Source organism: Bhargavaea sp. CC-171006, assembly GCF_009761675.1.
Classification (GTDB): Bacteria; Bacillota; Bacilli; order Bacillales_A; family Planococcaceae; genus Bhargavaea; species Bhargavaea changchunensis.
The window spans coordinates 55,820-169,462 of record NZ_QUZH01000012.1 but is presented as its reverse complement, the minus strand read 5'-3'; the positions used below and the strand labels follow the sequence as shown (position 1 = coordinate 169,462).

Genomic DNA, 113,643 nt, shown 5'->3' with positions numbered 1-113,643 from the left:
ACTCGAATTTCATTTTGGCTACCGGCCAATCAGGACTCTAGAACAATTTTAGATGCAACAGGTGCTGAAGACCTGCTAGGTAAAGGAGATATGTTATATTCAAATAACGGTATTATTCAACGTTTGCAGGGGCTTTACGTAGGAGAAGATGAATTGCAGAATTATTTAGAGATAAAGTATAGTAACAATTAATCTCCTTTTTTAAGTTGGCGATATAAATAGGATGCGAGATAGAAATGCACTAAAACTCATTATTTAATCGATTGCTATCAATACAAATGTTGATTTTTAGACACGAAAGACTACCGGGCCTAGATTGAAGTACAGAATATGGGTAGGAAAAGTACAAAAATGAGAAAAGCGGCTCCCTCACGAGGGGGCCGCTTTTCTCATACATACGTTTAGTCCGATTCCAAAACCTCATCGTCCCGATCGCTTCCGCAAACTCTTCACCGAAGTTCGGGTTATCCGCCGCGTACACGACACCGGCAAGGTTGTTCTGCGGGGTGGCCTGAACGTAGATCTGACCGGTGGTGGCGACGCCGATCGGTTTGAAGTGGGTATAGGCGACACGGACAAATTCGACGATATCCCGTCCAAAAAGGAAAAGTCGGATGCCTAATCAAGACTTTTCAAACAATAAGCCCCGGACTCCGATGAGTTCCGGGGCTTATTGTTTGGAAATGGCTCATAACAATTACTCGGCCGTGGCCACTTTTTTCTCTGCGTTTTCCTTCGCAACTTCCTTCGTTGCTTTGGCAATACCGATGCCCGTATAGCCGAGGATGATCGCGAAGATGAACCCGGTGTAGCAGAGGATTGCCCAAGGCGCATAGCTGAGCGTGGAGACACCTAGCGTGCCGGCCATGAAGACGCCTGCGGAGGACCATGGGATCAGCGGGACGATCACGGTGCCGGAGTCCTCAAGTGTCCGGGACAGGTTCTTGGCGGCGAGGCCTTTCACTTTGTACGTATCTTTGTAGAGTTCGCCCGGGACGATGATGGACAGGTAGGAGTTGCCTGTGACAAGTGCCATCGTGATGCAGGACAGGACGGTCGACAGGATCAGGTCGCCTGTGCGCTTCACGATCTTCATGAGGGCGTCGATAATGACTTCGAGGGCGCCCATTTTTGTGAGGATTCCCGCGAACACAAAGGCCGCGAAGGCGATCAGGACGACGCCGGTCATGGACTGCATGCCGCCCTGGTTGACGAGCCGGGTGACCTCGAAGATGACGCTTGCCGGGTCAAACCCGTCGCGTTCAATCATCTCGGCCGTGAATCCGGAAACGGTGGAAGCGAAGATGTTCGTTGCGCTAACACCCTGGATCAGCCAGGCGAGAATGGCGGCCACAATGGAGGACAGGATGATGACCGGAAGGGTCGGGTACTTCCTGATGGAGCCGAACAGGACAATTGCAGGTGGCAAAAGCAAGAGCCAGCTGAACTTGAACATTTCCTTGAGCTGAGAGAGCATGGTCGTCATGGTTTCAGGAGTGCCGATATTGCCTGGGCTCAGGTTGAATCCGGCGATAAAGTAAACAATCAGTGCAAGCACAGCTGCCGGAATGGTGGTCCAGAGCATATGCTTGATGTGCTCGTACAACTCGCTTCCTGCGGCGATCGGAGCGAGGTTGGTCGTATCCGAAAGCGGGGACAGCTTGTCCCCGAAGTAAGCACCGGAAACAATGGCGCCCGCGGTCGCCGCAAGATTCGCGTCAAGGCCGGTCGCGATGCCCATAAGGGCGACCCCTACTGTTCCGACCGATCCCCAGGAAGTCCCGGTGACAATCGAAATGAGGGCGGACACGACAAAGGCGATGACGATGATGTAGCTAGGATTGATAATCTCAAGCCCATAATAGATCAGCATCGGAATCGTGCCGGCGATCATCCAGGTGCCGATCAGGATGCCGATCGAGATGAGGATCAGGATGGACGGCATCGCCTGGCGGATCTTGTCCTGGATACCGTCCATCATCTCGTCCCATTTTAGGCCGACGCGGAGGGCCATGAGCCCGGCGTACAGGGACGCCAGGACGAGGAGCGGCTCCGGCGGGAACTTGAAGACGCCATAACCGATGGCGAGCAGAAGAAGCATGACGACAATGGGAGAAAAAGATTCAAACAGATTTGGTTTTCGTGCGGTCATTGGTGCCTCCTTAGGTGGATGTGTCTTGGATGTCAGCGTTTCTCGAACGTGCCGAACACGATGATCTCGCTGTCTTTCATTAGGCGTTGCCCCTTGGCGAAGACGTCGCGCAGGGCGAGCGTGTCCTTGTCGAGAATGAGCAGGTCTGCGTCCGCGTTTTCTGCCACCCGGCCTTTGCGTCCGAGTTTCAGCGCGCGTGCGGTGTTGGATGTGATAAGCGGAAGAACCTCCTCGAGAGAAAGGCCGTGTTCATTGACAGCTGAAGTGAACTGCTCGTAGAGTGTCCGCATGCTGGCGACACCGAGACCGGTCATCACACCGTCTTCGTTGAAGACCGGAAGGCTGCCGTTGCCGTCGGACGAGATGGTAAGCTGGTTCATATCGCCGCCGTTTTCCTTGTAGTAGCGGATCCATTCGCCTGTCTTGTCGTCCGCTGTGATGTCGACGAACGAGCCGCGTGCGGCCAGGCGGATGGCGTCATCGACGAGGCCCTGGCTGCGCGTGATGTGGGTCGCGTAGAGTGTGGTCGGCGGGAGCTCGTAGTGGTCGAGCAGTTCATGCAGCTGGGAAAGGTACGCCTTTCCCGGACCGGTGTGGAAGTGGACAACGCCGGCTTTGCCGCTGAGGAGCCCGCCAACACGTGCCTGCGCCGCCAGTTTCGACAGTTCCTCGACGGTCGGCTGGCCGGAGCGGGAATCCGAGATGGCGATTTCGGCGATGCCGACCACTTTGTCGATCAGGATGATATCGTCTTTCGCGCTGCCGGTGATCGTCGGGGTGTCGACGTCATAGTTTCCGGTATATATGTAGGTGGTGACACCTTCCTCCTCGAGGCCACGGGCTTTTGCGAGAAGGGAGGTCATGTGCCGGGTCGTACCGTCGGTGCCGAGCAGGCCGACTGCGGTCGTGATGCCGCCGCTGATCATATCGCTCAGCTGCAGCTCAGGCGTGCGTGTGGCGAAGCCGCCTTCGCCGCCCCCTCCGATAAAGTGGACATGGGGATCGATCAGCCCGGGAATGACGAGATTCCCTTCGGCATCGATGATCGTCACTTCGGCGCCGGAGTTCTTGAGGGCGGCTTCATCGATTTCTCCGATTTTAAGGACTTCATTGCCCGCGAACAGGATGGAATGGGTTCCGAGTGGTTTGGGAGCATAAATTTCAGCGTTTTTGATGAACGTCAGCATGTTGCGTCAGCCTCCTTATTTGACTACTATATTCAAACTACTCTTTCGTGTCACCGAAATTATTAAAGTAATAATATTTAGAATACTATTCTGTATATTTAGCTTGAATTTTCATGGATTTGGTTACAGCTTTTGTTTAATTTGGATAACAAAAACACTGTCCCAGACTTTCAGCTTCCGCTGAATCTGAGACAGTGTGATCTTACGTCCGATTCCAAAACCTCATCGTCCCGATCGCCTTCACAAATTCCTCTCCGAAGTTCTGGGTGTTCGAGGCGAAGACGACGCCGGCCAGGTTGTTTTGCTGGGTGGCCTGGAGGAAGTGGTTCGCGCCCGAGGCGACGCCGATCGGTTTGAAATGCGTATAGGCGACGCGGATAAACTCGACGATGTCCCGGTCGAATTTATCCTGGTTCCTCGCGCTTCCGCCGACGACGTAGACCGAGTCGACGAGGTACGGGCTGTAGGTGAGGAACGTTTCGTCCACTTTGAGCATCGTGCCGTCGGATGCCTGGACCGGGTTGAGGGTGTCGGAGATGATGGCGACAAAGACGCCGTTTTGCTTCAGGGTCTCGAGAGTCCGGCCGACTTCCTGGCTGTCGAAGCCGTCGCCGATCAGGACGCCGACTTTTTGCGTGGCCGGGGATTTCGGTGTGCTGTACTGGCTGAGCGAGTTGTAGCGGGCCTCTGCATCGACCTGGGAATTGTTCGATCGCCGGACGCCGATGTTGTCGGCGACGACGGCGGCCATGCCTTCGTCGACTTTGGCGAGGATGTCGACGTTCTGTTCACGGACGGAGATGTTCCTGCACCGTCCGAGCTGGTAGCTGAGCGCCTCGATCGTGTGCTGCTTCTCGATCGGGGTGAGGGAGTTCCAAAAGATCCTCGGCTGCGAGAAGAAGTCATTGAACGACTCGCTCCGGGCCCGGATCTTGTGGCCCTCGACGTACTGAGGATAATACTCGTAGCCGCCTTCTTCTACCGGGACGGTGTACGGGGTGTTGTCCGCGAGCGAGTTTTGGTGATAGTTCACCTGATCCGTGTCGATCCGGTAGCGCATGTAGCCGCGCCGGGTGTTGTTCGTGAATGGACAGAGCGGCCGGTTGATCGGGAGGTCCTGGAAGTTGTTGCTTCCGAGCCGGTGATACTGGGTGTCCTGGTAGGCCATGAGGCGGCCCTGAAGGACCGGGTCGTTCGAGAAGTCGATGCCCGGTACGACGTTGCCCGGGTTGAAGGCGACCTGCTCGGACTCGGCGTGCTCGTTCGAGATGTTGCGGTTCAGCGTCATCTTGCCGATCAGCTTGACCGGAACGATCTCCTCCGGCCAGAACTTCGCCGGGTCGAGCACGTCGAAGTCGAAGTTGAACTCGTCTTCCATCGAGATCAGCTGGACGCCGAGCTCATATTCCGGATAGTAGCCCTTGTCGATCGCTTCGCGGAGGTCGCGGCGGTGGAAGTCCGGGTCGATCCCGCCGATCTTGATCGCTTCGTCCTGAAGCAGCGAGTGGACGCCGAGCACCGGCTTCCATACAAACCGGACGAATGTCGCAACGCCTTCCGCGTTCACGAACAGGTACGTGTTGATCGACCACGATTCCATCATCCGGTAGCTTCGGAGGATGCCGCGGTCAGACATGACCCACAGTGTCATGTGGAGGGCTTCCTGGTTGTTCGCGACGTAGTCCCAGAACCGGTCATGGGCGCCGGTCGCGGTCGGGATGCCATCGTCCTGCTTGGCCTGGTAGGCGTGGATCACATCGGGGAACTTCATGGCGTCCTGGTTGATGAGGACCGGCATCGCGATCGTCGTCAGGTCATAGTTGCCTTCCTCGGTGTAGAACTTCACTCCCTTGCATCGGAGGTCGCGGGCGGTGTCGTACGAGCCGCGAGGCCCCTGCACGGTGGAGAACCTGACGAACGTCGGCGTCTTTTTCCCGGGCTTCTGGAGAAACCCGGCCTTCGTGAACTCGGCCATCGACTCATAGCACTCGAACTCGCCGTACGCCCCGTAGCCCCGAGCGTGTACGACCCGCTCCGGGATTTCTTCCCGCAGGAAGTGGGTCATCTTCTCGAAGTACTGATAATCCTGCCGGAGCGCCGGGCCGCGGACGCCTGCCTTGAGCTGCTCCGAGTCGCCTGCCCGCTTCACGGACGCGTTCGTCGTCAGCGGCTTGCCGGTGTTCCGGATCCGGTACTCGTCCAGCTGCTGCTGCTTGGGGTTATCGGGTCCTTCGAAGGCTTCCAGGCCTTTGTAGTCGTCGCTGCCTTCGCCGCCCTGGCCTTCATTTTCTGGCCCTGGTGGAAACTGATCCATGTCATCACCCGTCCTTTCTTTTCCATTCGCCTGTAAATGTATGCGTAAGGGAAGGGGAACATTCCCTTCATGGGAAGGGTTGCCAAGCAACCGGGTGATGATTCAGGGAAAGGGGAGATGGGGAAGGATCATAAAGTGGGAACGACCAAAACTAGCGGGGCAGGAATCGCCGCAATGATTAGCCAGCTCCACAAAATTAGGAGGACATCACATGCCAGTACTGCTGCAAGTCGATTTCAAAACAGAAGGCCCATTCGGCCGGGAAATGTCGGAAGCCTACACGGACCTTGCCCAAAGCATCACCGGCGAGCCGGGCTTCCTATGGAAAATCTGGACGGAAAGCGAAGAAAACCGGGAAGCCGGCGGCATCTACCTGTTCGAGACGAAACAGCACGCCGAGGACTATCTCGCCATGCACACCGCCCGCCTCCAAAGCTTCGGCATCACCGGGATCCGCGGCCGGATTTTCGACGTAAACGGACCGCTGACCGAAATGACGTCCGGGCCGGTCGGGTGAAGGTTTAATGAACACGGCCTGCAGACAACCCAAATAGAACCAGTTGATCCCCGCAGGCTGCCGGGATCATTTTTATCTCCCGAAACTCACATTCTTTCCTGAGAAACACGGTTAACTCAAAGTATTTCAGTCCATCCTTCATCTATGAATCCATCCCTGATAGGGGGAGGTGCAGAAGATGAGTGACTTTCTGAAGAGGCTGTTCAATGGACAGAGCGGTCAGCCGGAAAAGGGAGGGGCGCAGGGTGCGGTTCCGAAAGAGGCATTTTCCCTGGTGCTCGATTTTAATACGAAGCGGTTCGAAGACCTGTTCCGCTATCCCCTCAACAGTGCCCTGAAAAGGCGGGAGCTTCGGATTCCGTCTGTTAATCGCAGGGCGGTTGTGTTGTTTGTCGACGGGACCGCCGATTCGGACAAGATCGCCGAACAGGTCATCAAGCCTCTCATGGAGTGGAAAGCGGGCAGGGAATCGGCGGACCACCTGGTGGACGAACTCAAAAACAACGTCTTGACGATCTCCGGCAGGGAGACCGTCGAAGACCTTAACCAGGCGGTCGCCAAGCTGATCGACGGCAGCGCGGTTCTGTTGATCGATGGAGAAAACCAGGCGATTGCGGTGGACTCCGCCGGTTTTGAAAATCGCTCGGTTGCCGAACCGACCCGTGAGATCGTGATCAAAGGCCCGAAAAGCGCGTTCGTGGAATCGTCGGCCATCAACCACTCCCTCATCCGCAGGCAGGTGAAGGATCACCGGCTGATATCCGAGACGATGACCGTCGGAACCCAATCCCCGCAGAATATCTCTGTCTTGTACCTGAGCCACATTGCGGATCCTCAACTGGTGGAAAACGTGAAGGACAAGATTTCACAGGCTGACAGGGACGCCATTCTGACGCTTTTCCAGATGGAAGAGCTGCTGGAGGAGCGTCCGTATTCGCTGTTTCCTTCCACCATGACGACCGAGCGGCCGGACCGGGCCGGTTCGTTCCTCTTGGAAGGGCATGTCGTGTTGCTGATGGATAACTCACCCGATGCGCTCATCGCCCCGATCACCTTTTGGTCGCTATACCATACGGCGGAGGACCAGTTCCTGCGCTGGGCCTATGGCAACTTCGCAAGGCTGATCCGCCTGTTTGCGCTGTTTTTCTCCTTGCTGATGCCGGCGATCTATCTGGCTGTCGTCACCTTCCACCCGGAAATGATTCCGACCGACCTGCTGCTGGCGATTGCGGCGTCCCGGGAGCGGGTCCCGTTTCCGACGCTGTTGGAGCTGCTCCTTCTGGAACTCACGTTTGAAATCCTGAGGGAAGCGGGCATCCGCGTACCGACTCCGCTCGGAACCACCATCGGGATCGTCGGGGCGCTGATCCTCGGACAGGCGGCCGTCCAGGCCAACCTGGTCAGCCCCCTGCTTGTCGTCGTCATCGCCATCACCGGCCTTTCATCGTTCGCGATTCCCGACGTCGGCCTCAGTGTCATGACGCGCATCATCCGGTTTACATTTGTGTTTGCGGCCTATGCGATGGGGTTCATCGGGATCGCGCTTGTGCTTGCGGTCTTGCTGGCCTACGCCACGTCAATCAAGTCGTTCGGGGTGCCGTTTTTCGCGCCGCTTTCCCCCCATATGCCGTCTTCCCGGGACCTGTTGTTTCGGCCGATCATCCGGAAACAATGGCTCCGTCCTTTGTCCATGAAGCCGCGTGATGCCATCAGGTCGAAACCCGAGGGAGGGGACCGCCAATGATCCAAGTGTCCGACGGCAAGATCGGCACAAGGGAGTTTTTCTCTATCCTGTACGGGATGATGGCAATTCGCGTCACCGACTCAACGCCGAACCTGCTGCATGAAACGGGGCTCACGGCAGCCTGGATGATGCCGCTGATTTCCGCGGCGGTCCTGTTTGTGCCATTGATGATGATGCTTTCCCTCCTGAAGAAAGGCGATACCGATACCGACCTGCTCCAACTGCTGACGGAATTGACCGGGAGCATTCTGGGACGCCTGATCACTTTTCTCATTTTCGCGTCCGTCTTCTCGTCAACGGTGCTCAACGGCCGGAGCTATGGGGACATTGTCACGGTGATGTATTATCCTGACACCGCTTTGTTGATCGTCATGACGCTTCTGCTGGGTGCGGCGCTTTATATCTCGCACAGGGGGCTGGAGGCCATCGGCAGGACCGCCTTGCTGGTGGTCCCGGTCTTCATGGTGACCTCGGTGATTCTCGTCTTGGGAGTGGCCAGTCAGCTGAATTTTCTTTATCTCTTTCCGATTGCCGGCGCGGGAGGGTGGGAAGTCATCAAGGGCGGCGTAGGGTACAGCTCGTTTTTCGCGGACATCATCATCGTCGGGGTGCTGGCTTCCCGGGTGCGGACATTCGAGGCGTACCGGAAAGCGTCCATCTGGGGGTTGTGGGTGCCGGCATTCAAGATGGCGCTTTTTTTGGCGGTCTTCGTCATGATATTCGACTACCCTGCCGTGAGGAACATTGCGTATCCGTATCACCATCTCACCCGAATGGCCATGATCGGGTCTCTGGCAAACCATGTGGAAGCCTTCTTCCTGGCGCTATGGTTTATCGGCGCCGCCATTCACTTTGCGACTTACCTGTACATTTCCGCTTATTTGCTCGGCAAATTGATCGGCTATCCGCCGTATCAACGGCTTCTTCTGCCTCTGGCGGGTGCGGCTGTCGTTCTTGGGATGATGCCGGAAAACCATTTGCAGGGAGACCATCTCCGGAAACTGCTGCTCCAGTCCACATCCGTCTTTTTCCTCTTGCTGCCTGCGTTGTTATGGGGATTGGACCGGTTCAGAAAGAAGGGAAAGCGATGAGATGGAACGGATGGAAGCTTGGAATGGTTTTGGTGATCCTGCTGCTTGTGTCAGGGTGCGGGGAGCGCCGGGAATTGGAGACGTCGGCTTTTGTCTCGGTCATCGGACTGGACAAAGCGGAACAGGACCATCAGGTGAAGGTCACCTTCCAGATCTCCAACCCCCAGGTCAATACGACACAATCAGCGGAAGCGCAGAAGGAACCGCCTTCGGACATTGTCACCATCACCTCGGTGGATCTGCTGTCCGCCAAGGAACTGGCGCAATCCTCCCTTTCCAGGGAGATCACGTTCTCCCATCTCCAGACGATCATCGTCGGGGAGGAACTCGCCAGAGACGACCTGTTCAAGCACATCATCGGCTCTGCGATCATTGATCCGGAAATGAGGCGCGAAACGATCATGATCGTCTCGAAAGAACGGGCGCAAGCGTTCATCCATGCCAACAAGCCGACGATGGAAACGCGTCCGCACAAGTACTACCAGTTCATGGAGGACAATTGGAGAAAGACGGGATTCTCCCCGGTTTCCAATTTGAATGCCTTTTTCCAGCGGACCGAGGGGGAACTGTTTCTGGCGGCTTATGCCACCGCGGAAAGAGATCCGATCGGAATCCGGCATGACGATGACTACTCGGCAGGCGAAGTGCCGCAAGATTCGGGAGATCCCGTGCAAATGATCGGCTCGGCCGTCATGCAGGAGGGCAAGATGGTCGGAATGTTAAACGGAGAGGAAACAAGAATCTCCCAACTGCTCAGGAGAAAGAACCTGATCGAGACCATGACGGCTGAATTTCCCGATCCATTAAATGAGAACTATCAGATCTCCCTCGTCCTGAACCAAAGCTCACACACCGAAATCGAGGTGGACACGGACCGGTCCCCGGTCAAAATTGACGTGAAGGTTCCGCTTCAAGTCAAAGTCAACTCCAACATCGCCCTTGAAGACTTCACCGCCAGCCAAAAAAGGCGGGATGCCCTGAGGGAAATGGTTAAAGAGAAGATGGAAGAGGCGTCCGATTCGCTGATCAAAAAGCTGCAGGAAAACTACACCGGGGAACCGTTCGTCTGGTACGCCACGGCCAGGAGAAACTTCTGGACCGTGAGCGGGTTTGAAAATTTTGAGTGGGGAGAGAAGTTCAAAGAGGCCGATGTCGATTTGCACTACGAGGTCTCGGTCACCAGCTTCGGCGAACAGCTCAGCCCGCCCGCCTTCAAAAAGTTTGAGGAAGACAAATGAAAAACAGAACCGCCGGAAGGGTTGAAGGCCCTCCGGCGGTTCTTTCGCATGGCGGATTGGGATACGGACATACTGAGTTCAGGCGGATTACTGGCCGCCGTTTTTCATTTGCTGCTGGGCTTGGGCGATCAGGCGCTTTGTGATTTCTCCGCCGACGGAACCGTTGGCACGCGCTGTCGAGTTTTCACCCAGTTGTACGCCGAATTCACGTGCAATCTCTTCCTTCATCTGGTCGAGTGCCTGGCGTACGCCCGGTACAAGCAGCTTGTTGGAATTGTTGTTGTTGTTGTTTGCCATGATTGTCTCGCCTCCTTTGTGCAGTTAGAATAACCGCTTGGAGAGGAACGATTCGATGAGATATTTTCCAGTTCATCTGTGATACAGTAAGTTAAGGGTAATTTTAGGGGGAGAATCATGAAGGCATTAAGGATAGCGGGAACGTTTATTGCCATCATGTTCATTGGATATTTGGTGTTTACGATGATTCGGATGAACTTCCCGACTAATCAGGCAATCGATGTCTCTGAATATGAGGATGGAAACTTAACCGAGGGAGAGATCCCGCGAGAAGTGAATGAAACGGGTCTCAGAAATGGGGAAAAGGCCCCTGATTTTCAATTGGAGAATCTGGCCGGAGAGACTGTCAGCTTGTCGGACTTCCGCGGCAAAAAAGTCATTCTTAATTTCTGGGCGACCTGGTGTCCTCCATGCAGGGAAGAAATGCCCGAGATGCAATCGTACTATGAAGAAAAAACGAATGATCGGTTTGAAATTATCGCCGTCAATGCGACAACGACCGAACAAAGTAGCGGACAGGCAGTGGAACCTTTCGCTGCGGAACTCGGTTTGACTTTCCCGATCTTGATGGATATGGAAGGAACAATTACAGATCAATTTGAAGTAATGTTTTTTCCGACGACCTACTTATTGGATGAAGATGGTGTGATCATCGAACGTATCGTGCTCCCGCTAAATGAGCAATTGCTTGCCGATAAGATAAAGTGAAAAAGCAGCAGGCGTCGATTCATTGCCAGCTGCTTTCATTTTATCTTAGGGAAAAAACCGTTTCGCCAAGCACGTCTTCCGTTTCAAACGAGCCATCCGGAAGCTCGCGGGTGACGAAGCTTTCCACTTCTTCCTGAGAGATATTGTAGAGCACTTCGATTTCTTTGGAGAAGAGCCGCTTTTCTTTCCCCAGGACGGTCTGGAGGTTCGGCGTGTCCGCTGCTTTCGGCTCGCCTTCGGTGAGGACTTGTTTCAGGGCTTCTTCGTACGCCTCGAGCGGGCGGGCGCCGACGATTTTGACGCCCTGCTGGTTTTTGTTGACTAGAACGATCGTCGGGAAGCCGCGGGCACCGAGGCTTGCGGCTGTCTGGAAATCTTCTTCGAGCAGCTGCTGCGCTTCCGGTGTTTCGGATTCCTTAACGATGGCGTCTCCGTCAAGTCCGATTCCGTCGACGATTTTCTTCAGGACGCCGGCGTCGGAAATGTTGCGGTTAAAGGCGAACAGTTCCTCGCGGGCACGGCGGAGGAAGACGGGTGCAAGAGACGGGTCGTGTTTTTGAACGACCTTGAACACGCGGGACGGGATGAATGACGATGTGACAGGATCTGTGTGCCAGAGCGAGCCGTCGATCGGCATCCGGCTATGCTCGCCGACTTCCCGCCAGTGGGACGCGACGTCCTGCGGCCCGGAAATGCCGTTGGCTCGGTCGGCGAAACCGTCCCACTTCTCGAGCAGGCCGCCCATGACCGTGTGGACGTTCAGATAGTCGCGGTACCGCTCCGTGAACGCGCGGAACTGCGGCTCAAGCGCCCAGCAGTGCGAGCAGATCGGGTCGGTCACATAGTAAAGGTCGACTTTTTCCTTCGGTTTGCTGAAGTCGAGCATCTGGAAGCCGGTCGTGTTTTCCTCTCCCGGCACGCCGCATACGCCGGTTTCCATATCGCAGATCAGATTGTCTTTGTTCATCATTCTTCCTCCTTTGTTGGGCTGAGTTAGACGTCGAGATGCTGCTGGGCCCATTCCTGGATGGGCTTCAGGCTTTCCGCGAGTGCCGCGCCTTTGTCGGTCAGTCGGTAGCGGATGCTGACCGATGGCTCGTGATGGACAGTCTTCTCGATGAGGCCGGCCTCTGCCAGTTCGGTGAGCTTGAGCGACAGCGCGCGGGGCGTCATGCCTGTGAGGTCCTGCTTCATTTCAGAGAAATGGGCGGCATGGTTTTCACGCGACCACAGGTAGTGGACCAGCTGGCCGTTCCACTTCTTGCCGAGAATCTGAAAGGCCGCCTCCATGTAGGGACAGGTCTGCAAGGGCATTCCTCCTTTTGTGTGTTTGCGATGTTGTATACTTAGTATATCAAGTATAAAAAATATATCAATGGCGGAAGTCCAGGAAGCGACAACGAATGTCCAGGAGAGCGTCACGAAAGACCAAGCAGAAGCGATAAGAGACCAGGCGGAGACAACGAAAGACCAAGAAGACGGCTCCGGATGGGTTCCGGAGCCGTCTTGGGGGATGGTCATGATTCAGTTGTGGCCGCAATTGCCGTTTCGTTCGGGTAGACAGCCTGCCTGTCGATGATCCGCCGGCTGGAGGCGTTCAGGCCCTGGACGGTGACGTCGTTGCCGTTTTCCCTGAGCTTCAGGACCGCCTTGTCGATGGCGCCGACCGCCGAGTCATCCCAGACATGGGAGTCGGTGAAGTCGATGCGGATGTCCTTGTCTTTTTCGGTCAGGTCGATGCTGGCGAGGAAATCCTCGACCGAGGCGAAGAACAGCTGACCTTGGACGCTGTAAAGGATACCGGCGTCCGTCAGCTTTTTCTCGACCTTGATCTTGGAGATCTTGACGACGAAGAAGATCGCGCTCAGGATGACTCCGGCTATAACGCCTTTGGACAGGTCGTGCGTCGCGACGACGATTCCCATCGTGACGACCATGACTGCTGCATCCGATTTAGGGGCTTTCCTGAGATAAGTGAACGAGCCCCAGTCGAACGTGCCGATCGACACCGTGATCATGATGCCGACGAGGACCGGCATCGGAATCTGCACGACGAGGTCGCCGAGGACGATGATCAGGAACATGAGCAGGAGGCCCGCCGTCAGCGTGGAGAGACGTCCGCGGCCGCCGCTTTTCACGTTGATGACTGACTGGCCGATCATCGCGCAACCCGCCATGCCGCCGAAGAAACCGTTGATGACGTTCGCAATGCCCTGGCCGCGCGCTTCTTTGTTTTTATTGCTTCCCGTGTCGGTCATGTCGTCGACGATCTGGGAAGTCAGGAGCGATTCAAGCAGCCCGACGATCGCGAGTGCGAGCGAGTACGGGAAGATGATCGCAAGTGTTTCCAGGCTGAATGGAACATTCGGGATCAGGAATGCCGGGAGCGTCTGTGAAATCGTGCCGAGATCGCCGACCGTACGAAGTTCGAATCCGGAGAAAATCGCCACCGCCGTCAGGATGACGATCGCGATCAGCGGAGCGGGGATCGCTCGGAAAAACCGCGGGACGATATAGACGATCGCTAGTGTAATCGCTACGAATACATACGTCATGTTATTGATGCCGAGGAAATGCGGCACCTGTGCCATGAAAATTAGGATTGCCAGCGAGTTGACGAAGCCGATCATGACGGCACGGGGAATGAATTTCATCAGTTTCGCGATCTTCAGCACGCCGAAGAGGATCTGGATGACCCCGGTGAGGATCGTCGCTGCAAGAAGATAATCCAGCCCGTGCTCGCGGACAAGCGGCACCATGAGAAGCGCCATCGCGCCGGTCGCCGCTGAGATCATGCCCGGACGGCCGCCGACGAAGGCGATGATGACCGCGATGCAGAAGGAGGCATATAAGCCGACCATCGGGTCCACGCCTGCTATGATGGAAAAGGCGATTGCCTCGGGAATCAGGGCGAGTGCGACAACGGTCCCCGCCAGGATATCCGCCCGGACGTTGCCGAACCATTCTTTCTTTAGAGTATCTATCAATGGGTACACCTCATTATTGTAATCTGACTGACATATTCTAACACCGATTGTTCCAAAAGGGAACCCTTTTGGACCTTTCCCAGTTATAATGGGGACGAAGCTTTTCCGGAAAGGAAGTCTGTAATGAACTACGCATATATCCGCTGCCTGCCATCCGACCGCGACATGGCGGCGCAAAAGGAGACACTCGGCACCCATCCGATCGACGAATGGGTGAGGGAAGAAGAGTACCAGATCAATGAGGCGCTGGATGCACTATTGGAACGGCTCGAAGCAGGCGATGTGATCTATGTCCACTCGCTTGCCGCGCTCGCCCACTCGCCGGCGCATCTCATGGCGGTCCTCGAACAGGTATCCGAGAAAAAAGCCGTCATCCGGTTCCACCGCGAGGAAATCGACTCCGAACAGCCCCTCTCGCTGAATCTCGAGCAGATGGTGCGCATGTTCACGGAGTTCCAGTCTGAAACGGTAAGCCTCGCGACCAAGACAGGAATCGACCGGGCCAGGGAAAAAGGCGTCTCCACCGGACGCCCGCGGAAAAAAGACAAAAACGTCCGCGAAGCACTCCGCATGTACCGCTCCAACCTGTACACGTTGGCGGAGATCCGTGAGAAAACGAACATCTCGAAAACGACGCTGTACCGGTACTTGGCATTGGAGAAGGACGGGGACGAGTAAAAAGCATGCACCCTGTTTTCCGCGCGCATGCTAAAGTGTTGTACAGGGTGGCGAAAGATCAATAAAGTACCGCGAAAATCAACAAGGCAGCAGGGATTTGTCCGCAGGAGATTTTCGCGAGCTTACACTTTCATAATGGAGCCAAGAAGGGGGGACGAAGATGACGATAAAGGGGATCAATCACTTCTTGTTTTCAGTGTCCGATCTGGAGCGGTCAATCCGATTTTACCAAGATGTGTTCAAAGCGAAGCTGCTAGTCAAGGGAAGGACCATTGCCTACTTTGACCTGAACGGGATGTGGCTGGCGCTCAATGAGGAGCCGGACATTCCGCGGAATGAAATCCGAGAATCCTACACGCATATTGCCTTCACGATCGACGAAGATGATTTCGACGGCCATGTTGCCAGGCTCAGGGAGCTTGAAGTGAACATCCTGCCAGGCCGCGAAAGGGACGAGAGGGACCGGAAGTCCGTCTACTTCACGGACCCGGACGGCCACAAGTTCGAGTTCCATACCGGGACGCTTGCAGACCGGCTGGATTATTATCGGCAGGAAAAGCCCCATATGACGTTTTATGAGTGAAAAGAAGCATGCAGCCCGGTCAGGGCGGCATGCTTCTTTAAGATCTTCAAGACTGAACCGGCACTGCACGGAATCCGCGCATCTGGCCGAGGATCAGTGCGCCGACGGTCTGGACGGCGGATTTGGCGATGACCTGGCTGAGGATGGCGACCGGGACGGCTTCCCACGGGATGAATCCGGCGCCGATCGGGCTCATGCCGACGATGACGAAGACGGCCGAGTCCAGGATGCCGCCGACGATGCCGCTGTAGAACACGCGCCAGACGAACGATACCTTCAGGCGGGAATAGATTTCCGTATCCGCCGATTCGGCGATGATGAACGCGAGCGCGGAAGCGGCAACGATCGCGAGCGTGTCCCCGAGGATAAAGGAGACCGTCGCGGACAGGACGAGCGCGATGACAATAAACATGTATGTCTTCTTGCGGCCGTACTTGTTCTGGACGAGGTCACGGAAGATGAACGTCGCCCCGGCAAACAGGGTACCAACCGGGATGATGAAGATGCCGAATTCAAGCGGCATCAGCGCGGCGGTCGCGACATTGGCGATGACGATGGAGATGAGGTAAAGGAAGATTCTCATGGCAACAATACCTCCTCAGCCGACCCGCCCGCGGGGAGGACGGTTCCGCTCTTCTTCTCCAAAAAGGTTTCAAGGCCCTTCCTGCGCAGGCGGCATGCCGGGCACTCACCGCAGCCGTCCGCCTGGATGCCGTTGTAGCAGGTGAGCGTCTTCGTGCGGACGTAGTCCAGTTTCCCAAGTGAGTCCGACAGTTCCCAGACCTGCGATTTGTCGAGCCACATAAGCGGCGTGTGGATGACGAACTGGCCGTCCATTGCCAGGTTGAGCGTGACGTTCAGCGATTTCACGAATGCATCGCGGCAGTCGGGATAGCCGCTGAAGTCAGTCTCGGAGACGCCTGTGACGATATGCTTCGCGCCGATCTGGCGGGCGAGGATCCCTGCGAATGAGAAGAAAAGCAGGTTCCGCCCGGGTACGAATGTGGACGGGAGCCCCCCGTCCTCGCCGTCAACGACTTCAATCCCGGTATCCGTCAGCGCGCTCGGCGCAAGCTGGCCGATCAGCGACATGTCGAGGATATGGTGCTTCACGCCGAGCTCTTCGGCGATGTCTTTTGCGCATTCGATTTCGAGGGCGTGGCGCTGTCCGTAGTCGAATGTCGCGGCCTCCACTTCTGCGAAGTTTTCCAATGCCCAGAACAGGCAGGTCGTGCTGTCCTGGCCGCCGCTGAACACGACGACCGCTTTTTCTTGTTTCACGATTGATAAGTCTCCTTTGAGTGAAAACAGCGGGGAGGTGGGAGTTGCCTGGTCTTTCAGGCGGTCTGCTTGGTCTTTCGCTTGGCCTGCCTGGTCTTTCATGCCGGCTTCTTGGACTCTCGTTGTCTCACCCGCTGTTTCCCTTAGTTTTTTAGAGAAGGTCGCTAAGAACTTCTTCCGAATCGGTCAGCGGTTGTCGATTGTCTCCGGATTCATGTCATGATTCATAAGCCGGTAGCTGGCGATTTCCTCATACTTCGTGCCCGGACGGCCATAGTTGCACCACGGGTCGATCGAGATGCCGCCGCGCGGCGTGAACTTGCCCCACACCTCGATGTAGCGCGGGTCGAGCAGCTTGATGAGGTCGTTCATGATGATGTTCACGCAGTCCTCGTGGAAGTCGCCGTGGTTGCGGAAGCTGAACAGGTACAGCTTCAGCGACTTGCTTTCAACGAGTTTCTTATCCGGGATAAACGAGATGTACATCGTCGCGAAATCCGGCTGTCCGGTGATCGGGCACAGGCTCGTGAACTCCGGGCAGTTGAACTTCACGAAATAATCGCGGTTCGAGTGGAGATTATCGACCGCCTCCAGCACTTCCGGCGCGTATTCGGTCGAGTATTGGGTATTCTGATTCCCCAGCAGGGTCAGATCTTTCAGTCCTTGTTCTTGGCTTCTGCCGGACATGATAAAAAAGCCTCCTTGTGCAATGCGCCCGGCATGCACGAGAGAGGCTTGGTGGGTCCCATAAAAAACAAAAAGCCGTGTCCGGCATGGACATGGCCTGAATCGTCATGAATCCATAGTTTTTTATAGAGGGTATCCGCTATGAACCTCTCCCGGCGAGTCCGGGCATTGAGTTGTCGCTATTATCATATAGAAATTTTTGGGGACGGTCAATGGTTGGCGGGGGGATCACACGATGAATCGGGTGAACCAGGCGATATACTTGGCGCCCCACAAAAACAAAAACTGCGCCAGAATCGTGCCGCATAGCCTGGAGGCAATCATCATGATGGACATGCTTTTCAGCTGTATGTAGCTTCCCCTGCGATTGACAACGTCGTCAGCGATTACGGAAATTTTCGGATCGATAAAAATAACGAGAAGAATCGTGGCGATTCCATTGATCAGACCGGAAGCCATGACGGCGGTGGCCGCTCTTTCAGGTGCCAGCAGGGCAGCGTACAGGGCGCTCAGGACGCCTATTGTATAGATGGCCGTGATGAGCATGTTGATGAAAAACAGCCGGATCGGGAACTCTTTGAACTTGACCCCTTTCAGATACTGAACTCTTGGGAAGCTGAAATGGTTCAGTCCCCTTCTGATGTACTGCGGGGAGAGAAGCCTCTTCATCAGGGAAGGGACAGACCCTTTTTCCGCAGACAAGTGAATGATCGCCCTTGAAAATAATGCGGTGAATGTCGGCAGCAAGAGGATTCCGAAAAGCGTTCCGGCAGTGGAAGCTCCGATCAGCATGCGGAACTGGACTTCCACAAATTCCAAGGCGTTCTCTTTCGGAGCCGTGTCGATCAGACTTCCGGTGAAAGGCTGCTGCATCATATTTGCCAATCTGGACACGATCACCATGATATTAAAAAGAGACAAAGCGGACGCGATCATCTTGACCCTTGCTCCTGAAAGCCGGACGGCATAGGCAAGCGTTTCGATGGAGTGGATAATAAAAATGAACAGAATGATGAAAATCAGTTTTCCTGTGAAATAATCCATGTATTCTCAGCTCACTAATAGAATTGACAAGCCAATTGCAAGACAAGTTTATCATACATCTTATCTGTGCTGGAAATTCATGGGCGGGACGGGGGCCGGGCAGTTTTGTTTGGCAAGTGCGCTTCCTGAGATACACTTTACCTAACAACGTCTGGGGGGAGAACGATGGACATTTACCGGAGCAGCCAGGCATTTCCGGCGGGCAACAAGTTTTTCAGCCTGAAGGTGAACCGTCCTGGCCTGGTCAATCAAGACAAAGACAGCGACGACTATTCTTTCGGGCCGCTGGCGCGGTTCGATCACGCGACGATCAGGAAGGGCACGAAGATCAGGATGCATGAGCATGTGAACGATGAGATCCTGAGCTATATCGGTTCAGGTCAGATGCTGCACCGCGATTCCGACGGGGAGGAAGAGCTGCTTTCGCCCGGACGGCACATGATGATGAATGCGGGCAGGAGCTTTTTCCACGAGGAGTCGGCGCCGCAAGAAGATGTGGAGATGCTGCAGATTCTGATCCGGCCGGAAAAGGCGGACTTGGAACCGAGCGTCCGGTTCTGGAAGGCAGGAGAGCCGGATGAGGACGGCTGGACGCTCATCGGAGGGCCGGCCGGGACTGGTGCACCGCTTGAGATCCGCCAGCGTGTAGCGGTTTATGATGCAAAGGCGGAAGCAGGAGCGGAACTCATGGTACCGGAAATGGAAGGTTATACGCCGTGGCTCTATGTATTCCAGGGCAGCATCCAAGCCGGCGGGGAAGTCCTTGGGAAAGGGGACGGGGTGAGCGGAGCGGCTCGGGAGCTGTCAGGGCTGGCGGTCCTTGAGCCTGCAGTGCTCGTGCTGTTCCTCGTGGATGTCGATGCGGAAATGACCGACTCAGGGACGATCAGCGGAATCAAAAGGATGTAAAAAGGCAGCCGGTCCACGGGGACGGCTGCCTTTTCTATATGGATTACGAAACCACCTGGATGCCGGTCTCTTCTTCGCGTTCCTTTTGCATCTTCTTGAACTTCCGGTCGAGCACAAAGTTGGCAAATGGCACGAAGGCGGCCGCGATGCCGAGCACCGACCAGATGATGTTCCAACGGACTACGATCTGAGCCAGGAGGAGGGCCAAGAGGTAGGTGACGAATATACCGCCGTGGATGGCGCCGACGATTGAAACAGCCAGAGGCATGCCGGCCATATATTTCAGCGGCATGGCGATAAACAGCAGCACAAGCAGCGATACACCGTCCGCGATCCCCACGGCCCGCACGAATTTCAGTGCAGTGATGGACAATGGATTCTCCTCCTTTCGTTTCTTTTCTCTCAGTATAGGGGAAACTCAGGAGGGTGTCGGTCGGTGTGCTCAATGTTGAGCAGAAGCTTTGACGAATTGGTGAAAAAGAGTTATCTTGAATTCAAGGTATATAACAAAGGAGTGTTGAGTGATGGGTAAACTTGAAGGCAAAGTGGCAGTCGTAACCGGCGGAGCTTCCGGCATCGGAAAAGCATCGGCCCTGCTGTTCGCTAAAGAAGGCGCGAAGATCGTCATCGCCGACCTGAACGAAGAAAAGGGTCAGGCGGTAATGGAAGAGCTGACGAACTCCGGCACTGAAGCACTCTTCGTGAAGACGAACGTCACAAGTGAAGATGACGTACAGAACCTGTTCAAGGAAGCGGCAGGCCAATTCGGCCAAGTCGATGTCGTTTTCAACAACGCAGGCATCGGCGTCAACAAGCCATCCGATGAACTGACCTACGAAGAATGGCGCAAGACAGTAAGCGTCGACCTCGACGGGGTATTCCTCGTTGCGCGCGAAGCATTGCGCGGTTTCCTGAAAACAGGCGGCGGTGTCATGGTCAACACGGCATCGATGTACGGACATGTCGGTGTCGCGCAAAACGCGCCGTATGCCGCTTCGAAGGGCGGCGTCGTCAACCTGACACGCGGCTTGGCAGTTGAATACGCGGACCGCAACATCCGCATCAACGCCATCTGCCCGGGCTTCATCGACACGCCGATTATTCCGGAAGAGATGAAGGATGGTCTGAAAGCGGCCACTCCGGTTGGACGTCTTGGCCAGGCGGAAGAAATCGCGAAAGCGGTCCTGTTCCTCGCATCCGACGACTCCAGCTTCATGACCGGCTCCAGTCTGATCGTCGACGGCGGATACACGGCACAATAATGTGGAAATCGGCAAGCCCCCGAACCAATTTGGTTTCGGGGGCTTGTTTCATTTCACCAGCTTGGGTATCCACCGGATGTAGACCAGTTCCCCTGCGAGCTCCACGATGGTCTGTGTGACGATGACCGCCGCGACCAACGTGCTTGCCTCGCCGGGAAGTGACAGCGCGAGCGGAAGGACGACGAGCGAGTTCCGTGTGGCCCCGCTAAAGGCCAGAGCGCGGCCCGCCCCGTTATCGAGCCCCATCTGCTTGGCGACCCATCGTGAGATCACCGGCATGATGGCCATGAAGGCGATATAGAGCGGAATGACTTTGATGATTTGATCGATAAAGACCGAGACTTTGCCGATCTGGGACGCGACGACGACAAAAAGGGTCAGTGCCATGAACGGAACGGGCAGCCATGCCGATAAGCCGACAAGCCGGTCACCCGCAGCTGATCTGCGCGCAAACAGCTGGACGGCGATGGCGATGCCGAGCGGAATCACGATCAAACCGACAAACGCCTCCAGAAATGGGCCGGATTGGACGATGCCTGTCGCGGTCTCACCCATGAACAGCCAGAGGTAGACCGGCAACAAAAGCATTTGGGTGATGAAGAGGATCGGCGTGGACATCAGGACCAGTTTTTCGTTTCCCCTGCCGAGCGCCGTGAACACAATGACGTAATCAATGCAGGGCGTCAGCAAAACGAGGAAGAACCCGAGCAGAAGCGGCGTGTTGTCCGGCAGGAATCCCGAAAGAATCCACACCACGGCCGGGACGGCAATATAATTCGTGAGCAATACCGCAGCCAGATAACGGCGGTTCCCGAACGCATCTCTCAGCGACACAAACGGAATCTGCGAAAACATGCTGTACATGAGAATCGCGATAATGATCGAAATGGACCCGCCGTTTTTTTCGGCAAGATCCGGCGCCAAGAGCCCGAATCCGAACGCCGCGGCAAGGACAGCGACGTAGAGCAGCACCTGGTGATTCTCTAATTTCTCTCTGTTTAACATCGTCATGATCCCCCAGTGGTGATGGACTATATAGCCACTGTATCATAGGGATCCGCAGGCTGGACGATGTTGGGACACACAAAAGAGCCTCTGATTCGGCATGACCGGAATCGGAGGCTCTTTAATTATTTCATACGCGAACATCATTGAATTACGGACGTAAAGCGCATAAATAAATCAATCCATTATTCTGGCTGTACGGCGGATCATCATTTCTCCGGACTGTACATCGAACCGTTCGACGGTCCGTTCCCCGGATTGGCGGTGGTAGACGACTTTCATGAGGCAGCCTTTTTCCTGGCTGAAGGCGTGAATGGTCACTCGCTTCGTTTCATCATAAATGTGTATGGGAACGTAGCCGGCGGTTGCTTCCTGCTCGTCCATCCAATCAGCCAGCATGCTGTCGGTTAGTTTGGCCAAGGGTCTTGGGTCTTCCATGGACCGTCTTCCTTTCAACTTAAGTGTAGTAAACATATTGGTTTTAACATAAATAGGAAAGGGTCAGTTTTCCAGAAAATGAGAAGGTCAGATGTGAGATGAATTCTCCTTAATCCCTTCACACTTTATCTGTCTGAAAAGTGCTACACTAAAAGAAAAATTGCGTGATTTGGAGGAATGGGAATGAAAACACTCTGGCATGGAGGATCGTTCGTAACGATGGAACAGGAAGGGCATACGGTCGAGGCCGTGCTCGTGGAGGACGGCCGGATTGCCGCGACCGGTACATACGAAGAGCTGAAGGCTCAGGCCGACCGGGAGGAAAATGTCGGCGGGGCGGTTGTCTATCCGGGGTTTGTCGATACGCATATGCATCTGATCGGCCACGGCCGGCAGCTTTTGAGCAACAATCTATCCGCGGTGACGTCATCGGACGAGCTGCTTGAAACCATGCGGAAGGCGGCGGAGTCGGTCCCGGAAGGCTCATGGGTGCTCGGCGAGGGCTGGGATGAGAATCTGTTCCCGGACCGGCACGTCCCGACGCTTGCGGAACTGGATGCCGTGACGGACAAGCCGATGATGCTGAAGCGCACATGCCGCCACATGCTGCTCGCGAACTCGGCGGCGCTGCAGCTTGCCGGCATTACGAAAGAGACCCCGGATCCGGAGGGGGGCGTCATCGTCCGGGACGCTGACGGAAATCCGACCGGCTTCCTGAAGGAGGACGCCCAGGATCTGGTCGAGACGATCATCCCGCATCCGACAGAGGAAGCGATCCGCACTGCGCTTGAAGCGGCAGTGGATGATCTCGCAGCAATGGGGCTGACGGGTGGCCATACGGATGACCTCGGCTACTTTGGCGGCTACGAAAATCCGATGAAGGCGTTCCAAGAGGTGCTCGGTGAGGGCAAGCGGAAGTTCCGCGCCCATCTGCTGCGCCGCTCCACAGTGTTCGATGACATGATGAAAGCGGATGTGGCTTACAGCGAGTGGGCGGAGCCGGGCGCGATGAAGTTCTTTATCGACGGTGCGCTCGGCGGCAAGACGGCTGCGCTGTCGGAGGACTACTCGGATGACCCGGGCAACCGCGGCACGTTCGTCCTTACACAGAACGAGACGGAAGAATTGGTGCGTCTTGCGCGCAGCCACGGCGAGGCGATCGCAGTGCACGTGATCGGCGATGCGGCAGCGGAGATGGCGATCGAAGCAATCGAGAAATACCCATGTCCGGAAGGCAAGCGGGACCGGCTGATCCACGTGTGCGTGCTGCGCGAAGATCTGGTGGACCGCATGGAGAAGCTCCCGATCATCCTTGATATCCAGCCGATCTTCGTCGGCTCGGACTTCCCGTGGGTGGCGGAGCGCCTTGGGCCGGAGCGGCTGGAGTGGGCCTACGCCTGGAAAAAGCTCATGGACCGCGGGTTCATCTGCGGCGGGGGCTCCGACACGCCGGTCGACTCTCCGGATCCGCTCCTTGGCATCTACACGGCCGTTGCCAGAAAGCTTCCGGATGACCCGAAAGAAGGCGGCTACCTGCCGGAAGAGAAACTTTCCCGCTACGAGGCGCTCCGCCTTTATACGACGGAAGCGGCGAAAGTGCTTGGCCAGGAAGACATCCGCGGCAAGATCGCACCGGGCCACTTCGCAGATTTCACCGTTGTCGATTCCGACCTGGAGCGCGTGGCGGAAGACGATATCGTCAGGGCGAATGTCGTCATGACGGTCGTCGACGGGGACGTCCAGTTCAGGAAGTGAGGGAACGGGAGAAGCGGAGCGTTGGTAACACTCGCGGCGGGTTGCGTAACACCCATTCCCGGCCGTTGCCAGCTCCAATCCCGGCACTCGGGCGTGCGATTTCGTCATTCACGTCCCCGGTTTCGTCATTCGTTGCCTGAGTCTCGTCATTCACGACTCAGGTTTCATCATTCAGAAAGAACATCTCGTCATTCGCGAAAATCGCTCCACCCATCCAGACGGCCGGCCTCATCGATTCCGGCTGCACATCAATAGGAGGGATGGCCATGACTTCGATGGCACGCCCAATCCGCGATTATCTCCCGGGGCTGCTCGTCCTGGCTGGCGGGCTGTATACGGTGTATTACTACTATATGTACTGGCTCCGGGTGTACGGGGCGCTCTGTATTCCGGGCTATGGTGATCCGATCAAGGTGGAAGTGACGCAGGGGATCTGGATCCGGCTGGATGCGATCCTGTTCCCGACGGTGTTCGGGGTGATCCTGACGCTGCTCGGGGTCATGCTCATCTGGAAAAAGAAATTCGGGGCGGCTGTTGTGGCGTTTGTGCTGAGCGCGACGGTCATCAACTGGCCCGCTTTCATCCTCATTGCCGGCGGTGCCCTGCTTGGTCTGCTGTTCTGGCGGAAGAACTTGTTGCCGACCATCGATCTTCCCGATAAGACGATGGAATGGGTTGATGCGGAAGTCGGTTTATCCGTACTCAAATCGTTTCGGCGTCTTCCGTCGGAGGGACTCGCCTACTCGTTCCGCAATGAAAACGGCGAACACTTTGTTGTGAAAGAAACGGTCTCGGAACAAGCGGCAAAGCGGGAAATGAACGCCCTGACGGTTGCCGCCGACCGCGATCTTCCTGCCCCGGAAGCGAAAGCCGCCGAAGGCCGGTTCCTGCTGATGGCCCAAATGGAAGGATACCCATTTTTGCAGCCGCTCGATTTTGAGGCTTGGACTGATGAAATTGCGGGTATATTAACCACCACCCACACGGCCCGGATGCCGGAAGCGAAGGCACTCCGGCGGGCGGCAGAACCTGTCATTCCCGGCTGGGCAATCGACCGCGCCATCTGGGAGCGGGCCGCGCAAATTTTCCGGGAGGAAATGGCGGGTGCCGTTCCGGCCTTTGTCCATGGGAGTTTTGAGCCGGCCAATGTACTGTTCAGGGATGGCCGGGTGACCGGTCTGACAGGCTGGGGCCAGGCGGGCAGCGGGCCGGCACAGCTTGACGTCGGCCGGATGCGTGTCGCGCTCGAGTTGATCCACGGCGGAAACGTCGCGGATCGGTTCCTGGGCACGTATAAAAATTTGTCGAAAGACCGAAGCTTTAAATACAGCAGGTATTGGGACCTTCTGGCGGTGTACGGCTGGCTGGAACAGGATCCGGGCAGCATCGCCTCCCATTGGAGACGGTTCGGCATCACGACCCTTTCCGAGGATGAAGTGATGCGCCGCCTTGAACGGTTCGTGAAAACCCTGATAGACAAGGAGTGAGGCAGTGAAGGATATCGGGATCCTTCTCCTGTTTATCGTCCCCGGCGCCATCATTGCCGTGACAGGGGCCGGCGCTGAATCCATGACGCTCAAAATCAGTTCCATGCTGCTTGCCGCGGTGCTCATAGTCGTGGCACTGGTTGCGGGGATTCAATCCGTTGCCCAAAACAGGGAGAAATACAGTAAACGATAAAAATTCTGTTTATTTTGGTTATTTCTCTGGTGAATAGGGAATGCTTCACGATAAGTCGTTCCGCTGGTGCGGGGCGGCTTTGCTGTGTCGCAAAACAGCCGCCACCCTTCATGGATGGCGGCTGCTTTCATTTTTCCTTCTGACGGTTGTCAGGCTGACCGTTCTTCTTGCCCGCGGCGTCCGCACGCTTGAACTCATCCTGATACAGCACTTCCTGTGCGTCGCGGAGACCGTTGTTGGTCTCTGCCATGCGCTCGTGCGGTTCCCGGTTTCCTTTCTTCATTTCAAACACTCCCTTCGAATCCATAGGTTCTCCCGTTACAGAACCGCTTAAACGTGGTACAACGGAGTAAGGAAGGAGCGGATACGGATGAAAGACGGAAAAACCCGCGCGGACGTAAAGCCCGGCCAGCGCGTGAAAATCGTACTCAAGAAAGATCAGCGCACGGGCACGCTGACCGAAGGGACCGTGAAAGATCTCCTCACGAATTCACCGACCCATCCCCATGGCATCAAGGTTCGCCTGGAGGACGGACAGGTCGGGCGCGTAAAGGAAATCATCGAATAAGGGAAATGGCGCATGCGGACTGCCGCATGCGTTTTTTTGTACCTTAACAAAGTTCTAAAACGTGCTTCATACGCCCTTCATACGGAAGGGGTATGGTGAAGGCAAACGGTGGCGGAAGGAAGAGCGGACACAGGGAGGCTGTGCGATGAGACGGCTGTTGGTGATCGGGCTTGCGACGTTGTTCTTTTCGGGATGCATGGTGGATGTGACCGCGCCGGTAAAACAGGCACCGCCGGAGCAACAGGTGGAGGCGGCTGCCCTGCAGCCGGCCGTACTGGCGGAAGTTCCGTCCTATTACGGAGATTACCGGCCGGGTCAGAGAATCACCGATGACCGGCGGCTCAGGAAGACCGGCGAGGTGATGCGCGACAGCCTCGGCGAGATGGAAGTACTGAAGGCGACCGGCCAGCAGAAGCGGGTGAACACAGGACCGGCAGAACTGACGATCAGGGAAACGAAGCTCCTCCGCTATGAGCCGGAATCCAGTGAATCCAGCCTGGCGGGGAAGTTTACGCCCGAGCCGGAGTTTGAGTTCGTCAAGCTGTTTGTAGAGGTCCGGAACATCGGGGATGAGCCCATTCATTTTAATCCTCTCGCTGAAATCAACACCGACAAGGGGGAGGCGCTCCTCTGGAAAAACGACATCTACCAGGAAGGACTTGGCGGGGAGATTCCGCCTGGCGAGGTGAAGGCCGGCAACATCGGGTTTATCCTGGAAGACGCGAATGTACAAGTGCTGTCTCTGAAAACGGGCGTTGTCGTCCGGGCCGCAGACGGGAAGCTTGCGGACGCGAGGGAGGTCGAGATCAGGTTCTAACACATTACTGCATCATTCGGGGGGAAATCAGGTGGAGGAGGTGCGATGGATGCTCTTCATGAAGCAGTGGCGATTCCTATTTCGCAGGACGGGTCAGGAGAATCGGGAACCCGGCCGGCTCCGTAAACGCAAAGTCGGTGTACCGGTCATGCGGAGAGGCTAAGGAAATATGTCGCATGCCAATTGACACGCGTCTGTTTGACCGGATGTGACTTCCGAAACGTCCGGAAATATCATTGGAGACTATTCTCCTAATATCAGGGTTTTTCTTAACAATTTCATATAATCCGCTTCACAATTCCTTCATATCCGCGCCGTATCGTGGGTTTGTAGAGATTGATGGAGGAGGAAATCGGATGAAATGGTTTAAGAAATTCGCACCGATTGCACTGGCAGGAGCAGTGGCAGTTTCGGGTGTCACGGCAGGGGCAGGGGAAGCGACGGCGAAAGGCCCGGGGAATAACCAGGCGAAAGTGAAGAATGTCATTTTCCTGATCGGTGACGGAATGGGCGTATCCTACACATCGGCATACCGCCAGATGATGGACGACCCGAGGACGAAAGAACTGGAGCCGACGGCATTTGATCCGTACCTGGTCGGCCAGCAGACGACCCATCCTGATGACCCGAACGAGACGATCACCGACTCGGCATCCGCGGCGACCGCGATGGCCGCAGGCATCAAAACATACAACAACGCGATTTCGGTGGATAACGACGAGTCCGAGGTCAAGACGGTGCTTGAGGCGGCAAAGGAAAAGGGCAAGGCGACCGGCCTTGTCGCCACTTCCGAGATCACCCATGCGACGCCTGCATCGTTCGGGGCGCATGACATCTCCCGGAAAAACATGAATGCGATCGCGGACGATTATTTTGATGAGAAAATCGGTGATTCACATAAAGTGGACGTCCTGCTCGGTGGCGGGACGGACCTGTTCAAGCGGGCCGACCGCGATCTGACGGAAGAATTCCAGGAGTCCGGCTATTCGTATGTGACGGACCGGGAAGCGCTTCTGGAAAATGATGATGAGCAGGTGCTCGGCCTGTTCGCGCCGGCCGGCCTGCCGAAGATGATCGACCGCGACGAGTCGGTGCCGTCCCTCCGCGAAATGACGGAATCGGCGATTGACCGCCTGAGCGGTGACAAGGATGGTTTCTTCCTGATGGTCGAGGGCAGCCAGGTGGACTGGGCGGGCCATGACAACGACATCGTCGGGGCGATGAGCGAGATGAGGGACTTTGAAGAGGCGTTCAAGGCAGCCCTGGAATTCGCCAAAAAGGACAAACACACTTTGGTGATCGCAACAGCCGACCACTCGACGGGCGGCTTCTCGATCGGTGCGGACGGCATCTATAACTGGCATCCGGAACCGCTCCTGGCGGCAAAGCGCACGCCGGACTTCATGGCGGAGGAAATCGCGGACGGCCGTGATGCAGGTGAAGTGCTCGGGGAGTACGTAGACCTTGAGTTGACGAAAGAAGAGATTGCTTCTGTGCGTGATGCCGCCGAAAAAGGCAGCGTGACCGGAATCGACAATGCGATCGAAGAGATCTTTAACGAGCGCTCGTTCACGGGATGGACAACGGGCGGCCATACAGGCGAGGACGTACCGGTTTATGCATTCGGGCCGCAACGGGACAAGTTCTTTGGGCAGCTTGACAATACCGACCATGCGAAGATCATCTTCGACTTGCTGAAGGCGGATGTGAAGATCGAAGACAAGTGATCAGTGCATGGGATCAGGAGGAATCGTGATGAAACGGACAACTTTGATCATCGGTCTGGCGGCACTGCTGCTTGCGGGCTGTACAGGGGAAAAGGCAGAAACCGAACATGCCAGGGAAGCGCAGAAAGTGGCGGCGGCCGCACTTCCGGCAGCTGAAGAGCAAAAAGCTCCGGCCTTCTATGAGGGCTACCCGGCCAGCCCGCAGGTGACGGACGATCGGTTGCTTCAGCAGCCGGGCGGGACAATCCGCGACAGCCGCGGTGAGGCGGAACTGCTTAAAAACGGCGAGAAAAAACAAATCAAAGCCGGTCCGGTCGAACTGACCGTCCATGAGACAAAGCTGTTCCATTATTATCCTGACTACAGCCTGATCGATTTCTATCATGCATACACCCACGAGACGGACTTCCCGGTCGCCAAATTGTTCGTCGAAGTGACGAATACCGGGGACGCACCTGTCAACTTTGGCCCGGTCGCCGTTCTGGAGACCGAAACCGGGGAAAACAAGCTCTGGGAGGACGACATCTATCTCGAAGAGCTCGGTGGTGAAATCGCCCCGGGCGAAACGAAAAAGGGAAGTGTCGGATTTATCCTGGAAGACGGGACTGCCGATCATCTGACTGTCAGAACAAGCGATGTATTTGACGTGAAAGGCGAAAAACTCTCCCGAGGCGAGGAGTTTGAGCTCCGGCTGGGCGATGGTGAAGAGGAATAGGCAATAAAAAACGCATGCGGGCTGCATGCGTTTTTTTTAATGGAGTGCCGTCGCGAAAATGCGAGTTGCGGTCGCGAAATCACATGCTGCGGCCGCGAACCGGACATTATTCCAAAATGCACATAAATACACGCATGCCAAAGGCACGCGTGTTCAGGCTGTCTGCTGTTTCCGGATTTTCCGCTCGGTGATCCAGTTGCCGATGATCCCGATCCAGAGAAAGCCCACGAACCACCAGCGATAGTCAGCGTAAAAGTCCCTTCCGATATCAAAAAACGCCAGCGCCACCGGGATCACGCCGATGATCATCAGTGCAAAAAAGAAATTGCTCAGTTTTTTCATGACTTCACCTGCTTTCAGGTTGCTGGGCCGGGAGCGCGCATAGTTTTCTATGCGCGGTTCCAGAAGTTCTATGCGCGCTCATCGTGTTTCTATGCGCGGTTCCACCCATTCTATGCGCACACACCGCCCGCCGGCCCTCCCGTGATGCAGACTTTATTCTACACGAAATAAGGATTGCGGGTTACCGCCGGTTGTGCAATAGTTGGAAACAACAAGAGACAATGGGGGCGCCTGAGATGAAGCAGAAGGGGCAAGTATTGGGTTTTATCGGGATTGTAATCTTCATTCTGTTTCTGTCGGCGCCTTTGCTGGTGATGGTGCTGTTCGCCGGCGGGCAGGCTTGGATGCCGGTCGCAGCGGCGGTAGTTCTTACGGTGATTTTATTGTTCGGCTTCGCCATCTTTGGTGTCCGGCAGAGAAAGATTGTATTCGGCATTCCGCTCATATTGATCGTCATCGGTTTTCTCATCGCTGCGCCGGGACTCTACAAGTTGACGAAGCCGGTCGTGCAGGCCGACGGAGTGGACCTGTATGAGTACGCGCCGTTCCTCGAAGGAACGAAAGCGGCGTCGCTGAACGGGCCGGCTTCCTTCAAGGTGGAAGGTGACCTCCCTGTAATGGATGGTGCTACGGCGCTTTATCCGCTGTATGCCTCGTTCGCGCAGGCGGTGTATCCGGAAAAAGACTACGACCCGTACATGAGTGAAGTGATGTCGAGCCGGACCGGCCAGGCGTACGAGAGCCTGATCAATGGCGAAGTGGATATCATCTTCGTTGCCGGTCCATCGGATGCCCAGAAAGAACGGGCAAGACGGGCCGGAAAAGAACTGGAGCTCACGCCGATCGGCAAAGAGGCGTTCGTCTTTTTCGTCAATGAAAGCAACCCGGTCGAAGGGCTGACCCAGGAAGAAATCCGCGGCATCTACTCCGGCAAGATCACCAACTGGAAGGAAGTCGGCGGCAAGGGCACGGAGATCCGCGCCTACCAGCGTCCGCCGGACAGCGGCAGCCAGACGGCACTCGAAGCATTCATGGGCGATACGCCGATCATGGTGGCGCCGACCGAACAGACCGCAGACCTCATGAGCGGCATCATAGAAGATGTCGCCGACTACCGCAACTACGGCGGCGCGATCGGCTACACATTCCGTTTTTATTCGCAAACAATGATCGGCGATGATAAAGTCCGGCTGCTCGCGGTCGACGCTGTGGAACCGACGGCGGACAACATCCGATCAGGCGACTATCCGATCGTCAGCGAACTGTACGCCGTCACCGCCGGCACCGATAACCCGAATGTCAAACCGTTCATCGACTGGATCCTGTCGGAGGAAGGGCAGGAAATTGTGGAGAGGACGGGGTATGTGGGAATCGGTAATTAAATTGGCAGACTGAACCCGGTCACGTGTGTGGCCGGGTTTTTAGAATCCATAATTGTCACTTATAAGTGACATGTGTATAATATAAGTGACAAGTTTCCGGTTGGAGGGACTTTTGTGAAGGACGTGACACTGAAGAACGCGGTGAAGCTGAAACGGATCGAACGGGGCGAGATGACTCAGGGGGAACTGGCCAAACGGGTAGGGGTGACACGCCAGACGATGAATCTGATCGAAGCCCAGAAATACAACCCGACGATAAAAGTCTGCCTGCAGATTGCAAAAGTGCTGGATGCGAAATTGGATGAACTGTTCTGGATGGAGGATGAGGCATGAAATTGTTATTTACGTATCTGCCGGCATTGGGCCTTCTGCTGCTCCTCTTGATTCTTGAGAACTTAATCCTGAAATGGACGGCGATCGTTGCCGGAGCGGTGCTGATTGCCGCGGCCAAGTGGCAGCGGTCGAAGATGAAGGAAGAGGAGATTGAATACGATGACCGGGTCAATGGGAACATCACCAAGTGGTCTCTCAGGACCTTGTTTGTGATGAATGCCCTGCTGCTCGCAATGCTTGCCCTGGATAATTGGGGCACTGTACCCGTGGAATTGTCTTCGGACACCCTATTCGTGTATGTGCTGATCTCCTTGTTCGTGCCTTTTTACATCATCCCGGCCATTGTAAAGCGATTTTAAGGAGGGAGACGGATGACTGTCGATCTGATTGTGTTTGGGCTGATTTTCCTTGTCCTGGGTTATTTGATCGGAGTGAAGAAAATGACTTTTCTTCTTGCGGGGTTCAATGAGCAGCGTGTGCGCGACAAGGACAGACTCGGCCGGCTTGTGGGCGGCGCAATGGGAGCTTTGGGCGCCATCATGCTGATGGCGGGGTTGTTCGGAGCAGAGCCTGCCCAGCCGCTTCTCGTCGGAAGTGTGATCGTGATGCTGTTGCTTGTCGTCTACGTCAATGCCAAAATGGTGGAATGAAGAAGAAAGCGGTCGGGAATCCGGCCGCTTTCTTTAATTTTTTCTCACACAACCTACCGTTTTCCACGCCACACATCCGACCAGCGTTCCGAATGTATTCAGGATCACATCGTCGACATCTGTCGTGCGGCCGAGGAAATACTGGACCGCTTCCACACTGCCCGACAGCAGCAGGCCGAGGAGCGTTCCCTTTAAAATCAAATGCCGTCGGACGGTCCTTCTCGCCGCGAACAGGAATCCGAACGGCACAAACAGCAAGATGTTGAGCCCGATATTGCGGAGCGGAACGGCCGGACCTTCCGCGTTCACAATCATTTCCGACATGCTGTGAAATGGAATCAGATTGACGTTCTGTTCGCCGGCGGGTCCAAGGTCTTTCGGGTATAGCGTGATGAACATGATCGCCATGACGCTCAGCGCGAACAGAACGTTGACGAAAATCTGTTTCCGGCTCAGTCCCGGATTCCTCAGATGAAGAACGGCAAAGATCACCCCCGCGACGACAGCGGTGAACAAAAACAGCGGGATCACCCCATCAAACGCTCTCCAAAGCTGTTCCATGGCGGCACCTCCAGGTGAGAATACTCCCTGTCTACCCGGGAAGCGGGCGGGACATGCAGGGAGGAAATCAGGGAGCAAAACGAGAAAGGAAATGGGCGGAGAGCAAAGGGGGAGAGTGGATGATGGAACGTCCGGCCGAGCGGGATTCTTATTTTGCCAGAACAATTGAGGCACTGTCGGCATCCAACCTGGTTGAAGGAATCATCCAGTTGGGTTCTGGGGTAGAGGGGTATCGGGACGAACTTTCCGATATCGATTTGATGGTCGCCGCCTCCCGCGAAGAGGACGTGGAGGAGACTAAAGCGTATGTTCAACGGGTAATCCGTAATTTCGGGGCATTTTATATCAAGGAAAAACAGCTCGGCAATGACATCTTTCTGATCATCGCTTTCCTGGAAAACAGACTGGAATTCAATGTTTCCATCGTTCCGCGGGAGCTGTTGACGGTCAGGTCTCCTCTTTGGAAGGTGGTCGCCGACAAAACCGGCCGGGTCACGGAGAAAATGGCTGCCGAAGATCAGAAATTCCGTTCCCGGACAATGAAGTATGGAACGGGAGCTGATCTGCCATTCGAGTTCGTCTATGCTTCTTTGAGTTTTGATAAGGAACTCAAGCGGAATAATCCAATCTATGGCCTCAGGATGCTGGAAGAGATGAGGGAGTGCACGCTCATCATCCAAGCGCTGAACGAGAACAAGAAGCTGCACCAGTTCAAAGCTTTCGGTACGATGGATGCTGTTTTCATCGACAGGTATCTGTCCGCGTTTCCGAAGGGGAACAAGCCGGGAGAGTTGAGGGAAGCGGCAGTTAAACTGCGTCAACTGTTCGTTGTAACCATAGAGAAAAGTGATGTACTGTCACTAGAGCCTGAATTGAAGCGGCTTCTTCATTCGGAGGGCGGGGAATCAAAGGAGACGATCATATGAACACAAACTGGTGGAAAGCACTCGAGATGGACTATCCGATCATCCAGGCGCCGATGGCCGGTTCTACTACGCCGGGGTTTGTCGCGGCGTGCCTGGAAGCAGGGATTCTCGGTTCGCTAGGGGCGGGTTATATGACGGCGGAGGATACGCGGGCAGCAATCCGGGAGATCCGGGATCTCTCCGCTAAGCCGTTCAATGTGAACCTGTTCGTGCCGGAACGGCCGGAGCGGGACGAGAGGGTGATTGGAGAAGCGCACCGGGCATTGGAACCTTACCGGGAGGAACTCGGACTGCCGGGGGAAACACCGGCTCTGAGCGAGAGTGAGTTTTCCCGTCAGGTGGCCGTCTTGATCGACGAAGGCGTGGAGGTGGTGTCATTCACGTTCGGGCTACCCGATGAGGAGACGGTCCGGAAGCTGAAGGACGCAGGAGCCTTACTGATCGGTACGGCGACGACACCGGAAGAAGCAATGGAAGCGGAGCGGAGCGGGATGGACGCGGTCGTGCTGCAGGGGAAGGAAGCGGGGGGACACCGGGGCGCATTTCTGGATGACGACCGGTTCCTGGCGCTGCGCGAACTGCTCGGCGAGGCCAAACTGACGGTGCCGGTCATCGCAGCCGGCGGCATCCATGACGCGGAAACGGTCCGCGCAGCGCTGGATGCCGGTGCTTCCGCTGTCCAGGTCGGGACTGCGCTCCTTGTCACGGAGGAAAGTGGCGCGAACGACTTACATAAGGAAGCGATCCTGAAATCCTCCGAGGGGGAGACGGTGATCACCAAGGCATTCAGCGGCAAGAATGCCCGAGGGCTCAACAACCGTTTTATCGAGGAAATGGCAGAAGCCGCGATCGCGCCGTACCCCATCCAGAATGACCTGACGAAACCGATCCGCTCGGCCGCCGGCAAACAGGGCAAGACGGGTCTCTTGTCGCTCTGGTCGGGGGAGAGCGGATGGAAAGCCAGGCGCGGGAAGGTGTCCGAGATTGTCAAAAGGCTGATCGGAGAAGAGAAATGAAGTTCTATCGATTCGATGTGGGTACAGCGAAGCCGATTACGAACGGCGGATCCAATTTCACCATCCAGCCGTTTGTCCGCTCCGGGGGCCGCTACCAAACCGCGCTGATGACACTCGGGAAAAACGGTGTCATCGGGTATCATCAGGCCGCTGTGCCGCAGCTGCTGGTCGTGCTCGCTGGCAGCGGGACCGTCTGCAATGAAGAAAAGCGGCACGTCCCTGTCCGGGAAGGGTCGGCCGTCTTCTGGGACAAAGGCGAGTGGCACGAGACCCGCTCGGAAAAGGGGATGACCGCCCTTGTCATCGAGGGGGAGGACCTTACAGAGGATGACATCCTACTGGAAACACACTGAATCAATCCCTTCGCGCAACTGCCGCGGAGGGATTTTCTTCCGGGATGGATCTTTAACAAGCCCTCAACAATCTCTCAACATTCGATTGTTAAGCTCTCAGTTGAATGTATTTGAGTGGAGGGAACCGGAGTGAAGTTCAGGAATATTGTATGGACGGGTGTGGCAGCTGCCGGGCTGCTGATTGCAGGCGGACAAAGCTATAAGGTGCTCGGGGAGGAGCCGGCATTTTTCCAGTACCAGGGCGGTCATATGAACGTGTCTCAGATCGGACAGTATGACAGCGGCTCGGGGGAAGGCGGGACGGAGATCCTTGCCTATGATGAGAAGCTAAAGCGCGCGTTTGTGACAAACGGAGCGGAGTCGGCGATCGATGTGCTGTCATTCGAAAGGCTGGATTCCGGTGAATTCAGCATGATGAAGCGGCTGGACCGTATCCATCTTGCCGAGTTCGATATCCGGGATGTGGACGACATCACGAGCGTGGCGGCCCATCCTGAGCGTGACCTGGTCGCGCTGTCGGTTGTCAGCGATCCGAAGACCGATCCTGGCTACGTCGTTCTGCTGACGAAGGACGGAAAGTTCGTCGGAAAAATCGAGGTTGGTGCGCTGCCGGACATGGTGACGTTCACGCCGGATGGCAAGAAACTGCTGGCCGCCAACGAAGGTGAGCCGGCTGATGACTATTCGGTTGACCCGGAAGGCAGCATCTCGGTCGTTGACTTGGACACGCTCTCCGCAAAGACACTGACGTTCGAAGGCGTGCCGCTGGATGAAAACGTCCGGGTCGGTTCGAAGGGGACCGTCCTTCAGCAGCTGGAGCCGGAATACATTACGGTGTCGGAAGACAGCAAGAAGGCGTTCGTGACACTCCAGGAAAACAACGCCATCGCAACAGTCGACCTGGAATCTGACAGGATCATCGATGTCAAAGGGCTTGGCGTGAAGGACCACTCGCTCCCTGGCAACGAGCTTGACGGAAAAGAAAACGGCGAGACGAAGCTGGAGCGGCTGCCGCTCCTCGCCCTCTATATGCCCGATGCCATCGATACATTCTCTACCGGGGGCAAGACCTACATCGTGACGCCGAATGAAGGCGACGCGAGAGACTATGATGCGTATTCTGAAGAAGCCGAGATCGGCGAAATAGCTGACAAAATCAAACTCAACGCCGAGCACTACGAAGGCTATAACCAGAAAAAGCTGGACCGCCTGACGGACAAGGGGCTGCTGGATGCACTGGCGGACACGAAGATCACCCTTGAGAACGGATTAAATGAAGACGGTGACTATGAGGCGCTCTATACATACGGCGGACGCAGCTTCTCCATCTTTGACGCCGAGACGATGGAACTCGTCTATGACAGCGGCAATGAATTTGAGAAAATCACCGCCAAGGCTCTTCCGGAATACTTCAATACGACTAATGACGAAATCACGTATGACGGCCGCAGCTCTTCAAAAGGGCCGGAACCGGAAACCGTGGTGACCGGCGACATCAACGGCACGACTTATGCCTTCATCGCCCTCGAGCGCACGAGCGGCATTATGGCGTATGACCTGAGCCGCCCGGAAAAGCCGAAGTTCGTCACGTTCATCACGAGCCGTGACTTCAGTGAAGACGTGGAGGGAGACGTTTCTCCGGAAGGTCTTCAATTCATCCCGGGAGATGCCAGCCCGACCGGAAAGCCGCTGCTTGCAGCGACCCATGAAGTGTCGGGAACTGTCGCGGTGTACGAGTTCGACTCGCCCAAAGGAAAGAAGAATTAAATGCAGAAAGACTCCTCTCCCGGAACGGAGGGGAGTCTTGTTTTAAGGTTATTTCACCTGGGAAACCGTCAGCCCATCCCCGACCGGAATCAGCAGTGACTCTAGCTTTGGATGGTTCGAAACCGTTTCGTTGAAAGCTTTCATGATCCCGGTGTTTTGCGTAGGTGCTTTGGATTCGTCCGACACGGTGCCGCGAGCCAGGACGTTGTCGCAGACGATCAATGCGCCCTTTTCGGCGATCCGGATGCAGGCTTCGAGATAGTTCTCGTAGTTTTCCTTGTCGGCGTCGACAAAGAAAAAGTCGAATGTCTCGCCGCGATCGGCCAGCTTTTCGAGGCTGTCGAGAGCAGGGCCTATCATGTAGGTGACCCGGTCGCCGAAACCGGCTTTGGTGAGGTTGCTTTTGGCAAGGTTGGCATAGTCGTCGACCAGTTCGAGTGAGGTGAGCGTGCCGCCGCCGGCCATACCCCTGGCCAGGCAGATGCCGCTATAGCCGCCGAGTGCGCCGATTTCAAGGATGCGTTTCGCACCCGAGATCGAAGCGAGCATCGTCAGAAGTTTCCCCGAGGCGGGCGGGACGGAGATCTGCTGCATGCCGTTATCCCTGATAGAGGTGAGGACTTCATCAAGCAGCGGATCGGAAGAGGTAAAAACAGATTCGATATACTCATTCGTCTTTTTCATGGCTCTCTCCTTCAGTTTGACTGGCTGAAAAGTTGATAAACCACTTTGGCCGCCCATGCGGCAATCACGATCCAGACCAATAAAATGACGAGTCCGGCCAGCCAGTTCTTCGGTTTTCCGGCTTTCATCAGTTCTTCCGCTTTCACTTCGCAATCAGTGATGACCTCTTTCGGAATCATCTTCAGCGCGAACATCACGCCAAGAGGAACGAGGATGATATCGTCCAGATAGCCGATGATCGGAATGAAATCCGGTATTAAATCGATCGGGCTGAATGCGTACGCCACCACACAGGCAGTGAAAATCTTTGCGTGTATTGGGACTCGTTTGTCTTTATAGGCAAAGTACAGCACAAAAATCTGCCGTTTTAAATTCCTTGCCCAAGCCTTGATGTTATTGAACATATGATCTCCTGATTTCTGGGCTTGATGGGTTCACGTTGCGCTAATGTCATACAGATAAAGATCCGGGCCGTCCATCATAAGCAGCCTGGGGCCACGGGTGGAGATCATCCGCGGCGAGAGTTTCTTTCCGTTTGGTTTCCGGAACTCCAGACGGCCACGACGGACATAGCGGCTGCCTTTTCTCTCAGTGAAGAAGAAGTGCTTGTCTTCACTGAATAATATATGGCTGCCATCTTTCGATACGGCCATGGCATAGGCACCGTCTATATCGGTTGCGTAGAAAGCGGTCTCTACGTCCTGTGTGAACCCAACGTCAAAGTCCGTATAGTAATGAAAGACTGCTTCATTCCCGGTGACCGTCATTGCATAGCAATCATCGATGACCCGGTTGCCGGTTTCTTTATATTCCCAAGCGATCCGGCCATCCGCTTTCCATTTTACAAGGCCGGATTTGCCCAGCGGATCGTCCCATCCAAAGTTTCCGGATACTCCCTCATCGAAGTAGCCGCACCAGATGTGATTGTCGGGCGTGACTGACAGATGCTCGATGCCGTCTCCGAGACAAAATGTGCGGAGGGTTTTTCCTTCCGTTGAACAGACTCGGGCATTCCTCTCGATCTTACCATTCCCGTAATTATGGGAGCGCGCAGAACAGAGAAGCAGATTCTCCCCGTCATCGATCGGCTCAAAAAAATGGTAATTCCATTTCTCGCCGGGAAAATCGTGAATCTGCTTACTCCCGTCCCGGATGACGATTCCCCGATAGGTCCGCGATTCTTCCGTGACCGTCGGCGGGAACATGCCGTCAATATAGTCAGGGACATGCTCAGTCAGCAGCACACAGAACTCGCCTTGAGCACCGATGGCAACGCTGACAGGAATAAAACCGGTCACCTCCTCTGTGATAGAGTAGACCGGCTGGAGCGGGATGGTTTTGTCCGCCATCAGTCCCTGTACGTGACGGCTGTGCCCGTCGCGATACACATCATCATGCCTTCACGAAGTGTTTCAAAGTCGAGGTCGACGCCGATCACGGCATTCGCGCCGAGGCGTTTCGCCCGGTCCTGCATCTCCTGCAGGGCAATCTCGCGGCCTTCCGCCAGCTTGTTCTCATACGCCGAGCTGCGGCCGCCGATCACATCCGTCACCGATGCGAAAATATCCCGGACAATATTCGCCCCCATGATCGCCTCTCCGACCACAATACCGTGATACGTCTCGATTTTCTTGCCTTCCAGAGAATTCGTTGTCGTCACCAGCATGATGAATCCCTCCATTTTCATGATACCTGTTGTACGCTTCGGCGGACCGGAACGTTTCATCTTAATAGAATCTTCATGATTTTATGAAGGGAAGATTCATATTTTGAGCGTATGGTGAAAGGAGAAAGCAGCGGGCGTGGAATCGGGACACTCAGGTGGAGAATCGAGACATTCAGTTAGGGTATCGAGACATTCATAGGAGGTATTGCGACATTCAGGCGCAGTATCGAGACATTCAGAGAATGCGCCCGTTTGCGTAACACTCACGCCGCCCCCGCTCCGCTTGCAAATAATTTCCTGAACCGGGGCTTAAGCCTGAAACGTTGGGCACCGCTCGGACGTATAGTGTAGTAACGGGATCGGCGGTCCCGGAGCGGAATCGGTCTGGAGGCTGAGTCGGATTCCCGCCGGAGGCCGTTTTGGAAAAGGAGGGTCCGGTCCACAATGAAGATAACGAATGACAAGGCCGGGCCGGCATTCCAAAGCGGGCCGGGGCCGGATAACAGGGGGAACACCATCGTGAAGGAGATCTATATCGTACTGACCGATACGGGGACGGTGCTGTCAAAGATCATCCGCCGCTACACGGGCTGCCCGCTGAACCACGTCTCCATCGCGTTCGATGAGCGGCTCGAGGAAATGTACAGCTTCGGCCGGGTTCGGCAGCGCAATCCGTTTTCCGGCGGGTTTGTAAAGGAGCGGGCGGGAGAAGGGCTTTTGAAAGACGCGCAATGCGCGGTGTTCCGGTTCCGCGTGACGCAGGACGAGCTCATGCGGATCCGGGAGCGCATTCTGGAGATCGAACGGGAACGCGACCGCTACACGTATAACTTCATCGGCCTGATCGGCGTGATCCTGAACCGGGAAATCTGCCGCAAGCGGGCGTACTTCTGCTCGCAGTTCGTCGTGGCCATGCTGGCGTCGGCGGGCGTTAAAATTACAGACGAGCCGGCGTGGCGGGCGCAGGCCCGTCATTTCACCCAGTCGAGCCAGCTGGAGCCGGTGTATGAGGGACCAATCCGCAATTTCGTGGCACCGGGGAATATCGTCACCATCAGCCCGCGCCGGGGGATCCGGGCACGCCTGCCGCGTGTCCCGTTCAGGCGGGCGGCATCGTGAAGGGCTGATTCCGGTATACTGAATCAAGGGTAGATGGGCTGCCAAGGTTGTTGCATGAACGTAATGAATGAGCGCCAGGAGACGGATGAGTCCGTTCTCTGGCGCTTTATCAAATAAACAAACAGGATAGGGGGAGTCCGCTGAAGTTGCTGCTGACGTCAAATGGCTTCTATACAGATGAGATCAAGAGGCGGTTTTTGGATTTGCTTGATGCGGACCCCCACTCCCTGGAAGCCGCCATCATCACGACGGCCTCGCCCCAGAAAGAACAGAACCGCTTTGCGAAAAAAGCGGCAAGTGATTTTGAGAAAATGGGCTTCCGGAAGGTGGACTGGGTGGATGTCGAATCGGAATCACCGAACGATCTTTTACAGAAAGACGTCATCTATATCAATGGCGGCAATCCGTTTCATCTGCTGGAGCAGGTGAGGAAAAGCGGGGCGGACCGGGTTCTGGCGGAACTTGCGCAGAAGGATGCGGTCATCGTGGGCGTCAGTGCAGGGGCGGTCCTTCTCGGCCCGGACATCAGGATCGTCCATCACTTCACGCCGCAGCTGAATGCGCGGAGTATCGAAGACTTTTCGGCACTGGGCCTGACGGACAAGCGGGTTTTCCCTCACTATGACCGGGAGGACCTATTCGGGGACGCAACGGGGAGGACGATCGAGGAGCGGATCCGTGAGTTTGAAACGATTGAATCATGCAGCGTCACGAGATTGAACGACAACGGCTATCTGGTCGTGGAAACATAAAAGCTCAGGGACGGAGACGCATCCCTGAGCTTTTTACATGATGATCAAAAAGAAGTTGTGGAACGAGTGAAGGATGATGACGGACCAGAGCGAACCGGTTTTCCTGAAAATCCACCCGAATACCAGACCGACGAACAGGACGTACGCATGGCTGCCCGAATTAAAGAAGATGCACTGGTACAGCCAGATCGGATAGTGGATGACCAGGAACAGGAGCGCCGTGGCCACATTCGCTTTCCAGAAGGGGAGCCGTTTCGCCAATGCCTGAAGAAACAGGCCGCGGAAGACGATTTCCTCGGTGAGGCCGACAAGGAGAAAGACGTTGAGAAATTGATCGATAGAAACGTTGAAATGGAAACCTCCGCCGTTCAATACATACGCCTGGATGGAGAACCAGAGTCCCAGCAGGGCGGACAGGCCGAAGCCCCAGAGCAGGCCGCTGCGAAGGTTTGTGTTCAGCTTCAGAAAGTCTGCCGGATTGATTTTCAGGCGGAATTTGATGAACAGCCAGACCGGAACGATCCAGACCATGATCTTGAGGGCCGCTTTTGCCAATGCTGTTGCTGTTTCCGGAAGTTCGCTCAAATACGGAGGAAGGACGATTTCCCGGAACGACCAGGCGGCCAGGAAAAGAATGAAATAGATGCCAAGGGTCCTGTAGAAGCTGTCGGTTTTTTCTCCATAGCGGATGCTGTCCATGGTCGCGGTTGCCTCCCATCAGTGATCTGTCCGAACGCTGCTTTTCAGCCGGAAGGCCGGCTTGATTTCCGCCACAAGCACGGCGACCAGGATCAGTGCCGCTCCGAACACCATCCGGCCGGTCATGACGTCATTAATGAACAGGACGGCAAGCACAGAGCCGAAGAATGACTCCAGTGACAGGATGACGGCCGCCTTTGTCGGCGTCGTGTAGCGGAATGCGAGGTTCTGGCAGACGTAGGCGATCGTCGTCGAGAAGACGGCCAGATAGACGACCGACCAGATTGCTTCATTGGACGGACTTGCCGGGAAGCCTCCCTGGAGAAGGACAGCCACCGTGCTGAGGAGAGCCGCTGTCGCGAACTGGACGATGGTCAGTGCCAGGGCGTCCTCTTTTTTAACAAACAGATTCGTATAGAAAATATCAAATGCGAAACCGACCGCGCACAGCAGGGTGAGCAGGTCGCCGATATCGATGGTGAATGAGCCCTGCAGCGACAGGAGCGCAATCCCGATGAGCGCAATGACGGATGCCATCAGCTCATGACGATCTATCCGCCGCCGGTACACGAGATAGGCGATCACCGGCACGATGACGACATTGACCGCCGTCAGGAATGCGTTCTTGGAAGGCGTCGTATATTCAAGTCCGACCGTCTGCAGCGCGAACGCCACAAAGAGGATCGTGCCGAGCACCGCACCTTTCCAGAGTACGGACTTTGAGATCAGCCGGAGCTTCTTGTAGAAGAGGACCGTGATGATCAGCGTTCCCAGGAGGAACCGCCCGGCCATCACCTCATAAGCTGTCAGATGCTCGAGCGCAATCGCCGTCATGACAAACCCGCTTCCCCAGACGATGGCGGTGATGAGAAGCAGGATGTCCCCGATATACCGTTTCATGGCCGACCCTCCCCGTGATTTCATTCTTTTAATATATCACGAGAGTGAAGGAAGGGGAGAAGGGATTTTAGAGGGGAGCGACGGTGGGTTTGCGTATGAATCCGTGAAGTTTGATTAGGAAAAAGGGGGCCGGCTGAGGGTTTCGAGTACGAATCCATAAAGTTTGCTTGCGAAACTGCAAGTTTTCTTCAGTTATCCACGTGTGCCAGGATACCTGCCCCTCCCTTATCCCCGAACATATCCCCAACCTCCACAGCCAAAATCTGATTTCGGCGAGAAATCCGGGGATAACCCGGATATCCACAAGCGTTTTATAGGAGTAGGAAGAAGTTCTCCACAGGAGTTGGAAATCAAAGGTTCTCCTAGTTTTAATTTTCTAGGGCATCATTTCCAAGACTCGTGGGTAGTTAGTGCCAGTAAGGTGTAACAGCTTTCCTATTTACTCAAGATTGAATACAGACTTTTGTCCGATTAGAGAAACAGGGAATTTCTGAGAGAATTAATGACAATAGAGATTTCCGTTTCCGGGAGTGTGAATCAGTGAAGGTATTGGATGTACAGCAATTTCATGAGGGGCTACATCGGAATATAGAGAAGTTGAACCGCCTGGAAGAAGAGGTACAGACAATTAAACAGGCGGTGGAAGAACTTGTCATGTTGGAGGATGCTTTAAAGGGAGAAGGCGGCAACGCCATTCGCTCGTTTTACCAGGAATGTCATTTGCCGCTGTTGGATTCCTTTATAAGTTTTAAAAGCCGTTTCGCTGATACTCTCCGGCGTATCGGAGAAGCACTGGATTCATTCGAGCCGGACCGGATGGGAAACATCAGGCAGGAATTTCTCGAAGGGGAAGTCCAGGCGGGGTTAGAGGAGATTCGTGGGATTACAGGAACGCTGACAGATGAGACGAACAGCATCATGGAGAGTGTTGCAGATATTGTATCACTTCCTCATCTCGATGACAGTGAAGTGCAGGAAGGTGTCAGATCCTCGGAGAGACAGCGCGACTCTACTATTGAAGGACTGATGGAATTCGACCAAAGCCAGACTGCGGCTTTATCTCCTGTTGCCATAGATTTGAAGAAGATGGAGCAGTGGATCATTGATGTAGAGAGTATGATGGCAGAGGGATTGACAGGCGTCGATTTTCCTACAGATTCATGGAAAGCAGTCACGGCCCGGCATCCGCTGCGACTTTCCTTCACTGCGCATGACGCATCTGTTGGAGGACTTTCTAATATGGCAGGATTGAATCGTCCCAACACGGTATCCGGAGCAAACTCCTATCCTGTACCTTTGGCCATAGCAGGTGAGACAAATACATACAATCTTTCAGAAGCTATACCACATAAAGATGAAGAGGGAATTAGAGAAAATAGCGTCGGGCAATTCTTAGAAGAAGCCGGGGAAGGCGCGATGAGCGTTGGGAAAGGCATTATGGACTTTTTGTTTCTTGAAGATTTAGAGACTCTTACAGATCCCGAAACATCAAGTGGAGAAAAAGTTCTTGCAGGCGCTTCTCTTTTGCCTGTAGGAAAGCTGATTAAAGGTATTAAATTGGGTGGGGAAATTTTGGGGATTAGCAATGCGGCAGATGGAATGGGACGAGCTGGTAAAGGTATAAATAGTACTGCTATGACCGGAAAAATAAAAGGGATTGAGAAAAAATATGATCAACCAGATGCTGTATCCAAAGAGGAATTATTAACTAAACCCAAGAATTCACCTAATCCAAGGAAGTGGATAGAGAAAGGTGGGCGTGTGTATATTGATAAAAATGGAACATGGATTTATCAGCATCCTGATGGCCACTTTGTCAGATATCCTAATGGATTTCCCGACTTTAAAGAGGCTGGATTTGTAAAACAAGAGGTTAATATAGGAAGATTTGAAAACTATAATACCGATTTCAAAAGAGCTGATGAGTTGGCACCAAATGGCCCTAGAGATGCGAAAAATAATACTTGGCACCATCATCAAGATGGCAAAACCATGCAAGAGATTAATAAGGAAATTCACAAAGAATATACCCATAGAGGCGGCATGGCTCTCAAAAAACGAAATTAAGGAGATTAATATGACTATTCAAAAGTTCGGTAGTGCAACGCTGCAGGAAATCACTAAAATTGAAAAACAGTATGAAGTAAAACTGCCATATGATTATGTGGAATTTTTGAAGGAATTCAATGGTGGCGTTATAGAAAAAAATGATGAGAACAAAGTTTTTATAAAGGACATCTCTGCCTATATTCATGTTGACGTGTTGTATGGGTTGCAAACTGGTAGTAGAACATCCGACATTGAAACCTGGATGAACAAATTTGAGGATGATTTACTGGAACATGCGATGATCATCGGTGACGACTTGATGCAGGGGTTCATTGTTCTGATTTGCGAGGGCGAATTTGAGGGCGTTTATTACTGGGATGACTCTTATCAATTTGATGAGTCTACAGATGAAGAGAACACCTATTGGATTGCAGATAGTTTCAGTTCTTTCATAAAACAACTCATATAAAACGGGGAGATATTAGTGGGCAAGACATTTGAGGATTACTTTTCTGAAGCACAGACCGATATGGTTGCAGTTTGTATGGAATATGCAGATCATCAAGCAGATGAAATATATATCTATGGCTCGTTTGAACCTAACATGTATGCTTTTGATGTTTTCTATAAGGTTAATGGGCAGGTTGTCCACAAACATCAATTAAATCAGACTGTTCAACAAACAGGTAATTTACAAACACATGAGTATGATGTTTCTGATAACAGGCAGTTGGCAATACTGAAAATCGGCATTAAGAACTTAAAAGAGATACGAAAAAAATGCGAAGAATATAATCGGGAAATGCCAACAGAAATCAAGCTGCATTATAATGCGAAACAAAACAAACTTAGCGGGAAATATCGCTATGATCTGGTGTATTCAAATAGTGAAGAGTTGCTTCCGGACCATATTTTTGATGCATGGTTTGAAGAAGTGAAAAGCCAAGATAACTAAGTGAAAAGAAACCCGCAGGGACTCCTTCCTGCGGGTTTATCGCCTATTGCTCAGGCCGCCTTGGACCCATTACCAGTGTACTTGAAGTTTATTTCCATTGGGGTCATAAAAGTGGAAGAAGGCATGGCCGTTATCCTCTTTAATATCTTCGACCTTAACTTGATGATCAATTAAGTGTTGATGAAAGTTGGATAATTCCGGACTTGTAAAGCCGATGCTGAATTCTGGTTCATGGTCAATTGTAAAGTGTGCATATGTTTCATCTTCGGTAGGAACTAAGATCAGCAAGAAATGTCCTTCATTTACTTTAATGATTGCACGTTCATCCGTAGTGTCTAGTAACTGGAGCCCTAATACATCCCTATACCATCGTGCGGACAGTTTTAAATCTTTTACAGGAATTCTAATGTAATGTACTTGTTCAATAAATGATTGGCGCATAGCCTTCGCTCCTTTTTTCAATCGGCATATTAAATTAGTTCCATTTCTATATACTTTGTTCCTTTAACGGAACGATAAATTTCCTGTAATCGGCTTTAAGAAGCCTTTTTGTTTCTTATATATCTATATAAATTAATAGCCACATTGATAGGGAAAGTAATTGCAAGTGCTAGTACAAATGATGCGGTTTGAGGGAGAAACATTGATGGGCCAACTAAAAAGTTCAAGATTGCAACCACTCCCAATGCACCTAAAGCAACTAAAGTATATATCCAATTATAGGTCCAACCCGTCTTTTTGTTATGTTCCATGTTAACAATGCCCCCCTTTATCTAGAAGATTAACTTTTGAATCCGCTCTGACTAAAGCAATTAAAATCCCAATTTTATCTATTTCATTTTATTATACTGAAGAAAATTGAATTTTAAACCCGCAGGGACACCTCCCTGCGGGTTTGATAGGATAAGGAGAAGAATAAGAATAATGCCTGGCGGAAGGCGGGAGGAGGTAATCAGATGGAGAAGTTTCCGGTGGCGATGAGGTTCTGCCATCCTTGGCGGTCTTATCAGGAAGAGGTGTTGTCGGAGCTTGATCAGCACCTGGAAAATGGGCATCTCCATCTGGTCGCGCCGCCGGGTTCGGGGAAGACGGTGCTGGGGCTGGAGGTGATGCGGCGGATCGGCAGGCGGACGCTGATTGTCGCTCCGACGATTGCGCTCAGGGAGCAGTGGACGGACCGGCTCACCGGACTGTTCCTGGAGGGCGTTCGGCCGGACTGGCTGTCGTCTGATCTTTCGTCGCCGGCATTTGTGACGGTGACAACGTACCAGTCGCTTCACGCGCTGTTCAAATCTGGCGGGGAAGGGCCGCTGCTCGCCGAAGGTTTAGGCACGATTGTGTTGGACGAGGCGCATCACCTTCGGACTTCCTGGTGGAAAACGATGATGGATATTAAAGAGGGGATCGGAAACCCGGTGGTTGTCGCCCTGACCGCGACGCCTCCTTATGACGAGTCGCCGGCCGGATGGCAGCGGTACGTTTCGCTGTGCGGACCGATCGATCTCGAAATCCCGGTTGCCTCGCTCGTGAAGGCGGGCGACCTGTGTCCGCATCAGGATTATATCCGCTTCACGGTTCCATCGGCCGGAGAGCTCTCTGATATTTTGGCGTTCCGGGAACGGACGGATGAATTCCTGGATGAGCTGCGGGAAGACGGGGAATTCATCCGCTATCTCGAGCAGCACCGGTGGATCGCTAAGACGGGGGCCCATGTCGAGGAGATCCTCGGGATGCCGGCGGTGTTTTCGGCGATGCTGATGGTATTGAAGGAAAGCGGTTCGGAGGCGTACCGGGAAGCGCTGCCTCTGATCGGCATGCCGGAGGAGACGATGCCGGCACTTGACCGGAGCTGGATGGAAGAGCTGCTCACGGGTCTTTTGTTCCGGCTGGGGGACGAAGAGGAGGAAACGGTCAAACGTCTGCGTAAAAAGCTGTCCCGGATCGGGGTCATCCACCGGCGCGCCGTTTACCTGACGTCCACGCCGGCGATCAGCCGCGCGCTTGTCCAGAGCCAATCGAAACTTAAGGCAGTTGCGGAGACCGTTCGTCTTGAAAGAGAGATATTAGGTGATCGGTTGCGTATGGTCATCCTGACCGATTACATACGGGCGGATGACATGCCGTCTGCGCCCGGAGATGAAAAGCCGCTGACCCGGATCGGCGCGGTTCCGGTGTTCGAGATGCTGCGGCGGACGTTGAGTGACCAGGTGAAGCCGGCCATTCTTACAGGCTCGATTGCGGTCGTGCCGGCAACGGCAGCGTCGAGGCTGGAGGGGGCGGTGCCGCTCCCGCATGATCCGTCGTTCGTGCGGATCCCCGTGAACGATGCGAACCGGCAGGGAATGGTCGCGGCTGTCACAGAGCTTCTTGAAAAAGGCGAAATCGATGTGCTCACCGGGACGGCGGCTCTCCTCGGCGAGGGCTGGGACGCGCCATGTGTGAACTCGCTCATCATGGCGTCCTATGTCGGTTCGTACATGCTGTCCAATCAGATGCGCGGCCGGGCGATCCGCCGCAACCCGGCTGACCGGGACAAGACGGCGTCGATCTGGCATTTGGTCACTGTCGACCGCGACGCGGAAGACGGCGGCGATGACTGGCGGTCGCTCGTCCGCCGGTTCCGTTCGCTTGCGGGGCCGGGGGCGGAGCGGGATATAATCGAGACGGGCATCGGACGGCTCGCGGTCGGGGAGCCTCCTTTTTCAATGGAGGAGATCGACCGGCTGAACGCGGAAATGGAGCGACGGGCCTGCTCGCGGGAATCGCTCCGGGAGCGGTGGATGCGAGCTGTCGATTCCGGCAACCGGATGGTGGAGGAGGCGGTCCTGCCGCGCCGCTCCGTCCCGAGGCCATTTTATCTCGACAATACGCTGAAGGGGCTTTTATATGTGGCCGGATTCACTGCGGCCGGTGCGGCGTGGGACGCGGGCGGCTGGATTCGCCAGCTGACCGACACGCCGTTCGGTGAATCCACTCTTTGGGGCGGGCTTGCCGGGCTTGCGGTCGCCGCGCCTTCCTTCTGGCGTGCTGGCCGACTGTACATGCGGCATCCCTCTGTCGAATCGAGCCTGAAGGAGATCGCGGAAGCGCTGTATGCCGCGATGCACCGGAGCGGGATGTTGGCCGAGCCGATAGAAGAGGATGCCATCCGGGTCACTGATGACGGGCAGGGCTATTACACATGCTGGCTCACGGTAGGCACGACCCATGAAAAGACCCGGTTCATGAACGCACTCGCCGAACTGCTCGGACCGATTGAGAACCCGCGATACCTGATTGTGCGGCGCTCGCGCGGATTCGGAAAGCGGACCGACATCCATGCCGTGCCGGAGGAACTGGGGCGTAAAAAGGAGACCGTGGAAATCTTCCTGGAAGAATGGAAAAAGCGTGTCGGCCGGGCCGATCTGATCTATACGAGGACACCTGAAGGCCGCCGCCGGCTGCTTGAGGCAAGGATGCGTGCGCTGTCCTCGGAATTCGTCCCGGAACCCGAGCGCATCAGCGGATGGCGTTAAAGTTATCCACGGGTGTCCGGATGTCTGCACGGCCCGAATCACCGGGTTTTCCCCCTCCTCCACAGAAAAATCCGACTTTTGCACGTGGATCCGGGGATAACCCGCTTATCCACAGGCTGTTTCGTGAAGTCGCCAAGAGTTCTCCACAACAAAGACGCCGAGGCCAATTGGCCAGGCGTCTTTGTTCAAGTCACCAGCAACACCATCTGATGCAGTTGTCCATCTTAGGGAATGAAGCAATCATCTATGACCTAGAAGGAAACCGACTGCATTCGCCGAATACAAATATGACACGACCTAAAAAATACAAAAGAGAGTTAATAGCGCCATCACCCATCACATATATGAGGGAGAAATCTAAGAGATAGCGAAAGCATATTCGAATTAACAGATAGGTAAAGAGAGCATTTGAGAAAATTGCTTCCTTGGTTGGATTCTACTACAAAGATCGAAGATACCACAGAATTAATAAAAGGATGCTTAAAGGGGTTTGCTGAAAACAAGAGCTTGACTTCTGTCATTTTGTTTGAGGGGAAAATTGTTGGAGTTGCCGGCTACAATGACATCAATTGGGCAAATAAAACTGCATATATCCAGTATTGGCTTGGAGAAGGATTTCAAGGACATGGAATAATGACCGCAGTGGCTAAAACATTGACCCATTATGCTTTTGATGAATTAGGTCTTAATAAGGTTGAAATAAGAGCAGCTGTCGGCAATAAGAAAAGCAGGGCGATTCCTGAGAGATTGAACTATGTAAATGAAGGATGTATTAGACAAGCAGAGTGGCTATACGACCATTACGTAGACCATGTTGTCTATGGAATATTGGGCGAAGAATGGAAGGGGAAATAGGTTCATCAAATCGGTTTACGAAAAGACGCCGAGGCCAATTGGCCCGGCATCTTTTTCATGCCAACAGCAGCGCATCCAAGTCAAGAATCTCTATCTCTTTCTGCCCATTCTGCCGGATCCACCCCGCATCCTCGAACTCCGCGAACTTGCGGCTGATCGTCTCGGGCGTCGTGCCGAGATGCGATGCCAGGTCCTTCCTCGTCATCGGCAGCCTGATGGTCGGGGAGTTCAGCCGATCCGATAGTTCGGCAAGGTACATGGCGATCCGGGTGTCGGCGGGTTCCGTCGCGAAGCTCGCCGCCTGCTTTTCGGAGTGGCCGAGCCGGCGGGCGAACTCATCCATGATGCGGAGCGAGATGGTCGGGTATTTCAAGAGGAAAGACTGCAGGTCTTTCCGTCCGAGTGTGCAGAGTTCGGTTTTCTCAAGTGCCTCCGCATAGGCGTCATGGACCGTCTCATTAAAGACGGCGAGCTCTCCGGTAAAGTCACCGGGCCCGAGGATCCGGACAAGCTGCTCCTTGCCGTTGTCGGACAGGCGGTAGATTTTCACCCGTCCTTTATGGACGATATACAGCCGGTCGGATGTATCGCCTGCCGAGTAGATCGTCTCTCCGCGCTTTACCTGCCTGGGTACGACCGTCCGGACGATTTCCCGGAGCTCCGCTTCGTCAAGGTGATTAAAGATCGGCACGATCGAGATGCACATGTCATGCGCATGGTCTGATTCAGCGTGTGCACAGGAGGCGCACTGCTGCATCGGTTCCTGTTCCATCCCGCTCCGCCCCTTTCCCTAATTTCGTCATTCGAGCCGTCAATCTCGTCATTCGGCCGTTCGGTCTCGTCATTCGGCCGCTTGATCTCGTCATTCGACTCCCCAATCTCGTCATTCGCCAACGCCCCGTCTATTTCACTCCACCATAGCCGGCTGCGGCCCGAACGGTTCCACGCCGCCAGGCATCCGTTCCTTCTTACTGCCATTATACCGGACCAGCCGGATGGCGTTGAGGATGACGATCAGGACGCTGAGTTCATGAATCAGCATGCCGGATGCGAGGAAGATCTTGCCGAGCAGGACGCCGGCGAGCAGCAGGAAGACGGTGCCGACGGCAAACCAGGTGTTCTGCTTCATGTTGCGGACGGTGGCCTTGGCGAGCGAGCGGGCGTGGGCGAACTGGTCGAGCCGGTCGGCCATGAGCACGACGTCCGCGGTTTCCATGGAGATGTCCGTGCCGCCGGCGCCCATCGCGATGCCGATGTCGGCGGTGGCGATCGCCGGTGCGTCATTGACCCCGTCGCCGGCCATCGCGACCCGGCGCCCTGCGTCTTTCAGCTTTTTCACGAATGCTACTTTGTCTTCCGGAAGAAGTTCGGCGTGAACTTCATCCAGGCCGAGCTGTTTGCCGACGAGTGCAGCGGCATGGCGGTTGTCCCCGGTGAGCATGATGATCTGCTTGACGCCGCCTGCGCGGAGCCGGCGGATGGCGTCATGCGCTTCGGGCCGGATCTGGTCGGCGATGGAGATCAGTCCGCGAAGCTGTCCGTCGACCGCGGCGAAGATGGCCGTGTTGCCGGCCTTTTCGCGTTCGGTTGCGGCAGCGTCCGCTCTCGCCGGAATAGTGATGCCATTATCGGCCATCAGCTCCCGGGTACCGGCGATGACATGACGTCCGCCGACCATCGCGGTGAGCCCATGCCCCTTGATGATTTCAACGTCTTCCGGCTGTTCCAGTCCGATAAAGCCGCGCCTGCCTGCTTCTTCCACGATCGTGCGTCCGAGGTGGTGCTCCGAGGCGGTTTCCGCCGCAGCAACGATCCGGAGCAACCGGCTGGCGTCTCCGCCGAATGCATCGATCCCCGTCACTTCCGGCCGGCCTTTCGTCAGCGTGCCGGTCTTGTCGAACACGACCGTATCGGTCTTCGCGAGGGCTTCCACTGATTCACCGCCCTTGAACAGGACGCCGTTCTTCGCGCCGTTGCCGATGCCGGCGACAATCGATACAGGTGCCGAGATGACGAGCGCGCCCGGGCAGGCGATGACGAGGAACGTGAGCGTCAGTTCAATGTTGCGGGTGAACAGGTAAACGATGATCGACAGGATGATGATGCCCGGTGTGTAGATGTTCGCAAACTTCTCAAGGAACTGCTGGGTCTTTGTCTTCGAGTCCTGTGCTTCTTCGACGAGTTCGATAATCCTCGCGAACGTGGTGTCATCACCGGTCTTTTCCGCGATGACTTCCAGGTAGCCGCTGTCGACAATCGTTCCGCTGAAGACTGTGTCGCCGTCCGATTTTGCCGCGGGCACAGACTCGCCTGTGATGGCGGCTTCGTTCAGATGCGCACGTCCGCCGGCAACCCGCCCGTCGACGGGCACTTTGCCTCCCGTGCGGATGAGGACCCGGTCTCCCGCTTCGACCTCATCGGCAGGGATGACCCTTTCGAGGCCGTCCCGCATGACGGTCGCTTCCTGCGGCGCCATATCGATCAGGTCTTTCAGCGATTTCCGTGTTTTCTCAAGTGTCCGGGCTTCCAGATAAGCGCCGAACAGGAAGAGGAACGTGACGGCAGCCGACTCGACATACTCGCCGATGAACAGGGCGCCGACAACGGCGATCGTGACGAGCAGTTCGATGCTGAAGGCTTTCATGCGGAGTGCCTGGAGGGCCTTCAGGGCGATCGGTATTCCCGCGATGACGGTGGAGAAAATGAGCGTAAACGACTTGAGTTCCTGTAAGCCGGTCAGGTGAAAGAGGATGGCCAGGACCAGAAGGCCGCCCGTGACGGCCGTGATCCAGGCTTTTTGTTTGCCTGTCATTTTGATTCACACCTTTCCTGATTTGGCGGGCAGCTATGAAACTTTCTTCGAAAGAACCGGATAACCGAGTTTCTTCACTGTACCTTCGATCTCTTCTGCGCTGACTTTACCGTCGTCGAACCTGGCTTTCACCTTGCCGGAGTTGAACAACACCTTCGCCTGCTCAACGCCGTCCATCTTGCCGAGGGCACCTTCAATTTTCTTGATGCAGCTCGGGCAAGTGAGGGCTTCCATCTGAAGGACAACTTGTTTCATTTCGATTCCTCCCTTGTTCTTGTTGTCTTCATTATCGGATGAATCGGTGGCCGCTTCCTTGACCACCGTCAAGTTCCTGAAGATATTTCCTGTGAAAAGCGTTTTTTGCAATCCGGAGGGGAATACGGAAAGTAACTGGTTGGAGGGAGGGGTGCGGATGGATACCGAACAGCAACGGTTCATGAATATGAAGCGGCGTGTCTATAAAATCGTCCTGCCGGTGCTGACGGTTTCGCTGGGACTGAGCCTGTTTATGTCGGCTCACAAGGGACTGCTCCTGACGATCAACCTCATCCTGCTGGTCGGAATGCTGTTCGCCTGGCTTTTCTTGTCAACGAAACTCCCGCTCCGTGTCATTGAATGGTTCCTGCTCACCCTTGCGGGAATCTATCTGCTCACGATGGTTGTCCAGGGAGTCTACACGCAGATGCTGGGTCACGGCGAGACGTCTCTTGGGGACTTCATCGTCTGGATGCCGATGATCTCCCTGCTGATGTTTCTCCTCTTTGACAGGTGGCCCGCACTGATCGCAAACCTTGCCCTCTTCACCGTCCTGGTGCTTCCGGCAGTGCCGGCATTCCCGCGCCTGAATCCGGAGCAGAACGAGTCACTGATCCTGTTTTATTCGGGGATCGTGGTCTACACAAGCCTTGCTTATTTCCTCCACCAGCTTTACAGAACGCGTGCCGAACAAAACGCAATGCTGCGTTTCGCCTACGTTGACGCACTGACGGGCATTGCGAACCGGCACCGGATCGACACCTGGCTGAGGAAGAAGGTCGAGCTCGGGGAGGAGACCGGAAAGCTGTTCTCGCTCATCTTTTTCGACCTGGACAACTTCAAGGACATCAATGATATCTACGGGCACAAAACAGGTGATGATGTGCTGCGGCAGCTGTCAAAAGTGGTCGGGGAGGAGCTTGATCATGGTGACTTGTTTGGAAGGTGGGGCGGTGAAGAGTTTGTCGTCCTGACCGACACGGGGGAGGAGGAATCTTTCCGGCTTGCGGAGCGGCTGCGGAAGGCGTTGGAGGATCATGACTTCGGAATCGCAGGCCGTGTGACCGCCAGTTTCGGCCTGTCGGTCAACCGTCCCGGCGACACTGCGGAATCGGTCGTATCGCGGGCCGATGAGCGCATGTATCATGCCAAGCAAGCCGGCAGGAACCGTGTGACCGGGCGCACAATGGTGAGCGGAGATGGGTGAACAGGGCTTTGGAAGGGGGAGGGAAATGGGAAGTGAGCAAAAGCGGTTCGAAGAGCAGAAGAGGCGTGTGTACCTGTTCGTCCTGCCGGTCGTCGCCGCGTCTCTTGCGCTGAATCTTCTGATCACCGATGAGATCCGTCCGGTTCAGATCATCAACTTCATCCTGCTTGTCGGAATCATGATCTGCTGGGGGCTTCTTTGGACACGGTTTCCGCTTGCCGTTCCGGAAATCCTCATCCTGATCATCTCCCTCATCTACCTGCTTGCGGCGATCCTAAGCTCGCTGTTTATCGATATGCTGGCACAGGGCGAGCCGCGGCTTGGAGATTTCATTCTTTATATGCCGCTTGTCGTCGTCCTTGGCTTTCTTATCCTTGAGCGGAAGCAGGCGGTCATTGCCTGCTTCACACTGCTTCTCTTCATGATCGCGCCGGCCATCCCTGTATGGGGCAGACTGACGGACAGTCAGATTAATTCGCTGATCACGCTTTACATAAGCCTGTTTGTCTACACGCTGCTGTCGTTTTTCCTCCACATCCTTTATCGGAGACGTGCGGAGCAGCGGGCGATTGCCCGATTTGCCTATATCGATGCCCTTACCGGGGCGGCGAACCGCCACCGGATCGATGAGTGGCTAGCGGAAAAGGCGGAACGGGCGGACCAGGAAGGCACCGAGTTCTCGATCATCCTCTTCGACATGGACCATTTCAAGAGTGTGAACGATGAGTATGGTCATAAAACGGGGGATGATGTGCTGAGGCAGATGGCGGACCTTGTGCGATCGCAACTTGGGCCGGGGGATCTGTTCGGCCGGTGGGGCGGTGAGGAATTCATCATTATCACAGATGCAGAGCTCCCGGACACGATGGCGCTTGCGGAGCGTCTTCGTGAAGCCATCGGTTCCCATCACTTCGGGAAGGCGGATAAAGTGACCGCGAGCTTCGGCGTCGCGGGCGAGCTGCCCGGGGACACGCCGGAGCGCTTGCTGAACAGGGCTGATGAGCGGATGTACCATTCCAAGCGAACCGGCCGGAATCGGGTGACCGGTGAAACGGCAGAAGAGTGAAAAGGCGTAAAATATCTATACAATCATTTCATAATGTTCGTCTTTCGGTTATAATTATGTCAGATCAGCCGAAAGAGGTGGACTGCGTGAAGCGGATTTACGAAGGCAAGACAAAGGATGTCTATGAGCTGGAGGACGGGACGATCCAGCTGAAGTTCAAAGATGATGTGACCGGTGAAGACGGAGTGTTCGACCCGGGTGCCAACACGGTTGGCCTGACAATCGAGGGTGCCGGCCGCGCCGGCCTCCGAATGACCGAATACTTTTTCGGAAAGCTGGCCGAGGCCGGTATTCCGACACACTTTCTCGGCGCGGATGTTGATGACCAGACAATGAACGTCCGGAAAGCGGACGTGTTCGGCAAAGGGCTTGAAGTGATCTGCCGCTACCGGGCAGTCGGAAGCTTCCTGCGCCGCTACGGTGCCTATGCGGAAGAAGGACAGCCGCTTGACGCATTCGTCGAGGTGACGATCAAGGACGATGAGCGCCAGGACCCGCCAATCAGCAAAGATGCCCTTGTCGAGCTTGGCATCCTGGATGCGGATGAGTATGACACGCTTAAAGAACTGACCAAACAGATTTCCGGTGTCGTGAAGGACGAACTCGCCGCCCGCGGCATGGAACTGTATGACATCAAGCTTGAATTCGGACGCGACGCAGAAACCGGCGAAGTCCTCCTGATCGATGAGATCTCCGGGGGCAATATGCGCGTCTACAAAAACGGAGAATACATCGAACCGCTCCAACTCGAACAGCTGCTGTTCGGGTGAGCGGATACGAAAAAAGCACCTGCCCGGAAATGGGCAGGTGCTTTTTGATTGGACAGATCGCATCGCCGGATCCGTTAATTATGCATATCCGCCCCAAACTTTTCCTCCAGAAGGCGAAGGCAATCCCCGAATTCCGGGTAGGGGCGGAAAATGGCGAGGGCTCCCTCTATGGCTGTGAGATCGGCACCGGGACCGGCTTGGGCCTGCACTTCAAGAAAGTCCAGGGTCGACAGCAGGTACTGGACAGTCGCACGGGGTAGGGCCTGTCCGTACAAGATGGTCCGCATGGCGTCAATCACCCCGGTCAACTCTTCCGATTCCCCTTCTTCGGGGAAAAATCCGGAAAACAGCGTCCGCAAGGTTTCTTCATCCAGAAGCGGGCGGAGGGTGCCGCCGAGAAAGCCCTCTGCTGCCTGTGCAGTCATCCTGAAGATGAGTTCTGTCAGGCCTTCGGGATTCAAAGCTTGTGGATTCGAGATGAAATGCTGCATATAGTGGCTCTTGATGCCTTCTGTGATGACATAGATATCATGGACGAACGGCCGGATCGACTCGCCGTATATGGAAGTGAGCTGATCGCGGTACCACTCGGACTGCGAGATCCGGAGTTCCTCGATGAATTCGATAAGCTCGGGATTCAGGCTATATGCCTGCTCGCGGATGACCATGACGATAAAGTCGGTATGTCTCTGCATTTGGGCGATCTGGATCTCCGTCTGACGCCGGAAGTTCTCCTCCGGGGAAAGACCGGGATCGATGGCATTTACCATTTCCTCCTGGATCAGCGAGGTGTAGTATCTGAAAATCTCCACTTGGAGAGCATCCTTTGATTTAAAGTGAAGATAGAAGGCGCCTTTGGAAATTCCGGCATGCGCGGCGATTTCCTGGATCGAGGTACCGTGGAACCCTTTTTCCGTGAAAAGGGCGATTGCCGCTTCGATGATGCGCTTCTTGGTTTCGTTCATGGGCTTTGGTCCTCCTTTGACCGGTCGGTCAGTAAATCCAGTATAGCAGAATGAAAATGGATAAAGTGTGACAACCGACTCATATGATTGTATCCGGACGGTGTTTCCTTTATCCTAATATAGGTAAACTGACCGGTCAGTCACAGGAACGGAGGAAAGCAGGTTTGAAAAAGATCATCAACTTTTCCATCAACAATAAGTTCGCCATCTGGCTTCTGACGATCATGGCGATCGCGGCGGGGATTTATTCCGCTGCTACTATGAAGCAGGAGTCGATGCCGGACATCACGGTACCGGTCGTATCGGTCATGACCGTCTATCCGGGTGCATCCCCGGATGAGGTCGCCGACTCGGTCACCGTCCCGGTCGAGCAGAGTTTGAGGAACGTCGAGGGCGTGAAGTCGATGCTCTCCTCCTCGATGGAGAACGTGTCGTCCATCCAGCTTGAGTTTGACTTCGAGAAGGACATGGACCGGGCGGTCACGGAAGTGGAAGGTGTCCTGAAAAACGTCTCGCTTCCGGATGACGCCCAGGATCCGTCCATTTCCCGGATCAGCATCAATGCTTTCCCTGTCGTCGCCCTCAGCATCACGGGCAACGGACAGGATCTCGATGAACTGACGGAAATCGCAGTCAAGGACATCGTCCCGGCAATGGAAGAAGTCGAAGGGGTAGGAACCGTCCAGGCAAGCGGCCAGAAGTCGAAGGAAGTCCGGATTGACTTTGACGATGCCAAGCTTGCCGAGGCCGGCCTCGACCGCGAGACGGTCACTGGCATCATCCAAGGCTCCAACATCGCCTTCCCGCTCGGACTGAACCAGCTCGACGGCTCCATGAAGAACGTCGTCATCGACGGTTCGATCGCCTCACTCGAGGCACTGGAAAACCTGCAGATCCCGGCAGTCCCTTCCCAGGGCGCAGCTCAGCAGGGCATTGACGCGGCGCAGTCCGGCCAAGGCGCGGGCCAAGGCGCCCCGGATGCCGGCGCAGGCCAGGCGGCACCTGGAACTGCGAACCAGGCCACTCCGGGAGCAGGTGAAACCGGCGCAGGCGCGATGCCGCCGGCCGCGATGGCAGGTCTTCCGACGGTCGCTCTTTCCGATGTGGCGACCATCGAGGTCATCAACGAATCGGAGTCGATCTCCCGCACGAACGGGCAAGACTCGATCGGCATCCAGATCGTCAAGAGCCCGGATGCCAATACGGTCGATGTCGTCAACGGCGTAAAAGACGAAGCAAAAAAACTTGAAGAAAACTATGACGTCGACATCGCCGTCACGTTTGACCAGGGTGAGCCGATTGAACAGTCGGTCGAGACGATGCTGTCGAAGGCGCTCTTCGGTGCGCTGTTCGCAATCATCATCATCCTGCTTTTCCTGAGAAGCCTCAAGACGACATTCATCGCGGTCATTTCGATTCCGCTGTCGCTTCTCATTGCACTGCTTGTACTGAACTCGATGGACATCACACTCAACATCATGACGCTCGGCGCGCTCACCGTCGCAATCGGGCGGGTCATCGACGACTCGATTGTCGTCGTCGAAAACATCTACCGCAGGATGCATCTGCCGGATGAGCCGCTCAAGGGCAAGAAACTGATTTCGGAAGCAACTAGGGAAATGTTTGTCCCGATTGCGTCATCGACGATCGTCACGATCGCGGTGTTCCTGCCGCTTGCGCTCGTCTCCGGCCAGGTCGGCGAACTGTTCCTGCCGTTCGCGCTTGCAGTCGTTTTCGCCCTGCTTGCATCACTTCTCGTCGCAATCACGGTCGTGCCGATGCTGTCCCACTCGCTCTTTAAAAAGCAGCTTTACGGCAGCAAGACCGGGGTTGCCCGCAAGACCGAGAAGCCCGGACGCCTCGCGAAGTGGTATACGGGTGTCCTGGAATGGGCGCTTAACCATAAGTGGATCACGGCCGGCATCTCGGTTCTTCTGCTGGCGGCGAGCTTCCTGCTCGTTCCCCTGATTGGCGTCACGTTCATGCCAGAAGAAGAACAGAAAGTGGTCATGGCGACCTATAATCCTGAAGCCGGCCAGCCGAAGGAAGAAACGCTTGAAATCGTCTCCCGCGCGGAAGAGCTCCTGGAAGAGCGGAAGGGCGTCACGTCCTACCAGTTCTCCATTGAGGAAGCCGGCGGCATGGGCATGATGATGGGCGGCAGCGCCAACTCCGCGCTGTTCTTCATCGAATATGACTCCGACTTCGAAAACTTCTCGGAAGAGCCGAAAAAGCTCGTCGAGACACTGAACGAAGAAACCGGAAAAGGTGAATGGGGCTCGATGGACTTCACGTCCATGAGCGGCGGCTTCGAATTGTTCGTCTACGCGGACAACGAAGACGACTTGAAGGCCACATCCGACCAGGTCGAGGAAATCCTGAATGGCAAGGAAGGACTTGAAGCGGTCGAAAGCGACCTGACGGAAGCGTACGACCAGTACACCTTCGTCACCGACCAGCAGCGGCTTGCCGAACTCGGCCTGACCACTGCGCAGATCGGTATTGCACTGAATGAAGGTGTCCAGGGCGCCGCCCTCACCTCCGTGAAGCATGACGGAGAGACGCTTGACGTCTTCGTCGCTGTTGAAGAAAAGGAATTTGAAACGTTTGATGCGCTTGAAACGACCGAAATCCCGACCGCTCTCGGCGGCACGGTCGAGCTTGGAGAAATTGCCGAAGTCGAAGAAGGCGAAGCACCGACGACGGTGACCCGCCGTAACGGCAAACTTTACACGACCGTCTCCGCGGAAGTGACCGGCAAGGACTCCACAGCCATCTCCCGTGAAGTCCAGGAAGAAGTGGATAAGCTGGATCTTCCGGCTGGCACCACGGTTGAATTCGGGGGCATCACCGAGCAGATCAACGAATCGTTCACGCAGCTCGGCCTCGCCATGCTTGCAGCGATCGCGATTGTCTACTTCGTCCTCGTCGTGACATTCGGCGGCGCGCTCGCACCGTTCGCCATCCTGTTCTCGCTGCCATTTGCGCTCATCGGAAGTTTCGTGGCGCTCTGGATCGCGGACGAACCGATTTCGGTGTCCGTCATGATCGGCGCGCTCATGCTGATCGGGATCGTCGTCACGAACGCAATCGTCCTCATCGACCGCGTCATCCACAAGGAAAACGAAGGCGAAACGACGCGCCAGGCACTGCTTGAAGCCGGCGCCACCCGTCTCCGCCCGATTCTGATGACCGCGCTCGCGACCATCTTCGCCCTGATCCCGCTCGCTATCGGAGCAGAGGGCGGCGGCATGATTTCCAAAGGCCTCGGCATCACGGTTATCGGCGGCCTCGTCAGCTCGACCCTGCTGACTCTGCTCATCGTGCCGATCGTGTACGAAATCCTAGCGAAATTCCGCAAAAAGCCAATGGTGGAACCAGAATAAGTTATGACGGCACCTGTCCCTTTTGGGGGCGGGTGCTTTTTTGCGGGAGCAGGAAGAGATCGGGATGGTGAGATTAGGAGTGGGAAGTTGCAATAAGGGGGTGGGAATTGAAATAAGGAGGTGAGAATTGAAATAAGGAGCAGGGAATTGAAATAAGGAGTGGGAAGTTGAAATAAGGAGCGGGGAGTTGAAATAAAGAGCGGGGAGTTGAAACAAGGAGTGGAGAATTGCCGCATGGGGTGCGGAATTGCCACATGGGGGACAAAAATGACCCATGGGCGGTGTAATTGCAACAACGTTTCCAATACCGGCAGACTCAACCGTCGAGTTCCCCATCTAAATCCCGCCCAATACCGGATGTAAATACAATTTTGTACTGGATACTACGAAAACCCGAGTCTTATTCCGAAAATCGCTGCCATCCTACGATGTCGTGAGAATAAATACGAAACCAAACCGGATACTCCGGAATTGAAGCCCCTACTCCGAAAATCTCCCCATAAATCCGAAATCCTGCGGCTAAGTCCGATTCCGGCATTCTAAGTCCGAAATCAACCTTGTAAGTCCGAACCGACCGTGCTAAGTCCGATTTCTCCGTGCTTGCCTATCTGATTTCCACGGCTCACTGAATACCTTTTCCCCGCCTTGACCATCCTCCAAAGGAAGGAGGATGATTGAAATGAAGAAATGGATATACGGAGCGGCTGCCGCAGCCGTGGTCCTTGCCGGGTGCGGCATGCAGGCGGAGAAGGAAGAGACGGACAATGAAGTGAAGGTTCCGATCATGAGCGAGGGGGTGACCACTGCCATTGAATCGGATCTGATCAATGCCGAGGGAGAGGCCATCGGGAAAATTCTCCTTACGGGAGACAAGAAGGGGACGGGCATCCGCATTTCCGCTGAAGGGCTTGAACCCGGGGTAAAGGCGATCCATGTCCACGAAAAAGGCGAGTGCACGCCGCCTGACTTCAAGTCCGCCGGCTCTCACTTTAATCCGGAACACAAGGAGCATGGATTCGAGAACCCGAAAGGCTTCCATGCCGGGGATCTGCCGAACATTGAAGTGGATGCAGAGGGCAAGGTCGACCTCGAGACCGTATCCCAGTACATCTCCCTGAAGGAAGGGCATCCGGGCTATTTGCTTGATGAAGACGGCAGCGCGGTTGTCGTCCATGAGAAGGCGGATGACTACAAGACGGATCCGGCCGGGAATTCAGGTGACCGCATCGCCTGCGCTGCATTCAACAAAAAGTAAGCATACGAAAAACCGCACGCCGGCCGCGTGCGGTTTTCATATGCTTACTTAAACAGGAAGTTTTCCGTGTAGTACGGCTGGTCTTCTTCGTTGAAGGCGACCCCGACGCCGAGCATGCGGTAGTCTTCGTTCAGGATGTTTTTCCGGTGGCCAAGCGAGTTCATGAGCCCTTCGTGGGCGAAGATGCTGCTCGGCTGGCCGTAGGCGAGGTTTTCGCCCGCGCCCCTGAATTGGATGCCGTCTTCCGCCATGCGGTCAAACGGCGACTGGCCCTGCTGATTCTCGTGCGCGAAGTAGTCATTCACGGCCATGTCCTCGCTGTGCTTCACTGCAGTGGCGGCGGTACGCCCGTCCCAGTCGAGGGCGCCGTAGCCGTGCGCCACGCGGGCGGCGTTCGTCAGGTCGAACAACTGGCGCTCGAACCCTTCCTTCAGGTCAGCATTGGAGGAACCGTATAGCGCATCCTGTGACTGCTCGAGTTCTTTTTCGATGACCTGCACGGCGGTGACGGTATCATTCCGATGTAAGTCATAGAAGATCGTGACATAACTGTCGTCCAGTTCGAACACGTCATATTCGCCGTTGCTTTGGATGAGGAATGCGCTGCGCCCTTTGACGATGCGATCGAGCGGGCGGCCGTATTCCGCCCGGACGGATGCTTTCTGGGAACCATAGGCGATACCGCTCGTTGAGGCGATGATGTCCTGGTTGGTGAACAGCCCGTTCACGCGGCCATCCCCGTCAAACGACACCATTGCGAAGTTGCGATAGCCGTCATGGTAGGCGTGCCATTCGACGCCGTATTCGTTCATCGTGGAGCGGGCTGGTTCACCGAGTTCTGCCTGGACTGCTTCCCGGGTGTCCCCGATCCCGATATTGTGCACGGTGATCGGTACGGATTCCGGGCGCTCCAAATCCGGCTTCTCTGCCTCCGCGCCGGAAGACTGGCGGACTCGCTCGTCCTTTACGGACTGCTCCAGCTTGGCATAAAGCGAGTTTGCGCCTTCATTCAGCTTGCCGAGGGCCTGGTCGACAGCGGGCTGTCCGCTGATGTCTGCAATCAGCCCGTCTACCCGGTCCAGGAATGACAGGTCGACGACGCGGGAAAGCGGCTCTTCCCAAAGCGGCCGGGCAATAAAGACCAGGACGGCCAAAAGAATCAATCCGAACAACCGTCTCACCATGCACAATCACCTCCTTTATCTTTCCATTTTACCACCAACGGCACGGTTTCATGCATCCGTCTATTCGAAACCTGTCCGGCGGAGGAGTATAATAGTTCCCAACGATGCAAAGAGAGAAGGATTCCCCCCCATGCTGGAACGTTTCGACGGCTTCCTGAAGAAAGGAATGCCGGTCATCACGCCGCTGTGTCTGGTTGCCGGCGTGCTCATAGCGGATACAGGCAGCCGCCTCCTGGGCCTCGTCCCGTGGATCTTCGCACTCATGACGTTTGCGGGCAGCCTGGGGATGCGGGCAGCGGATCTCAGGAACGCGGTCAGGCATCCGCTGGCGGTATTGCTGAGCCTCGCTTTTCTGCACTTGCTCATACCGGTTTGGGCTTATGTATTCTCGGTCCTGGTGTTCGATGATCATCTGCTGACAATCGGGTTTGTCCTGTCTGCAGCCGTGCCGACGGGAGTCTCGAGCATCATCTGGGTAAGCATGTACCGGGGGAACCTGGCGCTGTGCCTGTCGGTCATCCTCATCAACACGATGCTCGCACCGATCATTATCCCGGCGACCCTTTTCGTGGTTGCGGGGAAGGGGGTCCCCGTCGATACTGGGGCCCTTGTCCTGGACTTGCTCCTGATGGTCGTCCTGCCGTCGATTGCGGGACTGCTCCTGAATGAATGGACGAAGGGACAAGCGGGGAAGTTGCTCGGTCCCAAGCTTTCTCCGGTGTCAAAGCTTTCCATCTTTGCGATCGTACTCATCAACAGCAGTGTGATTGCGCCTTACCTCAAAGATTTTGATCTGGAACTGCTCAAGGTGATTGGGGGCGTCCTGGTGCTTGCCGCGTCTGGATATGCGTTCGCTCTCCTGATCGGGGAAAAGGTGTGGAAAAACAGTCCGGACATTTCAGTCATGTTTGTCTTTAATGGCGGGATGCGCAATATCGCCCTTGGTGTCGTCGTCGCGACGGTCTACTTCCCGGCGAAAGTCGCCGTGCCGGTGGTCTGCGGGATGCTGTTCCAGCAGGTGCTGTCCGCTGTTTTCGGAAAAGTGATCGAGCACCGCCGCGGTTCAGGGAACCGGGAAGGGCAGGCGTTACGGCGGAATAATTAACACAACAGGGGCCATCCCGTCCGGGACAGCCCCTGTTCGTTCAGATTTCCATCTCCCACCGCTTCTTCTCCGCCTTTTTCAGCTGGTCTTCCGTTTCCTGCGGATGGACGGTGCGGAACGGGTGATGGTCTTTCGGGATGATCTCGACCATCTTGTCGATCATGTCTTGAGGGTCAAACTGGTTTTTCAGGTTTTCCTGCTGCTTCAGGATGTCTTCCTTCCTGGTGAAGTGGACGCTGTCGTCAAACCATTTCCAGATTTCCTCACCCGCACGGTCGTTGAAGCCGGTATCGTAAGCGCCGGGATTAATGGTCGCGACCTGCACGCCGAACGGCTCAAGTTCTTTGCGCATGGTCTGTGCGATGCCTTCGATTGCGTGCTTCGTGGCCGTGTAAGGGCCGACAAACGGCGTGGCTGAAATGCCGGCCATTGAACTCATGAAGATGACCTTGCCATGTCCTTTGCCGACGAGCCGCGCAGCTGCCAGCTGGACAGACTCGAGCGTGGCGAAAATATTTACTTCGAACAGCGCTCGAACACGGTCCAGCGGGACTTCTGCAAGCGGGCCGCCTTCATTGATTGCCGCGTTCGCAACGAAGATATCAAAGTCGGTTTCCCGGATCTGCATAAGATCACGGGGGTTGGTGATGTCGAGCTTGAATACGTCCATGTCCAGCCCTTCCGCTTCAGCCTGTCTCAGAACGTCCGTTTTCTGTGATGTGGTCTCGGTTGTGGCGATAATCCGGTGCCCCTGTCTTGCCAGACCGAAAGCAGCCCCCCGGCCAAGGCCGCTTCCCGCTCCGGTGATGAATACCGTTTTGTTCAATTTGAACGCCTCCTACTCAGTGGTTGTTTTCCACATGCCCTGAGCAGGGGAGGGCGAAACATCCTGAGGCAAAACAAAAAAGACCCGCCGGGGGTCTTGTCACGAGCCGGAAGGTCAGAGCCGTTCGGCGTATTCGTCTTTCAGGAAACCGTGCACCTGATCGAGCGGGATGTCCGCCCGGATGATGCCCGCGGCACCTTCCGCGATCTCGTATTCATCGAAATAAACCGAGATCCGGTCATTTCGGATCGCCCATTTCCAAGAGGCCGGGTCGTTCAGTGCCATCGCAAGAAGGTCATCGAAGAGAGCATCTTTGAGCGGCTTCTGTGCGAGAAGATGCTCTTTTACGAGTTTCTGGAGTACGCTTTTGTCGGCTTCCAGGTCGAACAGATCGGAAAGTTCGACAATCCGGCCTTGAACCGGATCAATATTGAACGGTTTGATCTTCGTAATGCCGTTTTTGCCTCCGGTGTACTGGTACGATGTGTACAGCAGACTGTAGAGGCTGCCGGTATTGGGAAGCTTTTCCGCGGTAAGCCTAAGGTGCGCCCGCTCGCCGTCTTCAAGCTGCATTTTATATTCGTCGACGCCGCCTTCAAAGAGAACTTTCTGTTCGTCGATCCATTTGGTAATCGGCTTTTCGAGTTCCGCGTGATCCGCCGTCACCGTATTGATGTCCATGGTGTACCATTTTGTCTTTTCTCTAACCGTCTGAAGCTGAAGGCCCGGCGTTTCCGGTTGGTCCTTCGTGACGGCCGCATCCGCGATGCCTGAATCCTCACCGATCGCAGCCGGCTTGCCGGTCTGCGAAGAGGCGAATCCCAGCACTGCGGTCAGAACCAGCACGGCCACAAGAGACCATGCGGGCCAGCCCGGCCGCTTCATTCGCGTTTTCATAAATGTAAATCAGCCCTTTTATTTTTTGGCCACCCGTTATTTATATGTTCGGGCGACCCCCCTATTAACTCGTACAGTATAACATTGATTCTTGAAATTAGGGAGGGGGAAATGATAAAAGCGTGCAACGATGCGGGATTAGTGAAAATTCCTGCGGACAAGGAACCAATTCCTGTCAACATCCGGACCATACAATTATTGCATCCGGAACACTTTTTCATTCGGACGGAAAAAGGGCTTCCCGTCATGCGGAAAGCCCCTCTCATATCTAGTTACGGTTTCAGAATCACTTTCGTGCATTCGTCCCCATGCTCATAGAACGTCTGATAAGCGATCGGCGCTTCATCAAGCGGGACGATATGGGAAATGATCTCGGTCGGATCAAGTTTGTGTTCAGTGATCATCTTGAACAGTTCCGGCATCAGATGCGGGACAGGTGCCTGCCCGGACTTGATCGTGACGTTGCGCTCGAAGAAACGGCCGAGCGGGAAGGCGTTGTACCAAAGACCGTAAATACCGGTAAGCTGGACGGTTCCGAAGCGGCGGACGGCACGGTGGGCGGTGCGGAGAGCAGTAAGTGATCCGCCAGAAGCCTTCAGTTTTTGCTGGATCTTCTCGGGGACAGTCTTTTCTCCGTCCATGCCGACGCAGTCGATGACGACATCGGCACCGCCGTGTGTGAGTTCTTTGAGATAGTCGCCCGTCTCGTTCGGATCCGTGTAGGTGACCGTCTCGACTTTGTTCATCTCCCTCGCCTTTGCCAGGCGATATGGAACGTTGTCGACGCCGATGACCCGCTTGGCGCCCATCATCCACGCGAACTTCTGGGTCATGAGGCCGATCGGACCGCAGCCCATCACAACGACGGTGTCGCCTTTCTTCACGCCGGAGTTGAGGACACTCCAGTAAGCGGTCGGGAGAACGTCGGACATAAAGAGAACCGCTTCGTCAGGAACCTCCGCCGATTCCGGGATGACAAACGGCAGGAAGTTGCCGAACGGTACGCGCATGTACTCGGCCTGGCCGCCCGGATGATTGCCGTACAATTCCGTAAATCCGAAATAGCCCCCGAAATCGGTGTTCGGCGTCGAGTTCGTCTCAGGATGCTCGCACTGGCTTTCCATGTCATGCGTGCAGTACCAGCATTCACCGCAGGCAACGTTGAACGGGATGACGACCCGGTCGCCTTTTTTCACCTTCGTAACGGAAGGTCCTACTTCCTCGACGATGCCCATCGGTTCATGGCCGATGACGTATCCCGGCCGTGTCATCATGGCCCCTGTGTAGATGTGCAGGTCCGACCCGCAGATCGCGGTCGAGGTGACGCGGATGATAATATCGTCGTCTTTTTCTATTTTCGGTGCATCGACGTTTTTTACCTGGATGTCCTTTGCACCTTGGAATGTTACGGCTCTCATCAGTCAAACTCCTCCTTTGGGGTGTCTCCTTAACTAGTTACCGGTTTCTGGAGGGGGTAAACACCAGAGGAGGCGCCGCAGCGGGAGAAGGACAGGTTTAGCGGGAACAAAAAAACCCGCAAAATGCGGGTCAGGGAGGAGATTCTGATGGAAAGCTTCCCGTCATACGGAAAGTCCTTTTCATATCTCGTTATGGTTTCAGAATCACTTTCGTGCATTCGTCCCCATGCTCATAAAACGTCTTATAAGCAATCGGCGCTTCTTCAAGCGGGACAATATGCGAGATGATCTCGGTCGGATCGATTTTGTGTTCCGTGATCATCTTGAACAATTCCGGCATCAAGTGAGGCACGGGAGCCTGCCCGGTTTTGATGGTGACATTCCGTTCGAAAAATCGGCCTAGAGGGAATGCGTTATACCAGAGGCCGTAAACGCCGGTGAGCTGGACGGTGCCGAAGCGGCGGACGGCACGGTGGGCGGTGCGCAGCGCTGTGAGCGATCCGCCGTGGACCTTAAGCTTCTGCTGGACCTTCTCGGGAGCCGTTTTTTCACCGTCCATCCCGACACAGTCGATGACGACATCGGCACCGCCGGAGGTAAGTTCCTTCAGATAGTCGCCTGTCTCGTTCGGATCGCGATAGGTGACGGTCTCGACTTTGTTCATTTCTCTCGCCTTAGCCAGGCGGTACGGAACATGATCGACACCGATGACGCGCTTGGCGCCCATCATCCAGGCGAATTTCTGGGTCATGAGGCCGACTGGGCCGCATCCGAGAACGATCACAGTATCCCCTTTTTTCACGCCGGAGTGGAGCACGCTCCAGTAGGCGGTCGGGAGGACGTCCGACATGAAGAGGACTGCTTCGTCAGGGACTTCGGCAGATTCCGGGATGACAAACGGCAGGAAGTTTCCGAACGGCACGCGCATATATTCGGCCTGTCCGCCCGGGTGGTTGCCGAACATCTCCGTATAACCGAAATAGCCGGCGAAGTCGGTGCCTGGTGTCGGATTGGACTCGGGGTGTTCGCACTGGCTCTCCATGTCATGTGTGCAGTACCAGCATTCCCCGCAGGCAACGTTGAACGGAATGACGACCCGGTCGCCCTTTTTCACTTTTGTGACGGCGGGACCGATTTCTTCGACGATGCCCATCGGCTCATGGCCGATGATATATCCGGGACGGGTCATGATGGAGCCTGCGTAGATGTGCAGGTCCGAGCCGCAGATGGCGGTGGAGGTGACGCGGATGATGATGTCATCGTCTTTCTCGATTTTCGGGGCGTCCACATTCTTGACCTGGATGTCTTTTGCGCCATGAATCGTCACTGCTCTCATTTAGTCGAACTCCTCCTTTGGGGTGTCTTCCATAATCGTTTCCGTTTTCCGGAGAGTGTAAACGCCGGGGGATGCGCCGGAGCGGGCGGACAGGTATACTGGGAACATGAAAACCCGTATTTGCGGGCCGGGGAGGAGAACGCATGATTTTCGGAATGGATAGCGTCCCGATGTGGTTTTACGTCCTCGCAATCTGTGTGGTGATTTTGTTCATCCTCTTCGCCGAATGGTGGACAAGATGACAGGCGTGAAGATCCGGACGCCGAAACTCGCCAAGGTACTGCCGGGAATTTCATGGGAAGAGGCTTACGACGGGGAAGATGCTTCCGTCCGCTCGGTCTGCGTGGATGGCGGCACTGCAGTATCGGACGGCCGGGTGATCCTGGACGGCGCTTTGTTCAGGAAAACCGACTTCCGGGGCTTCCGGGCGCCTGCATCCGAACTGATGGATGTCGTGTTCGACGGGTGCGACCTGTCGAATGCGGACTTTTCCCGGTCTTCGCTGCACCGCTGTGAGTTCCGTGGCACGAAGCTGACCGGCGCCGTCTTCAGCGAATCGATGCTCCGGGACGTGCGCTTCACGGACTGCGCGGGGCGTTACTCAAGTTTCAACTTCTCAAAGCTGAGGAACGCGGCATTCGACGGCTGCGAGCTTGAGTCGGCAGATTTCGTCGACTGTTCGATGAAGGCTGTGGAATTCGGCAAAAACCGGCTGGACGACATCAGCTTTCTCGATACTGATCTTGACGGCATCGACCTGACGAAAACGGAATTCAGCCGGATCACGGTCACGCCGTCTAAACTCGCGGGCTGCAAGGTGACGCGTGAGCAGGCGATCGGGTTTGCCCGCACGTTCGGGCTGCTGGTGGAAGAAGACTGACCTGCTGGAGGAATATCAATGGAAGTTTTTAAAGAATATCTGATCAGCATCGACCATCCCGACCATCGGGAGCGGATGGAGGAACTGCTCGGCTGGGTGGCCGAAACATATCCGGAGCTCGAACCGGTGATCAAGTGGAACCAGCCGATGTTCACCCATCACGGCACATACATCATCGGCTTCAGCGTCGCCAAGAACCATCTGTCGGTCGCACCCGAGGAAGCGACGATGGTGAAGTTCGGGGAAGACATCGAATCATCCGGATTGACCTATACGAAGGGATTGGTCCGAATGCCGTGGAAAAAGGAAGTCGACTATGACCTGCTCAGGAAGTTCATCGAGTTCAACATTAAGGACAAGGCTGATTGCAATACGTTCTGGAGGCAGTAAGCACCTCGGATGTAAGAAAAAGAAATCCCCGTAATGCGGAGGAATTAAGGAAGGTGTTTTTAGGATGCTTAGTTTTCAAGAAAAAGAAGCCATCATCGCGAAATTCCCGGAACTGACCCGGAAAGAAGTGTCGATGGGGCGCTTAAACTACCATTATGAAGAATCTCTTCATGAAAAGAAAATCGTCGTGCGCCATCTGCACGAAAACGGCAACGGCTTCGTCTACGTCGGTAAGCTGCCGCAGTACGAAGCGGATAAAAAAGGATTCATCAACATCCGCGACTTCTCGTCAGAGGAGCTTGAAGAGGTCCTGTCGGAATCAGTCCGCTATCTTTCAACCGACCCTGCCGGAAAACCCGTCAATGAAGCGTGGGTGAACCGCGAGGGCACCGAGCTCCATCTGAAAGAGGAGAACGGCTACTTTAACCTGTACTACGGCGATAACCTTGAGGAAGGGTTCGACTCCGCAAAGGAAGCGCATCTATATCTGAAGGAAGATGGCTTCCGCCTGAAATCGGGAGGCGCCATGTAATGGACGGCAAGAAGTTCGTCTTTGTCTTCCTCACGATTTTCATCCTGGTCATCATCGGTGTCCTGCTCAGCTTCTGGGTGTTCTACCAGGTGGACCAGTGAGAGGCGCTCACTGTCCGTTCTGTGACCTTTCCATGATGGAAGGGCAGGAAGTCGTTCTGGAAAACAGCCTATGCAGGTTTCTCATGATGCCGCAGGAAGTGCTGAAAGGCTCCGGGGTGATTGTGCCGGTTGCCCACCGCGAGACGGTGTTCGACCTGACACCGGGGGAATGGCGGGCAACACAGGATCTGCTTGCAGAGGCGAAGGCGATGCTTGACCGGGAATACTCGCCGGACGGATATAATGTAGGCTGGAATTCGGGAGTGGCCGGCGGGCAGCACATCCGGCATGCCCATCTTCATGTTGTTCCGAGATTTGCCGATGAGCCGTATGCCGGAAAAGGAATCCGGCACTGGCTGAAAAGCCCGGACAACAGGAGACCGGACACTGAGATTAAACCACAATAATGGGCGCTTCCGTTTTTCGGAAGCGTCTTTTTAAGAGCAAGAAATGCAGGGGGGAGCACGATGGGGAACAATTCGAGAAAAACGGGCTTTTTCCTGGTCATCACGGGAGCGACACTTTGGGGAATCGGGGGCACCGTCGCGCAGAAGCTCTTCCAGCAGTACGGAATCGACGTTAACTGGCTCGTCACCACACGGCTCCTTATTGCCGGGCTTTTGCTTTTGGGTGTCCAGTTTCTGTTGAAAGACCGCTCCCAAATATTCGGCGTCTGGAAAGAAAAGCGGACAGGCGCCCAACTGATTGTGTTCGGGCTTCTTGGCATGCTTGCGGTTCAGTATACCTACATGGCTTCCATACGACACGGCAATGCCGCGGTGGCGACATTGCTGCAGTACCTGGCGCCGGTCATGATCATCTTCTACCTGGTCCTCCGCCGGCAGACGGTATTTCGACGGGAGGACTTGGTGACGGTTATCCTCGCGCTTAGCGGATGTTTTCTCCTGCTGACGAACGGCTCGCTTTCCGGCCTGTCCGTTCCGGCGCCGGCCATCATCTGGGGTGTGCTATCAGGGGTTTCGCTGGCGTTTTACACCCTGTATGCCATTCCGCTACTCGCACGGTTCGACTCTTTGGTCATCGTCGGGTGGGCGATGATCATCGGCGGCCTTGCGCTCAGTTTCATCCATCCGCCATGGCAGATCGACTGGTCGGGACTATCCATGGAAGCGCTCGGCTACATCGCTTTCATCATCATCTTCGGCACGATGATCGCCTTCTGGTTCTACATAGAAAGTCTCCAGAGCCTCCAGCCGAAGGAAACGAGCCTGCTCGGGAGCCTCGAGCCGCTGGCGGCCGTCCTGACCACGGTCTTCTGGCTGAATGAGCCATTCGGCGGGTTCCAGTGGGCCGGAACTGCCGCCATCATCGGCATGATTTTGTTCATGGTGTTCAGCAAGAAACCTGCGGCGGAGTAGCGGATAGTGGTGTGTTAGTATGGAGGAAAAAGGTGATCACCCGGGATATGGAGCGTCGTCTGACGAAGCATCGCAGTCCATGCCAATTCTTTGCTTGGCATCCTAAAGCTTTTCCGGATGATGACAACAAGGGGGCTGCAACATGAGATGGTCAATGGTTTTCTTATTTATCCTGATTGGTTCCTTTATTTTCGTACTGACAATTGATGGGATTGGGATGGCCGGAACACTGTTGAAAATCCTTCTGGGCATCGGCTGCTTTTACATTGCGGGCCTGTTCATTCCGGGGAAAAAGGAAAAACAGAAAAACAGCTGACCGTCAGAGGTCAGCTGTTTTCATTTGGATCTAAAATTGACGCCGCATTTTAAGTGCCTGCCGCTTTTTCAGCCCTTCTGCCAGCAGGTAAAAGCCGATGATGGAAAACGTCATCGCGAACAGCGCGGAAATCGGGATCCATTGGGCTGAATAGATGTCCTGCCGAAGGCTGCTCAAGAGCACGGGCCAGGCATCGGACGTTTCCACTGCCCGGTAACTTCTGTCCAATTGTGAAAAGAATTGCTGGTTGACGTAGATACCGATCACGCCCAATTGGACAAGCAGGATCATGGCGCGGCCTGCTTCCATCGGAGTCGTAATGAACAGTTCCCTTAAGAGGGACGGCCAGTAGTAATTCTTGAAAAGTGTCCATCTGCTGCCGCCATTCGTGATGGCGGCTTCCATGAATGTCTGTTTGCGCTGACGGTGCAGATTTTCATAAAACACCATGGCCAATCGGCCGACTTCGACTGCCGAGATGATGACGAGCACCCAGAAAGATCGATAATCGGAAAACATCACACCGGGAATGGCGAGTAAAATGCAGATAATGAAAATCGTCGGCATGAACGAGAAGATGGAGTTCCACAGATTCATCAGGAAGCGCAGTCCCTTAAAGTAAAATGCACCAACGGAAATAAGCAGGGCGGCCACGACACGAACAGCCACGATCACGGCGAGGATATAGAAGGTTTCCCTCGCACCGATGATCACCCTGGACCAGAGATCCACCCCTTTCCGGTCGGTTCCAAGGAAATACTCGTCGGATGGCGAGATGGGGGGCACGAGCAGCGCGCCTTCCGAATCTCTCAGGACGAGCGTCCGGTCCATTGTGCCATCGACCATTGGCAGATAGGGGCCGAATAAAATGAGGATCAGCACGGTGCCGCTCATGACAGATCCGATCCATAATGTCCGGTTCATCGTTCTTCCCCCAGTGGCGAAATGGCTGAACGCGCGATTCCTGAAACGATATTAAAGACCAGGATCACGACGGTAAATAAAAAGATATAGCCGATTTGCGCAATGATATTCGGGGAGACGAGTGCGCCGACGTAAAAAGTGGTCGAACTCCCGAGTGTGGTGTACATGTAATAAGCGGCGCCCTTATAGTCGGTGAACACCTCAACGATAAACAGATTGGATAGGGTGTAGAGGACCATCGTGTTGGAGTAGGCCAGTATTTTCGGCAGGCCGTTTTTCAGCATGTGGCGATACAGGATTTTCAGTTCCCCTGTCCCTTTCGAGCGCGCGGTCCGGATATAGTCGAGGCCCTGCTCGTTTTCAAGCGTCTTGAAAGTGATGTTGGCGATGAACATGACCGGATAGATCGACAGGTAAAGGATATTCATCAGTATATTGTCGATTTTGTCATGGCCGAACAGATCGATCTCCACCAGGCCGTAACCTTGAAGAAAGAGCACGGTCAACTGAATGAAGACGATGATGGCGATGTCCGGTACTGACAAAAAGCCGATGGTGACCGGCTGTCCGATGAACTTCGCCTTTGTTTTTCTTGTGTTGAAATCGAAAATCCCTTTCGCGATGCCGACGAAGAAACCGATTAGGATGGCCGGCATGAAAATGAGCATACTCCGTAAAAAGACGGAGGTGACCTGGTCCATGATCGGGCGGCCAGCTTCATCCGTCCCCAGACCTCCGGTTTCGTAGATATAAGTGAAGAAGGATTGGATATTGGAGACATGATTTTGAACCTGATAATCATAAGCGGCACCCATGAACATGCCGCCCCTTCCTTCCTCAAAAACAGTATCCATCGGTATCAGTAGCAGCAACACCAGGATTCCGAATGAGAACAGCCAGACGGCAGTCCGGAGTGAAATGGTTTTGATCAAAAAGAAACACCCCTGTATGTAAAAGGAACTATTTCATTAATTATACTACAAGTATATTTATAATTATCTATAAATTGGCGATATAAAATAAAAGCGGCTGCTCCGTAATCGGGCAAGCCGCTTTTGTCATGTTAGATATCACTTAATGCCAGTTCCCGGCCTTATAAGGTCCTTTCCGGAACGGCATCCACCAGTTCCATTTGCCGAACAGTTTCATGAGGCTCGGGACGAGGAGGAGGCGGATGATCGTAGCGTCAATGGCGACGGCGATCGCGATGCCGACGCCGATCTGCTTGACCGGCATGACTTCGGTGAACGCAAACGCGCCGGTGAGGACGATCATGATCAGTGCCGCGGACGTGATGATCTTGCTCGTTGCGGCAAGGCCTTCGACGGTTGCGCGGTCATTGTCGTAGTCCTTCGTGTATTCTTCCTGGATGCGGGAGATGAGAAACACTTCGTAGTCCATGCTGAGTCCGAAGACGAGGCTGAAGACAAGCACCGGGATGATCAGCGCGATCGTGCCGGCTTCCAGGCCGAAGTGGCCATACTGGAAGATGTAGACGAGCGCGCCGAACGCCGCGGACAGGCCGATGATGTTCATAAGGATCGCCTTCAGCGGAATCAGGACGGAGCGGAATGCAATCATCAGGATGATGTACGTCGAGACGATGATGATCGCGAGCACATAGCCGATCTTGTCCCAGATCTCATCAAAGATTTCCTGGTTGAACTTCGGATAGCCACCGACCGACAGGTTCCATTCGGTGTCTTTCTCAGCCCAGTCGCGTGCCCATTCCTGCGCTTCTGCCGATGCGCCTTCCGGCTTCAGCGTAACCGGCACGAGAAGAGAGTCGCCTTCAATGAAGGAATCCAGAAGAGGCTCGACGGCTGCGGCTGTTTCCGGCATCCGGGTGGCCTGCAGCCACGTGTCGGCATCTTCGATTTCGCCTTCGGTGAAGATGGTGGAGACTTCAGCGGTGCGGCTGTCATCAAGCAGGGCGTCCTGCAGTTTCTCGATTTCGCGGATGCCGTCTTCATCTTCCCAACCGCCCTCGCGCTCGGCAATGAGGTAGGCCGTGGAGTTCGACAGGCCGAATTCATCTTCGATCTTCTCGAACGCCTGGCGGGTGTCATTGGAAGCCGGGAGAGAGTCCATTTCCGGAATGGTCAGTTCCATGTCCTTCACCGGGATCATAAAAATCCCGAGGATGAGGAGGGCGCCGATTGTGACAAGAACGGGACGCTTAATGACACGTTCCGCAAACTTGCGCCAGCCGCTCGCGCCTTCCTCCTTCACTTTGAGGATGGTCCATTTGTTCAGACGATCGCCGAGGACGAGCAAAACAGACGGCAGGAGCGTAAGTGATGACAGGACGGCAAGCGACACAACCGCCATGCCTCCTACACCGATATTTTTGAACAGATCGATCTGTATGATGAACAGGGCACCAAGCCCGATGAACACGCAGAACGCCGAAAACAGGACGGAGCGCCCCGCGGTAAGGATCGTCGTCCGCACCGCATCCTCGACGGACTGCTTTTTCCGCTCCTCGCGGTAACGGTTGATGAACAGGAGCGAGAAGTCGATGCTGAGGGCAAGACCCAGCATCGGCACGATGTTCAGCATGAAGATGGACAGGTCCATCCACTGGCCGATCAGTGTCATTGTGCCGAATGTCGTGATGATCGTGGCGACCCCGACAAAGAACGGCACGAGTGCTGCGACGACCGAGCCGAATGCGAGCAGCAGAACAATCAAGGCAATCGGCAGCCCGATCGTTTCCGCTTTGACCAGGTCGCGCTGGCTTGCCTTATTGATGTCTTCGCTGATTGCGGTGCCGCCGGTCAGGACGGCACCGTCATGATCGGCCGTTTCCTGGATGGCCGACACCGCTGCGCTCATGTCCGTGTCTTCTTCAAAGTGAAGGAGGGCATAGGAGAGGTTCTCGGTGTAGAGGGAGTCGTCGTCCAATGGAGATACAATTTCTTCTGCGAGCCCCAGATTCTCCACATCCGAGACAGCAGTCCCGATTTCCTCATCGGTCATGTTTTCGAAGACGAGGAACATCGTTTCCGCCGGCAGGCCGAACTTGTCCGTCAGGCTGTCGGCCACTTGTTCATATTCGCCATCCATCCGGAAACCGTCTCCTTCGAGGACGCCCGGAAGCTTGATGGCCTGGAACGCCATGAAAGCGGCAATGACGATCCAGAGCGCGATGATCCACTTCGGGAACCGGATGACGAGATTTGCTAGCGTGCGCAAAAGGCTTCTTCCTTTCAGGTCAATCATAGATTGTTTTTCTCCAATAGTTTACATGAGAGGAAGAGGATTTGTCGTGTGGGAAGGGCGGTAAAGAGACGGTTATCGGCCGGCTCGTTTTGCGAAATGAGATAAGAGTACAATCCGGATCATTTCGGGTCGTATACAAAAAAACGCACCCCGTTTGCGGGATGCGTTCAAGTGAATTTATTGCGGGGTGACGGCCAGGATGCGTTCTTCCACCTGGTCTGCCACTTCTTCGATCGAGATGCCGAGGGCCATCGAGAGTTCCCTGAACAAAATCGATTGGACATGAGTCAGGATTCTGCGGTCCTGATCATAAATCTTCTGGTCGGTGTTGAGTTTCTTGTCCATGAGTGCGCCGGCCACTTCAGCGATCTTCTGCCGGTCGCCTGACTGGACAAGGGCCTGGTAGGCGCGTGCCCGGTGTTTCGGATCATCGACCCAATCAATGCCGGGTTTTCCGAATACGTCCATCAGTTCCAGGGCTTCTTCCCGGTTCAACGTCCTCATGATCCGCTTTTTCTTGCCGTCCACCGGCGTGCTGATTTTCAGCGTCTGTTCTCCAAGCGGGTGGAGTACATAATAAAGCCGGGTTTCGCCAAACAGATCCTTCTTGCAAATGTCATCGATTTTGCACAGTCCGTGCTCGGAATAGATGACGACGTCACCGATCTCAAACATCCGCATGGCCTCCTCATGGCATATTGTCAACTAAGTTTACATTCATTGTAACGCTGATTGCGCATTTTGTCAAGTCAGTTGACAATATGCCTGCGGCTTGTCATGATAATCCCGTTATGAAACCGGATATGGAAAGGAAGGGTCAGGATGCCTGAATTGAGCGGACTGGACTTGATTGATCTGCTTGGAGAGCGGCATTTCGGCCTTCGGCGGCTCGCGGAGGAACTATGGAATGAGCGTGGAGACATGGCAATTTCAAACTCTGAATGGTTCCTCATGGCGAGGATCGGAACTGGCGGGCCGACCATCGCAGAGGTAGGCCGGCAGGTGGATATCACTCGCCAGGCGACTCACAAGCTGATCCGCAAAATGTCGGACAAGGGGCTCGTGGAAGTGTCCGACGATGATCGGAACAAAAAAGTGAAGCGCGTGCGCCTGACGAAGTTTGGGCATGAGTGCTATCAACATAATGAAAACCTGAAAGCGGAACTGGAGGCACGGATAGCCGAAGCCATCGGATCTGACAAGGTGGCGGCGCTGAAGGAGATCCTTTCAATGGATTGGGAGCTGGGAAACAGGGAATTGTAAGGAAGAGAATCAAAGATGGCAGGAGGGAATCCGATTGAGGAATCTGTCAACGGCCGAGAAGGTTCTTTTCGGGATTGCTCTGGTGATCCTGGTGGCTTCCATATTTGATCGCGACTTGTTCCGCTTCATGTTTCTCGCATTCGCACTTGCCTTTGTCTACCGGGTGATCCGGCCGAAAGAAGGGGAGAAGCGGGGATGGAACCTGCTGATTGTGGCGCTGCTTCTGATGGGCTTCTTGCTGGCCAATCCCCGGTAACACAAAAAAACGCCGTCTCCCGGAGGAGACGGCGTTTTTAGCAGTCGTTAAATGGATTACATTTTTACGACGTTCGCAGCTTGAAGACCGCGTGGGCCTTCTTCGATTTCGAATTCTACTTCTTGACCTTCATCAAGGGACTTGAACCCGTCTTGCTGGATAGCGGAGAAGTGTACGAATACATCGTCGCCATCTTCGCGCTCGATGAAACCGAAGCCCTTTTCTGCGTTAAACCATTTTACTTTACCTTGTTCCATGTTTGTTTCCTCCTTGCGTGCCATCGTCCGGCACACGTGTGTTACTATCCTTGCTCAAGTCTTGATGTGTCAGGATGAAGAGAATTCCACCCGAACGTCATTGCCGAACAAAAATAATTCTTCTACATCATAACAGCCCATCCAGATCATTGCAAGTGAAATGCCGAAGAGTTCGAGAAGACAGACCTCTGTCTTCTAATCGCCTATATTTGAGAAAAATTTGAAACCTTTTCAATCCTTGTGCGTAGTACAGGTAAGCAAACAGAGGGGGTGGGGAGGATGAATGTGTTCGGGCTGCCGGTGGAGCAGCTGTATCTGATCGTCCTGGTCGTAGCCGGTCTGGCAACCGTTCTTTATCTGTTTTTTGGTGATGTAGCGGACGGTGCCGGGGAGGCGCTGCCTTTCCTGAATCCGGCGGTGATCCTTGCGTTCGTTACCTTCATGTCGGCTTCCGGGTTCATCTTCGAGAACGTGACGGGGATGGGCAGTGTGCCGATCCTGATGGTTTCGGCCGGAATTTCAGCGGTGCTGTCGTTTCTTCTTTATTTCTTTGTTCTTCTGCCGCTCCGGTCCGCCGAGGCGTCAACCGCCTACACCGAGGAGTCGCTCCTCGGACAGGTCGGCCGCGTGATCACGCCGGTCCCGGAAGACGGTTTCGGGGAAGTCGTCATCGAGACGGTGAACGGCCTCATCTCCAAACGGGCGGCGGGTCTGGAAAATGCCGCAATCGGCTATGACCGGGAAGTGCTCATCATCGAGATCCGGGATGGCACGCTCATCGTGAAGGAGTACGAGCCGTTCCGCTTCAAAGAATTGTCTTGAACATCTCCTCAGCTGTTCTGCTTGATATCTGAAAAAAGGGGGCAACAAAAATGGTTTGGATTGCAGTCGGGATTGTAGCATTTGTGCTTCTGGCCATCATCGGGGTCTATGTGACGCGCTACCGCACCGCGGGGCCGGACGAGGCGCTGATCGTCACGGGAAGTTATCTCGGTTCGAAAACTGTGCACACGGATGAAGCGGGCAACAAGATCAAGATCATCCGCGGAGGCGGAACGTTCGTCTTCCCGGTGTTCCAGCAGGCGGAGCCGCTCAGTTTGCTCTCGAGCAAGCTCGAAGTGACGACGCCGGAAGTTTACACCGAGCAGGGCGTGCCGGTCATGGCAGACGGCACGGCGATCATCAAGATCGGCGGCTCGATCTCCGAGATCGCGACGGCCGCCGAGCAATTCCTCGGTAAAGCTAAGGAAGACCGCGAAAACGAAGCGAAGGAAGTGCTGGAAGGTCACCTCCGCTCGATCCTCGGTTCGATGACCGTCGAGGAAATCTACAAGAACCGTGATAAGTTCTCCCAGGAAGTCCAGCGCGTCGCTTCACACGATCTGGCGAAAATGGGCCTCGTGATTGTTTCCTTTACTATTAAAGATGTACGCGATAAAAACGGCTACCTCGACTCGCTCGGGAAGCCGCGGATCGCCCAGGTCAAACGCGATGCAGATATCGCGACGGCTGAAGCGGAAAAGGAAACACGCATCAAGCGCGCCGAAGCCGACAAGGAAGCCAAGCAGGCGGAACTGTTCCGCGCGACTGAAATCGCCGAATCCGAGAAGGATAATCAGCTGAAAGTCGCGGAATACCGCCGAGAGCAGGACGTCGCCAAAGCGCGCGCCGACCAGGCGTACGAACTGGAATCCGCACGCGCCAAGCAGGAGGTCACCGAGCAGGAGATGCAAGTGCGCATCATCGAACGCCAGAAGCAGATCGAGCTCGAGGAAAAGGAAATCCTCCGTCGTGAGAGACAGTACGACTCGGAAGTGAAGAAGAAAGCCGACGCCGACCGCTACGCCATCGAGCAAAACGCGGCAGCCGACAAGGCGAAGCAGCTCGCGGAAGCGGACGCCGAGAAATACCGCATCGAAGCGCGTGCGAAAGCCGACGCCGAAAAGATCCGGCTCGACGGGATTGCCAAAGCCGAATCAGAGCGCGCGCAGGGTGAATCGGAAGCGGACGTTATCCGCCTGAAGGGTCTTGCCGAGGCGGAAGCCAAACGCAAGATTGCCGAAGCGTTCGAGCAGTACGGCCAGGCCGCTGTGCTCGACATGATCGTCCGGATGCTTCCGGAATACGCGAAAAACGTGGCGACTCCGCTCAGCAACATCGACAAGCTGACGGTCGTCGACACGGGCAGCGGCGAAGGCGGCGGCGCCAACCGTGTCGCGGGCTATGCCACCGGCCTCATGACGAGCCTGCAGGAATCGCTCAAGGCGAGCTCCGGCATCGACGTGAAGGAAATGCTAGAGAACTACTCCGGCAAGCACAACCTGCGCCCTAGTCTTGATGACATCGCGTTTGAGATGAAGGAGAAGAGGGAGAAGAAGGAAGTGCCTGTATCTGAAGCTGCGGATGAGGAATCCCCGACGGAAGATGTGGAGCAGGTGGAAGTTTGATGAAATGAATAAAACCCGGATCAGGCCTTTTGGGAGGCGCGGATCCGGGTTCGTTTTATTCCCTGAACTTCAGAATGATATAGCGGATCAAAGTAAAGAAGGCCATTAGCATTAAAAGGGATATGAGGATGCCAATCGGGCTAAAACTAGAGATCATAACGTACCTCCTTATCAGAGAAAGCTCTGGATCAGCGGCGGTATCAGGATGACAGCCGCTATTGAAACGACAAAAGCAACAGTCCGATTCTGTTTTAGTGAAACAATGAGAAGGATAAGGCCGGTGACGGTCATCGCAAGAAGAACGAGACCGGAGGCGAAATACCCTTGTTCAGAGGAAAGCGGGATGCTGACCATGCTTGAGTTCGAGCCTGCAAAATGGCCGAGACGTGTGAGGATGATGTTCAGGCTGATGCCTGCCACAAGAAGCAGGAAGGATGTCATGAAAAGGCGCCGGTTGGAAATCACAGAACAACTTCCTCCTTTTTTATCCATTTTATCTGATCGGAGTGTCGGACGCATCAGGAACTTTTACTGCGGTTTTAGAATAAACTGAACCGTGGTATACTAAAATCAGAAAAGCCATCCGGCGGCAACCGGATGGCCCAGCAACACGGCGCTCAGAGAAGCTGCCCGCAGTCAGCGAATCAGAAAATGACCCCCTTAGCGAGCCGTCAACTCAGGTCAGGGGGTCATTTTTTGTGTGTTGATTCCATAATGGCGACAACCAAAGCCGCAAAAGCCACTGCGAACATCAGCGTTTCATATATGGACACAGGCCTCACCCCCTCTCTGTCGGGGAGTGGGGCAGACCACCCTGCGCAAACCGTGCTGCTGTTCGTTTATTTTAACATGCTGACATTCATTCGCCCCTGCTCCGGAAGAATCATTTCCGTGCAGGGATTTTTTTGATGGCGTACTGGTGCGCTGGCTGATGCTTGCGATCACTCTGTTTGCCCGCGAACACCCACGCCCGCTGGATGAGGAAACCTGCAATGAACAGGCCAAAATCGACGAGGACCTTCAGCATCGTTTCATTCATGAACCTGAACAGGAAGTGGATAGCGGTGACGAGCGCGGCGGATGCCGCCATGTTGAAGAGGGCGAGTGCCGCATACTTCAGGAATGAATTTTTTGATCCGGATTTGAAGACGAGACGCCGGTTGACGGTATAGTTGAACACCGCGGACATCGTTCGGGCTATGACGGTTGCAAATGTGATATACATGACCGGTGAATCGTCCTCGAGCCACCTCGAGAACACCCAGAACAGGCCGATGTCGATGGCGAAAGAGGCGACGGCCGAGAGGGTGAACCAGCTGAAGGTGCGGTACGTCTCTTTTCGGATTCTTTTCATGGCCGCACCTCCTTTTTTAATGTTCCATACCCTTGGGGTGCTCGGATGAACCGGGGCGGGAATGTGTAATTTCCCAACGTCAATGTGTAATCTCGCGGACTGATTGTGTAATCTCGGCCGGCCAATGTGAAGACTCGCCTTCTGGCCTTAAGAAAATCTTCATTTTCCCCCTCCGTAATCCTTCAGATTCTCCCTCTATACTGAAATCACTAACCACTTATTGGAGGAATGAACATGATTGAAGTGAAGGGGCTGTCCCACTCGTTCCGGGTCGGCAAGAAGGGGAAGGAGACGGAAGTGCCCGTCTTAAAAGAGCTGTCACTGAAAGCGCGGGACGGGGAAATCGTGTCAATCGTCGGGCGGAGCGGGTCGGGGAAGTCGACACTTCTTCATATCCTGGCGGGATTCCTGCAGCCGGATGCGGGGCGGGTACTTGTCGACGGCACAGATCTCACCTCGATGAGTGAAGCGCAACGGGCGGCGTTCCGGCTGGACCGGTTCGGATTCGTCTTTCAGAACTTCCAGCTGATGCCCGGGCTGACGGCATTCGAGAATATCGAATTACCACTGACGCTGAAGGGCGTGCCGGCGGCCGAGCGCAAGCGGAAAGTGGAGGAGTTGCTGGAAAGCACCGGACTCACGGAAATCCGCGGACATTATCCGAACGAGCTGTCGGGCGGACAGCAGCAGCGGGTCGGCATCGCGCGAGCCCTCATTACCGAGCCGCCGGTCATCTTCGCCGATGAGCCGACGGGCAGCCTCGATTCCGAAACCGAACAGGATATCCTGAACCTGATTCTTTCATTGAATAAGAAGTACGGCATCACATTCGTCATCATCACTCATGACGACGAGGTCGCGGCCATTGCCAAGCGCCAGTACCGGATGCACGACGGCGAGCTTACGGAAGGGGGCCTCCGCCATGTCGTTTAAGGATCAGATTGCATTTGTCCGCCAGCATATCCGGCGGAACCGGCTCCGGGTGTTCATGACTGTGCTGGCTGCGACGATGGGGACGGCGTTCCTGATCGTCCTTGCGTCGGTCGGCTTTGGGCTGCAGAAGACGATCAAGGACGATATCCTGTCGAACCAGATGGTGACGCAGATCGAAGTGTACAGCGAAGACATGACGGACGCGAAAGCTGACGCGATGAAGAAGATCGATCATGTCGAGGCGGTCGTCCACCGAAAATCGCTGGTGCCGATGGCTATGGGCGAACTGGAAGGCCATACCGGCAGCATGAACACATACTTCACGGACTTCGGTGATGAACAGGCATCCGGCTTCAAGCTTGCGGAAGGTCGGTTCCCGGAAAAGCCTGGCGAAGTGATTGTCGGTTCTCAGTTCGCAGCGCAACTGATTGACGAAAGCGTGGAAGTGGAGGAAGGCGAAGAACCGGCCTCTTATGAAGGAAAGGTCATTGGCCAAACATTTGCGTTTTCATTCGAAGGGGAGAATGACGAAACCGCCTCGAAGACATGGCCGTTTACAATCGTCGGTGTCAAAGAAGCTCCGGGCAAGGACTGGGCGTTCGATGGTTACCTCTACCTGGATGAATCGTTCATGGAAGAGATGGAGTCGGCTTATATTGCAGCTTCTTCGGATAACGAACAGGAGGATATGTCATTCACGAACAGCTCGGTGAATGTGTATGCTGATGACCTGGCGAACGTAAAGGCCATCACGCAGACGCTGAAGGACGATGGGTACGCAGTTTACTCGGTCTCTGAGGAGATCGAACAGATTGATGTCTTCTTCCTCGCGCTGAAGGCTGGACTGATCTTTGTCGGAACGATTGCAATCCTGATCGCCTCAATCGGCATCTTTAACACGATGACGATGGCGGTCACGGAACGGACGCGTGAAATCGGCGTCATGAAAGCACTCGGTGCCGGACCTAAACTGATTCAGCGGCTGTTCCTGATGGAAAGCGCATGGATCGGGCTTGTCGGTACGGTCATTGCGGTCGTGATTTCCTATGGCGTAAGCTTCGCGGCCAATGCAATTCTTCCGATTGTAGTGGACGCTGCGCTAGGCGGGGAAACTGGAGACTCGTTCAAAGTGACATTCTCCGTCATCCCATGGCAGCTCGTCCTGATCGCCTCCGCAATTTCACTGACTGTCGCCATGATCTCCGGCTGGCGTCCGGCACGAAAGGCGACGAAGACGGACGTCATCGGTGCGCTGCGGCATGAGCTTTGAGGGATAAGCGGTTACCCAATAAATGAAACAGGCATCCGAGCTGAGTCGGATGCCTTTCCTATGTAAGGGCCTGCCTGCCGTTTCCGGTCTGGCGGCCTGTTTTATCCTATTCGGTACCGGCGGCCGTGATGCGTGCTTGCCCGGGAAGTACCTGGCCGTGCCTTCTATTGTTTCTTGACCGGAAATGTAGCAAAATAGAGAAGGATTGAATTTCAGCAGACCCGAAAGGATGAGGAATGATGGAATACCGCATTGAACGCGATACGATCGGCGAAATCCAGGTACCTGCGGACAAGCTTTGGGGTGCCCAGACGCAGCGAAGCAAGCAGAACTTCAAAATCGGCTGGGAGAAAATGCCGATGGAAGTCGTCCGTGCATTCGCCAACCTGAAAAAGGCAGCAGCGATCACAAGCAACGAGCTCGGCAACCTGTCTGACGCAAAGGCGAAAGCGATTGCGGCTGCAGCCGACGAAGTGATCGAAGGCAAGCTCGACGACAACTTCCCGCTCGTTGTCTGGCAGACCGGTTCCGGCACGCAGTCTAACATGAACATGAACGAAGTGCTTGCTCACCGCGGCAACCAGTTGCTTGAAGAGTGGGGCGAGGAAGACCGTCTCCACCCGAACGATGACATCAACAAGTCCCAATCGTCGAACGATACATATCCGACGGCGCTCCACGTTTCCGCAGTCGTTGCCGTTCTGAACGACCTTCTTCCGGCGATCGACAAGCTGAAAGAGACGCTTGAAGACAAGTCGAAGCAGTTCGACGACATCATCAAGATCGGCCGTACGCACCTGCAGGACGCAACACCGCTCACACTCGGCCAGGAAATCAGCGGTTGGGTGCGCATGCTTGAAAAAGACCGTGTCATGATTGAAACTGCAGTCGAACAAATGAAAGAACTTGCAATCGGCGGCACCGCTGTCGGTACGGGCCTGAACGCACCTGCAGGATTCGGCGACAAAGTCGCGGCCCAGATCTCCAAGCAGGTGGGAATCGAGTTCACGTCCGCGGTCAACAAGTTCCACGCGCTCACAAGCTATGACGAAGCCGTCTTCACGCACGGCGCGATCAAGGCACTCGCGGCTGATCTAATGAAAATCGCAAACGACGTGCGCTGGCTGGCAAGCGGCCCGCGTTCCGGCATCGGTGAAATCACAATCCCTGCCAACGAGCCGGGCAGCTCGATCATGCCGGGCAAGGTCAACCCGACACAGAGCGAAGCACTGACGATGGTTGTCGCCCAAGTAATGGGCAACGACGCGACAATCGGATTTGCCGCGAGCCAGGGCAACTTCGAGCTGAACGTCTTCAAGCCGGTCATCGCCTACAACTTCCTTCAGTCGGTTCGCCTGCTGACTGACGGGATCATCAGCTTCAACGACAACTGCGCAGTCGGCATCGAGCCGAACCAAGAGAAGATCCAGGAGCTTCTGGACAACTCGCTCATGCTCGTTACCGCGCTGAACCCGCACATCGGCTATGAAAACGCGGCGAAAATCGCGAAGACGGCCCACGCGGAAGGCTCGACTCTGAAAGAAGCGGCGATCAAGTCCGGCCTTCTGACAGAAGAGCAGTTTGATGAATGGGTCGTTCCGTCTAAAATGATCGGACGATAATTAATTGGTGCAGCCGGGGACTCGGGTCCCCGGCTGTTTTTATATGGGGATTTTTCGTGATGGCGGGGGGCGGTTTCGTCATTCAGACCGGTAATCTCGTCATTCGTGGCCAGAATCTCGTCATTCGGTCCTTCAGTCTCGTCATTCATCATCGGGACATACGCGAATGACGAAATTGGGAAGCTGAATGACGAAATCGGAGACGCGAATGACGAAATCAAACCGGTGAATGACGAAACCGGGCAGGAATTCATCCCTCACTCACTACCTCCAACGGATGTCACTTTTTGCTCACAGCATCTCGCCGCATCTTGCGGTATAGTGGTACGCAAAGGAGTGATCCCACATGAAGAAGCGGTTCATCTATATACTCGCTGCGCTCGGTCTTGTTTTGTCCGCATGCGGCAATGACGCAGCTGGTGAGACGGATGCCCATGAGGATGAGCCTTCCCATGAAGGACATGACCATGCGGCTCCTGCCGAGCGGGAAGTGAAGGAAGGCCAGACGGTGCTGCCGAATGGCGACCTCCAGGAAGTGACCGCTTCGGCGGAGGAGCTGCCGTCATTCCTAGATGACAAGCCGGAAGACATGCAACTGGTTTATCAGGTGGCGGGCTCCGCAACTGAGATTCTGGAATGGATGCCATGCTACTGCGGCTGCGGGGATAGTGCCGGGCACAAAAGCAACATGAACTGCTTTATCTCGGAAGTCCGCGAAGACGGCTCGGTTGTCTGGGATGACCATGGCACGCGCTGCCTCGTATGCCTGGAAATCGCGGTGGAATCGGTGAAGATGGCGCAGGACGGAAAGTCGCTCAAGGAAATCCGTGAGACGATCGACGAGACTTATAACGAAGGCTATGCAGAGCCGACTCCTACGCCGATGCCGGCATAAGAGGGAAGCGAGGCGGGAGCGCCCCGCTTTTTTATATGCAATAAAATCAGAGCCGCCGCGAAATGGTGAGTTGCGGTCGTGAAACTGTGAGTTGCGGTCGTGAAATTGCACGTTGCCGCCGCGAACCCATCCCATGCCGCTACGAAATTACTCCCGGCAACCCCATATGCTACACTCTCCCTAAAGGGGGCTTACTCGATGGACAAGCAATCATTTTTCTCCTCATGGAGCGGGGGCAAGGATTCCGCACTTGCACTTCACCGGGCAATTCAAAACGGCGGCAGGCCGGAGCAGCTTCTGACGATGTTCGATAGCGAAGGGGACAGGTCGAAGTCGCATGCGGTGAGCGAGGCGATCATTCGTGCGCAGGCTGACGCGCTCGGCATCCCGCTTGAGATCCGGCGCGCCGGTTGGACAGATTATAAGGAGCAATTTCTCTCGGGGCTGGATAAGATGAAGGCGTCGGGAATCACAACCGGGGTATTCGGGGACATCGACCTGGAGGACCACCGGAAGTGGATGGCCGACACATGTGCGGAGCGGGGCATCAAAGCGGTGCATCCGCTATGGGGCATGGGCCGAATTGAAGTGGTCCGCGCCTTTCTGGATGCTGGTTTCCGGGCGACGGTCGTCGTCGGACATGATGAGCGATTCCCGGCCGAATGGGTCGGGCGCGCATTCGATCATGAATTGATCGAAGACATGGAAAGCCGCGGAATCGACCCGTGCGGGGAGGCCGGCGAGTTCCACACGCTCGTGACGGACGGTCCCATCTTTAATCACCCGCTCAGCCTCAATCAGACCGCCCACCTGAAACGGGATGGCTATTCGTTTGCGCGAATGGAGCTGGAGAGATGAAAGAGGCATTTGAGGCGTTCGAGAGGGAAGACTGGGACGAGGCCGAACGGCTTTACCGTGCACTGCTTGCCGAACCGGAACAGGAAGAAAACGCGATGCATATGCTCGCGTTCACGCTAGCGATGAAAAAGGAATTCAACGAGTCCCGCTCACTCTACGAAGAACTTCTCCGCCAGGCGGAACAGAGTGACGACCACGATGAAGCCGCCGCCATTTCGATGCACCAGCTCGCAATGGTATGCCGGATGGAAGGGGACGCATCGACCGCGAGAAAGTGGCTGGAGCGGGAGCGGAACCTCCGCCGCGACCGTCTCCCCGATGACCACAAGGGACATTCAGCCAACGCCTACGAATTCGGCGAAACAGCACTCTTGGAAGGACAACTCGAGGAAGCAATCGGTGCTTTCCGGTTGGCGCTCCGTGAAGGCAAGAAAGCGGAAGACGATATGTGCATCGCCTGCGCCTGGCGGGGGATCGGACAGGCAAGTGCGCTGTTCGGGCACGATCCCGGTCCGGCCTACCAACAGAGCATGGGCGCCTTTCGGAGAGCCGGTGATGCCAAGGGCGAAGAGGAAGTCCGCAGCCTGCTGGAACAGCAATCCGGATAAGGGCAAAATAAAAAGAACACCGGAAATCGGTGCTCTTGCCGGGAATACGCCCGGCATGTTCAGTCAGACGACTGTATAGTCTTTTGGACGGACAGTCCGCTGTGTCCGGATGAACGACATCGCGTCCAAAAGTTCGTCCTTCGACAACCGCCGGCCGTCCAGACAGAGCTCATATTTATCGAGCATGTCGTCGGCCGCCTTTTTAATATCCACGGAAACGGGTTCGCGGTTCAGAAGATAGTCGGTGGTCACTTGGAAGTGGTCTGCAAGGGCAATCAACTGGGGGAAGGTCGGCAGTTTCTTGTCGAGCTCGAACGTCCAGATCAGGCTTTTGGCGACACCGATCGTCTCTGCCAATTGCTCAGGGGACACGTCGTGCTGGATCCGGAGGGCTTTTAGCCGCTCGCCGAATGTGAGGGTCTCGTTCAATGCTAACACCTTTCTGTATAAGAGTTAGAAAATTTGAATTCCTTAGACAGCATATCATATATTGCTTGAAAAATAAAACGACAACCCCTCAAGGTTGTCGTTTTTTGTCTGATTATTAGATTTCCGAGAGAACGCCTTTTACGAGACCGGCAAATTTAGTCCGGACCTGTGCAGCAACCTCAATCACTTCGTCGTGGCTTAGCGGCTGGTCAAGGATGCCTGCCGCCATGTTCGTCAGGCAGGAAATGCCGAGGACGCGCATGCCGCCGTGTGCCGCGACAATCACTTCCGGTACGGTCGACATGCCGACCGCGTCCGCGCCGAGCGTGCGGATCATACGGATTTCTGCAGGCGTCTCATACGTCGGGCCGCTCCACCAGGCATAGACGCCTTCACGCAAACCGAAGCCGAGGCTGTCGGCCACACTGAATGCCTTCGCCTGTAATTCCTTGCTGTACACCTGTGTCAGATCCGGGAATCGGGTGCCGAGTTCCTCGTGGTTCGGCCCGATCAGCGGGTTGGTGCCGGTCAGGTTCAGGTGATCGGTGATCAGCATGAGATCCCCAGGGCTGAAGTCCTTGTTCACCGAGCCGCAGGCGTTTGTGATGATCAGATCCTGGATGCCCAGTGCCTTCATGACACGGACCGGGAATGTGACTTCCTCGAGCGAATAGCCTTCGTAGTAATGGTAGCGGCCCTTCATCGCCGCGACGGTGATGCCGTTCAGCTTGCCGATGACCAGTTCGTTGGCATGGCCGACGGCGGAAGATGTCGCGAAATGCGGGATCTCCGCATACGGAATGCTGATGGCTTCTTCGATTTCATCGGCAAGAGAGCCGAGTCCTGAGCCGAGGATCATGCCGACCGTCGGGCTGTGTTCTGTCTTGTCTTTAATATAAGATGTGGCTTCCCAGATTTTATGGAACAGGTTCATTTGAATCTCTCCTCTTCTGCGGCGGCAGAACCGCCCGCTTCCTACAAGTTTGATACCCCCGCCCGCATACGCGGAATCCTCATCCAAGCACCGGAGCGAGTTCTTTTTTCAGTTCCCGTTCCATGAACGGTTCCGCGCCGAGCATATTCCGGAAGGCTTTGTAGCGGGTCACCCGCTCCGAGCCTGCAGTCTTTCCGGTTTTATAGGCACGGATCATGATGTTTTTCGGCGTGTGCGCCATGTCGATGAATTCCAGAAGCTGCGCGTCGTACCCGAGCAGACTCAGCAACTCGGCGCGAATCGAGTCTGTTGCGAGCGCCGCGAAGCGTTCCTTGATGAGCCCATGCTGCAGCATGACACCGAGTTCCGGAGAGTCCAGTTGGCCGAACAGTTCGTGCTGGCAGCACGGCACGCTCAAAATGACATCCGCTTCCCAACGCACCGCGCGGGCAAGCGCCATGTCGGTCGCAACGTCGCAAGCATGCAGTGTCACGACCATGTCGACTGCAGTTTCATCATTATAATCGTTGATGTCACCGACGAGAAACTCCAGGTCGTCCCCGTATCCGAGATCAGCGGCGATCTGCCGGCATTCCTCGATCACTTCTTTTTTCAGATCGAGTCCGGTGACCCGTACGTCGAGTTCCTTTTCGATCCTCAGATAGTGGTAAAGGGCAAACGTCAGATACGACTTGCCCGAACCAAAATCGAGGATGCGGATTGTCCGGTCCGTCGGCAGATGGGCGAGGCTGTCGGCAATATACTCGGTGAACCGGTTGATCTGCCGGAACTTGTCCATTTTGCCCTTTTTCACTTTCCCGTCCTCGGTCTGCACACCGAGCTGCACGAGAAACGGATACGGCGTCCCCTCTTCAAGGATGTATTGCTTTTTTCGGTTATGGGAGAGGTTCGGTTCCGCTTTCGTATCAGTCTGTTCGGTCTTCCAGGAGACCTTCAGCTTCTTCGAAAGCCTGACCTGCACTTCTTCACCGGTGAAGGTAGCTTGCACTTGCCGGAACGTGCGGAGCAGTTCGTCAAGGACAGGGCGGACTTTATCTGCAGGCACATTTTCGTGCTTCAGGATGCGTTCATACTGATATTCGAACTGGATATGGAGTTCTTCCCGAAGTTCAACGGATTTGATTCTGATGCGCTTCAGTTCCTCGGTTTTATGGCGCGGCTGGCTGATCGTCGCCTTTACCAGCGTGCCGTTCGCCATGCGGGACGCCAGCGCATCAATCATTTCCTCAAATTCCATAGGAGGCCTCCTTTCTTATAGGGATTCGTTCATTTCAGATCATTCGAACCGGAATCCCTGCTTGGCGAGGAATTCCTTCAGATGCATACGGCGCGGTTCCTTGAGGAATGCCGCCATGTCGCCTGACCAGGTGGCGTCTTTCCGGTTGCTTCCGCGGTTCAGATAATAGTCGTTCATCGTCCGGTCGTATTCCGGAAGCTGCTCTTCATACTTTTCACTATTGTACTCATTCTCATGCAAGATGGAAGCGACAGGCAGGCGCGGCTTCACTTCGTTGCGGAACTTCGGCACGCCGATGGTCATGCCATAGAGTGGTGCAACACCTTCCGGCAAACCGAGGACTTCGCTGATTTCTTCGGGTGCATTCCGCACACCGCCGATATAGCAGATGCCGTAGCCTTCTGATTCTGCGGCAACCGCAACGTTCTGTGCAAACAGTGCCGTATCCGTCACGCCGACGACAAGCGCCTCGGCGTTCGAGTAGACGATTTCCTCGTTCTGAAGGCCTGCCGCTGCTGTCAGCCGGCGGAAATCCATACAGAAAACGAGTGCCGCGCCGGCAGTCAGGAACTGCTTCGGGTTTTTCGAGAGCTCTGCGAGTGCCTCGCGCTTGGCCGGATCGGTCACGTGGATGACCGAATACGCCTGGACAAAGTGGGAACTGGCCGCATGCTGTCCGGCGCTGACGAGCCGCTCGACCGTTTCCCGGGAGAGTGTGACGTCCTCGTAATCCCGGACTGACGAGTGGGAGGCAAGAAGATCTAAGACCATTAATAAAGACCCCTTTCAAATTTATCTGTTCATACATCACACCTTAGCTTATCAAAAGAGTTTTAGGGTAAACAATTTCAGAGGTCTGCAGTATCCGGAAATACATATTGAAAGGGGAGAAACGTAACGTGAGCACTTTTTTTGAAAATGTGTCGCTGACGGCGATGATCCTGTTTATCCTGCTCGTCGTCGTGCCGATTGTGACGCTGATCTGGCTATTTTTCTATGACCGCGGGCAAAAGCAGCACTCCATCCTGCGGAATTTCCCGATTCTTGGGCGTGTCCGCTATTTTCTCGAAAGGACGGGACCCGAGTTCAGGCAGTATCTGTTCTCCGATGACAACAGCGGAAAGCCGTTCAGCCGGGAGGAGTACCTGCATATGGTACTTCCCGGCAAGTACAAAAGCTCGCTGATCGGCTTCGGGTCAAAACGGGACTTTGAAGCGCCCGGCTATTATATCCGCAATGCCATGTTCACCAAGCAGAATGAAGAAATGCGCGTCGACAATTCCGATCTTGTCGATACCCGCCATTATGTGATTGATGATGAGGGCCTGTTTACGCGCCGTGAGCATACGGAAGAAATTCCGGCGCTGCCGTGGCTGCTGCCCCCGGATGATGCGGTTGTGATCGGACCGGATTGCCGGGAGCCGTTTCATGTGCGCAGCCTGCTCGGCCAGTCGGCGATGAGTTTCGGGTCGCTCGGCAAAAACGCCATCACCGCTTTGTCCAAAGGGATCGGCATGGCAAAAGGTGCCTGGATGAACACGGGCGAGGGCGGTCTATCGGACCATCATCTGTCGGGTGGGCCTGAAATCATCGCGCAAATCAGCTCTGGTCTGTTCGGCTACCGGACGCCTGAAGGGGAATTCGATATTGAAAAGGTGAAGGAGAAGGCCGCCATTCCGAATGTGAGGGCATTTGAGCTGAAGCTTGCCCAGGGCGCGAAGATGCGCGGCGGCCACGTCGAGGGGGAGAAGGTGACCGAAGAAATCGCGAAAATCCGGACCGTCGAGCCGTATACGACAATCAACAGCCCGAACCGATTCCGCGAGTTCGATGACTATCCGTCGATGTTCGAGTTTATCGAACAGATCCGCGAGGTCGGAGGAAAGCCCGTCGGCATCAAGGTGGTCATCGGCAGCAAAAGCGAGGCCGATGAATTGGCAGGATGGATGAAGAAAACCGGAAAGGGTCCGGACTTTATCTCGGTTGACGGATCGGAAGGCGGCTCCGGTGCGACCTATCAGGACCTGGCAGACAGTCTGGGCCTGCCGATCAAGACGGCACTCACAATCCTCGATGATTCGCTTCAAGAGCATGGAGTGCGCGACAGGGTGAAGATCATCGCCTCGGGCAAGATCACGACTCCGGACAAAGCCGCCATCGCGCTTGCGCTCGGAGCGGATCTCGTCCAGGTTGCCCGCGGCTTCATGATTTCCGTCGGCTGCATCATGGCGCTGAAATGCCATACGAATGAATGCCCGGCAGGTGTGGCTACAACCGATGAGGACCTGCAGCGCGCACTTGTCGTGGATGAGAAAAAGTACCGTGTCACGAATTATATCCTTACGATGCGCGAAGGCCTTTTCCGTATTGCGGCGGCGGCCGGTCTGGATTCTCCGACGAAGCTGAACCGGAGCCACCTTGTCTACATGGATGAAAGAGGCCGTGCACATCCTGTGCATGCCCATGACGAACATCTGAGTGTGCGATAAATGATGAACACGCCGTCCTGAGGGGCGGCGTCATCTTTTGTTCCAAATAAAGTTTCTAAACCATCAGAAAAATGTGGTAACATACTGTTGAAAACGATTTCAAGGGGGCGTTTGGATGGCACTGCTCAACAAAACCGTCGGAGAGGTAGTCCGGGAAAAGGCACGGGAGTTCCCTGATGTGGAAGCCTACGTCTATCCGGAACACGGAATCCGTAAAACGTACCGGGAATTCGACGAAGAGACGGACCGTCTGGCGAAGGCATATCTCGGTATGGGGATTAAAAAAGGGGAACATGTCGCCATCTGGAGCGACAACAAGCGCCAGTGGTTTTTGAGCCAATTTGCGACCGGCAAGATGGGGGCCGTGCTCGTGACGGTGAATACCAACTATCAGGCGGCGGAACTCGAGTACCTGCTGAAGCAGTCCGAGTCTACGACGCTGATCCTGGATGAAGGGTTCAAGGGGACAAGCTATATCGACATCATCCGACAAGTATGTCCGGAGGCGGAGGTCTCGGAAAAGGGTGAGATCTCGTGCAAGAACCTCCCGCATCTGAAACGCATCATCCTCATGACGGAGCGAGACGAGCCGGGGATGTTCAAGTGGTCCGAGTTCGAGGCAAAGGCCGGTGGAGTATCTGATGAAGAGCTGGAAGAGGTATTCCGCTCGCTGGATCCGGAGGATGCCATCAACATGCAGTACACGTCGGGGACAACGGGCTTCCCGAAGGGCGTCATGCTGACGCACAACAACATCGTCAACAACGCGCAGTTGATCGGCGACCGGATGAAGCTGACCGAAAAGGACCGCCTTTGCATCCCGGTGCCGTTTTTCCACTGCTTCGGCTGTGTGCTCAGCACCCTGACTGCGGTCACGCACGCATCCACCTCCGTGATTGTCGAGCAGTTTAACCCGCTCACTGTGCTAAAAGCCGTGCAGGATGAAAAGTGCACCGCGCTCAATGGCGTGCCGACGATGTTCATCGCCGAGCTCCAGCATCCGGAGTTCAAGAACTTTGACACATCCTCTCTCCGGACGGGCATCATGGCCGGCTCCACCTGTCCGATCGAGGTGATGAAGCAAGTGATCAACGAAATGGGGGCCGATGAAATCACCATCTGCTACGGCCAGACGGAGTCGTCGCCAGTCATCACGCAGACCACAACGGATGATCCGATCGAAAAGCGTGTGGCGACAGTCGGCAAGCCGCACCCGTATGTCGAAGTGAAGATTATCGACCCGGTGACAGGCAAGGAAGTTCCGCAGGGTGAACCCGGTGAGTTGTGCACACGCGGTTACCACGTCATGAAAGGCTACTATAATAATGAAGATGCCACCCGCCAGGCGATCGACAGCGACGGCTGGCTCCATACCGGCGACATCGCCGTCATGGACGAAGACGGGTACATCGATATCACGGGACGCATCAAGGACATGGTGATCCGCGGAGGGGAAAACATTTATCCGCGAGAGATCGAGGAATTCCTTTATACACACCCGTCTGTGAGTGACGTCCAGGTTGTCGGCGTACCCGATCCGAAATACGGCGAAGAACTCATGGCCTGGATCATCCTGAAGGCCGGCGCGGAGGAGACGGAAGAGTCGATCCGCGAGTACTGCAAAGGAAAGATCTCCTATCACAAGATTCCGCGGTACATCGAATTCATCGACGAATACCCGATGACCGCATCTGGCAAGATCCAGAAATTCAAGCTTCGCGAGATGTCCGAGGAACGCACCGGCATCGGGGCGAATTAAAGGGGAAACCGTCCTGGCATGGTGCCGGGACGGTTTTTTTGGTGCGGAACGTTGGCTATGTCAACGTTTCATTCCTGTATCGCAACGTCTCAGTAGAGTATGTTAACGTCTCAATGAAATATCGCAACGTCTCAATGAAGATCATCAACGACTCACCGAAAGCCACCCGAAAGCCGTGAAAAAGACCGCATCCAGTGCGGTCTTTTTCACCCTTCATAAAGCGTGTCTTCGAGTTCGCCGTCGCCCTTGTAGATTTTCAGCACTCCATTGTCGTCGTTGACTTGCGGCTTGGCTTTTTCGAGAAGATCGTCTTTCGTGTCTTCGCGCAGAATGTCGCTGTCGCTGCCCTTTTTACGGAGCACCCATTCCTCTCCATCTTCCCTCACTTCGTACACCGGCCTTCCGCTGTCATCGTCTCCGTGCACATACTCGCGTGCCTGGTCCATCGCAATCGGGATGGCACGGCTGTCTTCGTATCCGTCGCGCAGGAGAGCGTTGGCGATTTCTATCGCTTTCTCCCTGACCGGCTCGTCCAAGTTCTTGAACGAGTCCGGATAATCCTGTTCATTCCACGGCATTCCGGATCGCCTCCTTATATATAAGGAAATTCCCCGGGAAGAAGTGGCTAAACCTTTCCTCCAGACTCTTCTTTTGACTGTCCTCCTCATATGCAGACAGGTTCCACCGGCATTCGGGTTGCTTCTTCAGGCGACTGCTAATGGGGCATCATCCGACACTCCTTATGTCAGCGACAGTCGATTTCCCGGGAAATAATGGGCGAGCAGGAAGCTTCATTCTTCTATTTCGTCAGCATCCTCTGTTTTCTTCTACTGATTTCTCATTTCTCCAAATTGGCAGTCATATAGGCCCAGGTCTTATGTTAGGATGGGTTACAGAAGGGGGAGTGATATTGTGACAGACACTACTTTTAAATTACTCGCAATCATAATCTACATGGCGGCCATGCTGCTCATCGGCTGGTACGCCTACAGGAAAACTGCCAACCTGACGGACTACATGCTTGGGGGGCGCTCGCTTGGGCCCGCGGTCACTGCGCTCAGTGCCGGGGCGGCGGACATGTCCGGCTGGCTGCTTATGGGGTTCCCGGGGGCAATCTATCTTGCGGGGCTGGGCGAGATCTGGATTGGAGTCGGCCTGACCGCCGGTGCGTACCTGAACTGGCTTTACGTGGCACCCCGGCTCCGTACATACACGCAGGTTTCAAGCAACTCGATCACCATCCCGAGCTATTTGCAGAGCCGGCTCAAGGACCGTTCGCCGTTTTTGCGGATCGCTTCCGGCCTGATCATCCTCATCTTCTTCACTTTCTATGTATCTTCCGGAATGGTCGCAGGCGGCGTCTTTTTTGAGAGCTCGTTTGGTCTGAATTACCATGCCGGACTGATCATCGTTTCTCTAGTCGTTGTGGCCTACACGTTGTTCGGCGGGTTCCTCGCGGTCAGCTATACGGACTTTGTCCAGGGCATCATCATGTTCCTGGCACTGATCATGGTGCCGATTGTCGGCGTCTTCCTCACAGGTGGCCCGGCCGAGACCATCAGCACGATCCGTGAAGCCAAACCGGAACACCTGAGCCTCGTTGCAGGCACGACGGTGGCGGGAATCATTTCCTCGCTTGCCTGGGGGCTCGGCTACTTCGGCCAGCCGCATATCATCGTCCGCTTCATGGCGATCAGCTCCGTCAAGGAGACCCGTTCCGCCCGCCGGATCGGAATCGGCTGGATGATGCTGAGCCTGATCGGTGCTTTGCTGACGGCACTTGTCGGATACGCGTATTTCCAGCAGAACCCGCAGCTCACGCTGACCGATCCGGAAGCGATCTTTATCGAGATGGGCCAGGTCATCTTCCATCCGTTCATCGCAGGGATCATCCTTTCGGCAGTCCTTGCAGCAGTAATGAGTACAATTTCGTCTCAGCTGATTGTTACTTCTTCGGCGCTCGTCGAAGACCTGTATAAGGCAGTCATCAAGTCGGATGCGGAAGACAAGACGTATGTCCTGTACGGACGGCTTGCGGTCCTGGTTGTTTCGCTCGTGGCATTCTTCCTGTCCTGGGAACAGAACGACACGATCCTGAAGCTGGTATCGTTCGCGTGGGCCGGTTTCGGTGCGGCATTCGGACCGGTTGTCCTTCTGTCGCTGTACTGGCGCAAGCTTACGTCTCAAGGGGCACTATGGGGAATGATCACCGGTGCGGTGGTCGTGATGATCTGGGGGAACATTGACGCTCTGACCGATTCACTATACGAGATTGTTCCAGGCTTCCTCCTGAGTCTGCTCGTGGCAGTGCTGGTCAGTAACGCAACCTACCGTCAGAACGAAGAAATCGATCGGGAATTCACGGAATCTCTCGAGCTGCTCGAACGCGAGCGCAAGTAAACGACAAAACCGGAAAGCCGACTGGCTTTCCGGTTTTTATATGGAAAAAAACCGACCCGGCCATATGGCAGGATCGGATTCGTATTATTTCGTAGTTCGATCGACTTTTTCTTTTTTTGACATGTTCTCGAGTCGCTGGAACCGGCGGAGTTCCCGTTTGTTGACCGGCAGCGGTTCTCTCCTCAGGAGGATGATCATGGAGAACATCAGCATGATAAGGATGATGCCGAACGGCAGGGCCGAGGCGAGTGATGCGGTTTCCAGACCGTTGATGCCGCCTGTGAAGAGCAGGACCCCTGCGATCGCACCCATAAGAATGCCCCAGATCAGCTTGGCAGGCATCTTCGGATTCAGCGTTCCGCCCGAAGTCATGCTGGCCAGGATATACGTGGCCGAGTCAGCGGATGTGACAATGAAGGTGAAGATCAGCAGGATGGCAAGAACTGAGAGCAGTCCCGGCAATGGCAGGGTCTGGTCGAATGTCGTGAAGAGCGCAGAAGTGACATCCTGATTGACCATTTCCGCAATGTTGGTCCCGTTGTTCAAGTCGCTGTAGATTGCCGTTCCTCCGAATACCGCCATCCAGAACATGGCAATAGCCGGTGGGATAATCAGTGTGCCTACAATAAACTCCCTGATGGTCCGTCCGCGCGAGACACGCGCGACAAATGCCCCGATGAACGGCGACCAGGCCATGACCCATGCCCAGTAGAAGACGGTCCATTCCTGGACCCAGAGCCGTTCTTTATAAGGCTCAAGCCGAAGGCTATACTGAACAAAATTGGTGATATAGTCACCGAGCCCGACTACAAAGGTTTCAAGGATAAAGACAGTCGGCCCGGCAAAAAAGGTAAATAGCAGAAGGCCGAGTGCAAGACCAAGGTTGAGGTTACTGAGATAGCGGATGCCCCGGTGCAATCCGGTTGTCGATGACATCAGATAGGCGACCATCATGACTGCGATGATTCCCAACTGGACATAAGGGGAGATCTCAATGCCAGCGACGGCATTGAGCCCGCCGTTCATCTGGAGTACGCCCAATCCGATTGAAGTAGCCATCCCCATGATCGTCGCGATGACTGCGAGGATATCAATGGTGTTTTTGACAGGCTTTGATGATCCGACAATCGGCTCGAGCGCAGTCGAGATGAGACCGTTCTTCTTTTTCCTGAACTGCAGGAAGGCGATGACCAGGCCGGTGAGCGTGAACATGACCCATTGGTGCATGCCCCAGTGGAACATGGAGTATCCCATCGCATTCCGGGCCGTTTCTTCCGTCATCGGCTCCAGGTCTTCAAAAGCCGGATTAAACATATGGCTCATCGGTTCGGCTACGCCCCAGAACACAAGGCCAGCGCCGAAGCCTGCCGAAAAGAGCATAGCGGTCCAGGTGAAAAATGAGAATTCCGGTTTTTCGTCTTCGGCACCCAGGCGGATGCTGCCGTACTTGCTGAGTGCGACGCCCAGCAAAAAGAGAATGAAGATAAAAACTGCCAGCAGGTAAAACCAGCTGAATGTGTCGATCGTGAAGTCGTAGACAACAGAGGCAACCGAAGCAAATGCCTCCGGTACAATGGCTCCGACCAAGACAAGGGCTAGGATAAAGAGTGCGGAAACAACAAATACTGGGTTTTTCCAGTTTGAACTGTCCATGTTCCTCTCCTTCTGTTAATTTGGTTTTATTATGTAAGGGTTACATAATAGATGTATACCCGAGGGTAACGAAGATGAACGGGGGCTTCAAGGCTAAAACGGAAATTGACGGAAAAGTTAGGTCTAATTGACTACTTTTGTCGGAAAATATCGAAAGGAGAGAGCAATTTGAAACTGGACCATGCAGTTTATTTGAGCAATCGGACGCCTGAGGAGGATGCGGCCGCGTGGAAGGAACAGGGGATGAACGGAGCACCGGGCGGCCGGCATGAGCAGTGGGGAACGCAAAATGCGCTTTACTATGCTAGGAATGCCTATATTGAAGCGCTCTCTGTGGAAAAGCCGGAAATTGCCGAGACGAGCACTCAGCCACTGGCACGTCTTCTGGTCCATGACCTGGCGGCATACGGCCCCGGGTGGGGGACGATCTGCCTGAGGCCGGGAAACTTGTATGAGTTCGATGAGAGGTTAAACGAAAAAGGTTTCCGGACAACCGGCGTCCAGGAGGCTTCAAGAAGGACGGCATCGGGAGATCTGCTGGAGTGGAAACTGCTCTTCATTGACGAGGAGATCGGGGACGATCTGCCGAAACCATTTTTTATCGACTGGGGAATGGAGGACGATGTCCGGATGAAGCAGCTGCTCTCATCAGGAACGATGCCTGAAGAAAACCTGGCATCCCGCATCACGGAGGCGGTCTTCCTTGTCAGGGAGCCGGAAGCGACAGCAGGCCGCTGGGCTGAAATGCTCGGACTCGGCAAGCCGGCAGGCAACCGGCTCGTGCTTGAGAATGCCGAACTGGTCTTTAAGCGGGGAAAGGAGCCCGAGCGCCTGGCTGATGTCATCCTCACTCATGATGGAATGCGCTGAAGTCTTGCCGGACGGGTATACTGAGGACAGGCAGCCACAACTGGAGGGGATTTAATGGAAGAAATACTGGAACGGGCCGTGCTCGTCGGCGTCCGGCTGGATGACGATGAGCAGTTTGACTATTCGATGGAAGAGCTCGCAAGCCTTGCGGAGGCCTGTGGCGTGGAGGTTTCCGGCAAGGTCACGCAGAATCTCGAGCGCCCGAATCCGAGCCACTACATCGGCTCCGGAAAGGTGAAGGAGATCCTTATGTTCCACGATGAGACGGATTCCAATCTCGTCATATTCAACGATGAGCTGTCACCTTCACAAATCAGGAATCTGGAAACGGAACTTGATACAAAGGTGATCGACCGGACGATGCTCATTCTGGATATCTTTGCGAGAAGGGCGAAAACCCGTGAGGCGCAGCTCCAGGTGGAACTGGCACAGCTGCAGTACATGCTGCCGCGTCTCGTCGGCCTGCGCGCCTCGCTCAGCCGGCAGGCAGGTTCGACGGGCGGCGGCGTTGCAACCCGCGGTCCCGGTGAGACGAAACTTGAACTCGACCGCCGGAGGATCGAAGACCAGATTGCACGCTTGCGCCGAGAATTGGAATCGGTGAAAAGTCATCGTGAAACGCAGCGGAAGCGGCGGGTAAAACGTGATGTACCGGTCGTCTCGCTTGTCGGCTACACGAATGCGGGCAAATCGACGATCATGAACTCGATGCTTGAGGGCATCGGAGACGGGGCAGGCAGAAATGTGCTCGAGCGGGACATGCTGTTTGCGACATTGGATACATCGGTGCGGAACATTCATCTGCAGGACAACCGGGAATTTCTGCTGACTGACACGGTCGGATTCGTCGGGAAGCTTCCCCATCACCTAGTGAAGGCGTTCCGTTCGACACTTGAGGAGGCAGCTGATGCGGATCTTCTGCTCCATGTCGTCGATGTATCCCACCCTGAGCACCGCTACATGATGGACGTCACAGAGGACACGCTCGCCGACATCGGCATCGAAGGCATCCCGGAAGTGCATGTATACAATAAGTCTGATCTTGCAGGCCTTGAGCATCCGAGAACTCAAGGAAACAGTATCTGGATTTCTGCGAAGGATTCCGGTGACATCAGTGAGCTGACCGGCATGATCGCTTCGAAAATCTTCGGGGATTACGTCAGGGTCAGGCTGCTGGTCCCGTTCGGCCGTGGAGATGTTGTCTCGTACCTGAATGAGCGTGCAGATGTAAAAGAGACGGAGTACACGGAGGACGGAACACTCATGGATGTTGAAATCAGAGAGGCCGACCGGAGCCGCTTCAGTGAGTTTCTCGCTCCGCCTGAAGAATAATTTGCCTGAGAAAAAAACTCCCTCCCGCAAAAGCGGAAGGGAGTTTTTTGTCTTCATCAATTCAGCGTGACGTCTTTAAGCTGATAGTAGCCGCTAGGGTCGACGCTGAAACCTTCAACATTGTTGGCGACACCGGTCAGGTACTCCTGGTGGTGAATGTAGGAAATCGGAGCTTCTTCGATCAGAATCTGCTGAAGCTGGTCGTAAATCTCTTTGCGCTTCGCTTCATCGATTTCTGCGCGGCCGGCATCCAGAAGCTTGTCTACTTCAGGATTGCCGTAGAATGCCTTGTTTGCTCCCGTCCCTTTCTGCGAGGAATGGAAGAGGGAGTAGAGTCCGTTGTCGGCGTCACCGGTTGCGTTGGACCAGCCCAGCTGGTACATATCCTGCTCGCCGGCTGTCAGTGTTTCCAGGTAGGAGCCGAACTCCATCTGCTCGACTTTCACGTCGATGTTCAGTTCCTTCAGCTTCTGCTGGAGGAGGACAGCGATGTCGATCCGCTGTGGGTTGTCATTGGTGATGATGGTCGTCTTGAATCCGTCGCCGTAGCCGGCTTCTTCAAGGAGTTTTTTCGCTTCTTCCGGATTGTATCCGAGGCCTTTGATGTTTTCATCATAAGCGAAGGTGCCAGGGGACAGCGGACCGTGGGCAGGAACGCCGTATCCTTCATAGATGCCGTTTACGATCTCTTCGTTATCAATCATCATCGAGATGGCCTGACGGACGCGGACATCGTTGAACGGCTCTTTTTCCGTGTTGAACCCGACAAACGACAGGGCGCGGGAAAGCTGCTTGTTGACGGTTCCGTAATCGCCGCCTTCAATCTGTGCCACTTCGTTCGGCTGGAGCGGGTCGATGATATGGGCATTGCCGGTTTCGAGTTCTGCAAGGCGTGTCGCGCTTTCCGGAATGACCTTGAATGTAACGGAGTCCACTTTAGGTGCGCCGTTCCAGTAGTCTTCGTTTTTCACGAGCTTGACGGCAACACCCGGATCCCAGCTTTCGAATTTGAAGAAACCGGTGCCGACAGGATGCTGGTTGATGGCAGAGCCCGGCTCTTCACCGTTCTCCATCGCCGCATAGTCTTCATCGATCAGCTTTGGACTGATGATGGCGCCGCCGGAGTGGGACAGGTGGGAGAGGAGCGGCGAGAACGGATAAGCCGTTTTGATCTGTACGGTGTGGTCATCGATGACTTCCACGCTCTCGAGCATTTCATACAGATAGGCTTTCCCGGATGCCACTTTCGGGTCACGCACACGGTCAAAGGTTTTCTTGACCGCTTCAGCGGTGAAATCTGTGCCGTCGTGGAATTTCACTCCTTCACGGAGCTTAAACTCCCACGTCGTCTCATCGATCGTTTTCCACTCTGTTGCCAAGCTTGGAACGATTTCGTTTTCGTCGTTCAGTTCGACAAGCGTGTCGAACAGATTGTTATGGATATTGTTGGACGGAACATCGTTCGAGCCCTGAGGATCCAGTGTCGATGCATCGGACAGGACCGCAAGGATCAGGTCGCCGCCGGACGCTGAACCGCTTTCTTTGTTGCTGTTGTCACCGCCGGCGTCTTCCTGGCCGCCGCCGGCACATGCCGCAAGGAACATGGACAGCACAAGGGTCAGGATCAGGAGCAGTTTTGTGTTCTTTCTCATGGTGTTATCCCCCTTTTTTTACCGCTAATTATGTCTAATGCGATATTTCTGAAATATATCACACAAAACTGACACGAACAATAGGTGTTCACCGGCCATTATCAGCCAAAAATCAAGAGAGCGTTTGCAAAACCGCAAAGATTCTGGACTTCCGCCAAGAAAAATTAAAAGACACAAAAGGAGCCTCCCGCAATAGCGGGAGGCTCCTCTTTTGGGATTACTCGGACAGAGTGACGTTCTTGAGCTGGTAGATACCGGAAGTGTCGATATCAAAGCCTTCAACGCCATTTGCAAGACCTGTCAGGTATTCCTGGTGATGGATATAGACCATTGGTGCGTCTTCGATCAGGAGTTCCTGAACCTTGTTGTAGATTTCTTGGCGGGCATCAGGATCGGTTTCCTGGCGGCCTTCGTCAAGAAGCTTGTCGACTTCAGGGTTCTCGTAGAACGAGCGGTTGCCCGGGTCACCCTTCTGGGACGAGTGGAATAGGGCATACATGCCGTAGTCCGCATCGCCTGTCGGGTTGGACCAGCCGAGAATGAACATATCATGCTCGCCTGCAGCCGTCTGGTCGAGGTACGTACCGAATTCCATTTGTTCGATCTTGACGTCGATATTGACTTTCTTCAGCTCTTGCTGGAGAAGGACCGCTGCATCAACGCGCTGCGGGTTGTCGTTTGTCCAGATACTTGTGGAGAAGCCGTCCGCATAGCCTGCTTCTTCAAGCAGCTTTTTCGCTTCTTCAACGTTGTACTCGATCGGTTTTGCGTCTTCGTTGTACCCGAAGATGCCAGGTGCAAGAGGACCTTTCGCCGGGATGCCGAATCCTTCGTAGACGCCGGAGATGATATCTTCTTTGTTTACGAGCATCGAGATCGCCTGGCGGACGCGGACATCGTTAAACGGTTCTTTTTCCGTGTTGAAGCCGATGTACGAGAGGCTCGAAGATGGCTTCTGGTGAACCGTTCCGCTGCCGGAGTCATTGATCTGCTGAACTTCGTTAGGCTGAACCGGGTCGATGATGTGTGCGTTGCCCGTTTCAAGCTCGGCTACACGTGTAGCGGCTTCAGGGACGACCTTGAATGTGACGGAGTCGACCTTTGCCGGTTCGTTCCAATAGTCTTCATTCTTCACGAGTTTGATCTCGGAACCTGGCTTCCAGCTTTCAAATTTGAAGAAGCCGGTACCTACAGGGTTCTCGGAGATGACAGAACCCGGTTCTTCGCCATTTTCCATAGCCGCGTAGTCTTCTTCGATGGACTTAGGGCTGATGATGCTGCCGCCGTTATGGGACAGGTGGGCGAGAAGCGGTGCAAATGGATAAGCAGTCTTGATCTGGACTGTATAGTCGTCCACGACATCCACGCTCTCAATCATCTCGAAGAGGAAGAAGCGAGGAGATGCGATTTCAGGGTCGCGTACGCGGTCAAGGCTTTTCTTGACTGCTTCTGCGTTGAACTCTTCGCCGTCATGGAATTTGACGCCTTCCTGGAGTTTGAACTCCCAAGTTGTATCGTCGATTGCGTTCCATTCCGTCGCAAGGCCAGGCTCGATTTCGTTGTCATCATTGCGGTTGACAAGTGTTTCAAAGACATTTGCCTGGATGTTGGAGGACGGAACATCGTTTGATCCGGCCGGATCAAGCGAAGAAGCATCGGAAAGGACTGCGAGAATGAGGTCGCCGCCTTCGCCGCCGCCTTCTGTTGTGCCCTCTTCACCTTCGCTGCCGCTGTCGGAAGCGCTGTCATTTCCGCCGCCGGCACATGCCGCGAGGAACATGGAAACGACCAGCATCAGGATCAAGAGCAACAAAGAGCTGCGCTTATTCTTCATGCAAATTCTCCCCCTATTTTGTTTTTGATATTGCGCAATCGACCGCAATATTCAGAAAGAATATACCATACCAAATTGTTGGTGACAATAGTCGTCTTGCGAATACTGTTGATATAAATGTATGAACTCTTTCGCGCTTCAACCCGATAGAGAGAAAAAGGTAATTTGAAAGTATCAAAAATTATTATCTTTTTGTACTTTTCCGTATTTAAATTCATGTGTCGAATTCACACTATTCATGGTAGACTATCGATTATAGATATTGAGAAAAAGGCGGCACCTCATTGCCGCCAAGGGGAAAGAGGGATTACTATGTCTGAGCAAACAGCCGGAGCCTCCTCGGGTGAAAAGGCTTACAATCCTCGACTCGAACTCTATAAGGGCTTTTGGAAACGATTCAAAAAGAACAAGTCGGCCCTTGTAGGCGGGATTGTTGTGCTGTTTTTCATCTTGGTGGCCATCTTCGGACCGATGCTTGTAAGCGCCGATCCGAACGCCACGGATATCACCAACAAGCTCCAGCCTCCATCTGCGGAGCACTGGTTTGGGACTGACAACTATGGCCGGGATATCTTTTCGCGGATCATTCACGGGACAGGGCTGACGCTGATTGTCGGGTTCGTATCGGTAGTGATCGGCGGAATCGTCGGTGTCCTGTTCGGAATCATTGCCGGATACTACGGCGGCAAAGTCGACACAATCATCATGCGTCTCATGGACATCCTGCTCGCCTTCCCGGGGATTCTCCTGGCGCTCGCCATCGTGAGTGTGCTCGGGGGCAGCATCCAGAACATGATCATCGCAATCGGGATCTTCTCGGTCCCTGCCTTTGCGCGGATCGTGCGCGGGTCGACCCTGTCGGTACGTAAGCTTGAATATATCGATGCCATGAGGGCGCTCGGGGCTTCCGACTTCCGGATCATCTTCAAGCACATCCTGCCGAACGTCCTGTCACCGATCATCGTCCAGGCGACGCTCCGGATCGCGACTGCGGTCCTGACTGCGGCCGGACTGTCATTCCTCGGCCTCGGTGCGCAGCCGCCGACGCCTGAGTGGGGCGCAATGCTCTCTGCGGGACGTTCGTACATGGCGGAATCTCCGCACATGATCCTGATTCCGGGGATTGCCATCGTCCTTGTCGTTCTTGCATTCAATATCTTCGGCGACGGGCTGCGCGATGCGCTTGACCCGAAAGCGAACAAATAAGGAGGGAGAAGCGAAATGCTCAAATACATCATCCGGCGGGTCCTTCAGACTATCCCGGTGCTGATCGGTGTCTCCATTCTCGTCTTCTCCCTGATGCATCTGATCCCGGGCAACCCGGCCCAGATCATCGCAGGCGAAGGTGCATCGGAGCAGACAGTCAGGCAGATCGAGGAACGTCTCGGCCTGAATGACCCGATCCATATCCAATATTTCAACTATATGAGTGGCGTCCTCCAGGGCGACCTCGGAAATTCCGTCCGGAGCGGCCGCGCCGTTTCAGACGAAATCGCAACCCGTTTTTGGGTCACGGTGGAATTATCATTCTATGCTACCGTCCTCGCCGTCTTCATTGGACTGATGGCGGGGATTATATCGGCCGTCCGGCGCTATACGCTGGCCGATACGGCGATTATGATAGTGGCGCTGTTCGGCCTCTCCATGCCGAACTTCTGGCTGGGCCTTGTCCTGATCGACTGGTTCGCCATCGGCGGGGACTGGCTGCCCGATTGGGCGAAATTGCGCCCGTCCGGCTGGGGCGACAGCTGGCGCCAGGTCATCCTGCCGGTCATCACGCTCGGAACGGGAGGCGCGGCGATCATCGCCCGCATGACGCGGTCTTCGATGCTTGAGGTCATCAACCAGGACTACATCCGGACGGCGCGGGCAAAAGGGCTCACCGACCGCATCGTTACATACCGGCACGCGCTCAAGAATGCGCTCATCCCTGTCGTAACGGTTGTCGGTCTTGAATTCGGCGGCTTCCTCGGCGGCGCGGTCCTGACAGAGACGATCTTTGCCATCAATGGCATGGGCCGCCTGACCGTACAAGCCATCACCCAGCGCGACTTCCCGATTGTTCAGGGTGCCGTACTGGTACTGTCAGTCCTGTTCGTTTTCGTTAACCTGATTGTGGATATCTCATATAAACTGCTCAACAAGCGGATCGACCTGAACTGATCGGTCCCGGCCAACGGCCTAAGGAGGAAAGATCATTGGAAGAAACGATTTTGGACGTGCGCGGCCTGCGCACCTCTTTCTTCACGGACGAGGGGGAAGTCAAAGCCGTCGACGGCGTGAGCTTCTCCGTCCCGAAAGGTAAAACACTAGGAATCGTGGGCGAGTCGGGGTCCGGCAAGAGTATCACTTCTCTGTCGATCCTCCGGCTCCTCGCGGAAAATGGCAAGGTGGTCGACGGCGAAATCCGCTATAAAGGCGAGAACATCCTTGATTTCTCGGAAAAGAAGATGCGGAGTCTCCGCGGAAATAAGATTTCGATGATCTTCCAGGAGCCGATGACATCGCTGAACCCGGTCTTTACGGTCGGCCAGCAGATCTCGGAGTCCCTTACGACCCACCAGGGCATGAATAAAAAACAGGCGATGGCGAAATCCGTCGACCTGCTGAAGCTGGTCGGCATCCCGTCTCCGGAAAAACGTGTCACTCAATACCCTTATGAACTGTCAGGCGGTATGCGCCAGCGTGTCATGATCGCGATGGCCCTGGCATGTAACCCGGAGGTTCTTGTCGCGGATGAGCCGACCACCGCGCTCGACGTAACGATCCAGGCCCAGATCCTCGGCCTGATGAAGGATCTCCAGAACCGCCTGGGCATGTCAATTATCCTCATCACCCACGACCTTGGCGTGGTTGCGGAAACATGCGACTACGTAGCAGTCATGTACGCCGGACAGGTTGTCGAATATAGCGATGTGCGGACACTGTTCCGCAAACCGCGCCACCCGTATACGGTCGGGCTGCTGAAATCGCTGCCTCGTCCTGACGCGGATCAGGAAAAGCTGGTTCCGATCCATGGCATGGTTCCGTCGCCATTCAATATGCCGAAAGGCTGCCGGTTCGCGCCGCGTTGCCCGGCGGCGACCGACCTTTGCCGTGAAAAACTGCCGGATCTGTTCGATGATGGAGAAGGCAACCAGGTGCGCTGCTGGATTTATGATGAAGAATGGCCGGGGCCAAAGGAGGTGGATGTCTTTGGAGAAAAAAGAATTGCTCAAGGTTGATGGTCTCAAGCAGCACTTCCCGATCAAGGGCGGCTTTTTCGGCCGTACGGTCAACCATGTAAAAGCAGTCGACGATATCAGTTTCACCGTCTATGAGGGGGAAACCGTCAGCATCGTCGGTGAATCCGGATGCGGGAAATCCACAACCGGACGCGCCATCCTCCGGCTTGAGGAGCCGTCTGACGGCAAGGTGTACTTCGAAGGCACAGACCTTGCATCCCTGTCCAAATCGGAAATGCGGAAATACCGGAAGGATCTCCAGATCATCTTCCAGGACCCGTATGCCTCGATTAACCCCCGCCAGTCAATCTCGGATGTCCTCAACGAAGCGATGGAAATCCAGAATGTGCTGCCGAGGAAGGATCGACGCAAGCGGATCATCGAACTGCTTGAGACGGTGGGTCTGAACGGCAGCCAGGCGGACCGCTACCCGCACGAATTCTCGGGCGGCCAGCGACAGCGGATCGGCATTGCACGCGCGCTGTCGGTGAACCCGAAGCTGATCATCTGTGATGAAGCTGTTTCGGCGCTGGACGTCTCGATCCAGGCCCAGGTGCTAAACCTGCTGGATGAACTCCAGGATGAGTATGGGCTTACGTATCTGTTCATTTCCCATGACCTTGGTGTCGTCCGCCATATCTCGGATCGTGTCATCGTCATGTACCTCGGCAAGATCATGGAGATCGGGGACAAAAAGTCGATCTTCGATAACCCGAAACATCCATATACAAAAGCGCTTTTGTCGGCCATTCCTGTTCCGGATCCGGACCGGGAACGGGAACACATCGTCCTTCGCGGCGACGTGCCGTCCCCGATCGATCCGCCGACCGGATGCCGCTTCCACACACGCTGCCCGTTCGCGCAGGAAAAATGCCGGGTCGATGTGCCTGAACTTATAGAGCACGATGGCATGGAACAAGGCCACGAAGCCGCCTGCCACTTCGTCGAAGAGATCGCAAGCGGCCAGCTCAAACCGAACTACATGGAAACTGCATCCTTCTAATATAGAAGAAACCCTGAAACCCGCTGCCGGGAAGGCAGCGGGTTTTTCTTATGGGAAGGGAGTTGTGGAGGGAGATGCAAAAAGAAGTGGAAAGTTGAAGTAAGGGAGGCGAAGTTGCAATAAGGGGGAGCGAAGTTGCAATAAGGAGAGTGGAGTTGCAATAAGGGGTGCGGAGTTGAAATAAGGGATGAGAAGTTGCAATAAGGAGTGGAAAGTTGAAATAAGGAATCGGACTTATAGCGTAAAATCGGACTTAAAATAGCGAGTTCGGACTTGCACCGGTAAGATCGGACTTACAATTAGGGAACCAGACTTACCGAAGAGAAATCGGACTTACAGTAATGAAGTAATAGCCCCCAATCAAAAACCCCCGCTCCGTCACCCGGAGCGGGGGATCACAAACACTTATTACATCACCCACATGCCGACAAGGCCGCAGAGGACGCCGAGCAGGATGACCGCTCCGGCGACGAACCAGAGGACTTTCCTCGGGAACGCGCCTGCGACGAGGATCAGTGACGGGAGACTGATGGCCGGCAGGGTGATGAGCATGGCAGCGGCAGGGCCGGTGCCGAGACCGGCGGACATGAATGTCTGGATGATCGGGATTTCCGCAGCGGTCGGGATGACAAACAGCATGCCGCCGATCGCAAAGAGCAGGATCATCAGCAGCGTATTGCCGGATGCTCCGTCAAGCAGCGGGAAGAGCCAAGGGCGTACCGCCGCGATGAGCAGGACCGAGATAAAGTAGGCCGGGATAATGAAGAGTGCCATCCGGCCCATGCTCTTCAGCCAGCGGCTAAGGAAGCTTCCTTCTTCGGGGGCAATCGCAGTTTCAGCTTCTTCCACTTTGCGGGCGAGTTCTTCCGGAGCCGGCTGTGGGGCAAACCGGTTCGCCAGGTAGCTGATACCGAAGACGAGCACGATGCCGAAGACGGCACGGAGAAGCGTGAATTCCCAGGAAAGGACGAACGTCATGAATATGAGGACCGCCGGGTTCAGCACGGGATTTCCGAGCCAGAAGGCGAGAGCCGCCCCGATCGATACGTTCTTTTTCCGGAGACCGGCCGCGACGGGTGCCGCACAGCAGGTGCACATCATGCCCGGAAGGCTCGTGAGGCCGCCGATGGCCGTGCTGCCGAATGAGGTTTTGCCGAGCGTGCGCATCAGCCAGTCAGCAGGGATCAGCACTTGGACCAACGAGCCCAGCACAATACCCAGGACGGCTGCTTTCCAGACGGCAAGGAAGTACGTGACGACATACGACCATGTGCTTTCCCAAGAGAATGTTCCGGCATCTGCCGGATCACCGAGGATCGAATCGCCGATCGACTGGGTTGTGATGGCTGTGATGCTTTTATCGACATATGGAATCCACTTCACGTAAGCAAGGCCAATGATGGCGACAAGCAGGAAGACGGCTACATATATAATCGTCCGTTTTCTTTCGGACGTATGGGTGGTGTTCAACTTCAGGACCTCCTATAAACTGATAACCGAAATAGTATACCATTCTAATCTGAATTCGGCCATACAAGGAAACGAAAATCCCCTGTCCTCCTCCGGACAGGGGATTGACTCATGCCTCCTGGAACTGAATGTTATGCAGGTTGGCGAAGATGCCGCCTTTCCTGACGAGCTCCTCATAGCCACCGTCTTCCGCGATACCGTCCTTCGTCACGACGACGACACGGTCGGCATTGCGGATAGTGGCAAGCCGGTGGGCAATTACAAGGGTCGTCCGGTTTTCGGACAGCTCTTCGAGGGATTTCTGGATGATGCGCTCCGTTTCGGTGTCGAGTGCCGAAGTGGCCTCATCCAGGATAAGGATCGGCGGGTTCTTCAGGAACATCCTTGCGATGGCGAGGCGCTGCTTCTGGCCGCCTGAAAGCTTCAGTCCGCGTTCACCGATCTGCGTTTCGTAGCCGTCAGGAAGATCGGTGATGAACTCTTCGAGATGGGCCTTGCGCGCGGCCCGGTAGATTTCCTCTTCGGTCGCGCCGAGCTTGCCGTAGGCGATGTTTTCGAAAATGGTCCCGGTGAAAAGAAATACGTCCTGTTGCACGATGCCGATCTGTGAGCGCAGCGACTGCATGGTCATGTCACGGACATCGATGCCGTCGATGGAGATCGAGCCGCCGTCGACATCATAGAAACGCGGAATCAGGGAGCAGATGGTCGTCTTGCCGGCACCGGATGGTCCGACAAACGCGACTGTCTGCCCGGAGCGGATGGTCAAACTGATGTCATTCAGCACGGACTTGGAGCCGTCATAGCGGAATGATACCCGGTCAAATCGGATATTGCCGTTTAGTTGGGAGACCTCAACGGCATCCGGACGGTCAAGAACTTCCGGCTCCTCGTCCAGCAATTCCTGGAACCGCCTGAATCCGGCCATGCCTTTCGGATACATCTCAAGGAGTGCCGCAATCTTATCGACCGGTTTGATGAGGACGTTGACAAACAGCACGAAACTGACAAGTTCACCGTAAGAAAGCCGGTCGTTAAAGGAGAACCAGGCCCCGACGACGAGTACAAGCAGCGTGACGAGCCGGGTCATCATGTACATGCTGGAGTGCGTCCAGGCCATGACTTTGTACGCCGCGATTTTGGCCAGCCTGAAGCTTCCGTTGTCTTTCCGGAACCGCTTCATCTCGAACGCCTCATTCGTGAACGATTGCACCACGCGGACCCCGGACACGCTATCCTCGACACGGGCATTCACATCTGCAATCCGGCTGTACATGTTGCGCCACGCCTTGTTCATCTTCGTATTGCAGAACGTGATGACCAATACAAGGAACGGGATCATGACGATTGTGATCAGAGCGAGCTCAGGGTTGATCGTATACATGATCGAGAAGGCACCGATGATCGTCATGATGGCGATGAAAATATCCTCCGGCCCGTGATGGGCAAGTTCGCCGATATCGAACAGGTCATTGGTGATGCGGCTCATGATATGCCCGGTCTTCGTGTTGTCGAAAAAGCGGAACGACTGCCGCTGCACATGATTGAACAGCTGCTGGCGCATGTCCGTTTCGATGTTCACTCCGAGCTTGTGGCCCAGGTAGGAGACGATGAACTGCAGGAACGTGCTGAGAAGATAGACCCCGAGCAGCAGAAGGCTGACCCAGACAATCCGTCCCCAGTCGCCTGTCGGAAGCAGCTCATCGATGAACCACTGCACGGCAACGGGAAAAGCGAGCTCAAGCAGCGCGACGAATACGGCGCTTGAGAAGTCAATCATGAACAGCCGCTTATGCGGTTTATAATAGGAAAAGAATTGCTTGAGCATGGGTTCCTCCGATGTATGATTTTGACTTCCGTCATTATAGCCGAATCAAAAAGGATGCGGAAGAGGAGTGGGTCTTTCGTTGTGTTTCTTCAAGAAAACGGAACTTTTCCATGAATGTTGCCGTATTACGGACTGTACCCAAATGAGAGAGGCGGTAATTCAATATGAAGAAACTCTTGATGGCCATGGTAGCCGGAACCCTGACACTCGGTCTCGCGGCATGCAATGAAACGGCCGAACCCACGGAAGGCACACCTAAAGAAAAGCAGAGCGACCTGACGGCGGAAGAAGTTTATGAGAAAGCACTGACTGCTTCCCAGGAGATGAAGAGCGCCGAAGCCAAAGTGGAAATGGACCAGAAGATCTCGATCCCTTCGCAGGAAGTAGAGATGAACACGGTTACTGACATGGATATGGAAATGACGCTGGATCCGCTTGCGATGCATCAGAAGGGCACGATGTCCATGAGCGCCGCCGGCGGTGAGGAGATGTCAATGGACCTTGATGTCTATATGACTGAAGACGGGACCATGTATATGCGCGATCCGCAGGGTGAGCAGTGGATCAAAATGACCGGGGCGGTCCCCGGGCTCGACCAGCTGACCCAGCAGCAGCCGGATCCGTCCGAGCAGCTCGAGCAGCTTCAGGAGTATGCAAAAGACATGAAGTTTGAGCAGAACGAGAACGAATACATCCTGAAACTCACGGCAGACGGGGAGAAGTTCAACGAGCTGATCAAGCAGACGCTCCATGAACAACTCCCGCCCGAAATGCTCGAGCAGATGGGTGAAGAAGAACAGAAGGCACTTGAGAACATGGAAATCAATGACCTTCAGTACGAGATGTTCGTGGATAAGGAAACATTCAACATGACGGCCATGAACATGGTCATGGCCATGACGATTGAAGAGCAGGGAGAGACGCTCAATATCGACATCGACTCGAATACTGCCTACTCGAATATCAACGGCATCGAGAAGATCGAAATCCCTCAGGAAGTCATCGACTCCGCAGTTGAACTTCCGCAACAATAATCAAACAAGAAAAACCGCAGCCGCCGCTGCGGTTTTTCTTTGTCCCGGAAAGCCTCAAGCACTGAAAAAACTCCCGAATTAGCGAAATTCAATGTTATCCGAAAACTCACTTCCGTGATGGGCAAAACCTTATCAATAATCATTCTAAACTAAATGATAATCATTTTCATTTAACCTTTGACTTCCCGATAACGCGTGCTATAATAACAATTGCAAGGTTGCTGAGAATGATTTTCAACAGAACATTCTCAATAGCCTTTCAAATTGCAGTGCATCGGGGATAGCCATGAAGACACGTTACATGATTGCCGGACTCGTCATCCTGTCGTTCTTATCCTTGTTCGTCGGGACGAGCAGCATCTCACCAATGGACCTCCTGGATTGGAGTTCCGAAGAAACTCAAATATTCCTGATCAGCCGTGTGCCTCGCCTCGTCGCCATCCTGTTGGCCGGCGCGGGCATGAGCGTAGCCGGTCTGATCATGCAGCAGTTGAGCCGGAACAAGTTTGTTTCGCCCACAACGGCAGGGACACTGGATGCGACCCGTCTCGGGATCCTTGTATCCATGCTTCTG

Annotated in this window: 116 protein-coding genes and 1 pseudogene (2 of these 117 only partly in view); 65 read left to right on the top strand and 52 right to left on the bottom strand. The window is 54.9% G+C overall.

Annotated features, from left to right (window positions below):
- Positions 1-192, top strand: partial view of an FtsK/SpoIIIE domain-containing protein gene (locus tag DZC51_RS05440; RefSeq protein WP_157294357.1) — the final stretch only. 4,410 nt of this gene lie to the left of the window's left edge; 192 of the gene's 4,602 nt are visible here — the last part of the coding sequence; the start codon falls outside the window, past its left edge; it ends in the stop codon at positions 190-192.
- Positions 193-241: 49 nt separating this feature from the next.
- Here the strand turns inward: DZC51_RS05440 and DZC51_RS16390 are convergent, their stop codons facing one another.
- The 4 genes from DZC51_RS16390 to DZC51_RS05425 all read right to left on the bottom strand — a co-directional run bounded on the left by DZC51_RS16390 (position 242) and on the right by DZC51_RS05425 (position 5,653).
- Positions 242-589: a hypothetical protein gene (locus DZC51_RS16390; protein ID WP_370513674.1), complete on the bottom strand. Its 348-nt coding sequence runs from the start codon at positions 587-589 to the stop codon at positions 242-244.
- Positions 590-697: 108 nt separating this feature from the next.
- The gene (nhaC, locus tag DZC51_RS05435; RefSeq protein WP_157294356.1) at positions 698-2,152 is read right to left on the bottom strand and encodes a Na+/H+ antiporter NhaC; all 1,455 of its coding nucleotides are present in this window, start codon (positions 2,150-2,152) and stop codon (positions 698-700) included.
- A gap of 32 nt (positions 2,153-2,184) precedes the next feature.
- Entirely contained in the window at positions 2,185-3,339 is a 1,155-nt protein-coding gene (iadA, locus tag DZC51_RS05430) for a beta-aspartyl-peptidase (RefSeq protein ID WP_198304066.1), read from the bottom strand.
- 202 nt (positions 3,340-3,541) lie between these two features.
- Positions 3,542-5,653: a catalase gene (locus DZC51_RS05425; protein WP_157294355.1), complete on the bottom strand. Its 2,112-nt coding sequence runs from the start codon at positions 5,651-5,653 to the stop codon at positions 3,542-3,544.
- Positions 5,654-5,864: 211 nt separating this feature from the next.
- On the opposite strand from DZC51_RS05425, the gene DZC51_RS05420 reads away from it, so the two are divergent.
- The 4 genes from DZC51_RS05420 (at position 5,865) to DZC51_RS05405 (ending at position 10,243) form a co-directional block, all read left to right on the top strand.
- Entirely contained in the window at positions 5,865-6,170 is a 306-nt protein-coding gene (locus DZC51_RS05420; RefSeq protein WP_157294354.1) for a monooxygenase, read from the top strand.
- Positions 6,171-6,348: 178 nt separating this feature from the next.
- Positions 6,349-7,914 (top strand): spore germination protein, encoded by a 1,566-nt coding sequence (locus DZC51_RS05415; protein WP_157294353.1) that lies wholly within the window; start codon positions 6,349-6,351, stop codon positions 7,912-7,914.
- Positions 7,911-9,005: a GerAB/ArcD/ProY family transporter gene (locus DZC51_RS05410; RefSeq protein WP_157294352.1), complete on the top strand. Its 1,095-nt coding sequence runs from the start codon at positions 7,911-7,913 to the stop codon at positions 9,003-9,005. The genes DZC51_RS05415 and DZC51_RS05410 overlap by 4 nt, the downstream gene beginning before the upstream one ends.
- Positions 9,002-10,243 (top strand): Ger(x)C family spore germination protein, encoded by a 1,242-nt coding sequence (locus tag DZC51_RS05405; RefSeq protein ID WP_157294351.1) that lies wholly within the window; start codon positions 9,002-9,004, stop codon positions 10,241-10,243. The genes DZC51_RS05410 and DZC51_RS05405 overlap by 4 nt, the downstream gene beginning before the upstream one ends.
- A gap of 87 nt (positions 10,244-10,330) precedes the next feature.
- On the opposite strand, the gene DZC51_RS05400 is transcribed toward DZC51_RS05405, so the two are convergent.
- Complete coding sequence (locus DZC51_RS05400) at positions 10,331-10,540, bottom strand: alpha/beta-type small acid-soluble spore protein (protein ID WP_157294350.1); 210 nt, start codon at positions 10,538-10,540, stop codon at positions 10,331-10,333.
- A gap of 117 nt (positions 10,541-10,657) precedes the next feature.
- Here DZC51_RS05400 and DZC51_RS05395 point away from each other — a divergent pair, with 117 nt between their 5' ends.
- Positions 10,658-11,248, top strand: coding sequence for a TlpA disulfide reductase family protein (locus DZC51_RS05395; protein ID WP_157294349.1), 591 nt, complete (start codon positions 10,658-10,660; stop codon positions 11,246-11,248).
- Between the two features lie 40 nt (positions 11,249-11,288).
- Here DZC51_RS05395 and DZC51_RS05390 read toward each other — a convergent pair whose 3' ends face one another.
- The 3 genes from DZC51_RS05390 to DZC51_RS05380 form a co-directional block, all read right to left on the bottom strand.
- On the bottom strand, positions 11,289-12,215 hold the full coding sequence (locus tag DZC51_RS05390) for a DsbA family protein (RefSeq protein ID WP_157294348.1): 927 nt from the start codon (positions 12,213-12,215) through the stop codon (positions 11,289-11,291).
- Positions 12,216-12,241: 26 nt separating this feature from the next.
- Entirely contained in the window at positions 12,242-12,556 is a 315-nt protein-coding gene (locus DZC51_RS05385) for a winged helix-turn-helix transcriptional regulator (RefSeq protein WP_157294347.1), read from the bottom strand.
- A 209-nt stretch (positions 12,557-12,765) separates the two neighbouring features.
- A complete protein-coding gene (locus tag DZC51_RS05380; protein WP_157294346.1) occupies positions 12,766-14,235 on the bottom strand; it encodes a SulP family inorganic anion transporter in 1,470 nt (489 codons plus the stop codon).
- Between the two features lie 123 nt (positions 14,236-14,358).
- Here DZC51_RS05380 and DZC51_RS05375 point away from each other — a divergent pair, with 123 nt between their 5' ends.
- Positions 14,359-14,913 carry a recombinase family protein gene (locus DZC51_RS05375; RefSeq protein ID WP_157294345.1) on the top strand — a complete coding sequence of 185 codons (555 nt, stop codon included), beginning with the start codon at positions 14,359-14,361 and terminating at the stop codon, positions 14,911-14,913.
- Positions 14,914-15,073: 160 nt separating this feature from the next.
- Positions 15,074-15,496 (top strand): metallothiol transferase FosB, encoded by a 423-nt coding sequence (gene fosB, locus DZC51_RS05370; protein ID WP_157294344.1) that lies wholly within the window; start codon positions 15,074-15,076, stop codon positions 15,494-15,496.
- A 46-nt stretch (positions 15,497-15,542) separates the two neighbouring features.
- On the opposite strand, the gene DZC51_RS05365 is transcribed toward fosB, so the two are convergent.
- The 4 genes from DZC51_RS05365 to DZC51_RS05350 all read right to left on the bottom strand — a co-directional run bounded on the left by DZC51_RS05365 (position 15,543) and on the right by DZC51_RS05350 (position 18,508).
- Positions 15,543-16,079 carry a VUT family protein gene (locus DZC51_RS05365; protein ID WP_157294343.1) on the bottom strand — a complete coding sequence of 179 codons (537 nt, stop codon included), beginning with the start codon at positions 16,077-16,079 and terminating at the stop codon, positions 15,543-15,545.
- Positions 16,076-16,777 (bottom strand): 7-cyano-7-deazaguanine synthase QueC, encoded by a 702-nt coding sequence (gene queC, locus DZC51_RS05360; protein WP_157294342.1) that lies wholly within the window; start codon positions 16,775-16,777, stop codon positions 16,076-16,078. The genes DZC51_RS05365 and queC overlap by 4 nt, the downstream gene beginning before the upstream one ends.
- A 186-nt stretch (positions 16,778-16,963) precedes the next feature.
- Complete coding sequence (gene queF / locus DZC51_RS05355) at positions 16,964-17,464, bottom strand: preQ(1) synthase (RefSeq protein WP_157294341.1); 501 nt, start codon at positions 17,462-17,464, stop codon at positions 16,964-16,966.
- Positions 17,465-17,692: 228 nt separating this feature from the next.
- On the bottom strand, positions 17,693-18,508 hold the full coding sequence (locus DZC51_RS05350; protein WP_157294340.1) for a lipid II flippase Amj family protein: 816 nt from the start codon (positions 18,506-18,508) through the stop codon (positions 17,693-17,695).
- A 165-nt stretch (positions 18,509-18,673) separates the two neighbouring features.
- On the opposite strand from DZC51_RS05350, the gene DZC51_RS05345 reads away from it, so the two are divergent.
- Entirely contained in the window at positions 18,674-19,417 is a 744-nt protein-coding gene (locus tag DZC51_RS05345; RefSeq protein ID WP_157294339.1) for a pirin family protein, read from the top strand.
- Positions 19,418-19,460: 43 nt separating this feature from the next.
- On the opposite strand, the gene DZC51_RS05340 is transcribed toward DZC51_RS05345, so the two are convergent.
- The gene (locus DZC51_RS05340) at positions 19,461-19,790 is read right to left on the bottom strand and encodes a DUF3817 domain-containing protein (protein WP_157294338.1); all 330 of its coding nucleotides are present in this window, start codon (positions 19,788-19,790) and stop codon (positions 19,461-19,463) included.
- A gap of 151 nt (positions 19,791-19,941) precedes the next feature.
- Here DZC51_RS05340 and DZC51_RS05335 point away from each other — a divergent pair, with 151 nt between their 5' ends.
- The gene (locus DZC51_RS05335) at positions 19,942-20,679 is read left to right on the top strand and encodes an SDR family NAD(P)-dependent oxidoreductase (RefSeq protein ID WP_157294337.1); all 738 of its coding nucleotides are present in this window, start codon (positions 19,942-19,944) and stop codon (positions 20,677-20,679) included.
- A gap of 48 nt (positions 20,680-20,727) precedes the next feature.
- Here DZC51_RS05335 and DZC51_RS05330 read toward each other — a convergent pair whose 3' ends face one another.
- A complete protein-coding gene (locus DZC51_RS05330; protein ID WP_157294336.1) occupies positions 20,728-21,684 on the bottom strand; it encodes an arsenic resistance protein in 957 nt (318 codons plus the stop codon).
- A 177-nt stretch (positions 21,685-21,861) separates the two neighbouring features.
- Entirely contained in the window at positions 21,862-22,122 is a 261-nt protein-coding gene (locus tag DZC51_RS05325; RefSeq protein ID WP_157294335.1) for a hypothetical protein, read from the bottom strand.
- Between the two features lie 183 nt (positions 22,123-22,305).
- On the opposite strand from DZC51_RS05325, the gene DZC51_RS05320 reads away from it, so the two are divergent.
- From DZC51_RS05320 to DZC51_RS05310, 3 genes are all read left to right on the top strand, one after another.
- The gene (locus tag DZC51_RS05320; protein ID WP_157294334.1) at positions 22,306-23,877 is read left to right on the top strand and encodes an amidohydrolase; all 1,572 of its coding nucleotides are present in this window, start codon (positions 22,306-22,308) and stop codon (positions 23,875-23,877) included.
- Between the two features lie 266 nt (positions 23,878-24,143).
- Entirely contained in the window at positions 24,144-25,364 is a 1,221-nt protein-coding gene (locus tag DZC51_RS05315) for a phosphotransferase (protein WP_157294333.1), read from the top strand.
- Between the two features lie 4 nt (positions 25,365-25,368).
- Complete coding sequence (locus DZC51_RS05310; protein WP_157294332.1) at positions 25,369-25,557, top strand: hypothetical protein; 189 nt, start codon at positions 25,369-25,371, stop codon at positions 25,555-25,557.
- A gap of 127 nt (positions 25,558-25,684) precedes the next feature.
- On the opposite strand, the gene DZC51_RS05305 is transcribed toward DZC51_RS05310, so the two are convergent.
- Complete coding sequence (locus DZC51_RS05305) at positions 25,685-25,840, bottom strand: YfhE family protein (RefSeq protein WP_157294331.1); 156 nt, start codon at positions 25,838-25,840, stop codon at positions 25,685-25,687.
- Positions 25,841-25,927: 87 nt separating this feature from the next.
- On the opposite strand from DZC51_RS05305, the gene DZC51_RS05300 reads away from it, so the two are divergent.
- From DZC51_RS05300 to DZC51_RS05285, 4 genes are all read left to right on the top strand, one after another.
- Positions 25,928-26,125: a YwbE family protein gene (locus tag DZC51_RS05300; RefSeq protein WP_157294330.1), complete on the top strand. Its 198-nt coding sequence runs from the start codon at positions 25,928-25,930 to the stop codon at positions 26,123-26,125.
- Between the two features lie 145 nt (positions 26,126-26,270).
- Positions 26,271-26,942, top strand: coding sequence for a DUF4352 domain-containing protein (locus DZC51_RS05295; protein WP_157294329.1), 672 nt, complete (start codon positions 26,271-26,273; stop codon positions 26,940-26,942).
- A gap of 356 nt (positions 26,943-27,298) precedes the next feature.
- Positions 27,299-28,669: an alkaline phosphatase gene (locus DZC51_RS05290; RefSeq protein ID WP_157294328.1), complete on the top strand. Its 1,371-nt coding sequence runs from the start codon at positions 27,299-27,301 to the stop codon at positions 28,667-28,669.
- Between the two features lie 28 nt (positions 28,670-28,697).
- On the top strand, positions 28,698-29,384 hold the full coding sequence (locus DZC51_RS05285) for a DUF4352 domain-containing protein (protein ID WP_157294327.1): 687 nt from the start codon (positions 28,698-28,700) through the stop codon (positions 29,382-29,384).
- Between the two features lie 153 nt (positions 29,385-29,537).
- Here the strand turns inward: DZC51_RS05285 and DZC51_RS05280 are convergent, their stop codons facing one another.
- Positions 29,538-29,726: a hypothetical protein gene (locus DZC51_RS05280; protein WP_157294326.1), complete on the bottom strand. Its 189-nt coding sequence runs from the start codon at positions 29,724-29,726 to the stop codon at positions 29,538-29,540.
- A 236-nt stretch (positions 29,727-29,962) separates the two neighbouring features.
- Between DZC51_RS05280 and DZC51_RS05275 the strand changes: the two genes are divergently transcribed.
- The 4 genes from DZC51_RS05275 (at position 29,963) to DZC51_RS05260 (ending at position 32,091) form a co-directional block, all read left to right on the top strand.
- Positions 29,963-31,108 carry a substrate-binding domain-containing protein gene (locus tag DZC51_RS05275; RefSeq protein WP_157294325.1) on the top strand — a complete coding sequence of 382 codons (1,146 nt, stop codon included), beginning with the start codon at positions 29,963-29,965 and terminating at the stop codon, positions 31,106-31,108.
- A 114-nt stretch (positions 31,109-31,222) separates the two neighbouring features.
- A complete protein-coding gene (locus DZC51_RS05270; protein WP_232524063.1) occupies positions 31,223-31,441 on the top strand; it encodes a helix-turn-helix transcriptional regulator in 219 nt (72 codons plus the stop codon).
- Positions 31,438-31,800, top strand: coding sequence for a hypothetical protein (locus DZC51_RS05265; RefSeq protein ID WP_157294324.1), 363 nt, complete (start codon positions 31,438-31,440; stop codon positions 31,798-31,800). The genes DZC51_RS05270 and DZC51_RS05265 overlap by 4 nt, the downstream gene beginning before the upstream one ends.
- A gap of 12 nt (positions 31,801-31,812) precedes the next feature.
- Positions 31,813-32,091 (top strand): DUF3784 domain-containing protein, encoded by a 279-nt coding sequence (locus tag DZC51_RS05260; RefSeq protein ID WP_157294323.1) that lies wholly within the window; start codon positions 31,813-31,815, stop codon positions 32,089-32,091.
- Positions 32,092-32,124: 33 nt separating this feature from the next.
- Here the strand turns inward: DZC51_RS05260 and DZC51_RS05255 are convergent, their stop codons facing one another.
- Entirely contained in the window at positions 32,125-32,652 is a 528-nt protein-coding gene (locus tag DZC51_RS05255) for a VanZ family protein (protein WP_157294322.1), read from the bottom strand.
- Between the two features lie 119 nt (positions 32,653-32,771).
- Between DZC51_RS05255 and DZC51_RS05250 the strand changes: the two genes are divergently transcribed.
- The 4 genes from DZC51_RS05250 to DZC51_RS05235 all read left to right on the top strand — a co-directional run bounded on the left by DZC51_RS05250 (position 32,772) and on the right by DZC51_RS05235 (position 36,714).
- Entirely contained in the window at positions 32,772-33,578 is an 807-nt protein-coding gene (locus tag DZC51_RS05250) for a hypothetical protein (protein ID WP_157294321.1), read from the top strand.
- The gene (locus DZC51_RS05245) at positions 33,575-34,594 is read left to right on the top strand and encodes an NAD(P)H-dependent flavin oxidoreductase (protein WP_157294320.1); all 1,020 of its coding nucleotides are present in this window, start codon (positions 33,575-33,577) and stop codon (positions 34,592-34,594) included. Before DZC51_RS05250 ends, DZC51_RS05245 begins: the two co-directional genes overlap by 4 nt.
- A complete protein-coding gene (locus DZC51_RS05240; protein ID WP_157294319.1) occupies positions 34,591-34,947 on the top strand; it encodes a cupin domain-containing protein in 357 nt (118 codons plus the stop codon). Before DZC51_RS05245 ends, DZC51_RS05240 begins: the two co-directional genes overlap by 4 nt.
- A gap of 129 nt (positions 34,948-35,076) precedes the next feature.
- On the top strand, positions 35,077-36,714 hold the full coding sequence (locus DZC51_RS05235; RefSeq protein WP_157294318.1) for a choice-of-anchor I family protein: 1,638 nt from the start codon (positions 35,077-35,079) through the stop codon (positions 36,712-36,714).
- Between the two features lie 48 nt (positions 36,715-36,762).
- Here the strand turns inward: DZC51_RS05235 and DZC51_RS05230 are convergent, their stop codons facing one another.
- From DZC51_RS05230 to DZC51_RS05215, 4 genes are read right to left on the bottom strand one after another with little or no spacing between them, the layout of a single operon-like run.
- Complete coding sequence (locus DZC51_RS05230) at positions 36,763-37,398, bottom strand: O-methyltransferase (protein ID WP_157294317.1); 636 nt, start codon at positions 37,396-37,398, stop codon at positions 36,763-36,765.
- An 11-nt stretch (positions 37,399-37,409) separates the two neighbouring features.
- Positions 37,410-37,802 carry a YkvA family protein gene (locus DZC51_RS05225; RefSeq protein WP_157294316.1) on the bottom strand — a complete coding sequence of 131 codons (393 nt, stop codon included), beginning with the start codon at positions 37,800-37,802 and terminating at the stop codon, positions 37,410-37,412.
- Positions 37,803-37,832: 30 nt separating this feature from the next.
- A complete protein-coding gene (locus DZC51_RS05220) occupies positions 37,833-38,786 on the bottom strand; it encodes a hypothetical protein (protein WP_157294315.1) in 954 nt (317 codons plus the stop codon).
- Complete coding sequence (locus tag DZC51_RS05215) at positions 38,747-39,064, bottom strand: YbjQ family protein (RefSeq protein WP_157294314.1); 318 nt, start codon at positions 39,062-39,064, stop codon at positions 38,747-38,749. Before DZC51_RS05215 ends, DZC51_RS05220 begins: the two co-directional genes overlap by 40 nt.
- A gap of 444 nt (positions 39,065-39,508) precedes the next feature.
- Between DZC51_RS05215 and DZC51_RS05210 the strand changes: the two genes are divergently transcribed.
- Together DZC51_RS05210 and DZC51_RS05205 are read left to right on the top strand one after the other, a co-directional pair.
- Positions 39,509-40,183: a hypothetical protein gene (locus DZC51_RS05210; RefSeq protein ID WP_157294313.1), complete on the top strand. Its 675-nt coding sequence runs from the start codon at positions 39,509-39,511 to the stop codon at positions 40,181-40,183.
- A 146-nt stretch (positions 40,184-40,329) separates the two neighbouring features.
- Positions 40,330-40,935, top strand: coding sequence for a Type 1 glutamine amidotransferase-like domain-containing protein (locus DZC51_RS05205; RefSeq protein WP_232524062.1), 606 nt, complete (start codon positions 40,330-40,332; stop codon positions 40,933-40,935).
- A gap of 33 nt (positions 40,936-40,968) precedes the next feature.
- On the opposite strand, the gene DZC51_RS05200 is transcribed toward DZC51_RS05205, so the two are convergent.
- Entirely contained in the window at positions 40,969-41,634 is a 666-nt protein-coding gene (locus tag DZC51_RS05200; protein ID WP_157294312.1) for a CPBP family intramembrane glutamic endopeptidase, read from the bottom strand.
- 18 nt (positions 41,635-41,652) lie between these two features.
- Positions 41,653-42,534 (bottom strand): DMT family transporter, encoded by an 882-nt coding sequence (locus tag DZC51_RS05195; protein WP_157294311.1) that lies wholly within the window; start codon positions 42,532-42,534, stop codon positions 41,653-41,655.
- A 540-nt stretch (positions 42,535-43,074) separates the two neighbouring features.
- On the opposite strand from DZC51_RS05195, the gene DZC51_RS16200 reads away from it, so the two are divergent.
- The 3 genes from DZC51_RS16200 to DZC51_RS05175 are packed head-to-tail and all read left to right on the top strand — an operon-like array spanning position 43,075 to position 45,538.
- A complete protein-coding gene (locus DZC51_RS16200) occupies positions 43,075-44,601 on the top strand; it encodes a T7SS effector LXG polymorphic toxin (RefSeq protein ID WP_198304065.1) in 1,527 nt (508 codons plus the stop codon).
- A gap of 10 nt (positions 44,602-44,611) precedes the next feature.
- The gene (locus DZC51_RS05180; protein WP_157294310.1) at positions 44,612-45,052 is read left to right on the top strand and encodes an SMI1/KNR4 family protein; all 441 of its coding nucleotides are present in this window, start codon (positions 44,612-44,614) and stop codon (positions 45,050-45,052) included.
- A gap of 15 nt (positions 45,053-45,067) precedes the next feature.
- Positions 45,068-45,538, top strand: coding sequence for a DUF600 domain-containing protein (locus DZC51_RS05175; RefSeq protein WP_232524061.1), 471 nt, complete (start codon positions 45,068-45,070; stop codon positions 45,536-45,538).
- A gap of 69 nt (positions 45,539-45,607) precedes the next feature.
- Here DZC51_RS05175 and DZC51_RS05170 read toward each other — a convergent pair whose 3' ends face one another.
- Positions 45,608-45,979, bottom strand: coding sequence for a VOC family protein (locus tag DZC51_RS05170; protein ID WP_157294309.1), 372 nt, complete (start codon positions 45,977-45,979; stop codon positions 45,608-45,610).
- Between the two features lie 95 nt (positions 45,980-46,074).
- Positions 46,075-46,290 (bottom strand): hypothetical protein, encoded by a 216-nt coding sequence (locus tag DZC51_RS05165; protein ID WP_157294308.1) that lies wholly within the window; start codon positions 46,288-46,290, stop codon positions 46,075-46,077.
- Positions 46,291-46,494: 204 nt separating this feature from the next.
- On the opposite strand from DZC51_RS05165, the gene DZC51_RS05160 reads away from it, so the two are divergent.
- Positions 46,495-49,053 (top strand): DEAD/DEAH box helicase family protein, encoded by a 2,559-nt coding sequence (locus tag DZC51_RS05160; protein WP_157294307.1) that lies wholly within the window; start codon positions 46,495-46,497, stop codon positions 49,051-49,053.
- A gap of 408 nt (positions 49,054-49,461) precedes the next feature.
- Complete coding sequence (locus DZC51_RS05155) at positions 49,462-49,908, top strand: GNAT family N-acetyltransferase (RefSeq protein ID WP_157294306.1); 447 nt, start codon at positions 49,462-49,464, stop codon at positions 49,906-49,908.
- 55 nt (positions 49,909-49,963) lie between these two features.
- Here the strand turns inward: DZC51_RS05155 and DZC51_RS05150 are convergent, their stop codons facing one another.
- The 3 genes from DZC51_RS05150 to DZC51_RS05140 form a co-directional block, all read right to left on the bottom strand.
- Positions 49,964-50,680 (bottom strand): Crp/Fnr family transcriptional regulator, encoded by a 717-nt coding sequence (locus DZC51_RS05150; RefSeq protein WP_232524060.1) that lies wholly within the window; start codon positions 50,678-50,680, stop codon positions 49,964-49,966.
- A 135-nt stretch (positions 50,681-50,815) separates the two neighbouring features.
- On the bottom strand, positions 50,816-52,720 hold the full coding sequence (locus DZC51_RS05145; RefSeq protein WP_157294305.1) for a heavy metal translocating P-type ATPase: 1,905 nt from the start codon (positions 52,718-52,720) through the stop codon (positions 50,816-50,818).
- 33 nt (positions 52,721-52,753) lie between these two features.
- The gene (locus DZC51_RS05140; protein WP_092055475.1) at positions 52,754-52,975 is read right to left on the bottom strand and encodes a heavy-metal-associated domain-containing protein; all 222 of its coding nucleotides are present in this window, start codon (positions 52,973-52,975) and stop codon (positions 52,754-52,756) included.
- Positions 52,976-53,132: 157 nt separating this feature from the next.
- Here DZC51_RS05140 and DZC51_RS05135 point away from each other — a divergent pair, with 157 nt between their 5' ends.
- The 3 genes from DZC51_RS05135 to DZC51_RS05125 all read left to right on the top strand — a co-directional run bounded on the left by DZC51_RS05135 (position 53,133) and on the right by DZC51_RS05125 (position 56,018).
- The gene (locus tag DZC51_RS05135) at positions 53,133-54,182 is read left to right on the top strand and encodes a GGDEF domain-containing protein (protein WP_157294304.1); all 1,050 of its coding nucleotides are present in this window, start codon (positions 53,133-53,135) and stop codon (positions 54,180-54,182) included.
- A gap of 25 nt (positions 54,183-54,207) precedes the next feature.
- The gene (locus tag DZC51_RS05130) at positions 54,208-55,248 is read left to right on the top strand and encodes a GGDEF domain-containing protein (RefSeq protein WP_157294303.1); all 1,041 of its coding nucleotides are present in this window, start codon (positions 54,208-54,210) and stop codon (positions 55,246-55,248) included.
- Between the two features lie 86 nt (positions 55,249-55,334).
- Positions 55,335-56,018 (top strand): phosphoribosylaminoimidazolesuccinocarboxamide synthase, encoded by a 684-nt coding sequence (locus tag DZC51_RS05125; RefSeq protein WP_157294302.1) that lies wholly within the window; start codon positions 55,335-55,337, stop codon positions 56,016-56,018.
- Positions 56,019-56,092: 74 nt separating this feature from the next.
- Here the strand turns inward: DZC51_RS05125 and DZC51_RS05120 are convergent, their stop codons facing one another.
- Positions 56,093-56,983 carry a TetR/AcrR family transcriptional regulator gene (locus DZC51_RS05120; RefSeq protein WP_157294301.1) on the bottom strand — a complete coding sequence of 297 codons (891 nt, stop codon included), beginning with the start codon at positions 56,981-56,983 and terminating at the stop codon, positions 56,093-56,095.
- A gap of 164 nt (positions 56,984-57,147) precedes the next feature.
- Here DZC51_RS05120 and DZC51_RS05115 point away from each other — a divergent pair, with 164 nt between their 5' ends.
- Entirely contained in the window at positions 57,148-60,369 is a 3,222-nt protein-coding gene (locus tag DZC51_RS05115) for an efflux RND transporter permease subunit (protein ID WP_157294300.1), read from the top strand.
- A gap of 679 nt (positions 60,370-61,048) precedes the next feature.
- Positions 61,049-61,624: a superoxide dismutase family protein gene (locus DZC51_RS05110; RefSeq protein WP_157294299.1), complete on the top strand. Its 576-nt coding sequence runs from the start codon at positions 61,049-61,051 to the stop codon at positions 61,622-61,624.
- Between the two features lie 44 nt (positions 61,625-61,668).
- Here the strand turns inward: DZC51_RS05110 and DZC51_RS05105 are convergent, their stop codons facing one another.
- Positions 61,669-62,808, bottom strand: coding sequence for a CAP domain-containing protein (locus DZC51_RS05105; protein WP_157294298.1), 1,140 nt, complete (start codon positions 62,806-62,808; stop codon positions 61,669-61,671).
- Between the two features lie 130 nt (positions 62,809-62,938).
- Between DZC51_RS05105 and DZC51_RS05100 the strand changes: the two genes are divergently transcribed.
- Positions 62,939-63,913, top strand: a complete 975-nt coding sequence (locus tag DZC51_RS05100; RefSeq protein ID WP_157294297.1) for a bile acid:sodium symporter family protein — start codon at positions 62,939-62,941, stop codon at positions 63,911-63,913.
- 40 nt (positions 63,914-63,953) lie between these two features.
- Here the strand turns inward: DZC51_RS05100 and DZC51_RS05095 are convergent, their stop codons facing one another.
- The 4 genes from DZC51_RS05095 to DZC51_RS05080 all read right to left on the bottom strand — a co-directional run bounded on the left by DZC51_RS05095 (position 63,954) and on the right by DZC51_RS05080 (position 68,390).
- On the bottom strand, positions 63,954-64,739 hold the full coding sequence (locus tag DZC51_RS05095; RefSeq protein ID WP_157294296.1) for an SDR family oxidoreductase: 786 nt from the start codon (positions 64,737-64,739) through the stop codon (positions 63,954-63,956).
- A gap of 114 nt (positions 64,740-64,853) precedes the next feature.
- Positions 64,854-65,636: a DUF3298 and DUF4163 domain-containing protein gene (locus DZC51_RS05090; protein WP_157294295.1), complete on the bottom strand. Its 783-nt coding sequence runs from the start codon at positions 65,634-65,636 to the stop codon at positions 64,854-64,856.
- Between the two features lie 272 nt (positions 65,637-65,908).
- Positions 65,909-67,054: a zinc-dependent alcohol dehydrogenase gene (locus DZC51_RS05085; protein ID WP_157294294.1), complete on the bottom strand. Its 1,146-nt coding sequence runs from the start codon at positions 67,052-67,054 to the stop codon at positions 65,909-65,911.
- Positions 67,055-67,244: 190 nt separating this feature from the next.
- Entirely contained in the window at positions 67,245-68,390 is a 1,146-nt protein-coding gene (locus DZC51_RS05080) for a zinc-dependent alcohol dehydrogenase (RefSeq protein WP_157294293.1), read from the bottom strand.
- A gap of 238 nt (positions 68,391-68,628) precedes the next feature.
- On the opposite strand from DZC51_RS05080, the gene DZC51_RS05075 reads away from it, so the two are divergent.
- From DZC51_RS05075 to DZC51_RS05050, 6 genes are all read left to right on the top strand, one after another.
- The gene (locus DZC51_RS05075; RefSeq protein ID WP_157294292.1) at positions 68,629-69,270 is read left to right on the top strand and encodes a pentapeptide repeat-containing protein; all 642 of its coding nucleotides are present in this window, start codon (positions 68,629-68,631) and stop codon (positions 69,268-69,270) included.
- A gap of 18 nt (positions 69,271-69,288) precedes the next feature.
- Positions 69,289-69,660, top strand: a complete 372-nt coding sequence (locus tag DZC51_RS05070) for an iron chaperone (protein ID WP_157294291.1) — start codon at positions 69,289-69,291, stop codon at positions 69,658-69,660.
- Between the two features lie 64 nt (positions 69,661-69,724).
- Positions 69,725-70,192, top strand: a complete 468-nt coding sequence (locus DZC51_RS05065) for a hypothetical protein (RefSeq protein ID WP_157294290.1) — start codon at positions 69,725-69,727, stop codon at positions 70,190-70,192.
- 133 nt (positions 70,193-70,325) lie between these two features.
- Positions 70,326-70,700 (top strand): HIT family protein, encoded by a 375-nt coding sequence (locus tag DZC51_RS05060; protein ID WP_157294366.1) that lies wholly within the window; start codon positions 70,326-70,328, stop codon positions 70,698-70,700.
- 60 nt (positions 70,701-70,760) lie between these two features.
- The gene (locus tag DZC51_RS05055; protein WP_157294289.1) at positions 70,761-71,672 is read left to right on the top strand and encodes an EamA family transporter; all 912 of its coding nucleotides are present in this window, start codon (positions 70,761-70,763) and stop codon (positions 71,670-71,672) included.
- Between the two features lie 142 nt (positions 71,673-71,814).
- Positions 71,815-71,988 (top strand): hypothetical protein, encoded by a 174-nt coding sequence (locus DZC51_RS05050; protein WP_157294288.1) that lies wholly within the window; start codon positions 71,815-71,817, stop codon positions 71,986-71,988.
- 30 nt (positions 71,989-72,018) lie between these two features.
- Here DZC51_RS05050 and DZC51_RS05045 read toward each other — a convergent pair whose 3' ends face one another.
- The 4 genes from DZC51_RS05045 to DZC51_RS05030 form a co-directional block, all read right to left on the bottom strand.
- A complete protein-coding gene (locus DZC51_RS05045) occupies positions 72,019-72,912 on the bottom strand; it encodes an ABC transporter permease subunit (protein WP_157294287.1) in 894 nt (297 codons plus the stop codon).
- On the bottom strand, positions 72,909-73,844 hold the full coding sequence (locus DZC51_RS05040; protein ID WP_157294286.1) for an ABC transporter permease subunit: 936 nt from the start codon (positions 73,842-73,844) through the stop codon (positions 72,909-72,911). Before DZC51_RS05040 ends, DZC51_RS05045 begins: the two co-directional genes overlap by 4 nt.
- A 142-nt stretch (positions 73,845-73,986) precedes the next feature.
- Positions 73,987-76,137, bottom strand: a complete 2,151-nt coding sequence (locus DZC51_RS05035; protein ID WP_157294285.1) for an MMPL family transporter — start codon at positions 76,135-76,137, stop codon at positions 73,987-73,989.
- A 177-nt stretch (positions 76,138-76,314) separates the two neighbouring features.
- Complete coding sequence (locus tag DZC51_RS05030; protein WP_157294284.1) at positions 76,315-76,812, bottom strand: CarD family transcriptional regulator; 498 nt, start codon at positions 76,810-76,812, stop codon at positions 76,315-76,317.
- 147 nt (positions 76,813-76,959) lie between these two features.
- Between DZC51_RS05030 and DZC51_RS05025 the strand changes: the two genes are divergently transcribed.
- On the top strand, positions 76,960-77,400 hold the full coding sequence (locus DZC51_RS05025; RefSeq protein ID WP_157294283.1) for a MarR family winged helix-turn-helix transcriptional regulator: 441 nt from the start codon (positions 76,960-76,962) through the stop codon (positions 77,398-77,400).
- A 34-nt stretch (positions 77,401-77,434) separates the two neighbouring features.
- Positions 77,435-77,656: a hypothetical protein gene (locus DZC51_RS05020; RefSeq protein ID WP_157294282.1), complete on the top strand. Its 222-nt coding sequence runs from the start codon at positions 77,435-77,437 to the stop codon at positions 77,654-77,656.
- A 56-nt stretch (positions 77,657-77,712) separates the two neighbouring features.
- On the opposite strand, the gene DZC51_RS05015 is transcribed toward DZC51_RS05020, so the two are convergent.
- Positions 77,713-77,913 carry a cold-shock protein gene (locus DZC51_RS05015; protein WP_008297547.1) on the bottom strand — a complete coding sequence of 67 codons (201 nt, stop codon included), beginning with the start codon at positions 77,911-77,913 and terminating at the stop codon, positions 77,713-77,715.
- 279 nt (positions 77,914-78,192) lie between these two features.
- Here DZC51_RS05015 and DZC51_RS05010 point away from each other — a divergent pair, with 279 nt between their 5' ends.
- Both DZC51_RS05010 and DZC51_RS05005 read left to right on the top strand, forming a co-directional pair.
- Positions 78,193-78,735: an NfeD family protein gene (locus DZC51_RS05010; protein WP_157294281.1), complete on the top strand. Its 543-nt coding sequence runs from the start codon at positions 78,193-78,195 to the stop codon at positions 78,733-78,735.
- A 50-nt stretch (positions 78,736-78,785) separates the two neighbouring features.
- Complete coding sequence (locus tag DZC51_RS05005; protein WP_157294280.1) at positions 78,786-80,360, top strand: flotillin lipid rafts scaffold protein FloT; 1,575 nt, start codon at positions 78,786-78,788, stop codon at positions 80,358-80,360.
- A gap of 171 nt (positions 80,361-80,531) precedes the next feature.
- On the opposite strand, the gene DZC51_RS05000 is transcribed toward DZC51_RS05005, so the two are convergent.
- Positions 80,532-80,825, bottom strand: coding sequence for a hypothetical protein (locus DZC51_RS05000; protein ID WP_157294279.1), 294 nt, complete (start codon positions 80,823-80,825; stop codon positions 80,532-80,534).
- Positions 80,826-81,243: 418 nt separating this feature from the next.
- A complete protein-coding gene (locus DZC51_RS04995; RefSeq protein WP_157294278.1) occupies positions 81,244-81,714 on the bottom strand; it encodes a GtrA family protein in 471 nt (156 codons plus the stop codon).
- Between the two features lie 234 nt (positions 81,715-81,948).
- On the opposite strand from DZC51_RS04995, the gene DZC51_RS04990 reads away from it, so the two are divergent.
- The 6 genes from DZC51_RS04990 (at position 81,949) to DZC51_RS04965 (ending at position 87,900) form a co-directional block, all read left to right on the top strand.
- Positions 81,949-82,647, top strand: coding sequence for an ABC transporter ATP-binding protein (locus DZC51_RS04990; protein ID WP_157294277.1), 699 nt, complete (start codon positions 81,949-81,951; stop codon positions 82,645-82,647).
- Positions 82,637-83,917 carry an ABC transporter permease gene (locus DZC51_RS04985; protein ID WP_157294276.1) on the top strand — a complete coding sequence of 427 codons (1,281 nt, stop codon included), beginning with the start codon at positions 82,637-82,639 and terminating at the stop codon, positions 83,915-83,917. The genes DZC51_RS04990 and DZC51_RS04985 overlap by 11 nt, the downstream gene beginning before the upstream one ends.
- A gap of 239 nt (positions 83,918-84,156) precedes the next feature.
- The gene (fumC, locus tag DZC51_RS04980) at positions 84,157-85,539 is read left to right on the top strand and encodes a class II fumarate hydratase (RefSeq protein WP_157294275.1); all 1,383 of its coding nucleotides are present in this window, start codon (positions 84,157-84,159) and stop codon (positions 85,537-85,539) included.
- A gap of 346 nt (positions 85,540-85,885) precedes the next feature.
- The gene (locus DZC51_RS04975) at positions 85,886-86,434 is read left to right on the top strand and encodes a PCYCGC motif-containing (lipo)protein (RefSeq protein ID WP_157294274.1); all 549 of its coding nucleotides are present in this window, start codon (positions 85,886-85,888) and stop codon (positions 86,432-86,434) included.
- A gap of 198 nt (positions 86,435-86,632) precedes the next feature.
- Positions 86,633-87,292, top strand: a complete 660-nt coding sequence (locus tag DZC51_RS04970) for a Dph6-related ATP pyrophosphatase (RefSeq protein WP_157294273.1) — start codon at positions 86,633-86,635, stop codon at positions 87,290-87,292.
- Positions 87,289-87,900 carry a tetratricopeptide repeat protein gene (locus DZC51_RS04965; RefSeq protein ID WP_157294272.1) on the top strand — a complete coding sequence of 204 codons (612 nt, stop codon included), beginning with the start codon at positions 87,289-87,291 and terminating at the stop codon, positions 87,898-87,900. Before DZC51_RS04970 ends, DZC51_RS04965 begins: the two co-directional genes overlap by 4 nt.
- Before the next feature lie 63 nt (positions 87,901-87,963).
- On the opposite strand, the gene DZC51_RS04960 is transcribed toward DZC51_RS04965, so the two are convergent.
- From DZC51_RS04960 to nfsA, 4 genes are all read right to left on the bottom strand, one after another.
- Positions 87,964-88,329, bottom strand: coding sequence for a helix-turn-helix domain-containing protein (locus tag DZC51_RS04960; RefSeq protein ID WP_157294271.1), 366 nt, complete (start codon positions 88,327-88,329; stop codon positions 87,964-87,966).
- Positions 88,330-88,444: 115 nt separating this feature from the next.
- Positions 88,445-89,263, bottom strand: a complete 819-nt coding sequence (locus DZC51_RS04955) for a purine-nucleoside phosphorylase (RefSeq protein WP_157294270.1) — start codon at positions 89,261-89,263, stop codon at positions 88,445-88,447.
- A 79-nt stretch (positions 89,264-89,342) separates the two neighbouring features.
- Positions 89,343-90,521 (bottom strand): class I SAM-dependent methyltransferase, encoded by a 1,179-nt coding sequence (locus DZC51_RS04950; protein WP_157294269.1) that lies wholly within the window; start codon positions 90,519-90,521, stop codon positions 89,343-89,345.
- A 39-nt stretch (positions 90,522-90,560) separates the two neighbouring features.
- Positions 90,561-91,292, bottom strand: a complete 732-nt coding sequence (nfsA, locus tag DZC51_RS04945) for an oxygen-insensitive NADPH nitroreductase (protein WP_157294268.1) — start codon at positions 91,290-91,292, stop codon at positions 90,561-90,563.
- Positions 91,293-91,456: 164 nt separating this feature from the next.
- Here nfsA and DZC51_RS04940 point away from each other — a divergent pair, with 164 nt between their 5' ends.
- Both DZC51_RS04940 and DZC51_RS04935 read left to right on the top strand, forming a co-directional pair.
- Entirely contained in the window at positions 91,457-93,010 is a 1,554-nt protein-coding gene (locus DZC51_RS04940; RefSeq protein ID WP_157294365.1) for an FMN-binding glutamate synthase family protein, read from the top strand.
- Between the two features lie 112 nt (positions 93,011-93,122).
- A pseudogene (locus DZC51_RS04935) lies at positions 93,123-94,769 on the top strand (AMP-binding protein); the annotation flags it as partial.
- 206 nt (positions 94,770-94,975) lie between these two features.
- Here the strand turns inward: DZC51_RS04935 and DZC51_RS04930 are convergent.
- The gene (locus DZC51_RS04930) at positions 94,976-95,347 is read right to left on the bottom strand and encodes a DUF2188 domain-containing protein (RefSeq protein WP_157294266.1); all 372 of its coding nucleotides are present in this window, start codon (positions 95,345-95,347) and stop codon (positions 94,976-94,978) included.
- 334 nt (positions 95,348-95,681) lie between these two features.
- Between DZC51_RS04930 and putP the strand changes: the two genes are divergently transcribed.
- Positions 95,682-97,169, top strand: a complete 1,488-nt coding sequence (putP, locus tag DZC51_RS04925) for a sodium/proline symporter PutP (protein WP_157294265.1) — start codon at positions 95,682-95,684, stop codon at positions 97,167-97,169.
- A gap of 84 nt (positions 97,170-97,253) precedes the next feature.
- Here putP and DZC51_RS04920 read toward each other — a convergent pair whose 3' ends face one another.
- Positions 97,254-98,822, bottom strand: a complete 1,569-nt coding sequence (locus DZC51_RS04920) for a BCCT family transporter (protein WP_157294264.1) — start codon at positions 98,820-98,822, stop codon at positions 97,254-97,256.
- Between the two features lie 168 nt (positions 98,823-98,990).
- Here DZC51_RS04920 and DZC51_RS04915 point away from each other — a divergent pair, with 168 nt between their 5' ends.
- Positions 98,991-99,692, top strand: a complete 702-nt coding sequence (locus DZC51_RS04915; protein ID WP_157294263.1) for a VOC family protein — start codon at positions 98,991-98,993, stop codon at positions 99,690-99,692.
- A gap of 54 nt (positions 99,693-99,746) precedes the next feature.
- The gene (hflX, locus tag DZC51_RS04910) at positions 99,747-101,024 is read left to right on the top strand and encodes a GTPase HflX (RefSeq protein WP_157294262.1); all 1,278 of its coding nucleotides are present in this window, start codon (positions 99,747-99,749) and stop codon (positions 101,022-101,024) included.
- 56 nt (positions 101,025-101,080) lie between these two features.
- Here the strand turns inward: hflX and DZC51_RS04905 are convergent, their stop codons facing one another.
- Together DZC51_RS04905 and DZC51_RS04900 are read right to left on the bottom strand one after the other, a co-directional pair.
- A complete protein-coding gene (locus DZC51_RS04905) occupies positions 101,081-102,676 on the bottom strand; it encodes a glutathione ABC transporter substrate-binding protein (protein ID WP_157294261.1) in 1,596 nt (531 codons plus the stop codon).
- Positions 102,677-102,893: 217 nt separating this feature from the next.
- Positions 102,894-104,510, bottom strand: coding sequence for a glutathione ABC transporter substrate-binding protein (locus DZC51_RS04900; protein WP_157294260.1), 1,617 nt, complete (start codon positions 104,508-104,510; stop codon positions 102,894-102,896).
- Positions 104,511-104,822: 312 nt separating this feature from the next.
- On the opposite strand from DZC51_RS04900, the gene nikC reads away from it, so the two are divergent.
- Genes nikC through DZC51_RS04880 form a run of 4 tightly spaced genes read left to right on the top strand, consistent with a single transcriptional unit; the run spans position 104,823 to position 108,737 of the window.
- On the top strand, positions 104,823-105,716 hold the full coding sequence (gene nikC, locus DZC51_RS04895) for a nickel transporter permease (protein WP_157294259.1): 894 nt from the start codon (positions 104,823-104,825) through the stop codon (positions 105,714-105,716).
- A gap of 15 nt (positions 105,717-105,731) precedes the next feature.
- Positions 105,732-106,673, top strand: coding sequence for an ABC transporter permease (locus tag DZC51_RS04890; protein WP_157294258.1), 942 nt, complete (start codon positions 105,732-105,734; stop codon positions 106,671-106,673).
- Positions 106,674-106,708: 35 nt separating this feature from the next.
- Positions 106,709-107,734, top strand: coding sequence for an ABC transporter ATP-binding protein (locus DZC51_RS04885; RefSeq protein WP_157294257.1), 1,026 nt, complete (start codon positions 106,709-106,711; stop codon positions 107,732-107,734).
- A complete protein-coding gene (locus DZC51_RS04880; RefSeq protein WP_370513673.1) occupies positions 107,706-108,737 on the top strand; it encodes an ABC transporter ATP-binding protein in 1,032 nt (343 codons plus the stop codon). The genes DZC51_RS04885 and DZC51_RS04880 overlap by 29 nt, the downstream gene beginning before the upstream one ends.
- Before the next feature lie 408 nt (positions 108,738-109,145).
- On the opposite strand, the gene DZC51_RS04875 is transcribed toward DZC51_RS04880, so the two are convergent.
- Together DZC51_RS04875 and DZC51_RS04870 are read right to left on the bottom strand one after the other, a co-directional pair.
- A complete protein-coding gene (locus DZC51_RS04875; protein WP_157294255.1) occupies positions 109,146-110,207 on the bottom strand; it encodes a permease in 1,062 nt (353 codons plus the stop codon).
- A gap of 109 nt (positions 110,208-110,316) precedes the next feature.
- A complete protein-coding gene (locus DZC51_RS04870) occupies positions 110,317-112,035 on the bottom strand; it encodes an ABC transporter ATP-binding protein (RefSeq protein ID WP_157294254.1) in 1,719 nt (572 codons plus the stop codon).
- Positions 112,036-112,199: 164 nt separating this feature from the next.
- Here DZC51_RS04870 and DZC51_RS04865 point away from each other — a divergent pair, with 164 nt between their 5' ends.
- Both DZC51_RS04865 and DZC51_RS04860 read left to right on the top strand, forming a co-directional pair.
- Positions 112,200-113,069 carry a DUF6612 family protein gene (locus tag DZC51_RS04865; protein ID WP_157294253.1) on the top strand — a complete coding sequence of 290 codons (870 nt, stop codon included), beginning with the start codon at positions 112,200-112,202 and terminating at the stop codon, positions 113,067-113,069.
- A 286-nt stretch (positions 113,070-113,355) separates the two neighbouring features.
- Positions 113,356-113,643 carry the beginning of an ABC transporter permease gene (locus DZC51_RS04860; RefSeq protein ID WP_157294252.1) on the top strand. It continues 663 nt past the right edge of the window, so 288 of the gene's 951 nt are visible here — the first part of the coding sequence; it begins with the start codon at positions 113,356-113,358; its stop codon lies beyond the right edge, outside the window.

Bases quoted from the DNA above. Each gene is read 5' to 3' on its own strand.
- nhaC (WP_157294356.1), bottom strand. From the start codon at position 2,152: ATGACCGCACGAAAACCAAATCTGTTTGAATCTTTTTCTCCCATTGTC.
- iadA (WP_198304066.1), bottom strand. From the start codon at position 3,339: ATGCTGACGTTCATCAAAAACGCTGAAATTTATGCTCCCAAACCACTC.
- DZC51_RS05425 (WP_157294355.1), bottom strand. From the start codon at position 5,653: ATGGATCAGTTTCCACCAGGGCCAGAAAATGAAGGCCAGGGCGGCGAA.
- DZC51_RS05420 (WP_157294354.1), top strand. From the start codon at position 5,865: ATGCCAGTACTGCTGCAAGTCGATTTCAAAACAGAAGGCCCATTCGGC.
- DZC51_RS05415 (WP_157294353.1), top strand. From the start codon at position 6,349: ATGAGTGACTTTCTGAAGAGGCTGTTCAATGGACAGAGCGGTCAGCCG.
- DZC51_RS05410 (WP_157294352.1), top strand. From the start codon at position 7,911: ATGATCCAAGTGTCCGACGGCAAGATCGGCACAAGGGAGTTTTTCTCT.
- DZC51_RS05405 (WP_157294351.1), top strand. From the start codon at position 9,002: ATGAGATGGAACGGATGGAAGCTTGGAATGGTTTTGGTGATCCTGCTG.
- DZC51_RS05400 (WP_157294350.1), bottom strand. From the start codon at position 10,540: ATGGCAAACAACAACAACAACAATTCCAACAAGCTGCTTGTACCGGGC.
- DZC51_RS05395 (WP_157294349.1), top strand. From the start codon at position 10,658: ATGAAGGCATTAAGGATAGCGGGAACGTTTATTGCCATCATGTTCATT.
- DZC51_RS05390 (WP_157294348.1), bottom strand. From the start codon at position 12,215: ATGAACAAAGACAATCTGATCTGCGATATGGAAACCGGCGTATGCGGC.
- DZC51_RS05375 (WP_157294345.1), top strand. From the start codon at position 14,359: ATGAACTACGCATATATCCGCTGCCTGCCATCCGACCGCGACATGGCG.
- fosB (WP_157294344.1), top strand. From the start codon at position 15,074: ATGACGATAAAGGGGATCAATCACTTCTTGTTTTCAGTGTCCGATCTG.
- DZC51_RS05365 (WP_157294343.1), bottom strand. From the start codon at position 16,079: ATGAGAATCTTCCTTTACCTCATCTCCATCGTCATCGCCAATGTCGCG.
- queF (WP_157294341.1), bottom strand. From the start codon at position 17,464: ATGTCCGGCAGAAGCCAAGAACAAGGACTGAAAGATCTGACCCTGCTG.
- DZC51_RS05350 (WP_157294340.1), bottom strand. From the start codon at position 18,508: ATGGATTATTTCACAGGAAAACTGATTTTCATCATTCTGTTCATTTTT.
- DZC51_RS05345 (WP_157294339.1), top strand. From the start codon at position 18,674: ATGGACATTTACCGGAGCAGCCAGGCATTTCCGGCGGGCAACAAGTTT.
- DZC51_RS05335 (WP_157294337.1), top strand. From the start codon at position 19,942: ATGGGTAAACTTGAAGGCAAAGTGGCAGTCGTAACCGGCGGAGCTTCC.
- DZC51_RS05330 (WP_157294336.1), bottom strand. From the start codon at position 21,684: ATGTTAAACAGAGAGAAATTAGAGAATCACCAGGTGCTGCTCTACGTC.
- DZC51_RS05325 (WP_157294335.1), bottom strand. From the start codon at position 22,122: ATGGAAGACCCAAGACCCTTGGCCAAACTAACCGACAGCATGCTGGCT.
- DZC51_RS05320 (WP_157294334.1), top strand. From the start codon at position 22,306: ATGAAAACACTCTGGCATGGAGGATCGTTCGTAACGATGGAACAGGAA.
- DZC51_RS05315 (WP_157294333.1), top strand. From the start codon at position 24,144: ATGACTTCGATGGCACGCCCAATCCGCGATTATCTCCCGGGGCTGCTC.
- DZC51_RS05305 (WP_157294331.1), bottom strand. From the start codon at position 25,840: ATGAAGAAAGGAAACCGGGAACCGCACGAGCGCATGGCAGAGACCAAC.
- DZC51_RS05300 (WP_157294330.1), top strand. From the start codon at position 25,928: ATGAAAGACGGAAAAACCCGCGCGGACGTAAAGCCCGGCCAGCGCGTG.
- DZC51_RS05295 (WP_157294329.1), top strand. From the start codon at position 26,271: ATGAGACGGCTGTTGGTGATCGGGCTTGCGACGTTGTTCTTTTCGGGA.
- DZC51_RS05290 (WP_157294328.1), top strand. From the start codon at position 27,299: ATGAAATGGTTTAAGAAATTCGCACCGATTGCACTGGCAGGAGCAGTG.
- DZC51_RS05285 (WP_157294327.1), top strand. From the start codon at position 28,698: ATGAAACGGACAACTTTGATCATCGGTCTGGCGGCACTGCTGCTTGCG.
- DZC51_RS05280 (WP_157294326.1), bottom strand. From the start codon at position 29,726: ATGAAAAAACTGAGCAATTTCTTTTTTGCACTGATGATCATCGGCGTG.
- DZC51_RS05275 (WP_157294325.1), top strand. From the start codon at position 29,963: ATGAAGCAGAAGGGGCAAGTATTGGGTTTTATCGGGATTGTAATCTTC.
- DZC51_RS05265 (WP_157294324.1), top strand. From the start codon at position 31,438: ATGAAATTGTTATTTACGTATCTGCCGGCATTGGGCCTTCTGCTGCTC.
- DZC51_RS05260 (WP_157294323.1), top strand. From the start codon at position 31,813: ATGACTGTCGATCTGATTGTGTTTGGGCTGATTTTCCTTGTCCTGGGT.
- DZC51_RS05255 (WP_157294322.1), bottom strand. From the start codon at position 32,652: ATGGAACAGCTTTGGAGAGCGTTTGATGGGGTGATCCCGCTGTTTTTG.
- DZC51_RS05250 (WP_157294321.1), top strand. From the start codon at position 32,772: ATGATGGAACGTCCGGCCGAGCGGGATTCTTATTTTGCCAGAACAATT.
- DZC51_RS05245 (WP_157294320.1), top strand. From the start codon at position 33,575: ATGAACACAAACTGGTGGAAAGCACTCGAGATGGACTATCCGATCATC.
- DZC51_RS05240 (WP_157294319.1), top strand. From the start codon at position 34,591: ATGAAGTTCTATCGATTCGATGTGGGTACAGCGAAGCCGATTACGAAC.
- DZC51_RS05230 (WP_157294317.1), bottom strand. From the start codon at position 37,398: ATGAAAAAGACGAATGAGTATATCGAATCTGTTTTTACCTCTTCCGAT.
- DZC51_RS05225 (WP_157294316.1), bottom strand. From the start codon at position 37,802: ATGTTCAATAACATCAAGGCTTGGGCAAGGAATTTAAAACGGCAGATT.
- DZC51_RS05215 (WP_157294314.1), bottom strand. From the start codon at position 39,064: ATGCTGGTGACGACAACGAATTCTCTGGAAGGCAAGAAAATCGAGACG.
- DZC51_RS05210 (WP_157294313.1), top strand. From the start codon at position 39,509: ATGAAGATAACGAATGACAAGGCCGGGCCGGCATTCCAAAGCGGGCCG.
- DZC51_RS05200 (WP_157294312.1), bottom strand. From the start codon at position 41,634: ATGGACAGCATCCGCTATGGAGAAAAAACCGACAGCTTCTACAGGACC.
- DZC51_RS05195 (WP_157294311.1), bottom strand. From the start codon at position 42,534: ATGAAACGGTATATCGGGGACATCCTGCTTCTCATCACCGCCATCGTC.
- DZC51_RS05180 (WP_157294310.1), top strand. From the start codon at position 44,612: ATGACTATTCAAAAGTTCGGTAGTGCAACGCTGCAGGAAATCACTAAA.
- DZC51_RS05170 (WP_157294309.1), bottom strand. From the start codon at position 45,979: ATGCGCCAATCATTTATTGAACAAGTACATTACATTAGAATTCCTGTA.
- DZC51_RS05165 (WP_157294308.1), bottom strand. From the start codon at position 46,290: ATGGAACATAACAAAAAGACGGGTTGGACCTATAATTGGATATATACT.
- DZC51_RS05160 (WP_157294307.1), top strand. From the start codon at position 46,495: ATGGAGAAGTTTCCGGTGGCGATGAGGTTCTGCCATCCTTGGCGGTCT.
- DZC51_RS05150 (WP_232524060.1), bottom strand. From the start codon at position 50,680: ATGGAACAGGAACCGATGCAGCAGTGCGCCTCCTGTGCACACGCTGAA.
- DZC51_RS05145 (WP_157294305.1), bottom strand. From the start codon at position 52,720: ATGACAGGCAAACAAAAAGCCTGGATCACGGCCGTCACGGGCGGCCTT.
- DZC51_RS05140 (WP_092055475.1), bottom strand. From the start codon at position 52,975: ATGAAACAAGTTGTCCTTCAGATGGAAGCCCTCACTTGCCCGAGCTGC.
- DZC51_RS05135 (WP_157294304.1), top strand. From the start codon at position 53,133: ATGGATACCGAACAGCAACGGTTCATGAATATGAAGCGGCGTGTCTAT.
- DZC51_RS05130 (WP_157294303.1), top strand. From the start codon at position 54,208: ATGGGAAGTGAGCAAAAGCGGTTCGAAGAGCAGAAGAGGCGTGTGTAC.
- DZC51_RS05120 (WP_157294301.1), bottom strand. From the start codon at position 56,983: ATGAACGAAACCAAGAAGCGCATCATCGAAGCGGCAATCGCCCTTTTC.
- DZC51_RS05110 (WP_157294299.1), top strand. From the start codon at position 61,049: ATGAAGAAATGGATATACGGAGCGGCTGCCGCAGCCGTGGTCCTTGCC.
- DZC51_RS05105 (WP_157294298.1), bottom strand. From the start codon at position 62,808: ATGGTGAGACGGTTGTTCGGATTGATTCTTTTGGCCGTCCTGGTCTTT.
- DZC51_RS05100 (WP_157294297.1), top strand. From the start codon at position 62,939: ATGCTGGAACGTTTCGACGGCTTCCTGAAGAAAGGAATGCCGGTCATC.
- DZC51_RS05090 (WP_157294295.1), bottom strand. From the start codon at position 65,636: ATGAAAACGCGAATGAAGCGGCCGGGCTGGCCCGCATGGTCTCTTGTG.
- DZC51_RS05085 (WP_157294294.1), bottom strand. From the start codon at position 67,054: ATGAGAGCCGTAACATTCCAAGGTGCAAAGGACATCCAGGTAAAAAAC.
- DZC51_RS05080 (WP_157294293.1), bottom strand. From the start codon at position 68,390: ATGAGAGCAGTGACGATTCATGGCGCAAAAGACATCCAGGTCAAGAAT.
- DZC51_RS05075 (WP_157294292.1), top strand. From the start codon at position 68,629: ATGACAGGCGTGAAGATCCGGACGCCGAAACTCGCCAAGGTACTGCCG.
- DZC51_RS05070 (WP_157294291.1), top strand. From the start codon at position 69,289: ATGGAAGTTTTTAAAGAATATCTGATCAGCATCGACCATCCCGACCAT.
- DZC51_RS05065 (WP_157294290.1), top strand. From the start codon at position 69,725: ATGCTTAGTTTTCAAGAAAAAGAAGCCATCATCGCGAAATTCCCGGAA.
- DZC51_RS05060 (WP_157294366.1), top strand. From the start codon at position 70,326: ATGATGGAAGGGCAGGAAGTCGTTCTGGAAAACAGCCTATGCAGGTTT.
- DZC51_RS05055 (WP_157294289.1), top strand. From the start codon at position 70,761: ATGGGGAACAATTCGAGAAAAACGGGCTTTTTCCTGGTCATCACGGGA.
- DZC51_RS05050 (WP_157294288.1), top strand. From the start codon at position 71,815: ATGAGATGGTCAATGGTTTTCTTATTTATCCTGATTGGTTCCTTTATT.
- DZC51_RS05045 (WP_157294287.1), bottom strand. From the start codon at position 72,912: ATGAACCGGACATTATGGATCGGATCTGTCATGAGCGGCACCGTGCTG.
- DZC51_RS05035 (WP_157294285.1), bottom strand. From the start codon at position 76,137: ATGATTGACCTGAAAGGAAGAAGCCTTTTGCGCACGCTAGCAAATCTC.
- DZC51_RS05030 (WP_157294284.1), bottom strand. From the start codon at position 76,812: ATGTTTGAGATCGGTGACGTCGTCATCTATTCCGAGCACGGACTGTGC.
- DZC51_RS05025 (WP_157294283.1), top strand. From the start codon at position 76,960: ATGCCTGAATTGAGCGGACTGGACTTGATTGATCTGCTTGGAGAGCGG.
- DZC51_RS05015 (WP_008297547.1), bottom strand. From the start codon at position 77,913: ATGGAACAAGGTAAAGTAAAATGGTTTAACGCAGAAAAGGGCTTCGGT.
- DZC51_RS05010 (WP_157294281.1), top strand. From the start codon at position 78,193: ATGAATGTGTTCGGGCTGCCGGTGGAGCAGCTGTATCTGATCGTCCTG.
- DZC51_RS05005 (WP_157294280.1), top strand. From the start codon at position 78,786: ATGGTTTGGATTGCAGTCGGGATTGTAGCATTTGTGCTTCTGGCCATC.
- DZC51_RS04995 (WP_157294278.1), bottom strand. From the start codon at position 81,714: ATGAAAAGAATCCGAAAAGAGACGTACCGCACCTTCAGCTGGTTCACC.
- DZC51_RS04990 (WP_157294277.1), top strand. From the start codon at position 81,949: ATGATTGAAGTGAAGGGGCTGTCCCACTCGTTCCGGGTCGGCAAGAAG.
- DZC51_RS04985 (WP_157294276.1), top strand. From the start codon at position 82,637: ATGTCGTTTAAGGATCAGATTGCATTTGTCCGCCAGCATATCCGGCGG.
- fumC (WP_157294275.1), top strand. From the start codon at position 84,157: ATGGAATACCGCATTGAACGCGATACGATCGGCGAAATCCAGGTACCT.
- DZC51_RS04975 (WP_157294274.1), top strand. From the start codon at position 85,886: ATGAAGAAGCGGTTCATCTATATACTCGCTGCGCTCGGTCTTGTTTTG.
- DZC51_RS04970 (WP_157294273.1), top strand. From the start codon at position 86,633: ATGGACAAGCAATCATTTTTCTCCTCATGGAGCGGGGGCAAGGATTCC.
- DZC51_RS04965 (WP_157294272.1), top strand. From the start codon at position 87,289: ATGAAAGAGGCATTTGAGGCGTTCGAGAGGGAAGACTGGGACGAGGCC.
- DZC51_RS04955 (WP_157294270.1), bottom strand. From the start codon at position 89,263: ATGAACCTGTTCCATAAAATCTGGGAAGCCACATCTTATATTAAAGAC.
- DZC51_RS04950 (WP_157294269.1), bottom strand. From the start codon at position 90,521: ATGGAATTTGAGGAAATGATTGATGCGCTGGCGTCCCGCATGGCGAAC.
- nfsA (WP_157294268.1), bottom strand. From the start codon at position 91,292: ATGGTCTTAGATCTTCTTGCCTCCCACTCGTCAGTCCGGGATTACGAG.
- DZC51_RS04940 (WP_157294365.1), top strand. From the start codon at position 91,457: ATGATCCTGTTTATCCTGCTCGTCGTCGTGCCGATTGTGACGCTGATC.
- DZC51_RS04930 (WP_157294266.1), bottom strand. From the start codon at position 95,347: ATGCCGTGGAATGAACAGGATTATCCGGACTCGTTCAAGAACTTGGAC.
- DZC51_RS04920 (WP_157294264.1), bottom strand. From the start codon at position 98,822: ATGGACAGTTCAAACTGGAAAAACCCAGTATTTGTTGTTTCCGCACTC.
- hflX (WP_157294262.1), top strand. From the start codon at position 99,747: ATGGAAGAAATACTGGAACGGGCCGTGCTCGTCGGCGTCCGGCTGGAT.
- DZC51_RS04905 (WP_157294261.1), bottom strand. From the start codon at position 102,676: ATGAGAAAGAACACAAAACTGCTCCTGATCCTGACCCTTGTGCTGTCC.
- DZC51_RS04900 (WP_157294260.1), bottom strand. From the start codon at position 104,510: ATGAAGAATAAGCGCAGCTCTTTGTTGCTCTTGATCCTGATGCTGGTC.
- nikC (WP_157294259.1), top strand. From the start codon at position 104,823: ATGTCTGAGCAAACAGCCGGAGCCTCCTCGGGTGAAAAGGCTTACAAT.
- DZC51_RS04890 (WP_157294258.1), top strand. From the start codon at position 105,732: ATGCTCAAATACATCATCCGGCGGGTCCTTCAGACTATCCCGGTGCTG.
- DZC51_RS04870 (WP_157294254.1), bottom strand. From the start codon at position 112,035: ATGCTCAAGCAATTCTTTTCCTATTATAAACCGCATAAGCGGCTGTTC.
- DZC51_RS04865 (WP_157294253.1), top strand. From the start codon at position 112,200: ATGAAGAAACTCTTGATGGCCATGGTAGCCGGAACCCTGACACTCGGT.